The sequence below is a fragment of the Cellulomonas hominis genome, from assembly GCF_014201095.1.
GTDB lineage: Bacteria > Actinomycetota > Actinomycetes > Actinomycetales > Cellulomonadaceae > Cellulomonas > Cellulomonas hominis.
The window spans coordinates 1,136,710-1,249,841 of record NZ_JACHDN010000001.1 but is presented as its reverse complement, the minus strand read 5'-3'; the positions used below and the strand labels follow the sequence as shown (position 1 = coordinate 1,249,841).

Genomic DNA, 113,132 nt, shown 5'->3' with positions numbered 1-113,132 from the left:
TCGCCCGGCGGAACTCGGCGACCTCCTGCTTGAGCTTGTAGATCCGCTCGGCGTGGTCGTCCTCGCCCGGGCCGAACACCAGCCGCTCGATGTCGTCGACGTCCAGGTCGATGTGCTCGAGCGCGGTCTCGTAGGCGTCCACCACGCGGTCGGCCGTCCGGTAGAGCACCCCGGCGGACCCGAAGTCGAGCTCGTCCGGCACGCCCGCGTCGAGCTCCGCGCGCACCTGGCGCAGCACCCCGCCCTCGCCGTGCCGCACCGACACCACGGCGTGCGGGCGCAGGAACATGGCGATCTCGGTGATCTCCACGACCTCGACGTGGTCGACGTACCGTACGGGCTTGAGCACCGCGAACACGACGTCGTCGTACACCTCGAGCTTGGGGCGCTGGTGGGCGTGCACGGCGTCCTCGACGGCGAGGGTCGGCAGCCGGAACTGCTCGGCGACCTCGGCGATGTCGGCGTCCGTCGGCTCCCGCAGGCCGATCCAGACGTAGCCGGCCGTGTCGCGCGCCGCCCGCCCGGCCTGCACCAGCGGCACCCGCCCCGGCACGCGGTGCCCGCCGGTGTACAGGCCGCAGTCGCCGACCGCCGCGTCCGCCCCGACCCGCCGCACCTCTGTCACCCGGCCACTGTAGGCAGGCCGGGCGCGCGCGGCGCCCCGGCCGCGCGCGGTGCCGCACGACGCGCGAGCCCGCGCGCGGGCCCCGACCGCGCGCCCGCGCGGCTGACCGCGCCCGCGCGGCTGACCGCGCCCGCGCGTCCGGCCGCTCGCGCGCCCCACCACGGCCGCCGAGTGGAGGTTTCCGGCGCGACTCGCCGCGCGTGTCGGGCAGACCCCTCCACTCGGCGACCGGTCGAGCGCACGAGCGCGGGCCGGGGGCCGGGCGGCCGGGGGGGCGGGGGACCGGGGGTCAGGGGGTGCGGCGCAGGGCGACGACCGTGATGTCGTCCGGGCGGGGGTCCGCCACCGCCGCGAGGCGCAGGATGCGCTGCACCGCCTCCTCGGCGGAGGGGCAGTCCAGCAACTCCCCGGCGATCAGCGGGACGCAGCGCAGCGAGCCGTCGAACAGGTCGAGCACCCCGTCGCTGAACGTCACGAGCAGGTCGCCGGGTCCGAGGTGCGTCTCCCCGAGCGCCCGCGTGGCCTCGTCGGTGACGCCGAGCGGCAGCCCCAGCGCGTCGAGCCGCTCCCAGCCGCCGTCCGCGCGGACCACGAGCGTCAGGCCGTGCCCCGCGTCCGCGTACGTGACGCCGCCGGTCGCGGGGTCCAGCCGGGCGTGGAAGGCGGTCGCGAACAGCCCGGAGTCGGACAGGTCGGCGTGCAGCACCGCGCCGGCGTGCAGCATGGCCCGGTCGACGCCCTCGCCCTGGGCCGACCCGCGCAGCACCGCGCGCACGGCGGCCGCGAGGATGGCGGCGGCCGGCCCCTTGCCCATGACGTCGGCGAGGGTGAGCACGAGGCCGTCCCCGGCGCCGTACCAGTCGTAGAAGTCGCCGCCCACGGTCCGGCTCGGCAGCACCGACCCGGCGAGCTGGTAGCCCGGCACCACCGGCGTCTCGCGGGGGAGCAGGCCCATCTGCACCTGCTGCGCGCGGTCGAGCTCGGCGTCGACGCTCAGCTCCTTGGCCACCCACGCCGCGAGGTCGCGCAGCAGCGCGCCCTGGTCGGCGGTGAACCGCCGGGGCCGGGTGTCCGCGATGCACAGGGTGCCCAGCACGCGGCCGTCCTGGCCGACCAGGGGGTGCTCGGCGTAGAACCGCAGCCGCGCCTCGGGGCCGCGGTCCTCGAGGACGGAGGTGGCGCCGCCGTGGACGTCGCCGGCGCCGATGAGCGAGACCGTCGCGGCCGGGACGTCGAACAGCTGGCGGGCGAGCCGGACCACGCGGTCGAACCGCGGCTCCGGGTCGGCGGCGACGGCCCCGAGTCGCTCGAGGGCGTCGAGCCGGCGCCCGAGCCCGTGCGTGTCGTCGGGGGGCGTCGGGACCGCGGGCGCGTCGCCGTCGCGGGGCGCCGGCAGGGGCGACCCGGCGGTCAGCGGAGCGGACACCTGGCACCTCCCGCTCCCGGCCTGCGCCACCTCCGACGGAGATGGTCCCACGCGCGGATTATCGGCATCCGGGGGCGGGAACTGAGCCCTTGTGTCGGACCTCACCGCCGGTTCAGCCGGTGCTGCCGGCCCCCGTCAGCACGGCGTCGCGGGCCAGCAGCAGCGCCCCGCGGGCGGGTGCCGCGGCGCCGAGGGCCCCGGCCACCACGTCGACCACCGCGCCCGACGTCACGGCGGTCCGCTCGGCCAGCACCTCGCGCAGCGGGACGAGCAGCAGGTCCCCCGCCGCGGCGAGCACGCCGCCGACGACGAGCACGTCCGGGTCGAGCACCGTGCACACCGACGCGAGCGCGGTCCCGAGGTGCCGCCCGACGTCCGAGAGCACGCGCCGGCACCCGGGGTCGCCGTCCGCGGCGCGGTCCAGGACGTCGGCGACCGACATCGGCCCGTGGCTGGCGAGCAGCAGGTCCAGCACGGCCGTCGACCCCGCGTAGACCTGCAGGCAGCCGCGGTTGCCGCACGAGCAGACCGGGCCGTCCGGGTCGATCGTCAGGTGCCCGAGCTCCCCGGCGGTCCCGGTGCGGCCGTGCACCACCTCGCCGCCCACGACGATGCCGCCCGACACGCCCTCGCCGAGCGCGACGTGCACGACGGTGCCGCGGCCCCGGCCGGCCCCGAGCCGGGTCTCGGCGAGCGCGCCGAGGTTGCCGTCGTTGTCGAACACCACCGGCACGCCCGGCGCGGGCGCCAGCAGCCCGGGGGACGCGACCATCGGCCCCCACCCGGACCGCACGCCCGAGCCCGCCACGCGCCCCGTGCGCACCTCCACGGGCGCCGGCAGCCCCACGCCCACGGCGGCCACGGCGGCGGGGTCGGTGCCCGTCGCGCGCAGCATGTCGTCCAGCAGCGCGCGGGCCTCCCGGACGGCGCGCTCGGCGCGGTGCCCCCCGGGCAGCGGGACGGTCCGCTCGACCGGCACGCCGTCGCCGAGGTCGAGCACGACGCGCGCCTCGTCCAGGTAGCAGTGCACGCCCGCGAGCACGCCGCCGGGCGTCGCCAGGGACACCGACCGCGCCCGCCGGCCCGACCGCGTGGTCGCGGCCACCCGGACCAGCCCCTCGGCCTCCAGCGCGGCGACGGCCGCCGACACCGTGCCCGGGGACAGCGCGGTCGCGGACGCCAGCTCCACCTGGGTGAGCGCGTCCGCCCGGCGCAGCGCGTCCAGCAGCAGCGCCCGGCTGTCCCGCGGCGCGACGACCGCGCGCCCCTCCCGGCGGTTCACGGCCGGGCGGCGAACCGCTCGAGCAGATCCGCGTGCCCGGAGACGATCAGCAGGTCGTTCGCGGAGATCCGGGTGTCCGGCGTCGCGTACACGAAGTCGATGCCGGGGCTCTTCACGCCGATGACCGTCACGCCGTACCGCTCCCGGATCCGGGACTGCCCGATCGTGAAGCCCTGGGTCTCGCGCGGCGGCTTCATCTTGACGATCGTGAACCCGTCCTCGACCTCGATGTAGTCGAGCATCTTGCCGGACACGAGGTGCGCCACCCGGGAGCCGGCGTCGGCCTCGGGGAGCACGACGTGGTGCGCGCCGATCCGCTGCAGGATGCGGGCGTGCTCGGTGCTGATCGCCTTCGCCCAGATCTGCGGGGTGCCCATGTCGACGAGGTTGCCCGTGATGAGCACCGACGCCTCCAGGTAGGACCCGACGCCGACCACCGCGACGGAGAACTCGCGCGCACCCACCTGCTCCAGGGCCTCGGGGTTCGCGGCGTCCGCCTCCACCAGCGGGATGCGGCCGGTCCACTGCGCGACGAGGTCGGGGTCCCGCTCGACGGCCAGCACGTCCTGGCCGAGCCGGTCCAGGGTGGTGGCGATCGCCGAGCCGAACCGGCCCAGCCCGACGACGAGGATGCCGGCGTCCCGCTTCGGGGCCTTCCCGCCCTCGCGGGCGCCCGCGTCGCGGGTCCTGCCGCCGCCGAGCGGGTGCAGGCCGGTCGCACCGGTCTTGGTCAGGTCATCCAATGATCGGCCTCTCCTCGGGCAGCCGGATGACCCGACGACGGCTGCGCAGCGCGAGGGCCGCGGCCAGCGTCATCGTGCCGGTCCGGCCGATGAACATCAGGACGGTGAGCACGTACTTGGCGGCGTCGGGCACGTCCGGGTCGGACGACAGCCCGGTCGACAGCCCGCAGGTGGCGAACGCCGAGATCGCCTCGAACAGGACCACGTCCAGCGTGAGCCCGGTGATCGCGAGCAGCAAGAGGCACGCGACCAGGATGATCGTCGCGCTGACGAGGGACACCGCGATCGCGACCTGCAGCGCCTCGCGGGGGATGCGGCGGCCGTACGCCTCGACGTCCCGGTCGCCGCGGGCCTCCGCGACGATCGCCAGCAGCATGACGGCCAGGGTCGTCACCTTGATGCCGCCGGCGGTGGACGCCGAGCCGCCGCCGACGAACATCAGCGCGTCGTTGAGCAGCCAGGTGCCCTCGTGCATGTCGGCGATGTCCACGGTCGAGAACCCGCCCGACCGCGGCATGACGCCGGCGAACAGCGCGGCGAGGAACGTCTCGCTCGGGCCGATGCCGCCGAGGGTGCGCGGGTTGGTCCACTCGAAGGCGGCCACGAGCACGGACCCGACGACCACGAGCACCGCGCTGGTCGTCACGGTGAGCTTGGAGTGCAGGCTCCACCGCTTGGGGCGCCTCCAGGTCCGGGCGACGTTGAGGATCACCGGGAAGCCCAGCGACCCGATGAACACCCCGATGATGATCGGCAGCAGCACCCACCAGTCGGACGCGTACGGCACCAGGCCCTCGGTGGTCGGGATGAAGCCCGCGTTGTTGAACGCCGAGATCGCGTAGAACACCCCGTGCCAGACCGCCTCCGACCAGGAGTCGCCGAGCATCCGCAGCCGGGGGATCAGCACCAGCGCGATGACCACCTCGAGCAGGGTGGAGGTGACGATGACGGTCCGCACCAGGGAGCCGACCTCGCCGAGCCGCGTCGTCTTGGTCTCCGAGGTGACCAGGAGCTTCTGGGTCAGGCCGATCCGCCGGGACACCGCCAGGCCGAGGATCGACGCCAGCGTCATCACGCCGAGGCCGCCGATCTTGATGCCGACGAGGATCGTGGCCTGCCCCGCGGTCGACCAGTACGTGCCGGTGTCCACGGTGACCAGGCCGGTCACGCAGACGGCCGACGTCGCGGTGAACAGCGCGTCCAGGAACGGCGCGCGCTCGCCCGACGACGTCGCCCACGGCATCGACAGCAGGGCCGTGAACACCGCGATCACCGACGCGAAGACGCCCAGCGCGAGCCGCGCGGGTGACTGCCGGGCCAGGCGGTCGACGGCTTCGCGCCCCGACCACATCACCCGGGGGAGTCCCCGTGCCATCCGCCCTCCCGACGCTCGCCCGCACGCCTGCCCGGGCGCGCGCGGGCACCACTGTGGCACGGTCGCGCGGCCGGTGGCGGACGGGGGCCGGTGGGCGGGCTACCGTGTGGGCATGACCAGCCGGGTGCGTGTCGTCTGGACGCCCGAGCTGCTCGACTACGACTTCGGCCCCGGGCACCCGATGTCGCCCCTGCGGCTGGACCTCACGGTGCGGCTCGCGCGGTCGCTCGGGCTGCTCGACCTGCCGGGCGTCGAGGTGGTCGGCGCCGACCCCGCGACCGACCTCCAGATCGAGACCGTGCACGAGGCCGGCTACGTCGCGGCGGTGCGCCGGGCCTCCGACGGCGGGGCCGGCGACCCGGCGCGCGGCATCGGCACCGAGGACGACCCGGTGTTCCCGCACATGCACGAGGCGGCCGCCCGGATCGTCGCCGGCAGCCGGGAGTCCGCCCTCGCCGTGTGGGAGGGCCGCGCCGAGCACGCCGTGAACCTCACCGGCGGGATGCACCACGCCATGCCGGGCGCCGCGTCCGGGTTCTGCGTGTACAACGACGCGGCCGTGGCGATCCGGGCCCTGCTCGCCGCCGGGGCCGAGCGGGTGGCGTACGTCGACATCGACGCGCACCACGGCGACGGGGTGCAGCGCGCGTTCTGGGACGACCCCCGGGTGCTCACGGTCTCCGTGCACGAGAGCGGCGCCACCCTGTTCCCCGGCACCGGCTTCCCCGACGAGACCGGCGGGGAAGCCGCCCCCGGCTCGGCCGTCAACCTCGCGCTGCCGTCCCACACCCGGGACGCCGCGTGGCTGCGGGCCATCGACGCGGTCGTGCCGCCCGTGCTGCGGGCGTTCGCGCCGCAGGTGCTCGTCACCCAGCACGGCTGCGACGCGCACGTCGAGGACCCGATCGCGAACCTCGACGTCTCCGTCGACGCCGAGCGGCTCGCGTCCGCGTGGCTGCACGACCTGGCGCACGAGGTGGCCGCCGGACGCTGGGTCGCGCTCGGCGGCGGCGGGTACGCCGTGGTCGACGTCGTGCCCCGCGCCTGGACGCACCTGCTCGCGATCGCCGCGCACCGGCCCGTCGACCCCGCCACCCGGATGCCCGACGACTGGCGCGCGCAGGTCGTGGAGCTCTACGGCCGCGAGGGACCCCGGTCGATGTCCGACGGCGCCGACCTGGCGTGGCGCCCCTGGTCGGACGGCTTCGACCCCGCCGACGACGTGGACCGCGCCATCCGCGCGACCCGCGCCGCGGCCTTCCCGCACCTGGGCCTCGACCCCCTGCACGACTGACGGCGGCGCCGTTTCGCACCCCCGCGGGTGGTCACACCCGTCTCCCCTTTCACAGGAGCCTCACCAGGCTCTAGGGTGTCAGCGCGGCGCCTGCCGTCCCAGTCCCGCGCCCCGAGCGCGCACGAACGAGAAGAGCGGCCATGACCAGCGAGCAACCCGGGCGCGTGCGGTTCCTCACCGTCGCCGAGGTCGCCGAGGTCATGCGGGTCTCGAAGATGACCGTCTACCGCCTGCTGCACTCCGGCGAGATGCCCGCCGTGCGCGTCGGCCGCTCGTTCCGCGTGCCGCAGGACGCGCTCGACCACTACCTCGCGACCGCCCGCCTCGACCTCGAGGCGGACGCCGACGGCGACGAGGGCCCGCGGTCCGGTCGCCTCTCCTCCTGACCGCCGCGGCAGGGGTCCCGGCAGCCGGTGGCACCGGCGCGTCGCGGGCGGCCTCGTCCATCGCGTAAGGTAGGGGGCGGACTTTCCCGTGCGTGGGCGTTCCGCGGGGGCCGGCTGACGAGCTCGGACCGACCTCTCCGGCTGGTCGTGCCGCGCGTCGATCGACCAGAACTGGCGGACGCCCGAGCGCTCGCCACCGGAAGCGAGTGAGGACCCATGGGCTCCGTCATCAAGAAGCGCCGCAAGCGCATGGCGAAGAAGAAGCACCGCAAGCTGCTGCGGAAGACGCGCCACCAGCGCCGCAACAAGAAGTGACGGCCGCCGCTCCGGCGGCGTCGTACGGGGAGGGCCCGGCACCACGAGGTGCCGGGCCCTCCTGCGTCCGGGGCAGGCGCGGGGGCGGCGCGTGCGGGGGCGGCGAGCGCCCGGCGGGGAGCGCCGGCGGGGCGGCTCGCGATCACCGGGGGCGGTTCGCGACGTGCCGGCCTGACCGCCACATGCCCCGCCACCCCGCCGCCACGCCGCCCCGCCGCACCCCGAGGGCCGGCGCGCGCGGGGAGCCCCGCGAGCTCTTGACGGGGGCGCACCGCGCTGATTCACTGCCGGACAGTTCTTCAACGATGAAGAGCACCGGTGCGCGCACCGGTCTTCGGGGGGAGGTCGAGGATGATCTCAGGAGGTCGCGGGCCCGGCGACGCGGTGCTGAGCCGCAGGTCCGTGCTCCGTGGAGCGGTGGCAGGAGCCGGCGCCCTCGCCGGCGCCTGGGCCCTGAGCGGGTGCGGGACCGACGCGTACGCGTCGTCGGCGCAGACCCGCATCCAGCTCTGGCACCTGTTCACCGGCGGTGACGGCGGCATCTTCCAGCAGATGCTGACCGAGGTGCAGCAGGAGAACCCGGCGGTCGGCATCGACCCCGTGGTCCTCACGTGGGGGGCGCCGTACTACACGAAGCTCGTCATGGCGTCGGTCGGCGGCCGGTCGCCGGACGTGGCCGTCATGCACCTGACCCGCGTGGCCGGCTGGGTGCCGGGCGGGGTGCTCGACCCGTGGGACCTGGACCTCCTCGCCGAGCACGGCATCACGGAGGACCTGTTCCCGCCGGCGCTGTGGGACCGGGCGGTGATCGACGGTCAGCTCTGGGCGGTGCCGCTGGACTTCCACGCGTTCCTGCTGTTCTTCGACAAGGGCCTCGCCGACCAGGCGGGGATCCTCGGGTCCGACGGGAAGCTCCAGGGCATCGACTCGCCGGACGGGTTCGTCGAGGCGGGCCGCGCGATGGCCGAGGTCACGGGGTACGCGGGCGTCGGGTACGGGTACACGGGCGACGGGGCGCAGATGTCCCGGATGCTCTGGGGCCTCTACGCGCAGACCGGCTCGGAGGTCGTCCTCACCCCGGGCGAGAAGGCGCGGGTGGACCGGGACGCGCTGGTCGAGTCCGTCGCCTGGGTGCAGTCCTGGCTGGACGACACGGTGGCGATCGCGAACTCCGACTACCCGTCGGCGGTCGCGAACTTCTCCACCGGCCGCGTGGGCATGTGCTTCAACGGCAACTGGGAGCTGCAGTCGTTCCTCACCGCCGGGGTGGACGTGGACGCGCAGCCGATGCCGACGATCTTCGGCAGCCCGGCCACCTACGGCGACTCGCACGTGTTCGTGCTGCCGCACCAGGTGAACGTCGACCCGGCGCGACGCGAGGCGGCGTACGCCACGGTCGCGGCGATGCTGAACAAGTCGCTGCTGTGGTCCGACGGCGGGCACATCCCGGCGAACCGCGAGGTGACGTCGTCGGCCGCGTACAAGGAGAAGGTGCCGCAGTCGCACTACGCGGTCGCGAGCGAGCAGGCCGTGTTCGACCCGCAGGCGTGGTTCACCGGCTCCGGCTCGGACTTCCAGGCCCGCGTCGGCGAGGCGCTCCAGGGCGCCTGGCTGGACAAGTCGTCCCCCGAGGACGCCGTCGACCGGCTGATCGCCGCGCTCGACACCGCCCTCCAGACCAAGCCGCCGGCGTGACGGAGGGATCGCAGCCATGAACTCACCCCACGAGATCGCTCGCTCCGCTCCCGCTCCCGCGGGGGCCCCGAGAAGCACTGTCACGACACCGTCCCAGTCGCAGGCCTCCTCTGCGCCGCCGCGCACCCCGGACCGGCCGACCCGGTCCGGCCGCAGCCGCCGCGAGGGCAGCGGCTGGCCGTTCGTCATCCCGTTCGTCATCATCGCCGTGCTGTTCCTCGTCGTCCCGACGCTCTGGGGCGTGGGGCTGAGCTTCACCGAGCAGTCCCTCATGGGGAACGGCGGCTGGGTGGGCTTCGACAACTACGCGGAGGCGTTCGGCGACGCCACCATGTGGTCCACCCTCGGCAACACCGTGGTCTTCACGCTGATGAGCACGATCCCGCTCGTGCTCGTCGCGCTCGCGATGGCCCTGCTCGTGTACACCGGCCTGCCGGGGCAGTGGGTCTGGCGGCTCGCGTTCTTCGCCCCGTTCATGCTGCCGGTGGCCGTCGTCGTCCAGATCTGGGTGTGGCTCTACCAGCCCGAGATCGGCTTCTTCAACTACTGGCTCGACCGGCTCGGCCTCGAGAAGGTCGGCTGGCTGACGGACCCGAACGTCGCGATGTGGTCGATGGCGCTGCTGACCCTCTGGTGGACGGTCGGGTTCAACTTCCTGCTGTACCTGTCGGCGCTGCAGGCCATCCCGGACCAGATGTACGAGGCAGCGGCCCTGGACGGCGCGGGCGCCTGGCGCCGGCTGTGGTCGATCACGCTGCCGCAGCTGCGGGCCACCACGGTGCTCATCACCGTGCTGCAGGTGCTGGCGTCGCTCAAGGTGTTCGACCAGATGTTCATCGCCTTCAACGGCGGCAGCGGCCCGAACGGCTCGACGCGGCCGATCCTGCAGTACATCTACGACACCGGCTTCACCGGGTACCGGATGGGCTACGCGTCGGCCATGTCCTACATCTACTTCGCGCTCATCATCGTGGTCGCCGTGGGGTTCCAGGTGCTGACCACCGCTCGCCGGAAGGAGCAGGGCCGTGGCCGTTGACACGATCGGCGCCCCGGGCGCGACCGCGACGGGCTTCCGTCGCACGTTCTCCGAGCGGCGGGAGGAGAACCGCCGCACGCGCAGCCTGGTCCTGGGTCGCAGCCGGGTGGCGACGGTGCTGTCCGTCCTGCTGCTGGTGGTGCTGGCCGTCAGCTGGCTGCTGCCGCTGCTCTGGGCGATCGACACCTCGTTCAAGAGCGAGGCCCAGGCGCAGTCCGTGCCGCTGCAGTGGTTCCCGGACGGCGGGTTCACGCTGGAGAACTACCGGACCGTGTTCGAGCGGGGCGAGGTGCCGCGCTGGATGGCGAACACCGTGCTCGTGGCCGGGTCGGTCACGATCCTCACGGTCGCGGTCTGCGCGCTGGCGGGCTACGGGTTCGCCCGGACGAAGTTCCGCGGGAAGACGGCCCTGTTCGCCGCGACGATCGCCCTGATCGCCGTGCCCGGCCAGATCCTCATCGTGCCGCTGTTCCGGCAGATGGAGTGGATGAACTCCGTCGACACGTACCAGGGCATCATCCTGCCGCAGCTCGTGGCGCCGGTGATGGTCTACATCTTCACCAAGTTCTTCCAGGAGGTCCCGCAGGAGATCGAGGACGCGGCGCGGGTGGACGGGGCGGGGCACTGGCGGACGTTCTGGTCCATCGTCATGCCCATCTCCCGGCCGATCGTCACGGCGGTCGCGATCTTCGTGTTCATCGGCGCGTGGAACAACTTCCTGTGGCCGTTCATCGTGACGAACAACCCCGACCTCATGACCCTGCCCGTCGGGCTGTCCACGGTGAAGAACGCCTACGGGACGATCTACGCGCAGACCATGGCGTCGGCGATGGTCGCCGCGCTGCCGCTGATCCTGCTGTTCATGCTGTTCCAGCGGCAGATCGTCAAGGCGGTCGCCACGACCGGCCTCGGCGGCCGCTGACCCGCGCGGTCGGCCGGGTCCGCCCCCGGCGGTGCCGCGTCCCCCCTACGCTGGGCGGACGTGCGCCGCCGGGGTCCCGACCCCGGCGCGGTGCAGGCACGGGTGACGGGAGGCGGACGTGGCCGGCAGGCGGCAGGGCGGCGTGACCATGCACGACGTCGCGGCGATCGCCGGGGTGTCGATCAAGACGGTGTCGAACGTCATCAACGGCTACCCGTACATCCGCCCGGAGACCAAGGAGCGGGTCGAGGCCGCCATCGAGCAGCTCGGCTACCGGGTGAACATCACCGCACGGAACCTGCGGCAGGGGCGCACCGGCATGATCGGCCTCGCGGTGCCCGAGCTCAGCCTCCCGTACTTCGCGGAGCTCGCGGACTCCGTGATCCGGGCCGCCGAGCCGCACGGCGTCGTCGTGCTCATCGAGCAGACGAACGCCATCCGGGAGCGCGAGCTCGAGGTCCTGACCAGCGCCCGGCGGCACCTCACGGACGGGCTGATCTTCTCGCCGCTGGCGCTGGGCGCCGAGGACCGGGAGCGGTTCGTCGTCGACTACCCGATGGTGCTGCTGGGCGAGCGGATCTTCCACGGCCCCGCCGACCACGTCACGATGAGCAACGTCGAGGCGGCGCGGGCCGCGACCCGGCACCTGGTGGAGAGCGGGCGCACCCGCATCGCGGTGATCGGCGCGCACGAGGGGGAGACGATCGGCACCGCCGCGCTGCGCGTCCAGGGCTACCGGCAGGCGCTCGAGGACGCGGGCCTGCCGTTCGACCCGGCGCTGCTCGCCGAGGCGGGCGCGTGGCACCGGTCGACCGGGGCCGCGGCGATGCACCGGCTGCTGGACGCGGGGACCGAGATCGACGCGGTGTTCGGCCTCAACGACGCGCTCGCGCTGGGCGCCCTGCGCGCGCTGCACGCGCGGGGCGTGGCCGTGCCGGAGGACGTCGCGGTGCTCGGCTTCGACGACGTGGACGACGCGGCGTACGCCTCGCCGCCGCTCACGTCGGTGGCGCCCGGCCGGGAGCAGATCGCCCGGACCGCCGTGGAGCTGCTGCTCGCGCGGGTGGCCGGCACCGCCGAGGGCGAGCCGGTCGAGGTGTATGCGGACTTCGAGCTCGTGGTGCGCGAGTCCACGGCCGGCGTCCACGCCCCGGCGCGCGCCTGACCGGACCGCGGTTGACGGGCACGGGACGGGATCGGCAGGATGGCGTGTACAACGATGGAGAGCCGTCAGCGAAGGAGCTGCGCCGCATGACCACCGCCACCCTGACCCTGGACCCGGCGTTCCGGGTCGGACCGGTCCGCCGCCGGACGTTCGGCGCGTTCGTCGAGCACCTCGGCCGATGCGTCTACACCGGCATCCACGACCCGGACCACCCGACCGCCGACGCCGACGGGTTCCGCGGCGACGTCATCGAGCTCACCCGCGAGCTCGGCGTCTCCAGCGTCCGCTACCCGGGCGGCAACTTCGTGTCCGGGTACCGGTGGGAGGACGGCATCGGCCCGCGCGACCGGCGCCCGCGCCGGCTCGACCTGGCCTGGCACTCCACCGAGCCGAACCTCGTGGGCGTCGACGAGTTCCTGCGCTGGACGGCCGCGTCCGGCACCGAGCCGATGATGGCCGTGAACCTCGGGACCCGCGGCGTGCAGGAGGCGCTCGACCTGCTCGAGTACTGCAACGTCCGGGGCGGCACCGCCCTGTCCGACCTCCGCCGGGCGAACGGCGCCGCCGACCCCTACGGCATCCGCATGTGGTGCCTGGGCAACGAGATGGACGGCCCCTGGCAGATCGGCCACAAGACCGCGCACGAGTACGGCCGGATCGCCGCCGAGGCCGCCCGGGCGATGCGGATGATCGACCCCGACCTCACCCTCGTGGCGTGCGGCTCGTCCGGCGTCGGGATGCCGACGTTCGGCCAGTGGGAGCAGACCGTCCTGTCCGAGACCTACGAGCACGTCGACCTGATCTCCGCGCACGCCTACTACGCGGAGGAGGACGGGGACCTCGGGTCGTTCCTCGCGTCGGCCGTCGACATGGACCACTTCATCGACTCGGTCGCCGCGGTGGCCGACGGGGTCCGCGCGCACAAGAAGCTCGCCAAGCGGATCCACATCTCCTTCGACGAGTGGAACGTCTGGTACCAGAAGCGCGCGGAGTCCGTGCCGCCGTCGGGCGACGACTGGCCGGTCGCGCCCGTGCTGCTCGAGGACAAGTACAACGTCGCCGACGCCGTCGTCGTCGGGAACCTGCTCATCTCGCTGCTCCGGCACACCGACCGCGTGCACTCCGCGTCGCTCGCGCAGCTGGTCAACGTGATCGCGCCGATCATGACCGAGCCCGGCGGCCGGATCTGGCGGCAGACGACGTTCCACCCGTTCGCGCAGGCCTCCCGGTACGCCGCGGGCGACGTGCTGCAGGTGGCCGTCGAGGTGCCGACGTACGAGACCGCGAAGTTCGGCGACGTGCCGCTCGTGGACGCCGTGGCGACCCGCGACCCGGGGACCGGGGCCGTCGCCCTGTTCGCGGTCAACCGCTCGACGACCGAGGAGGTCACGCTCGAGGTCGACACCCGGTCCGTCCCCGGCCTGCGGGTCGTCGAGGCGACCAGCCTGTCGAACCCCGACCACACGTGGGTGGCCACGGCCGACGACGCCACGTCGGTGCTCCCGCGGGCGAACGACACCGCGGCCATCGCCGACGGCCGCCTGACGCTCCGGGTGCCGCCGGTCTCGTGGAACGTGGTCCGCCTGGAGCCGTGACCCCGGGGCTCCGCGCCGGCCCGCGGGTGGCGCTCGGCGCGGGCCCGCCGGGCGGGGCGGTGCGGGTCAGACGGGCTGGTGCAGGACCAGGTCGTGGTGCCGCTGGTCGCCGACCTGGAACGTGCGCTCCCCGACCACCACGAACCCCGACCGGCGGTAGAACGCCTGCGCGCGCAGGTTCTCGCCGTTGACCCCGAGCCAGACGCCGGCGGCCCCGCGCGCGCGGGCGGCGTCCAGGCTGGCGGCCATCAGCGCGCCCGCGACGCCGCCGCCGTGCCGGCCGGGCAGGACGTAGCACTTGCTCAGCTCGACGGTGGGGCGCAGCGGCACGACCGCGGCGACCTCGGGGGCGTACGGCTCGCCCGCGACCAGCAGGGTGTACCCGACCAGCGCGCCGTCCTCGTCGGCGACGAGCACGTCCCGGTCGGGGTCGGCGAGGTGCGCGGCGAAGTGCGCGGGGGTGAGGTTCGCGGCGATGAACGCGGCGTGGTCCTCGGGTGTGGAGGACGGCGGGCAGGCGAGCGGGAACGTCACGGCGGCCAGCGCGGCGACGGCCTCGGCCTCGGCGGCGTCGGCGGGCCGGACGACCACGGCGGCGCCGGCGTGCGCGGTCACCGGCCGCCCCAGCGGGCGCGGATCGCGCGGCGCACCGTGCGGACCACCAGGCCCAGCACCCACGCGGACCCGGCGACCGTCGCCGCGTCCACGCCGCGCCGGGTGGCGTTGCGGCGCCGTCCCCGGAACTCGCGCATCGGCCAGCCGACCTCCGCGGCGTGCCGGCGCAGGCGGGCGTCGGGGTTGATCGCGCAGGGGAACCCGACCTCGGACAGGATCGGCACGTCGTTGGTGGAGTCGCCGTAGGCGAACGACTGCTCCAGGTCCAGGCCCTCCCGCTCGGCGAGCGCCCGCACGGCCGACGCCTTGGCCTTGCCGTGCAGCAGGTCGCCCACGAGCGCGCCGGTGTAGAAGCCGTCCCTGTGCTCCGCGACGGTGCCGAGCGCGCCGGTCGCCCCGAGCCGCCGGGCGATGATCTCGGCGATCTCCACCGGGGTCGCGGTGACCAGCCACACCTCGTGGCCGGCCCGCAGGTGCTGGTCGAGCAGCCGCTGCGTGCCGGGGAAGATCCGCAGGGACAGCACCTCGTCGTAGATGTCCTCGGCGATCGTCACGACCTCGGCGACGGACCGGCCGCGCATGATCTCCAGCGCCCGCTGGCGGACCTCGTCGATCTGCTGGCGGTTCTCCCCGAAGGTCAGGTACCGCACCTGGTACGCGGCGAACCGCACGAAGTCGGAGCTCCGGAAGAACCCGCGCCGGTACAGACCGACCGCGAGGTGGAACGAGCTCGCGCCCCGGATGACGGTGTTGTCCACGTCGAAGAAGGCGGCCACCCGGCCCGGCAGCGCGGCGGCGCCGGTGGCGGGCTCGGTGGGCTCGGGCACCCGGCCACTGTAGTCAGATGCCTAGGCTCGTGCCGTGCCGACCTCCGACGCCGCCCCGACCGTCCCCGCCCGCGTGGTGCTGTACGCCCGCCGCGGCTGCCACCTGTGCGACGACGCCCGGGCCGTGGTGGCCGCCGTCGCCGCCGAGCACGGCGCCGCCTGGACCGAGGTGGACGTCGACGACGCCGGCCTCGCCGACGTGCACGGCGAGCTCGTGCCGGTCGTCGAGGTGGACGGCGTGCGGGTCGGCTACTGGCAGATCGACGCGGCGCGCGTGCGGGAGGCCCTGGAAGCCCCGCCGACCGCCTAACCTGGGGGAGTGCGAGCCCTGCCGCCGACGACCGTCGCCCGACTCCCCGGATACCTGCGCTCCCTGGGCGGCCTCGCGTCCGAGGGCGTGACGACGACCTCCTCCGACCAGCTCGCCGAGCTCGTCGGGGCCTCGCCGGCCCAGCTCCGCAAGGACCTGTCCTACCTCGGGGCGGGCGGCCGGCGTGGCGTCGGGTACGAGGTGGACCACCTGCGCCGGCAGATCGCGCAGGCGCTCGGCATGGCGGAGGAGCGCCAGGTCGTCATCGTCGGCATCGGCAACCTCGGCCACGCGCTCGCCACGTACTCGGGCTTCGCGGACCGGGGCTTCGTGCTCGTCGGGCTGTTCGACACGCACCGCGACCTCGTCGGCACCACCGTCGGCGGCCACGAGGTCCAGCACGTCGACCACCTGGAGCGCGTCATCGAGGAGACCGAGGCCAGCATCGCCGTCGTCGCGACCCCGGGCTCCGCCGCGCAGGCCACGACGGACCGGCTCGTCGCCGCGGGCATCACGGGGATCCTCAACTTCGCGCCGCGCACCGTGCGGGTGCCCGACGGCGTGGACGTCCGCGAGGTCGACCTCGGCTCCGAGCTGCAGATCCTCGGCTTCCACGCCCGCCAGCGCTCAGTCGCGCCCGCGCCCGCGCCCGCGGACGGCGCCCCCGTGGCGGCGTCCCCGGTCGCCGCGGCGGACTGACCCGCCGACCGCAGACGCCGCGAGGGCCCGACCGCGGCAGGGGAGTCGCGGTCGGGCCCTCGGGAGGGGTGCTCCCCGGAGGGGAGCGGCGGGGTCAGGCCTGCTTGATGGCCGAGACCTCGAGGGAGATGACGACCTTGTCGCTCACCAGGACGCCGCCGGCCTCGAGGGCCGCGTTCCAGGTGATGCCGAACTCCTTGCGGGAGATGGTCGTGGTGGCGGAGAAGCCGGCGCGCTGGTTGCCGAACGGGTCGGTGGCGGAGCCGCCGAACTCGACGGCCAGCTCGACGGACTGGGTCACGCCGTGGATGGTGAGGTCGCCGGTCACGACGTAGTCCTCGCCGTCCGCGACCACGCCGGTGGAGGCGAACGTCCACTCGCCGAACTTCTCGATGTCGAAGAAGTCGGCCGACTTGAGGTGGCCGTCGCGGCCCGCGTCGTTGGTGTTGATGGTCGACGGGTCGAGCGTCGCGGTGACGGCGGACAGCGTGAGGTCCTCGGCGACGGTGATCGCGCCGGCGGTGACCGCGACGGTGCCGCGGACCTTGGAGATGCCGGCGTGGCGGACCGTGAAGGACGCCTCGGTGTGCGAGGGGTCGATGGCCCAGGTGCCGGCGGCGAGACCCGTGGGGAGCGTGGTGACGGACATGGTGCCTCCTGCTGAGAAGTTGAAGTGTCAACTGCGGTTAGTTGAGATTTCTACTACACTGCGGACGAGCGCGCAACACCTGTGGGACGATCAGCGACCGACGTCACAGTGCGGCAGGTGGGCAGCAGGCGACGAGCGCACCAGGGGAGGACGGCGATGGGCACGACGACGGGGACGCACGAGGACGTCCGCTGGCTGACGGCGGACGAGCAGCGCGCGTGGCGCGCGTACCGGGACGGCACCGCCCGGCTGCTGGACGTGCTCGCGCACGACCTCGAGCAGGAGACCGGGCTGTCCCTCGGCGAGTACGAGGTGCTGGTCCGGCTGTCCGAGGCGCCCGGCCGCACGCTGCGGATGTCCGAGCTGGCCGGCGAGCTGGCGCACTCCCGCAGCCGCCTCACGCACACGGTCCGCCGCATGGAGTCCGACGGCCTGGTCGAGCGCGCCCCCTGCCTGGAGGACGCCCGCGGGGTGAACTGCACGATGACCGAGACCGGCTGGCAGCGGCTGGTCGCCGCGGCGCCCGCGCACGTGGCGTCGGTGCGGACCCGCCTGGTCGACGTGCTCACCCCCGAGCAGATGCAGGCGCTCGGCCACGCGATGGGCGCGGTCGGCGCCGCGCTGCAGGCCGGCTGCGCCGCGGCGCTCGCGGAGGCCGAGCGCGACCGAGGCTGCGGACGCGGCACGACCACCCAGCCGGGTTTGCGAGACTGACCCCATGGTCGCGACCACCATCCACCTGATGCGGCACGGCGAGGTGCACAACCCCACCGGCGTGCTCTACGGGCGCCTGCCCGGCTACCACCTGTCCGAGCGCGGGCAGCAGATGGCCGAGCGGGTGGCCGCCCACCTCGCCGGGGACCTCGGCGCGCCGCGGCGCGACGTCACCGTGCTGGTGGCCTCCCCGCTGCAGCGGGCCCAGGAGACCGCCGCCCCGCTCGCGGCCGCCCTCGACCTGCCGGTCACCACGGACGAGGGCCTGCTGGAGGCGGAGAACCAGTTCCAGGGCCTGACGTTCGGCGTCGGCGACGGCTCGCTGCGGCACCCGCGGCACTGGCCGCTGCTGGTCAACCCGTTCCGGCCGTCCTGGGGCGAGCCGTACCGCGAGCAGGTCGCCCGGGTGCTCGGCGTCGTCGACCGGGCCCGCGAGGCCGCGCGCGGCCACGAGGCGGTGCTGGTCAGCCACCAGCTCCCGATCTGGGTCACCCGGCTCGCGCTCGAGGACCGCCGGCTGTGGCACGACCCGCGTCGCCGGCAGTGCTCGCTCGCGTCGTTGACCAGCCTGGTCTACGAGGACGACCGCCTGGTGCGGATCGGCTACACCGAGCCGGCCGCCGACCTGCTGCCCGGCGCGTCCGCCGTGGCGGGGGCATGAGGACCCGGGGGGCACGGGGGGTCGCGGCGGCGCTGGCCGTCGCGGGGCTGCTCGCGGCGTGCTCCGGCGGGGACGCCGCCGGGACCGCGGGCGACGACGTCGCGGACCAGGGCTACGTCTCGGGCGACGGCACCGTGAGCCAGTGGGGCGTCGGGGAGCGGCAGGGCCCGGTCGAGGTCGCCGGCACGGACTTCGCCGGCGAGGCCGTGGACACCGCGGACTGGCAGGGCGACGTCGTCGTGCTGAACACCTGGTACGCGCAGTGCCCGCCGTGCCGCGCGGAGGCCCCCGACCTGGCGGACCTCGCGAGCGACTACGCCGACCAGGGCGTGCGGGTGCTCGGCATCAACGGCGTGGACGACGCCGGCACCGCCCTGTCGTTCCAGGAGACGTTCGACGTCCCGTACCCGAGCATCGACGACCGCGAGAAGCGCGCGGTCGCCGCGCTGCAGGGCGTCGTGCCGATCCAGGCGACTCCGACCACCGTCGTCCTCGACCGGGAGGGCATGGTCGCCGCGCGGATCGTCGGGCTGGCGGAGGGGTCGACGCTGCGCGCCCTCGTCGACGAGGTGCTGGCCGAGGACGGCGCGTGATGCTCGCCGGCGTGGGGGACTCGTTCGCGCAGGCCGCGGTGTCGGGATCGCTGCTGGCCGCCGTGCCGGTCGCCGTGCTCGCCGGTCTCGTGTCGTTCGCGTCCCCGTGCGTCCTGCCGCTGGTCCCCGCGTACGTCGGGTACCTGGGCGGGATGTCCGCGGCGTCCGCGCCGGGCCGGGCGCGGGTGCCCGCCGGGTCCGGCGCCCCGCTCGACCTCGCCGCGCACCTGCCCGCGCAGCCCTCGCTGACCGCGGCCCCCTCGACGGCCCCCGCGGCCCCGCCTGAGGCGCCCTCCCGCGGCCGCCTCGTGCTCGGCGTGCTGCTGTTCGTGGCCGGCTTCACCGCGGTGTTCCTCGCCTACGGGTCGCTGGCCGGGACGCTCGGGTCGTTCCTGCTGCGCTGGCAGGACCCGCTGTCCCGCGTGCTCGGCGTGCTCGTCGTCGTCATGGGCCTGGCATTCCTCGGGCTGGTGCCGTTCCTGCAGCAGGACCGCCGGACGCTGCTCGCGCCGCGCGCGGGCCTGTGGGGCGCCCCGGTGCTGGGCGTGACGTTCGGCATCGGCTGGACGCCGTGCATCGGCCCGACCCTGGCGGCGATCCTCCTGCTGTCGCTCGACGGCGGCTCGCCCGGTCGCGGCGCGCTGCTGGCGCTGGCGTTCTGCGCGGGCCTCGGGCTGCCGTTCGTCGCCGTCGCCCTCGGCCTCCAGCGCAGCCGGCGCGCCCTGGACTGGCTGGCCCGGCACCGGCTCGCGGTGATGCGGGTCGGCGGCGGGCTGCTGATCCTGCTCGGGCTCGCGCTGGTCACCGGCCTGTGGTCCACCTGGGCGAGCTGGCTGCAGGGCCTGCTCACCGGTGCCGAGCCGTTCGTGCCGGCGGTGTGAGGATGACGCACGAGCGGACCACCCCCGACTACCGGCCCGAGGGGCTCGAGGACGCGTTCTCGGCGCCCCCTCCCGCGGCGGCCCCGGCCCCCGGCGGCGGCGCCCCGCAGCTCCCCGCGATCGGCGTGGTCGGCTGGCTGCGCTGGGGCTGGCGGCAGCTCACCTCGATGCGGGTCGCCCTGCTGCTGCTCATGCTGCTCGCGGTGGCGGCCGTGCCGGGCACGGTGTTCCCGCAGCGCCCGCAGGACCCGGCCGCCGTCGCCACGTACCTCACCGACCACCCGGACCTCGGCCCGCTGCTGGACCGCCTCGGGTTCTTCGACGTCTACGCCTCGGTGTGGTTCTCGGCGATCTACCTGCTGCTGTTCGTCTCGCTGGTCGGCTGCATCCTGCCGCGCAGCCGGACCCACCTGCGCGCGATGCGGGGACGGCCGCCGCGCGCCCCGCGCCGGTTCGACCGGTTCCCGGCCCAGGCGTCGCTGACGGTCGACGGCACCCCGGAGCGGGTGGCCGCGCGGGCCGTGGTCGCGCTCCGCGGGCCGGGCTGGTGGCGCCGGTTCCGCGTGGACGTCCGCGACGAGGGCTCCGGGACGTGGAGCGTGGCCGCCGAGCGCGGCTACCTGCGCGAGACCGGGAACCTCGTGTTCCACCTCGCGCTGGTGGGCCTGCTCGTGTCGGTCGCGACCGGGCAGCTGCTGCACTACCGGGGGCAGGCGATCGTCGTCGAGGACCGGGCGTTCGCGAACACCCAGAGCGACTACGACTCGTTCGAGGCCGGCAGCGCGTTCGACCCGGCGACGCTGGAGCCGTTCGCGCTGCGGCTGGACTCCTTCGAGTCCCGCTTCGACCCGGACACCCTGCAGTCGCGCGACTTCACCGCGCACGTGACCCTCACGGAGCCCGGGGCCGACCCGGTCGCCGAGACGATCAAGGTCAACCACCCGCTCGTCGCCGGCGGCGCGAAGGTCTACCTGCAGGGCAACGGCTACGCCCCGCAGGTCACCGTCCGCGACGCCTCGGGGACGGTGGTGTTCGCGGGTGCCGTGCCGTTCCTCCCCCAGGACACGGTGTACACGTCGCAGGGCGTCATCAAGGTGCCCGACGTGACGACCGGCCCGCAGATCGGCCTGCAGGGCGTGCTGCTCCCGACGGCCGAGCAGCTCGGCGAGGAGCTGTGGCGCTCGGTCGACCCGCAGCCGGGCGACCCGCTGCTCGCGCTCGCGGTGTGGACCGGCGACCTCGGGCTCGACGACGGCATCCCGCAGAACGTCTACCAGCTCGACGAGTCCGGCCTGACCCAGGCGGTCGACGCCGACGGCCGGCCGGTGACGCTCTACGTGCGGCCCGGCGAGACCGTGGACCTGCCGGACGGCCTCGGCACCCTCACGTTCGAGTCGCTGCCGCGGTTCGTCGCGCTGGACCTGCGGCACGACCCGTCGCTCGGCTGGGTGCTGGCGTTCGCGCTGCTCGCGTTCGCCGGCCTGGCCGCGTCGCTGTTCGTGCCGCGGCGCCGGGTCTGGCTCCGGCTGCGGGCCGACGGCGCCGGTGACGGGGACCAAGGTCCCGGGTCAGGTCGTACAGTGGTCACCGCCGCCGCCCTGGCGCGCGGCGACGACGTGGGCCTGCAGGCGGAGCTCGACCGGGCGGTGGACCGGCTCCGCGCGGCGGAGGACCGGCCCACCGCCTGACCCGGAAGGTGGAGGACATGCCGCTCGGCGACATCAGCACCCTGCTCGTGTGGGGCGCCGCGACCGCGTTCACGATCGCCCTCGTGGCGTACTCGGTCGCCCTCGCCCGGGTCGCGGACGTCGCGTCCCGCGAGCACCGCGCCGAGCGGGCCGCGAAGGTGGCCGCCGCCAGGCAGGCGCGCGCCGCCGCCCGGGAGGCCGTGGGTGCCGGCGGGCCGTCCCTCGTCGTCCCGGCGGACGTGCCGTCGCCCGCCCTGCCGCCCCCGGGCGTGGGCGCCGGCGACGACGCCCCGGCGGTCGCGGTGTCCCCGCGCTTCACCGGCATCGCCCGGTCGACGACCTACCTCGGCCTCGCGCTGCTGCTCGTCGGCATCGTGCTGCGCGGCGTCGCCGCCGGGCGCTGGCCGACCGCGAACATGTACGAGTTCACCCTGGTCGGCACGCTCGTCGCCGCCGCGGCCCTCGTCGTCGTGCAGCGCAAGCGGGTCATCCCCTTCCTCGGCGTCGTCGTCATGGGCATCGGCGTGCTCGCGCTCGTGCTCGGGCTCAACGCGTTCTACGTGCAGGCGGACGAGGTGCAGCCCGCCCTGCAGGACTACTGGCTGGTCATCCACGTCGGCGTCGCGATCATCGCCACCGGCATCTTCACCGTGGCCTTCGCGACCGCCGTGCTGCAGGTGCTCCAGGACGGCCGCGAGACCGGCCGCTCGCACCTCGCCGCGCCGTGGCGCCGCGCCGACCGGGTCCGCCGGGCGTTCGCCCGCTGGCGCGTGACCGGCCCGGCGTGGTCCTGGCTGCGCACCGTGCCCTCGGCCCGGCACCTCGAGGCGCTGTCCTTCCGGTTGAACGCGATCGGCTTCGTGCTGTGGACGCTCACGCTCATCGGCGGCGCGATCTGGGCCGAGCAGGCGTGGGGCCGGTACTGGGGCTGGGACCCCAAGGAGGTCGGCACGTTCGTCGCCTGGGTCGTGTACGCGGCCTACCTGCACGCCCGCACCACGCGCGGCTGGGCCGGGCGCCGGGCGGCGTACTTCGTGTACGTGGGCTACGCGGTGGTCCTGGCGAACTTCACGGTCGTGAACCTCTTCGTCCCGGGCAAGCACTCCTACTCGGGCCTCTGAGGCCCGGCCCGCCGGGCCCGGCGTCGAGCCGGTCCGCGGGGAGGGTCAGCCGCGGGCGCCGTCGTCCGGGACGTCGCCGTCGGTGCGGTGGGGCTCGTCGTCACCGGGGGTCTCTCCGGCCGAGCCGCCGGTCTCACGCTCGCGGCGGATCCGCTCCTGGTCCAGCCGCCACAGGAACTCCGGGTCGTCGTCGGGGGCGACCGGCCCGCGCCGGCGCGGGGGGCGCGGCGGCGCGGCGGGCCCCGGCGCGGAGGTCCCGCCCCCGGCGCGGCGGGCGCGCTGCGCGCGGCTCACCACGATCCAGGCCACCGGCCCGACGATCGGCACGAGCGCCACGACGAACCACGGGAGCCGGGGCACGCCCAGGCGGTCGTCGTCGTCGCTCGACGCGATGTCGGCGATGGCGTAGACCGCCAGCCCGATCGTCACGAGGATGAAGAGCGCCCGAGGCATGACCCCAGCCTAACCAGCGCCCGGCGCGGGGCGACGCGGGCGCCCGGCCGCACCCGGCCCCCGCGACGCCTACGCTGGGGGCGTGCCCGTCGTGACCTACTCGCTGCTCCGGCTCGCCCTGTTCGCGGCCTGCCTGGTCGCCCTCGTGCTGGCCGGGACCGGCTGGCTGCTCGGGGTGGTCCTGGCCGCGGTCCTGGCGGCGCTGCTGTCCTACCTGCTGCTCGCCGGTCCCCGGGACCGGGCGGCGGGCTGGCTGCAGGCCCGGTCCGAGGCACGCGGCGACCGGCCCCGGCTGTCCCGGAAGGCGTCGGAGGACGCCGCCGCCGAGGACGCGGCCGTGGACGCCGCCGACACCGCCCGGGGCGACCGCCCCGAGGGGACCCCGGGGAGGATCTTCTGATGACCGACACGATGCCGTCCGTCCTGTTCGTCTGCGTGCACAACGCCGGCCGCTCCCAGATGGCCGCCGGCTACCTGCGGCACCTGTCCGGCGGGGCGGTCGAGGTCCGCTCGGCGGGGTCGATGCCGGCCGAGCAGGTCAACCCGGTGGCCGTGGAGGCGATGCTCGAGGAGGGCGTCGACATCCGCGACGAGCGCCCGAAGGTGCTGACCACCGACGCGGTCCAGGCGTCCGACGTCGTCGTCACGATGGGCTGCGGCGACGCCTGCCCGATCTTCCCCGGCAAGCGGTACGAGGACTGGGCGCTGGACGACCCGGCCGGGCAGGGCATCGAGTCCGTCCGCCCGATCCGCGACGCGATCCGCGCCCGGGTCCTGACCCTGCTGGCCGAGCTCGGGGTCGAGCCCGTCACCGCCTGACCTGCTCGACCCGGCACGGCGCGAGGGCCGCACCCGAGCGGATGCGGCCCCCGCGCGTCAGCGCCGGTCAGGCCGGGCAGCAGGCCGGCGCCGCGGCAGCGCCGGCACCGGTGAGCCGCGCCCGCACGCGCTCGGCGAACCGGGCCAGGTGCCGACCGGCGCGCACGATGCACCCGGGGCAGTCCTGCGCCGCGCGGCGCAGCTCGATCTCGCGGGTCAGCTCGCGGTCGCGCTGCCGGTGGACGGTCAGGTACGCGTCGGGGTGCATCAGGCCTCCTGGGGTGCGGGCTTGCGGGCGCGCACGACGGCGCCGTGCAGGCCCTCGGCGACGGGGTGGGTGAACGTGACCTCGGCGTCGACGAACCCCGCCGCCGCGAGGCCCTCGAGGTACTCGGTGCGCGAGAGCGCCCCGGCGATGCACCCGACGTAGGAGCCGCGCTCGGCGCGCTGCGCGGGGGTCAGGTGGTCCTCGGCGACCACGTCGGAGATCCCGAGCCGTCCGCCGGGCACCAGCACCCGGAACGCCTCGGCCAGCACCGCCGGCTTGTCCGGGGACAGGTTGACCACGCAGTTGGAGATCACGACGTCCACGCTCGCGTCGTCCAGGGGCAGGTCCTCGATGGTGCCGTGGCGGAACTCCACGTTCGACACGCCCGCCCGCTCCGCGTTGGCGCGGGCCAGGTCCAGCATCTCGTCGGTCATGTCGACGCCGTAGGCGAACCCGGTCGCCCCGACGCGCCGCGCGGACAGCAGCACGTCGATCCCGCCGCCCGACCCCAGGTCCAGCACCCGTTCGCCCTCGCGGAGATCGGCGACCACCAGCGGGTTCCCGCAGCCGAGCGACGCCGCCAGGGCCTCGGCCGGAACATCCGCGGCGTCCTGAGCGGTGTAGAACACGGCGCCCGGCTCGTCGTGGACGACCTCCTCCGCCGGCCCGCAGCAGCCGCTCGCGCGAGCTCCTCGCTCCCGTGCCGCACGCGCGTACCACGCCCGTACCTGGTCACGGACCTCGTGAGCCTCGGCCCGCACCGGGATGTCCTGTGCCATCACTCCTCCTTCGCATCGATACTCGTCGATACCCGGCAGCGTGGCGCACCCATCGACGGCTGTCAACATCGACATCCGTCGATGGGTGCGGCAGGATGGGCGGCATGGCACTCGACCTGCTCCCGGTGGCGTCCACGACCTCGTCCGGCTGCTGCAGCCCCGCCGGCCCGGCCATGAGCGCCGAGGACGCCGAGCGCACCGCGCGGACGCTCAAGGCCCTGGCCGACCCCGCGCGTCTGCGGCTGCTGTCGATCATCGCCGCGCACGACGGCGGCGAGGCATGCGTGTGCGACCTGACCGAGCCCGTCGGGCTGTCGCAGCCGACCGTGTCCCACCACCTCAAGGTGCTCGCCGAGGCCGGGTTCGTGACCCGGGAGAAGCGCGGGGTCTGGGCGTACTACACGCTGGTCCCCGGGGCCGTCCGGGCGCTCACCGCCCACCTCGGGGAGCACCTCGGGCAGGCGCCGGCGTGAGCGCGACCGGCCCCGGCCCCGTCCTCGCCCCGATGCGCGCCGCGCACGCCGACGCGGTGCTGGACGTCTACGCCGCCGGCATCGCGACCGGCACCGCGACGTTCCAGGCCGAGCCGCCGACGTGGGCGGAGTTCGACGCCGGCCACCTGCCCGGTCACCGGCTCGTCGCCCTCGACGGGGACGAGGTGCTCGGCTGGGTCGCGGCCTCGCCCGTGTCCGGGCGCTGCGTGTACGCCGGCGTCGTCGAGCACTCCCTGTACGTCCGCCCCGGAGCCCGCGGACGCGGGGTGGGCCGGGCGCTCCTGGACGGCCTGCTCGACTCCGCCCGCGCGGGCGGGGTCTGGACGGTGCAGGCGGGGGTGTTCCCGCAGAACGCCGCGAGCCTGGCCCTGCACGCCGCCGCGGGGTTCCGGGTGGTCGGCACGCGGGAGCGTCTCGGCCGCATGACGCACGGGCCGCTCGCGGGCGAGTGGCTGGACGTGGTGCTGCTGGAGAAGCGTCTCTAGAGCGCCAGGCCCAGGCCCAGCAGCACGCCGAAGGCCAGCTCGTACATGCCGGTGCCGGCCAGCACGGGCACCAGGGCGATCCCGCGCGCCCCGACCAGCACCGTGAACGCCAGCAGCCCGGCGGGCAGCGCGAGGAGCATCACGAGCAGCGCCCACGGGCTCGCGAACGCGCAGGCCATCCCCAGCAGGATCGGCGCCACGACCATGACGGCGTAGGCGATGCGGGCGCGCCGCTCGCCGATCCGGACGGCGAGGGTGCGCTTGCCGACCAGGGCGTCGGTCGGCACGTCGCGCAGGTTGTTCACCATGAGCAGCGCGCAGGCGATCAGCCCGACGGCGACGGCGCCGACCCAGGACGGCCACGTCGTCCGCCCGGCCTGGGTGTAGGTCGTGCCGAGCACGGCGACGAGCCCGAAGAACACGAACACGCCGACCTCGCCGAGCCCCAGGTAGCCGTAGGGCCGGCGTCCGCCGGTGTAGTACCAGGCGGCGGCCACGCACAGCGCCCCCACCGCGAGCAGCCACCACTGGCCGGACAGCGCCACGAGCGCCAGCCCGAGCAGGCCGGCGACGCCGAACGCGGCGAACGCGGCGGCCTTGACCTGCCCCGGCCGGGCGGTGGCGCTCGCGGTCAGGCGCATCGGGCCGACGCGCTCGGTGTCGGTGCCGCGCACCCCGTCGGAGTAGTCGTTCGCGTAGTTCACGCCCACCTGGAGCGCGAGCGCGACGCCGAGGGCGAGCGCGGCCCGGCCCAGGTGCGCGGCGTCCACCTGCGCGGCGGCGCCGGTGCCGACCAGCACGGGCGCGGCGGCGGCGGGCAGGGTGCGCGGGCGGGCGCCGGCGATCCACTCGGAGGGGGTGGCCATGGTGCTCCTGTCGCAGGGTGGCGGACGGCTGACGGTACCCGCCGGATCGCGCGGACCGGCGGTCACGCCCCGGGCGGCGGGTCGGGAGCCGTGCCCGGCAGCGGCCCGCGGCCGAGCTCCCGGGCGGCGAGGTCGGCGGCGGCGCGGCGGTCGGGCTTGCCCGGACCCCGCAGCGGGAGGGCGGCGACGGTCACGAGGTGCCGGGGCGCGGCGGCCCGCCCGAGGGCGCCGGCGGCGGCGGCGCGGAGGTCGGCGAGGTCCGGCCCGGGCGCGCCGGCGGGCGGGACGACGACCGCGACCAGCGCCTGCCCCCACTCGTCGTCCGGGACGCCGACGACGAGCACCTCCCCGACGCCGGGCCGCTCGCCGAGCACCCGCTCGACCGCCGCGGGGGCGACCTTCTCCCCGCCGGTGACCAGCACGTCGTCCGCCCGGCCGAGCACCTCCAGGCGGGCGGGACCGGCGCCCCGGGTCGTCCAGCGGCCGAGGTCGCTGGTCCGCAGCCACCGGACGCCGTCCCGCTCCTCGAACAGGTCGGCGTCCAGGTCCGGCCGGGAGCGGTAGCCCGCGGCGAGCACCGGTCCGGCGATCCGGATCCGGCCGTCCCCGTCGAGCTCGACGCGGACGCCCTCCAGCGGGACGCCGTCGTAGACGCAGCCGCCGCAGGTCTCCGACATGCCGTAGGTCGTGACCACCCGCGCCCCGCGGGCCCGGGCGCGCTCCACCAGACCGGGCGGGGCGGCCGCGCCGCCGAGCAGCACGGCGTCGTAGGCGGCCAGCGCGTCGGCGCCCTCGTCGGACCCGAGCAGCCGGTGCACCTGGGTCGGGACGAGCGACGTGTACCGGGGGGCGCCGTCCGCGTCCTCGCCGAGCCGCGCCGTCGCCGCCGCGAACGCGTCCGGCCGGAACGGCCCGGCCAGCACCGCCGGCGTGGTGCCGGCGACCAGCGAGCGGACCAGCACCTGCAGCCCGGCGACGTGCGCGGGCGGCAGGGGCAGCAGCCAGCGGCCAGGCCCGGACAGGCGGCGGTGCGTGGCGTCGGCGGAGGCGCGCAGCGCTGCGGCGGTGAGCATGACCTCGCGCGGCACGCCCGTGGACCCGGACGTCCGGACCAGCAGCGCCACGTCGTCGGGCACGGGGCCGCCGGCGTCCTCGTGCGCGAGGCCCGACGCGGTCTCCACGGGCAGCACGGCGGGGCCCGAGCCGGCCAGCGCCGCGGCCAGCGACCCGCTCAGCGCGGGCACCCCGGCGGCGGACGCGGGGACGGCGCGGACGGGACGGCTCACCCGGCCAGGGTAGGTCCGCCCGTAGAGTGGCGCGGAACGCAGCCGGCGGGGCATGGAGGGTACGAGAGATGGTCGGGACCACGAGGCGGCGCGCGCGGCGCGCCGCCGGCCTGGCGGTGGCGGCGACGCTGCTGCTCGCCGGGTGCGCGCAGGGCGACGCCCCGGAGCCGGAGGCGACCACGGTCGCGCCGACGCTGGATCCGCAGAAGGCCGCGGCGCCCGAGCCGGTCGTGCCCCCGACGTGGCCGCTGACCGGCGTCGCGGGCGAGCCGGTGAACCGGCCGACGCTCGCAGTCAAGGTGGAGAACACGGCCGCCGCCCGGCCGCAGTCCGGCCTCGAGCAGGCGGACGTCGTCTGGGAGACGATCGTCGAGTTCGACGTGTCGCGGTTCGTCGCGGTGTTCCAGTCGCAGGTCCCCGCGGAGATCGGGCCGATCCGGTCGGTGCGGCCGATGGACCCGGACATCGCCTCGCCGCTGAACGGGCTGCTGGCGTTCTCGGGCGGCCAGGCGGGCATCCTCGCCCTGGTCGCCCAGAGCCCGGTGCAGGTGCTCAGCCACGACGCCGGCGTGGACGGCATGTACCGCTCGAGCAGCCGGAAGGCCCCGCACAACGTGTACGCGGACCCCGCGGCGCTGTGGGCGCAGGCCGACGCGCAGCACCAGGCCGCGCCTGCCGAGCAGTTCGCGTTCGCGCGGGCCCTCGAGAGCTCCACCGCGGTGGTCGCGGGCGCCCCGGCGACGACCCTGGCGTTCGACCTGTCGTCGCAGTCCGACCCGACGTGGACCTGGAACGGGTCCGTGTGGGAGCGGTCGGAGGGCTCGGCCCCGGCGATGGCGGCGTCCGGCGCCCGGCTCTCGGCGACGAACGTGGTGTCGATCGTCGCGCAGCACCCCGGCACGGAGTTCGGTGCGCAGAACGGCGCGATCGTGCCGACCTACACCCTGGTGGGCTCCGGCGAGGGCACCCTGGCGACCGGCGGCAAGACCGTGGCGGTCCGCTGGCAGAAGGACTCCCGGGACGCCCCGATGCGGCTGTTCACCGCGGACGGCGCGCCCGCCGAGCTGGCCCCGGGGAACACCTGGGTCGAGCTGGTGCCGGCGGGGACCGGGTCGCTGACGGTCTCCTGACCGCCCGCCGGCCCCACGTCAGTAGGCGTACGGGAACCGGCCCCAGTCCGGGTCGCGGCGCTCGAGGAACGCGTCGCGGCCCTCGACGGCCTCGTCGGTCATGTACGCCAGGCGGGTCGCCTCGCCGGCGAACACCTGCTGCCCGGCCAGGCCGTCGTCCGCGAGGTTGAACGCGAACTTCAGCATCCGGATCGCCTGCGGGGACTTGGTCGCCACGATCCGCGCGTACTCGAGGGCGGCGTCCTCGAGGTCCGCGTGGTCGACCACGTCGTTGACGGCGCCCCAGGCCTGCGCCTGCTCCGCGGAGTACTCGCGGGCGAGGAAGAAGATCTCGCGCGCCCGCTTCTGCCCGACCTGCCGGGCCAGCAGCGCCGAGCCGTAGCCGCCGTCGAACGAGCCGACGTTGGCGTCGGTCTGCATGAACCGCGCGTGCTGCCGCGAGGCGATCGTCAGGTCCGCCACGACGTGCAGGGAGTGCCCGCCGCCGGCGGCCCAGCCGTTGACGACGGCGACGACGACCTTCGGCATGGTCCGGATGAGCCGCTGCACCTCGAGGATGTGCAGCCGCCCGGCGCGCGCGGGGTCGATGCGGTCGGCCGTCTCGGCGCCGGTCGAGTCGGTGTACCGGTAACCGTCCCGGCCGCGGATCCGCTGATCGCCGCCGGAGCAGAACGCGTACCCGCCGTCCTTCGGGCTGGGGCCGTTGCCGGTGAGCAGCACGGTGCCGACGTCCGACGTCATGCGCGCGTGGTCCAGCACCCGGTACAGCTCGTCCACGGTGTGCGGCCGGAAGGCGTTGCGCACCTCGGGCCGGTCGAAGGCCACCCGTACGACCGGCAGGTCGCGCACGACGGCGCCGGCGTCGTCGCGCTGCACGCCCCGGTGGTACGTGAGGTCGGTGAGGCCCTCGAACCCGGCGACGGTGCGCCACCGGGTCGGGTCGAAGGTGTCGGAGACGCGGGCGGGCAGGTCGGTCACGCGCCCTAGCCTAGGGCTCCACGATTCTGGTACGGTCGTACCAGAAAGCGGGCGCGGGACGGCGGGCACTGCCACCCGGCGCGCCCGTCCGCGAAGGGTGCGTCATCTCATGGCATGGGTCGTGCTGATCCTCTCCGGCCTGCTCGAGGCGGGCTGGGCGCTGAGCCTCAAGGCCTCCGACGGCTTCACGAAGCTCTGGCCGAGCGTCTCGTTCGTCGTGTTCGCCGTCGCGTCGTTCGCCGGCCTGAGCTGGGCGCTGCGCTCGCTGCCGGTCGGCCCCGCGTACGGCGTGTGGGTCGGCGTCGGCGCCGCCACCACGGCGGTCCTGGCGATCCTCTGGTTCGGCGAGTCCGTGTCGGTGCTGAAGATCGTGTCGCTGGTGCTCATCGTCGCCGGCGTCGTCGGGCTGAACCTGTCCGGCGGCGGGCACTGATGGCCGAGGGGCCGGCCCGCACGGCGAAGGGGGACCGGCGGCGCGCCGAGCTCGCCCGGGCCGCCGCGGACGTGGTGCGCGCCGAGGGTCCGGCGGCGCTCAGCCACCGGGCCGTCGCCGCGCGGGCCGGGCTGTCCCTGTCCGCGACCACCTACTACTACGCGGGTCTCGACGAGCTGGCGGCCGCCGCGGGCGCGGCGCTGATGGACGCGTGGGTGGCGCACGCGGGCGACGTGCTGGGGCGTGCCGCGTCCGGGGGTGCGGCCGACCCGGCCGCCGTCGTCGTCGAGGCCGTGCTCCCGCCCGGGGACGACGCCGCGGTCCGGGCGCACTACGAGCAGCTGCTCGCCGCGGGGCGGGTGCCGGCGCTGGCGGCCGCGCTGGGGTCCGGGCGCGCGCGGCTCGACGCCGTGCTGGCGGACCTGCTGCGCGCGCTCGGCGCCGACGGCGTGGGCGTGCCGGTCGCGCTCGCCCTGGTCGACGGCGCGGTCGTCGCAGCCGTCAGCGAGGGCCGGCCGGTGCGCGCGACGGCCCGGGACCTCCTCGCGGCGGCGCTGCCCGCCCTGCACGCGGCCGCCGGGGATGCCGGGGACGCCGTACGCTGACCGGCGTGCACGTCTACGCGATCGGCCTGCGGACGCGCTTCCGGCGGATCACGGTGCGCGAGGGCGTCCTCGTCCGCGGGGACGCCGGCTGGGGCGAGTTCAGCCCGTTCTGGGACTACGACGCCGCCGAGTCGGCCGCCTGGTGGCGCGCCGCGCGGGAGGCCGCCGACCTCGGGCTGCCCGCGCCCGTCCGGGACCGCGTGCCCGTGAACGTCACCGTCCCCGCCGTCGGCCCCGACGCCGCGCGCCGGATCGTGCTGGCGTCGGGCGGCTGCACCACCGCCAAGGTCAAGGTCGCCGAGCCCGGTCAGGGCGCCGCGGAGGAGGCCGACCGCCTGGCCGCCGTCCGCGAGGCGCTCGGGCCGTCCGGGGCGATCCGGATCGACGCCAACGCCGGCTGGGACGTCGACACCGCCGTGGAGCGGGTCCGCGCGCTCGACCGCGCAGCGCGGGGCCTGGAGTACGTGGAGCAGCCCGTCGCCTCGGTCGACGACCTCGCCCGGGTGCGCCGCGCCGTGTCCGTCCCGGTCGCCGCCGACGAGTCCATCCGGCGCGCCGAGGACCCGATGGCCGTGGTGCGCGCCGGGGCCGCCGACGTCGTCGTGCTGAAGGTGCAGCCGCTCGGCGGCGTCCGGGCGTGCCTGGACCTCGCGGAGCAGGTCGGCCTGCCGGTCGTCGTGTCGTCCGCCATCGAGTCCTCCGTGGGGCTGGCGGCCGGGGTGGCGCTCGCGGCCGCGCTGCCGGAGCTGCCGTACGCGTGCGGGCTCGCCACGGCGCAGCTGCTGACCGGCGACGTCACGGCCGCGCCGCTGCTGCCGGTGGACGGCGCGCTGTCGGTCGCCGCCGCGCGGGCCGTCGCGCCCGACCCGGAGCGCCTGGCCGCCACCGCCGCGGACCCCGCGACCGTGGCCCGGTGGACCGAGCGGGTCGCCGCCGTGCGGGCGGTGGCCGCGTGACCGCCGGCGCCGCGCCCCACGCCGCCCCGGCGCCCCACGCCGCGCGGGTGCTCGTCGCCGCGCTCGCCGCGCACGGGGTCCGGGACGTCGTCCTCGCGCCCGGGTCGCGGAGCGCCCCGCTCGCGTACGCCCTGGCCGAGGCCGCGCTGCCCGACGCCGAGCGGCCCGCCGGCGCGCCGTCGATCGCGCTGCACGTCCGGGTCGACGAGCGGTCCGCGGCGTTCCTCGCCCTCGGGCTGGCCCGGGCCGCCGCGGTGGCCGGCCCGCCGCGCCCCGTCGCGGTCGTCACGACGTCCGGCACGGCCGTGGCCAACCTGCACCCCGCCGTGCTGGAGGCCCACCACGCGGGGGTCCCGCTGCTGCTGCTCACCGCGGACCGCCCGCACGAGCTGCGCGGCACCGGCGCCAACCAGACCACCGTGCAGGCCGGCATCTTCGGCCCCGCTGTCCGGCTGGACGCCGACGTGCCCGCGCCCACCGGCCGGGCGGGGGAGGACCGCGACGTGCGGCACCTCGTCTCGCGGGCCGTCGCCGCGGCGCTCGGCAGCCGGACCGGCGACCCCGGGCCGGTGCACCTCGACCTCGCGTACCGCGAGCCGCTGGTGCCCGGGACCGGCGACCCGTGGCCCGGTGCCGACGCGGCCGGGCTCGTCGAGGTCGCCCCCCGGCCCGCCGGCGACCCGGCCGGGCCCGCGCTCGCGGACCTGCCGCGGCCCGTGGTGGTCGTCGCCGGCGACGGGGCCGGCCCGGACGCCCGCCGGCTCGCCGAGGCCGGGGGGTGGCCGCTGCTGGCCGAGCCGTCCTCCGGGGCCCGCGGCGGGGCGCACGCCCTCGCGGCCTACCGGGTGCTGCTCGGCGACCCCGCCCTGGGCGGGCGGGTGCGGTCGGTCGTCCTGCTCGGGCGCCCGACCCTGAGCCGGCCCGTGCAGGCGCTGCTCGCCCGGGACGACGTCGACCTCACCGTCGTCGCGCCCGGCGGCTCCGGGTGGCCCGACGCCGGCCGGGCCGCCGACCGGGTGCTCACCGGGATCCCCGCGGGCTGGTTCGACGGCCCCGCGGACGACCCGGCCTGGCTCCGCGCGTGGCAGGCCGCCGACGCCGCCGCCCGGGACGCGGTGGACGCGCTGCTGGACGACGACCCCGCCGCGCCGCCGACCCGCAGCACCCCGCCGCTCACCGGCCCGCGGGCCGTCCGGGCGGTGGCCGCCGCGTGCGTGCCCGGGGACGTCCTCGTCGTCGGGTCCTCGAACCCCGTCCGGGACCTCGACCTCACCGCCCGCTGGGCGGAGCCGCCCGTCGTGCTGGCGAACCGCGGCCTGGCCGGCATCGACGGCATGCTCTCCACGGCCGCCGGGATCGCCCTGGGCCTGCCCGACCGCCGGGTCCGCGCCCTCGTCGGGGACCTGACGTTCCTGCACGACGTCGGCGGGCTGCTCGTCCCCGCCACGGAACCCGCGGTGGACCTCCAGGTCGTCGTGCTGAACGACGCGGGCGGGTCGATCTTCGCGACGCTCGAGCACGGCGCCCCCGAGCGGGCCCGGACGTTCGAGCGGGTGTTCGGCACCCCGCACACCGCCGACCTCGCCGCGCTCTGCGCCGGGTACGGGGTGCGGCACGTGCGGGTCTCCGACGAGACCGCGCTCGCCGCGGCGCTCGCCGCCCCCGGGCGCGGGCTGTCGGTCGTGGAGGTGCGGGTCGACCGCGCCGACCGCCGTGGCCTGGGCGAACGCCTGACGGCCGCGGTGCGGGACGCCGCGCGGGCAGCCGCCGGACCGGCCTGACGCGCCCGGTCCGCGGCAGTCATCGTCGATTCGCAGCGGACTCCCAGGAATCCCCGAGCATCGCTCCAGGGCCGGGGGGTCTGATGGTCCTCGAGAAGGAGGACGAACATGACCACCACCCCCGAGGGACCCCGGCCCGCCGACGACGCCGCGGCGCCGCAGCCGACCACGCCGACCGAGCGGGTCGAGGTGCCCGCCGCCGACGCCACCGCCGCGACCCAGGCCGTCCCCGCCGCCGAGACCACCGCCGCGCCGCAGGCGCAGGACGCGCCGACGCAGCGCATCACCGCGGACGAGACGCGGCCGCTGCCGACCGCGCCGCAGGCCGCCGCGCCGCACCCGGCCTACCCGGCGCCGTACCAGCACGGTGCGCCGCAGGCCGCGCCCGCCCCGCAGCAGCCGCGGTACGGCCAGCTCGCGCCGCAGCAGCCCGCGCCGCCGCAGTACGCCGCGCCGCAGCACCAGCCGTACGCCGGGCAGCAGCCGACCGCGCCGCAGCCGGTCGCGCCGCACGCCGCGGCCCCGCACGCCGCCGCCCCGCAGCAGCCGGGTCAGCACGACCCGCTCGCCGCCTTCCGCGCCCCCGCCACGGGCGGCGCGGGCCAGCCACCCGCCGGCGGTCCGGAGCACCCGGCCCCGTTCGGCCCGCCGGCCCCGGAGGGCGCCCCGCGCAAGGAGCGGAACAAGCTCTGGATCCCGGTCGTCAGCGCGGCGGCCGCGGCCGCCCTGCTCGGCGGGATCGGCGGCGCGACGCTGGTGAACGCGTTCGACGGGGGCTCGTCCTCCGGCACGCGCGCCGCGGACATCTCATCCATCGGCCGCGCCGAGAACGACGCGGTGCCGGTGTCCGGCTCGTCCGCGGAGAACCCGGACTGGCAGGCCGTCGCGTCCGCCGTCCAGGCGTCCGTGGTCGCGATCCAGGTCACGACGAGCAGCGGCGGGGCGGAGGGCTCCGGCGTGATCGTCGACACCGACGGCCACATCGTCACGAACAACCACGTCGTGTCCGGCGCCGAGAACGACCAGGTGCAGGTCACGCTGACCGACGGCCGCATCTTCACCGCGGACGTCGTCGGCACCGACCCGGCCACCGACCTCGCCGTCATCCAGCTCCAGGACGCCCCGGACGACCTGTCCGCCGCGACCTTCGGCGACGCGAGCGAGGTCACCGTCGGCGACCCGGTCATGGCGGTCGGCAACCCGCTCGGCCTGGCGAACACCGTGACCACCGGCATCGTGTCCGCCCTGGACCGCCCGGTGTCCACCACGGAGTCCGGCGCGTCCGAGGCCGTCGTCACCAACGCCATCCAGATCGACGCGGCGATCAACCCCGGCAACTCCGGGGGTCCGCTGTTCGACGCGCAGGGCCGGGTCATCGGCATCACGTCGTCGATCGCGACCACGTCCAGCGAGTCCGGGTCGATCGGCCTCGGCTTCGCCATCCCGGTGAACGTGGCGGACATGATCGCCTCGCAGCTGATCCAGGACGGCACCGCGGAGCACGCGTTCCTCGGCGTCGGGCTCTCGGACGCCACGGCCACCGCCGACGGCGTGACCCGCGCCGGCGCGTCGGTGCAGTCCGTCAGCGACGGCTCGCCCGCCGCGGACGCCGGCCTCGAGCAGGGTGACGTCATCGTCGCGATCGACGGCAAGGCGGTCGCCGGTGCCGAGTCCCTGACCGGCTACGTCCGGGCGCACGCCTCGGGCGACGAGGTCACGCTGACCGTGGTCCGCGACGGGAAGTCGCTCGACGTGGACGTCACCCTCGCCACCCGCGAGGAGACGAGCACGTCCGGCTCCGGTCAGGGCTCCGGCGACCAGGGTCAGCAGGGCGGCCAGCAGGCGCCCGGCGGCCTGGAGAACATGACCCCCGAGCAGCTGTGGGAGTGGTTCCAGCAGCAGCAGCAGCAGCAGGGCGGCGGCCAGGGCTGATCCCCTCGCCTGACCGCACGTCCTGATCCGGCGCCCCGGGCGGGTTCATCCCCTGTCCCGCCCGGGTGCCCCGCGACGACGGGTCCGCACCTCGTCGCCGCACCGACGGCCCCCGTCGCCCAGCGCCAGCCCCCGGCGCGGCGGCGGGGGCCGTCCCGCGCCCGGCACCGGACCCCCGCCCGGCTCGCGTCCGGCGCCGGCGTCCGGCCCCGCCGTCCGGCTCGCGGCCCGATCCGCCGTCCGGCCCCGGCGCCCGGCTCGCCGAGATCGGTGCTTCGCGCCGAGATCGGTCCGTGCAGCGACCGATCTCGGTGCGGACGACCGATCTCGGCGCGGGCTCACGAGTGGGCGCCGGCCGCGGGCGTGCGCGGGCGGCCGGTGCCGCGGGCGGGCGTCGCCGGGGGGGGAGGGCGGCGGGTGGCGCGGCCGGCCGGTCAGTCCGACGCGAGCGCGTCGTGCATCGGGACCAGCTTGGCGCGGGACTCCGCGAGCTCCGCCGCCGGGTCGGAGGCCGCGACGATGCCGCAGCCGGCGAACAGCCGCAGCCGGTGCGGGTCCTCGGGGTCGACCTGGGCCGACCGCAGGCCGATGCCCCACTCGCCGTCGCCGTCGGCGCCGACCCAGCCGACCGGCCCGGCGTAGCGGGCGCGGTCCATGCCCTCGATCCGGCGGATCAGCAGCCGCGCGGCGTCCGTGGGCGTCCCGCAGACGGCGGCGGTGGGGTGCAGCGCGGCGGCGAGGGCGAGCGACGTGGGGTGCGCGGCGCCCGGCTCCCCGGCCCCGGCGAGCACGCCGGTGACGTCGGAGGCCAGGTGCAGCACGTTCGGCAGGTGCAGGACGAACGGCGCGTCCGGCACGTTCGTCGACGAGCAGAACGGCGCGAGCGCCTTGGCGACCGAGGTCACGGCGTACTCGTGCTCCTCGAGGTCCTTCGACGAGTGCGCGAGGATCGCGGCGTGCGCGAGGTCGGCGTCGTCGTCCCCGGTGCGGCGGATCGTCCCGGCCAGGACCCGCGACGTCACGAGGCCCTTCTCCGACCGGACCAGCAGCTCGGGGGTGGCGCCGATCAGGCCGTCGACGGAGAACGTCCAGCAGGTCGGGTACCGCTCGGCGAGCCGGCCCAGGGCGTGCCGGACGTCGAGCGGCTCGGCGGTGCGGGCCTCCTCGTCGCGGGCGAGCACGACCTTGTCCAGCTCGCCGGCCCGGACCGCGGCGACGCCCCGCGCGACGACGTCCGGCCAGTCCGCCTCGGCGACGGAGCCGGGCCCGTAGGTGACCGCGCCGGGGGAGCGGACCGGGGTGAGCGCGGCCACGTGCCGGGCGACCAGCGCCCAGTCCGGTGCGGGGCCCAGCGTCCCGGCGGTCTCCACCACCGTCAGCCACGCCTGCCCGTCCCGGCGGCCCACGACCACGCGGGGCACGACGAGCACGCCGCCCGCGGCGGAGGTGTCGTCGAACGCGAACGACCCGAACGCGACCGGACCGGTGCCCGGCAGGCGCACCTCGTCCCGGACCACGGCGTGCGCGACGAGCTGCTGCCACGCCCGCTCGGCGTCGGCGAACCGGCCCGCGCCGGCGACGGTCACCCGGGCCGCCTCGCCCCAGCCGACCAGCCCGTCGCCGCGGCGCACCCAGGTGAGCGGGGCGTCCTCGGGGAGCAGGGACAGCAGGTCGTCGGGGGCGTCGAGTGCGACGGTGCGCACCACGAGCGGCTCGGGGTGCGGGGACGCCGCGCGGTCGCGGTCGCCAAGCGGGCTGGTCATCGCGGACCAGGGTACGACCGTCCCCGCCGTCCCGTGTCCCGCAGGCCCTCCGCCCCCTCCGCCCCCTCCGCCCCGGCCGCCCCTCCGTCCCGCCCGCCCCGTTCGCCGCGTTCGCCCCTCCGCCCCGTTCGCCCCTCCATCCCGCCCGCCGCGTTCGCCCCTCCATCCCGCCCGCCCCGTTCGCCCCTCCGTCCCGCCCGCCCGGTTCGCCCCCTCCGTCCCGGCTGCCCCGCTCGCCCCGCCCCGACTCCCGCCGCCCCTCCGCGTCCGCCGCCCCGCCCCGACCCCCGCGCCGACTGCCGCGCCGACTGCCGCGCCGAGTGGAGGGTTCTGCCGGACACGCCCGGCGTGTCGCGCCAGAACCCTCCACTCGGGGAGAGGACGGAGAGGGGGAGCGGTCGGGGGGAGCCGGGCGAGGGTGGACAGGCGATCGGGGGAGGGCGGACAGGCGAGCGGGCGAGGGTGGACACGGGAGCGGGCGAGGGCGGACAGGCGAGCGGGCGAGGGTGGACAGGCGAGCGGGCGAGGGTGGACCCGCGGGCGGGCGAGGGGTGGGCGCGCGGGCGGGGGCGCGGACCTGACACGATGGCCCCATGCCCCGCGCCAACCTGGACAAGGACCCGCACGACGTCGCCCAGATGTTCGACGGCGTCGCCCGCCGCTACGACCTGACCAACGACGTCCTGTCGCTCGGCCAGGACCGGATGTGGCGCCGCGCGACTCTCAAGGCGCTGGACGCCCTCGCGGGGGAGACGGTGCTGGACCTGGCGGCCGGGACGGGCACGTCGAGCGAGCCGCTGGCGGACGCGGGCGTCAGGGTCGTGCCGTGCGACCTGTCCACGGGCATGCTCACGGTCGGCAAGCGCCGCCGCCCGGACCTGCCGTTCACGGCGGGCGACGCGACCCGGCTGCCGTTCGCCGACGCCTCGTTCGACGCGGTGACGATCTCGTTCGGGCTGCGCAACGTGGTGGACACCGTGGGGGCGCTGGAGGAGATGCGCCGGGTGACGAAGCCGGGCGGCCGGCTGGTGGTCTGCGAGTTCTCGACGCCGACCCTGGCGCCGTTCCGCGCGGTGTACGACGGGTACCTGACCAAGGCGCTGCCGGCGGTGGCGCGGGTGGTCGCGAAGGAGTCCGCCGCGTACACGTACCTGGCCGAGTCGATCCAGGACTGGCCGGACCAGGTCGGCCTGGGCCGGCTGCTCAAGCAGGCGGGGTGGGGCTCGGTCGCGTACCGGAACCTGTCCGGCGGCATCGTCGCCCTGCATCGTGGGACGAATCCCGGTCTCGCGAAGGGGTAATCGTGGGACGAAAGTCCTGCAAGTGCCCTGGTCGGCACCGACGAGGCTACTGAGGCAAGCCTTCGCAGACAGGACCTTGGTCCGGTCAGTAGACTCGGCGTGAATCACGTGTGAAGGCATTCACAAATGGGGCGAACTGTGCACAGTGGCAAGAGCGACGACGCGGACGTCATCGTCGTCGGCGCCGGACCCGGCGGGTCCAGCGCGGCGTACCACTGCGCCGCAGCCGGGCTCTCCGTCCTGCTGCTCGACAAGGCCTCGTTCCCGCGCGACAAGGTCTGCGGCGACGGCCTGACCCCGCGCGCGGTCGCGGAGCTCGCCCGCATGGGCGTCCCGCTGCGCGAGGAGGACGGCTGGATCCGGAACGTCGGCCTGCGCGTCCTGGGCGGCGGCCACGTGGTCGAGCTGCCCTGGCCCGAGCTGTCGTCGTACCCCTCGTACGGCTTGGCGCGCTCCCGGATGTCGCTGGACCACCTGCTGCTCGAGCACGCCCGCGCCGCCGGCGCGAAGGTGCAGGAGCGCACCAACGTCACCGGCCCGCTGCTGGACGAGCGGACCGGCCGCGTCGTCGGCGTGCAGGCGCGCCCCGTGGACGCGGACGGCCGCCGCGCGGGTGACCCGGTGACCTACCGCGCCCCCGTCGTGATCGCCGCGGACGGCGTCTCCGCGCGGCTCGCCACCGGCATGGGCCTCGAGAAGCGCCTCGACCGGCCGATGGGTGTGGCCGTGCGCACCTACTTCCGCACCCCGCGGCACGACGACCCGTGGATGGAGAGCCACCTCGAGCTCTGGGACGGCGTGCCCCACGCGTCGAACCTCATGCCCGGGTACGGCTGGATCTTCTCCCTCGGCGACGGCACCGCCAACGTCGGCCTCGGCTCGGTGTCCTCGACCGCCGCCGCGACCAAGGTCGACTACAAGGACCTCTTCGCGAAGTGGATGGCGAACGCCCCCGCGGAGTGGGAGTTCACCCCGGAGAACCAGGTCGGCCCCGTCCGCGGGGCCGCGCTGCCGATGGGGTTCAACCGCGGCCCGCTGTACGACCGCGGCCTCATGCTGGTGGGCGACGCCGCCGGCATGGTCAGCCCGTTCAACGGCGAGGGCATCGCGTACGCGCTGCAGGCCGGCCGGGTCGCCGCGGACGCGATCGTCCAGGCCACCGCCCGCGGCACCGCCGCCGGGCGGGAGCGGGCGCTCGCGACCTACGGCGCCCGGATGAAGGACGACCTCGGCGGGTACTACACGCTGGGCCGGGTGTTCGTGAAGCTGATCGAGCACCCGCAGGTGATGCGGGTGTGCACCCGGTACGGCCTGCCCCGGCCGACGATCATGAAGCTCACCCACAAGCTGCTGGCGGACTGCTACGAGCCGCACGGCGGCGACTGGGCGGACCGCACCATCGCGGCCCTCGCGCGGCTGGCACCGGCGTCGTGACGGCGCCGCCCTGACGGCGCAGGCCTCGCCCGCCTGACCGCCCCGCCCCCGGACCGCACTCCACCCCCCTCGGGAGAGCAACCGATGACCAACCCCTACATCCCCCTCCTCGTCATGATGGGGATCGCCGCCGTCCTCGCGGTCGGCGGACTCGCCGCCAGCGCCGTGCTGGGCCCGAAGCGCTACAACCGCGCGAAGCTCGAGGCCTACGAGTGCGGCATCCAGCCGACCCCGCACGCCGTCGGCGGCGGCCGCTTCCCGGTGAAGTACTACCTGGTCGCGATGACGTTCATCATCTTCGACATCGAGGTCGTGTTCCTCTACCCGTGGGCGGTGAGCTTCACGGAGCTCGCCGTGTTCGGGCTGGTGGCGATGGTCGGGTTCCTGGCGCTGATCACGGTGCCGTTCGTGTACGAGTGGCGCCGCGGCGGCCTGGAGTGGGACGAGGACTGACATGGGTATCGAAGAGGCTCCCTCGGGCTTCCTGCTGACGTCGGTCGAGACGCTCGCCGGCCTGGTCCGCAAGGCGTCCCTGTGGCCCGTGACGTTCGGCCTGGCGTGCTGCGCGATCGAGATGATGGCGACCGGCGGGTCCCGGTTCGACATCTCCCGGTTCGGCATGGAGGTGTTCCGGGCGTCCCCGCGGCAGTCGGACCTGATGATCGTCGCCGGGCGGGTCAGCCAGAAGATGGCGCCCGTCGTCCGGCAGGTCTACGACCAGATGGCCGAGCCGAAGTGGGTGCTGTCGATGGGCGTGTGCGCCAGCAGCGGCGGCATGTTCAACAACTACGCGATCGTGCAGGGCGTCGACCACATCGTGCCCGTGGACATCTACCTGCCCGGCTGCCCCCCGCGGCCGGAGATGCTCATCAACGCGATCCTCGAGCTCCACGAGCAGATCAAGAACGAGCCGCTGGGCCGCGACCGCGCCGAGATCGCGCGCAAGGTCGAGGCCGCCGCCCTGCAGGCCACCCCCACCTCGCACATGACGGGACTGCTGCGATGAGCGACGAGAAGCGCGACGCCGCCGCGGCCGCGAGGGCGGGCGACGCCGCCGCGGCCGACGCCGGCGCGCAGCGCACCAGCGAGACCGCCCTCGAGGCCGGCTCGCAGAACGTGCCCGCCGACCGGACGCTGCCGCTCGAGGTCGTGCAGACCCGGCACGGCATGTTCGGCGTGCACGGCACCGGCGACACGTCCGGATTCGGCGGCCTGGTGCAGACCGTGGCGCTGCCCGGTCCGAGCGAGCGGCCGTACGGCGGCTGGTTCGACGAGGTCGTGGACGTGCTCACCGAGCTGCTCGACGCGTCGGGCACCGGGTACGCGAACGCCGTCGAGGCCGTCGTCGTGGACCGCGGCGAGCTGACGCTGAACATCGCCCGCGAGCATCTGGTCGAGGTCGCCCAGCACCTGCGCGACGACCAGGACCTGCGGTTCGAGCTGTCGCTCGGCGTCTCCGGCGTGCACTACCCGCACGACACCGGCCGCGAGCTGCACGCCGTCTACCACCTGGTGTCGGTCACCCACGGCCGGCGCCTGCGCCTGGAGGTCGCCGTCCCCGACGGCGACGCCACCATCCCCAGCACCGTCGGGGTCTACCCGGCGAACGACTGGCACGAGCGCGAGACCTGGGACTTCTTCGGCATCGTCTTCACCGGCCGCACCGACCTGGCGCGGATCGAGATGCCGGACGACTGGCCCGGTCACCCGCAGCGCAAGGACTACCCGCTCGGCGGCATCCCGGTGGAGTACAAGGGCGCCACCGTGCCGCCGGCCGACCAGCGGAGGCAGTACTCGTGAGCACCCAGACCCCCCCGAGCGTCCACGCCACCGGGCACCTCGTCGACGACGAGACCGTCGGCCTGCGCACCTTCGAGGCGACGGGCGGCGACTGGTCCGACATCGCCGAGGAGGCCGCCCGCCTCGGCGAGCAGCGCATCGTCGTCAACATGGGCCCGCAGCACCCGTCCACGCACGGCGTGCTCCGGCTCATGCTCGAGATCGACGGCGAGACGGTGACCGAGGCCCGCGCGGGCATCGGCTACCTGCACACCGGCATCGAGAAGAACATGGAGTTCCGCACCTGGACCCAGGGCGTGACGTTCTGCACCCGCATGGACTACGTCGCCCCGCTGTTCCAGGAGGCCGCGTACTGCCTCGCGGTGGAGAAGCTGCTCGGGATCACCGACGACATCCCCGTCCGGGCCACCGAGATCCGCGTCCTGATGATGGAGCTCAACCGGATCGCCTCGCACCTGGTGTGCCTGGCCACCGGCGGCAACGAGCTCGGCGCGACCACGATCATGACGATCGGGTTCACCGCCCGCGAGGAGATCCTGCGGATCTTCGAGCTGATCTCCGGCCTGCGGATGAACCACGCGTACATCCGCCCCGGCGGCGTCGCGCAGGACATCCCGCCGGGCGCCCTCGACTCGGTCGCCGAGGCGCTGGTGGGCGTGCGGAAGTACATGAAGCAGCTCGAGGACCTCATGCTCGGCCAGCCGATCCTCAAGGGCCGGCTGCAGAACGTGGGCGTGCTCAACCTGGCCGGGTGCATGGCGCTCGGCATCACCGGCCCGATGCTGCGGTCCACCGGCCTGCCGTACGACGTCCGCAAGGCCGCGCCGTACTGCGGCTACGAGACCTACGACTTCGACGTGCCGGTCTCCGAGGGCTCGGACTGCTGGGACCGGATGGTCCTGCGCATCGAGGAGTGCTACCAGTCGATGCGGATCATCGACCAGGTCGTCGAGCGCCTCAAGGCGTCCGCGGGCACGCCGGTGATGGTCGCCGACAAGAAGGTCGCGTGGCCGGCGCAGCTCGCCATCGGGTCCGACGGCATGGGCAACTCGCTCGACCACATCCGCGAGATCATGGGCACCTCGATGGAGGCCCTGATCCACCACTTCAAGCTCGTGACCGAGGGCTTCCGGGTGCCGGCCGGCCAGGTCTGGCAGACCGTCGAGCACCCGCGCGGCGAGCTCGGGGTGCACCTCGTCTCCGACGGGGGCACCAAGCCGTACCGGGCGCACTTCCGCGACCCGTCGTTCAACAACCTGCAGGCCGTCTCGGTGCTCTGCGAGGGCGGCCAGGTCGCGGACGTCGTCTGCTCCGTCGCCTCCATCGACCCGGTGCTCGGAGGGGTGGACCGCTGATGACCACGATCGACCACCCGCGCATCCCCGGAGGGGGACGCCCGCGGGCCACCTACGACGACGCCACGCGCGAGCGGCTGGCGGCGGACGCGGCGCAGGTCGTCGCCCGCTACCCGGACTCCCGGTCCGCGCTGCTGCCCCTGCTGCACCTGGTGCAGAGCGAGGACGGCTACGTCAGCCCCGCGGGCATCGCGTTCTGCGCGGCGACCCTCGACCTGTCGACGGCCCAGGTGTCCGCGGTCGCGACGTTCTACACGCAGTACAAGCGCCGCCCGAACGGCGAGTACACGGTGGGCGTCTGCACCAACACGCTCTGCGCGATCATGGGCGGCGACGCCATCTGGGAGGACCTCACGGACCGCCTGGGCGTCGGGCACGACGAGACCACCGCGGACGGCAAGATCACGCTCGAGCGGATCGAGTGCAACGCCGCCTGCGACTTCGCGCCGGTCATGATGATCAACTGGGAGTTCTTCGACAACCAGACGCCCGAGTCCGCGGCCGAGGTGGTGGGCAGGCTCATCGCGGGCGACCCGGTCGCCCCGACCCGGGGGCCGAAGCAGGTGCAGACCTTCAAGCAGGTGTCGCGCGTGCTCGCCGGCTTCCCGGACGGCCTGGCCGACGAGGGCGTCGGGGCGGGTCCCGCCACGCTGGTCGGGCTCGAGCTGGCCCGCGAGCAGGGCTGGCGCGCGCCGTCGTTCGACGCCGCGGGCGCCGCCACCGAGACGGGCGGCGCACCGGCGGCGTCCTCCGCCCCCCAGCCCGGCGCCCCGCAGTCGAGCGTGGACCGCCCGGCGGCCGGTGCCCCCGAGCGGACGGCCGAGCAGGAGAAGGCCGAGCACCGCGCGGACGACACGTCCGCCCCCTCCGACGGCGCGAAGGAGTCCTGATGGCCGACACGCTGACCCCGGTGCTGAGCGAGCGCTGGGACGCCGACCGCTCCTGGACCCTCGCCACGTACGAGGCCCACGGCGGCTACGAGGGCCTGCGCAAGGCCCTGACCATGGACGCCGGCGACGTCGTCACCGTCGTGAAGGACTCCGGCCTGCGCGGCCGGGGCGGCGCCGGCTTCCCGACCGGCATGAAGTGGGGCTTCCTGCCCGCGCCGGACGGCGGCCCCCGCTACCTCGTGGTCAACGCCGACGAGTCCGAGCCGGGCACCTGCAAGGACATCCCGCTGATGCTGGCGGACCCGCAGGTGCTCGTCGAGGGCGTCGCGATCACGTCGTACGCCATCGGCTGCCACCACGCGTTCATCTACCTGCGCGGCGAGGTCGTGCACGTCTACCGCCGGCTGCTGCGCGCGGTCGAGGAGGCGTACGCGAAGGGCTACCTCGGGAAGAACATCCTGGGCAGCGGCTACGACCTGGACGTCACGGTGCACGCCGGCGCCGGTGCGTACATCTGCGGCGAGGAGACCGCGCTGCTCGACTCGCTCGAGGGCCGCCGCGGCCAGCCGCGCCTGAAGCCGCCGTTCCCCGCGGTCGCGGGCCTCTACGCCCGGCCGACGGTCGTGAACAACGTCGAGTCGATCGCGTCGGTGCCCGGCATCGTGCGCGGCGGGTCCGACTGGTTCCGTACGATGGGCACGGACCGGTCCCCGGGCCACGGCCTGTTCTCGCTGTCCGGCCACGTGCAGCGCCCCGGCCAGTACGAGGCGCCGCTCGGCATCACCATGCGCGAGCTGATCGACATGGCGGGCGGCATCCGCGAGGGGCACCAGCTGAAGTTCTGGACCCCGGGCGGCTCGTCCACGCCGATCTTCACCGCCGAGCACCTCGACGTCCCGCTCACCTACGAGGAGGTCGGGGCCGCCGGCTCGATGCTCGGCACCCGCGCCCTTCAGGTGTTCGACGACACCGTCTCGGTCGTCAAGGCCGTGTCGCGGTGGACGCAGTTCTACAAGCACGAGTCCTGCGGCAAGTGCACCCCCTGCCGGGAGGGCACGTTCTGGCTGGCGCAGGTGCTCGGCCGCCTCGAGGCCGGCCAGGGCACCCCGGGCGACATCGACCTGCTGCTCGACCTGTGCGACAACATCCTCGGCAAGGCGTTCTGCGCCCTCGGGGACGGCGCCACCAGCCCCATCACCTCCGCCATCCAGTACTTCCGGGAGGAGTTCGAGGCCGGCACGCACACCCCGGCGGACGTGCTGTTCCCGCCGGAGCGCTCGGCCCTCTTCCCCTACACGCCGCGCCGCACCGGCCAGCTCGCGGGAGCCCACGCATGACCGTCACCGCATCCAAGCCCTCCGGCGCCCCGGCGCCCACGGACGGCGTCACCTTCACCATCGACGGCATCGAGACCACCGTGCCCAAGGGCACCCTGGTGATCCGCGCCGCCGAGGAGCTCGGGATCCAGATCCCGCGGTTCTGCGACCACCCGCTGCTCGCCCCCGCCGGTGCCTGCCGGCAGTGCCTCGTCGAGGTCTGGGCCCCGGGCCGCGACGGCAACCTCGCGAAGATGCCGAAGCCCCAGGCGTCCTGCACCCTGACCGCCACCCCCGGCATGGACGTGCGCACGCAGCGCACGTCGGCCGAGGCGGACAAGGCGCAGCACGGCGTCATGGAGCTGCTGCTCATCAACCACCCGCTGGACTGCCCGGTCTGCGACAAGGGCGGCGAGTGCCCCCTGCAGAACCAGGCGATGTCGAACGGCCGCGCCACCAGCCGGTTCGTGGACGTCAAGCGGACGTTCCCGAAGCCGCTGGCGATCTCGACCGAGATCCTGCTGGACCGCGAGCGGTGCATCCTGTGCCAGCGCTGCACCCGGTTCTCCCGCGAGATCGCGGGCGACCCGTTCATCGACCTGCAGAAGCGCGGCGCGATGCAGCAGATCGGCCGCTTCGACGCGGACGTGCTGGGCTTCGCGGGCGTCGACGGCGACGGCGTCGGCGAGACGATCGAGGACGCCGACCGGCTGCCGGCCGGCGGCGTGTTCCTCGGCGCCGACATCCCGGTGGGCCCGAGCGAGGACGACGAGTCCGGGTCCCCGTTCGCCTCGTACTTCTCCGGCAACACCGTGCAGATCTGCCCGGTCGGCGCGCTGACCGGCGCGGCGTACCGGTTCCGCGCCCGCCCGTTCGACCTGGTGTCCACCCCCGGGATCGCGGAGCACGACTCCTCCGGCGCGGCCATCCGCGTCGACCACCGCCGCGGCGTCGTGCTGCGCCGCCTCGCGGGCGACGACCCCGAGGTCAACGAGGAGTGGATCACCGACAAGGACCGCTTCGCCTTCACCTGGCAGTCCGCCGCCGACCGGATCACGACGCCGCTGGTGCGGGACCGGCACGAGGACGGCACGCGGGGCGAGCTGCACCCCGCCTCCTGGGCCGAGGCCCTCGAGGTCGCGGCGCACGGCCTGGACCGGGCCCGCGCGGCCGGCGGCGTCGGCGTGCTGCCCGGCGGCCGCCTGACCGTCGAGGACGCCTACGCGTACGGCAAGTTCGCCCGCGTGGTGCTCGGCACCAACGACGTGGACCTGCGCGCCCGGCCGCACTCGGACGAGGAGCTCGCGTTCCTCGGCCACGCGGTCGCGGGCACGGGCCTCGGCGTCACGTTCGGCGACCTGGAGGCCGCGCCGGCCGTGCTGCTAGCGGGCCTGGAGGCCGAGGAGGAGGCGGGCGTCGTCTTCCTGCGGCTGCGCAAGGGCGTGGTCGCGGGCCGCACGACGGTGCTGTCCGTCGCGCCGCTCGCGAGCCGCGGGCTGGAGCGCCTGGACGGCACGCTGATCTCCGCCGCGCCGGGCACCGAGCCGGAGGTGCTGGACGCGATCGCGGCCGGTGACCTGCGCGAGGCCGCCGACGCGCTGCGGACCGCGGGCGCGCTGATCCTCGTGGGCGAGCGGCTCGCGGCCGTCCCGGGCGCCCTGTCCGCCGCGCTGCGGCTGGCGGAGCGCACCGGGGCCCGCCTGGCCTGGATCCCGCGGCGCGCGGGGGAGCGCGGCGGCGTCGAGGCCGGCGCCCTGCCGACCCTGCTGCCCGGCGGCCGCCCGGTCGCCGACGCCGCGGCCCGCGTGGACGTGGCCGCCGCCTGGGACGTGGAGAACCTGCCGACGGAGCCCGGCCGCGACACGTCGGCGATCCTCGCCGCGGCCGCGGAGGGCACCCTCGGCGGCCTGCTGGTCGGCGGCGTCGAGCCGCGCGACCTGCCGGACCCCGCCGCAGCCCGGGCCGCGCTGGCCGCCGCCGGCTTCGTGGTCTCCCTGGAGGTCCGCACCTCCGAGGTCACCGCGCTCGCCGACGTCGTGCTGCCGGTCGCCCCGCCGGTCGAGAAGCCGGGCACGTTCGTCAGCTGGGAGGGCCGCGTGCGGCCGTTCCCGCAGGCGCTGACGTCGACGGCCATGGCCGACCACCGGGTGCTCGACGCCCTGGCGGACGAGCTGGGCGTGACCCTCGGGCTGCGCACCGTCGCCGAGGTGCACGCCGACGCCGACGCGCTGACCGGCGAGTGGGACGGCGCGCGGGTGCCCGCGCCCGACGCCCGCACCGCCGAGCCGCCGGCCGTCGCCCCGGGGCACGCGGTCCTCGCGACCTGGCACCAGCTGCTCGACGCCGGGCGGCTGCAGGACGGCGAGCCGTTCCTGGCGGGCACGGCCAAGCGGCCGGTCGCCCGGCTGTCCGCGGCGACGGCCGCCGCCGCGGGGGTCGCGGACGGGGCCCCGGTCACCGTCGCCACCGACGCCGGGGAGATCACCCTCCCGGCCGTCGTCACCGAGATGGCGGACCACGTCGTCTGGCTGCCCACGGCCTCGGCCGGCAGCCAGGTCCGGGACGCGCTGCGCGCGCTGCCCGGCGACCTGGTGCGCGTCGCCCCGGCCGTCGCCGGCGGCACCGACGAGGAGGTCTCCGCATGAGGGCCGTGCTGCTCGCGTCCGCCACCGAGGGCGGCGCCGCGGACTTCAGCCAGGACGTGTTCTGGGTCTGGCTGCTCAAGGCGGTCGGCATCCTCGTGTTCCTGCTGCTGAGCGTGCTCATCGCCATCTGGTTCGAGCGCCGCGTCGTCGGCCGGATGCAGCTGCGTCCCGGCCCGAACGTGCACGGCCCGTTCGGCCTGTTCCAGTCGCTCGCCGACGCGATGAAGCTCCTGCTCAAGGAGGACGTGACGGTCAAGGCCGCGGACAAGCTGGTCTACATCGTCGCGCCGTTCATCGCGGTGTTCTGCTCGCTGCTGACCTACGCGGTGATCCCGTTCGGCCCGGAGGTCTCGATCTTCGGCGTCGTCACGCCGCTGCAGCTCACGGACTTCCCGGTCGCGGTGCTGTACATCCTCGCGTGCGCGTCGGTCGGCGTGTACGGCATCGTCCTCGGCGGCTGGTCCTCGAACTCGACCTACCCGCTGCTCGGCGCCGTGCGGTCCACCGCGCAGGTCATCTCCTACGAGCTCGCGATGGGCCTGTCCCTGGTCAGCGTGTTCATCCTGGCCGGGTCGATGTCCACCTCCGAGATCGTCGCCTCGCAGTCGACGCTGTGGTGGCTGATCCCGCTCGCGCCGGCGTTCGTGATCTACGTGATCTCCATGGTCGGGGAGACCAACCGGCTGCCGTTCGACCTCCCCGAGGCCGAGGGCGAGCTGGTCGGCGGCTACACCACCGAGTACTCGTCGATGAAGTTCGCCTGGTTCTTCCTGGCGGAGTACATCAACATGCTCAACGTCTCGGCCGTGGCGACCACGCTGTTCTTCGGCGGGTGGCGCGCCCCGTGGCCGCTCTCGGCGATCAACGACGGGATGTTCAACACCGGCTGGTGGCCGCTGCTGTGGTTCGTCGCCAAGGTCTGGTTGTTCATGTTCCTGTTCGTCTGGATCCGCGGCACGCTGCTGCGCTTCCGGTACGACCAGTTCATGAAGTTCGGCTGGAAGGTGCTGATCCCGTCCGCGCTGGTCTGGCTGGTGTGCGTGGCCGTGGTGCAGGGCGTGCGGCAGTTCGCCGACGTCGACCTGCAGACCCTGATGTTCGTCCTCGCCGGCGTCATCGTGGCCGCGGTGCTGATCTCCTTCCTCATCCCGGAGAAGAAGGCGCCGCCGGCCCCGGTGCCGTCGGACGAGCCGTTCGACGCGTTCGCGGGCGGCTTCCCCGTCCCGCCGCTGCCCGGCCAGACCCTGCCGCCGTCCCCGCGGGCCCTGCGCCGCGAGGCCCAGTCGCCCGCGACCCCCGCCCTCGTCGGCGGCGACGGCGGCGCACCCGAGTCCCCCACCCAGGAGGTGCCGCGTGGCTGACACGCCCGACAAGTCCGTCGCCAGGTCCGGCGGCGGTGGCGAGGTCGCCCCCGGCGGCCAGGTCCGGCCGTACGAGTCGCTGATCCCGAAGCGCAGCGCCGTGGCCGACGCCCTGGCGCCCGCCGCCGGGTTCGGCGTCACGATCAAGAACTTCTTCAGCCGCACCGTCACCGAGCAGTACCCGTTCGAGACGGCGCCCGTGAAGCCGCGGTTCCACGGCCGGCACCAGCTCAACCGGTACCCGGACGGGCTGGAGAAGTGCATCGGCTGCGAGCTGTGCGCGTGGGCCTGCCCCGCGGACGCGATCTACGTCGAGGCCGCCGACAACACGCCCGAGCAGCAGTTCTCCCCGGGCGAGCGGTACGGCCGCGTCTACCAGATCAACTACCTGCGCTGCATCTTCTGCGGGCTGTGCATCGAGGCGTGCCCGACGCGCGCGCTCACGATGACCAACGACTTCGAGCTGGCGGGCCCGACCCGCGAGGGCCTGATCTACGAGAAGCAGGACCTGCTCGCGCCGCTCGCCGACGGCATGCTCGCCGCACCGCACCCGATGGTCGAGGGCACGACGGACACCGAGTACTACCGCGGGGAGGTCACCGCGCCGACGCCGGCGCAGGTCGACTGGGTCGCCGAGCACCGCCCCGAGGACGAGACGCTGGACGCCGCGCGGTCGCGCGCCGGCGCCCGGCCGGCGGGGCAGGAGACCCGATGACGCCGTCCACCGCCGAGGCGGTCCTGTTCTGGGTGCTCGCGCCGATCATGGTGCTGGCGGCGCTCGGCCTGCTGTTCGCGCGCAAGGCCGTGCACGCCGCGCTGTGCGTGATCACGGTGATGATCTCGCTCGCGTTCCTCTACATCGCGCAGGAGGCGCCGTTCCTCGGCGTCGTCCAGGTGGTCGTCTACACGGGCGCGGTCATGATGCTGTTCCTGTTCGTGCTGATGCTCGTCGGCGTGGACGCGTCGGACTCCCTCGTGGAGACCATCCGCGGCCAGCGCTGGATCGGCTGGCTCGCGGGCCTCGGCCTCGCGGTGGTGCTGGTCGCCGTCGTCGGCCGCGCGGTCTACCCCGACGCGGTCGGCCTGGCGGAGGCCAACGCCCCCGGGAACCCGGTGGGCGTCGCGCGGATCGTGTTCGGCCAGCACGTGTTCGGGCTCGAGGTGGTCGGCGCGCTGCTGGTCACCGCCGCGCTCGGCGCGCTGGTCCTCACGCACCGCCAGCGGCTCAAGCCCCTGGTGAAGCAGCCCGAGCGCGCCGCCGCCCGCGTGGCCGCCGGCACCCGCCTGACCCCGCTGCCCGCCCCCGGCGTCTACGCCCGGCACAACGCGATGGACGTGCCGGCGCTCGACCCGCAGGGCAACCCGATCGACGAGTCCGTCCCCCGCGTGCTGCGCATCCGCGGCCAGGAGGCCGGCACCGCCGAGTTCCGGGCGGACACCTACCGCCGGGCCGTCACCGCGGTGCTCGCCGAGCGCGGCGCCGAGGTCACGCCCGAGGAGGTCGAGGCCGCCCTCGGCACGACCGAGGACGAGCCGCGGCCGCCGGCCGCCGAGCCCGGCACCACCACCGGACCGCAGACCGACGTGAACCTCGGCGGCGGCTCGACCCGGACGGAGACCCAGCCGTGACGCTGACGAACTACCTGGTGCTGTCCGCGATCCTGTTCTCGCTCGGCGCCGCGACGGTGCTGCTGCGCCGGAACGCGATCATCGTCTTCATGGGCGTCGAGCTCATGCTCAACGCGACGAACCTCGCCCTGGTCACCTTCTCCCGGATGCACGGGGACCTGACGGGCCAGGTCATGGCCTTCTTCGTCATGGTCGTGGCCGCGGCGGAGGTGGTCGTCGGCCTGGCGATCATCGTGTCGATCTTCCGCACGCGGAAGTCGGCGTCCGTCGACGACATCAACCTGCTGAAGAGCTGAGGGGATCGTGAACGACTTCTCCACCCTCGCCCCGTTGCTGGTGGCGGTGCCCCTCGCGAGCGCGGCGATCCTGCTGCTGCTCGGGCGGCGGTCCGACCGGTGGGGTCACTGGCTCGGCGTCCTCGCCTCCACGGCGGCGTTCGTCGTCGCCGCGGCGCTGCTGGTCGACCTGCTGGGCCGGCCCGCGGACGAGCGCTCGATCGACGTGCACCTGTTCGACTGGATCTCCGCCGGGCAGTTCGACCTGTCCGCCGGGCTGCTGGTCGACCCGCTGTCGCTGACGTTCGTGCTGCTGGTGACCTTCGTCGGCACGCTGATCCACCTGTACTCGGTCGCGTACATGGCGCACGACGCCGCGCGCCGCCGGTTCTTCGCGTACCTCAACCTGTTCATCGCCGCGATGCTCATCCTGGTGCTCGCGGACTCCTACCTCCTGCTGTTCGTCGGCTGGGAGGGCGTGGGCCTCGCGTCGTACCTGCTGATCGGGTTCTGGAACCACCACACGCCGTACGCGGTCGCGGCCAAGAAGGCGTTCGTCGCCAACCGCGTCGGCGACATCGGCCTGCTGGTCGCGATGATGCTCATGTTCGCCACGTTCGGCTCGGTGTCGTTCGAGGGCGTCGCGGCGGGCATCGACGGCGGGCTGGCCTCGACGGCGACGCTGACCGCGATGGGCCTCATGCTGCTGCTCGCGGCCTGCGGCAAGTCGGCGCAGTTCCCGCTGCAGTCCTGGCTCGGCGACGCGATGGCCGGCCCGACCCCGGTGTCCGCGCTCATCCACGCCGCGACCATGGTCACCGCCGGCGTCTACCTGATCGTCCGGTCGGCCCCCGTGTTCGAGGGGGCGCCGACCGCGCAGCTCGTCGTGACGATCATCGGCGCCATCACGCTGGTGATCGGGGCGGTCATCGGCTGCGCCAAGGACGACATCAAGAAGGCGCTCGCCGCGTCCACGATGTCGCAGATCGGCTACATGGTGCTCGCCGCGGGCCTCGGCCCGATCGGGTACGCCTTCGCGATCTTCCACCTGGTGACGCACGGCTTCTTCAAGGCCGGCATGTTCCTCGGCGCCGGCTCGGTCATGCACGGCATGGACGACCAGACCGACATGCGGCGCTTCGGGGCCTTGCGCAAGTACATGGTCATCACCTGGGTGACGTTCATGGCCGGCTGGCTCGCGATCCTCGGGGTCCCGCCGTTCTCCGGCTTCTGGTCGAAGGACAAGATCATCGAGTCGGCGTTCGTCGTGCCCGAGGTCGGCGGCGAGTGGCGGGCTTGGCTGTTCGGCACGGTCGCCCTGATCGGCGCCGGCATCACGGCGTTCTACATGTCGCGGATGTTCTTCATGACGTTCCACGGGACCAAGCGCTGGACCCGCGACGAGGCCGGCCACGAGCCGCACCCGCACGAGTCCCCGGCGCTCATGACGATCCCGATGATCGTGCTGGCGATCGGCTCCGTCGGCCTGGGCTTCGTGCTCCAGCTGAACGGCGGGTTCACCACCTGGCTCGAGCCGGTCACCGGCCACGTGGAGCACCACGAGCCCGTGCTGTCGGTCCCGGTGATCCAGGTCGCCACGCTGCTGGCCGTCGCGGTGGGCCTCGTGCTCGCCTGGCGCCAGTACGCGTCGCTGCCGGTCCCCGAGACCGCGCCCGCCGGCTCCGTGCTGACCCGCGCCGCGCGCGTCGACCTGTACCAGGACGCCGTGAACGACGCCCTGCTGGTCGAGCCCGGCCGGCACCTGACCCGCTCGCTCGTGTACGGCGACCGCACCGCGGTCGACGGGACGTTCACGGGCCTCGGCCGCCTCACGGTCGGCATCGGGGAGCTCGTCCGGAAGCTGCAGACGGGCTACGCCCGCCAGTACGCCGCGACGATGCTGCTCGGCCTGGTCGTGCTCGCGGTCGTCGTCCTGGCGCCTCGGATCTGAGGGGATGTTGATGTCGACTGTCGCCGTCACCACGGACGTGCCGTGGCTGACCCTCCTCATCCTGTGGCCGCTCGTCGGCGCGCTGGTGCTCTGGGCGCTGCCCGGTGGCACCGTCGCCGCCGACAACACGGCCACGGGGGCGCGCCGCTGGTCCCGCCAGGTCGCGCTCGGCTTCGCGCTCGTCGAGGTCGCCCTCGCCGTCGGCGCGCTGCTGGCGTTCGACACCGGCGCCGCCGGGGTGCACCAGCTCCGCGAGACCCACTCGTGGATCCCGCAGCTCGGTGTCTCGTACGCCGTGGGCGTCGACGGGGTGGGGCTCGCCCTGGTCCTGCTGTCGGTCGTCCTCGTGCCGGTCGTCATCCTGGCGGCCTGGCGCGAGCAGGGCAGCGCGACCGCGGCCACCAACCGGCTGCGGCACTACCTGGCCCTCGTGCTGGTGCTGACCGCTTTCATGGTCGCGGTGTTCGCCGCCCGGGACGTGTTCCTGTTCTACGTGCTGTTCGAGGCCATGCTCATCCCGGTCTACTTCATGATCGGCGCGTTCGGCGGGCCGCAGCGGCGGTACGCCGCGGTGAAGTTCCTGCTGTTCTCGCTCGCGGGCGGCCTCGTCATGCTGGCCGGCGTCATCGTGCTGTACCTGAACGGGCCGCGCGGCGAGCAGGGCTTCCTGGTGGACGACCTGGTCGGGAACCTCGACCTGTCGACCGGCACCGAGCGCTGGCTGTTCCTGGCCTTCTTCCTCGCGTTCGCGATCAAGGCCCCGATGTTCCCCGTGCACACCTGGCTGCCCGACGCCGCCGAGCAGGCGCCCGCGGGCACCTCGACGCTGCTGGTCGGCGTGCTGGACAAGGTCGGCACGTTCGGGATGCTGACGCTCTGCCTGCCGCTGTTCCCGGACGCGTCGCGGTGGGCGGCGCCGGTGATCATCGTGCTCGCGGTCGTGTCGATCTTCTACGGCGCCCTGCTGGCCATCGGGCAGCAGGACCTGTTCCGGCTCGTCGCGTACACCTCGGTGTCGCACTTCGGCTTCATCGTGCTGGGCATCTTCGCCTTCACGTCGACGTCGATCGCCGGCTCGTCGTTCTACATGGTCAACCACGGCCTCTCCACCGGCGCGCTGTTCCTGCTGGTCGGCTTCCTCGCCGCCCGCCGCGGGTCCGCCCGGATCGAGGACTTCGGCGGCCTGCAGAAGGTCACCCCGGTGCTCGCCGGCACGTTCCTGGTCACCGGCCTGTCGGCGCTCTCGCTGCCCGGCCTGTCGACGTTCGTGTCCGAGTTCCTGGTCGTGGTCGGCACGTTCGCCGCGAACCGCCCGGCCGCCGTGGTCGCGGTCGTCGCCGTGGTGCTCGCCGCGGTCTACGTGCTCTGGACGTACCAGCGGGTGTTCACCGGCCCGGTCCGGGACGAGCTCGCGGGCACGAAGGACATCGGCGGACGCGAGCGGTGGGTCGTCGGCCCGCTGATCGCGATCATGCTCGTGCTCGGGTTCTACCCGGCCCCGGCGCTGCGGCTGGTCGACCAGCCCGCCGCCGAGTCCGTCAGCCAGGTCGGCGTGGTCGACGCGCCGCAGGACATCCCGGTCGCCGTGACCGGCGACGACGAGGGGAGCGAGCAGTGAGCCCGTTCACCGTCCCCGACATCGCGTGGGCGCAGCTCACGCCGGTGCTGCTGGTGCTGGGCGCCGCCGTGGTCGGCGTGCTCGTCGAGGCCCTCGTGCCCCGTCGCGCCCGCCGGGCCGTGCAGCTGACCCTCACGCTGGCGGCGCTCGCCGCCGCCGTCGTCGCGGTCGCCGCGCTGTGGTCGGACGTGGACGCCACCGGCGGCACCGACGTGCTCGGCGGCTCGCTCCTGGTCGACGGCCCGACGCTGGTCCTCCAGGGCACCATCGCCGTGCTGGCGCTGCTCGCGGTGCTCGTCATCGCGGACCGCACCGACACCGGCGAGGACGCCTTCACCCCGCAGGGCGCCTCGGTGCCCGGCTCCGGGTACGAGGAGGCGGCCCGCCTCGCCGGCCTGCAGCAGACCGAGGTCTACCCCCTCGTGCTGTTCGCCACCGGCGGCATGCTGATCTTCCCCGCGACCGGCGACCTGCTGACGCTGTTCGTCGCGCTCGAGGTGCTGTCGCTGCCGCTGTACCTGCTGACCGGCCTGGCCCGCCGTCGCCGCCTGCTCAGCCAGGAGGCGTCGATGAAGTACTTCCTGCTCGGGTCGTTCGCCTCCGCGCTGCTGCTGTTCGGCATCGCGCTGCTGTACGGGTTCTCCGGCTCGCTGCGGTTCGCGGACATCGCCGAGGCGGTCCGCACCGTCACGGGCATGGACGGCCTGCTGCTCGCGGGGTCCCTGCTGCTCCTGGCCGGCCTGCTGTTCAAGGTCGGTGCCGTGCCGTTCCACTCGTGGACCCCGGACGCCTACCAGGGCGCGCCGACCCCGATCACCGGGTTCATGGCCGCGTGCACCAAGGTCGCCGCGTTCGGCGCGCTGCTCCGCGTGATGTACGTGATGCTGGCGGACCTGCGGTGGGACCTGGAGCCGGTGCTGTGGACCGTCGCCATCGCCACGATGGTCGTCGGGACGGTCGTCGCCCTGGTGCAGACCGACATCAAGCGGGTGCTCGCGTACTCCTCGATCGCGCACGCGGGCTTCGTGCTCACCGGCGTGGTCGCGCTGACCACCTCCGGCATCACGGCCGTGCTGTTCTACCTGCTGGCGTACGGCGCCGCGACGATCGGGGCCTTCGGCATCGTGTCGCTGGTCCGCGAGCGGGGTGCCGTGCGCGCCGCCGCGAGCGAGCGGGTGCCGCTGCTGGTGGCGGCCGGGGCCGAGGCGGCGGCGGTCGCGGCGGCCGCGACGACCACGGGCCGGGCCTCCGGCGACGGCAGCCCCGCCGGGGAGCCCCTCGCGGGCGGGGCCGGCGCGGGCGACGGGGCGGACCCGGTCGAGGCGCAGGGCCCGATCCTCGGCGAGGCGACGCACCTGTCCCAGTGGGCGGGGCTCGGCCGGACCAACCCGGTGCTCGCGACGACGTTCGCGCTGTTCCTGCTCTCGTTCGCGGGCATCCCGCTGACCGCCGGCTTCACCGGGAAGTTCGCGGTGTTCTCCGCGGCCGTCGACGGCGGCGCGTGGCCGCTGGCCGTGGTCGGCGTGCTGGCCTCCGCGGCGGCCGCGTTCTTCTACGTCCGGATCATCGTCCTGATGTTCTTCACCAGCCCGCACGGCGGCCCGCAGACCGCGGACGACGGGGAGACCCGCCCGAACGCCGTCGTGGTCGGGTCCCAGGGCCTGGCGATCATCGGCATCGCGGTGTGCGCGGTGCTCACCGTCGCCCTGGGCGTGTTCCCCGGGCCGGTGCTCGACGCGATCGCCGGCGTCGCCCAGCTGCTCCCCTGACCGTCCGCGGCCGTCCGGCCCCGGGTGCGGTGCACCGCGCCCCGGGCCGGACGGCCGCGTCGGTTCTGCTCGGGCCCGTGCGGCCAGATAGGTTCGTCCCGTGACTTCCCCGACCACCCTGCCGCTCGCCGACGCCGCGCTCGCCGAGCGCATCGCCGGACGCCTCGACCAGGTCGAGGACCGCCTGCGCGCCGCCGTCGGGTACGCCGACCCGCTCGTGGACGACGCCGCCCACCACCTGGCCGACGCCGGCGGCAAGCGGCTGCGCCCGCTGCTGGCCCTGCTGGCCGCCGAGCTCGGCGACCACCCCGGCGACGCGGAGGTGCTGGACGCCGCGGTCGTCGTCGAGCTCACGCACCTCGCGTCGCTCTACCACGACGACGTCATGGACTCCGCGCCGATGCGCCGCGGGGCGCCCGCCGCGCACGAGGTCTGGGGCAACTCCGTCGCCATCCTCGTCGGCGACCTGCTGTTCGCCCGCGCCTCGACCACCGTCGCGCACCTCGGCCCGGAGGCCGTCCTCATCCAGGCGAGCACCTTCGAGCGGCTCTGCCTCGGGCAGCTCCACGAGTCGACCGGCCCCGGCGCGGGCGACGACCCCGTGGCGCACTACCTCCAGGTGCTCGCGGACAAGACCGCCTCGCTCATCGCGACGTCCGCGCGGCTCGGCGCGATGTACGGCGGGGCGGCCCCCGCGGTCGTGGAGACCGTGGCGGCGTTCGGCGAGCGGATCGGCGTGGCGTTCCAGCTCGCCGACGACGTGCTCGACCTGACCTCCGAGGGCACCGTGTCCGGCAAGACGCCCGGCACGGACCTGCGCGAGAAGGTGCCGACCATGCCGGTGCTGCTGCTCCGCCGCCGGGCCGCCGAGGGCGGGGACCCCGCGGACGTCGCCCTCGTGGCGCGCCTGGACGGCGACCTGTCCGACGACGCGGTGCTCGCCGAGACCGTCGCGCTGCTGCGCGCCCACGACGTCGTCCGGGAGACCCGCGAGCGGGCCACCGCCCTGGTCGCCGAGGCCGTCGAGGTCCTCGCGCCGCTGCCGGACGGGCCGGTCAAGGACTCGTTCGTGTCGTTCGCCGACGCCCTGGTGGACCGGGCGTCCTGACCGCGACGCGGAGGGTGAGCATGCGCGCTGGGGGGCGGTGCGCGCGCCGGTGCCGCGCGGGGGACGCCGGGGCACGGCTCCGGGGCGCGCGGTGAGCGCGGCGGTGCTGCCGACGAACCGGTGCGGGGCGTGCGGGGCGGCCCTCGACGCCGGGGCGGCGTTCTGCGCGGTGTGCGGGGTGCGCGTCGGGCCGCCGGCCGCGCCGGCCTCCGCCGCGGGGTGGTCGCTCGGCGCCGACGTGGACGACGCGGTCGCGCCCGTGTGGCGGCGGCTGCTCGCGCTGCTCGTGGACCAGGCGCTGGCCGCGGTCGTCGGCGGGCTCGGGGTCGCGGCGGTGCTGCCGGCCCTGCGGGACGGTGCCACGCGGTCGCTGCTCGTGCCCGGGCTGGCGCTGCTCGTGCTCGGGGCGGTCCAGTGGTTCGCGGAGGCGTTCGGCGGCCGCACGGCAGGCGGGGCGCTGCTGGGGATCCGGACCGTCTCGGCGCGCACCGGCCGGCCCGCGGGGCTGTGGCCGGTGCTCGTGCGGTCCGCGGTGCAGGCGCTCGGGGTGGTCGTGGGCGGGGTCGGCGTGTACGTCGTGGCGGCGTCCGGGGCGTGGGACGAGGGGCCGGAGCAGCGCGGGTGGCACGACAAGGTCGCGGGGACGCTGGTGCTGCGGGTGCGGCCGCGGGCGCGGGAGGCGGAGCGGGCGGTGGTCGCCGAGGCGACCCGGGTGCCGGCGCCGGCCGCGGCCGCGGGGTCGGTCCCGCCGTCGGCCGCGGGGTCGGTCGCGGGGTCGGTCCCGCCGTCGGTCGCGGGGTCGGTCGCGGGGTCGGTCGCGGGGTCGGTCCCGCCGTCGGTCGCGGTGTCAGCCCCGGGGTCGGCCCCGGCGTCGGCCGAGCCGTGGACGCCGCCGGTGGTCGCGCCCGCGGCGGCCGCCGCGCCCGCCGCGCCCGCCGCGCCCGTCGGGCTGCCGGACACCACCGTGCCAACGCTGCCGGCGCTCGGGGACCTCGAGCACACCCGCCTCGCCCGGCCCGTGGACCCGGTCGCGGCGTCCGGGCGCGCGCTGGCGCTCGTGCTCGACACCGGCGAGCGCGTGCCGGTCGACGGCCCGGGTCTGATCGGCCGGCGCCCGGCCCTCGAGGACGCCCCGGACGCGCGGCTCGTCACGCTGCCCGACCCCGGCGTGTCCCGCGTGCACCTCGCGTACCGGCCCCTGCCGGACGGCACCCTCGAGGTCACCGACCGCGGCGCCACGAACGGGACGGTGCTGCTGGACCCGTCGGGGGCGCGCTGGGCGCTCCCCGCCGGCGCCCCGGCGCGCGTCGCGCCGGGCTGGACGCTCCTGCTCGGCCCGCGCCGCGTGGCGGTCGCGGAGGCGTAGCCCCGCCGCCGCGCCCCGTCCTCCCGCGATCGCATGCTCGCGAGGTCGAGGGTTCGGTGCTCACGGGCGGGCTCAAACCCTCGACCTCGCACGAAACCCTCGACCTCGCCGCCCCCGCACCGCCGCGGTCCCCTGCCGCACGCCCGCGGCCGCCTGGCCTCCTGCGCACGGCTCGGCACCCCGGCCGTGCGCTCGGGCGCGGCGGTGGCGCGGGGGCGGGTCAGAGGGTCGGCGGGGTCCAGGCGAGCTGGACGACCTGGCGGCCCGCGTCGCGGGTCACCAGCTGGGCGCGGCCCGGGACCGCGGGCGTCGGCTTCGCGCCGCCGACCAGCGGACCCTCGTCGGGGCTGCCGGACAGCACGACGCCCGGAGCCGCGAGGTCGCGCAGGGCCTGGAGCACGGGCTCGTACATCGCCCGCCCCGCACCGCCGGACCGGCGCGCGAGCACGAGGTGCAGGCCCACGTCGCCGGCCTGCGCGAGCAGCGGGACCAGGGGCGCCAGCGGGTTGCCCGTGGTGGTGGCGACCAGGTCGTAGTCGTCGACCACCACGTACACCTCGGCGCCGGACCACCACGACCGGTTCCGCAGCTGCTCGGGCGTCACGTCGGGCCCGGGCAGGCGGCCGCGCAGGTAGTCCGCCAGACCCTGGATCTCCCCGGCGGCCTGCTCCTGCGTCGTGAAGTACCCGGCCAGGTACTCGTCGGGGATCTCGCCGAGCAGGGACCGCCGGAAGTCGACGGCGAAGATCTGCGCCTGCTGCGGGGTGTGCAGGCGCCGGACCTCGGCGGCCACCGCGCGCAGCAGCGCCGACTTGCCGGAGCCGCCGTCGCCGAACGCGTAGAGGTGCGGCTCCTCGCGGACGTCGAGGCCGATCGGGGCGAGCGCGGCCTCGTCGACGCCGAGCAGCAGCCGGCCGGCGTCGGCCCGGGGGTCGGCGAGCACGTCCGCGAGGGTCACCCGCTCGGGCAGCAGCCGCAGCTTCGGCCCGGCGGGGCCCTGCCACGCGGCGTTCACGGTCTGGATGAGGTGCGTGACGCCCGCGCCGAGCGTGCCGGGTGCCGGGTCGCCGTCCAGGCGGGGGAGGGCGGTCAGCACGTGGTGCTTCGACACCGCGACGCCACGGCCGGGCCGGTCCTTCGGGACGTTGACGGCCACCTTGCGGTCGATCTCGGAGTCCATGGGGTCGCCGAGCCGCAGCTCCAGGCGGGTGCCGAACAGGTCCTTCACCTGGGTCCGGAAGTCCATCCACCGCGCGGCCGACGCGACCAGGTGCACGCCGAAGGAGAGGCCGCGGCCGGCGAGCGCCTGGATGCGCGGCTCCAGCTCGTCGAACTCGCCGCGCACCGTGGACCAGCCGTCGACGACCAGGAACACGTCGCCGTAGCCGTCGTCGGCCGTGCCCGCCGCGCGCCGGGCGCGGTAGGTCTCGATGCTGTCGATGCCGTGCGCCCGGAAGTACCGCTCGCGGTCGTCGACGACCGACTCGACCTCGGCGACCACGCGCCGCACGACGTCCGGCTCGGCGCGGGACGCGACGCCCGCGACGTGCGCGAGGCCGGCCAGCGGCGCGAACGTGCCGCCGCCGAAGTCGAGCACGTAGAACTGCACCTCGAGCGGCGTGTGCGTGAGGGCCAGCGCCGTGACGACCGACCGCAGGACGGTGCTCTTGCCGGTCCGCGGGGCGCCGACGACGGCCATGTGGCCCGCCGCCCCGCCGAGCGAGACGGTGAGGTTCTCGCGGCGCTGCTCCAGCGGCCGGTCGACCGTGCCGAGCGGCACCGTGAGCGTCCCGGCGGCGCGCCAGCCGGGGGAGACCAGACCCAGCCGGGGGTCGGAGACGAGGTCGGGCATGAGCTCGTCCAGCGTGCGGGGCACGACCAGCGGCGGCAGCCACACCTGGTGCGCGGGCGGCCCCTGTCCCTTCATGCGCTGCACCGCGATGTCGAACGTCGCACGGGTCTCCTCCGGCTCCGCCGGCAGCACCTCGGTCGTGGCGGGCCCGGCCTCGACGCCCCCGAGCACCGGCGCGGCCGTGAACTGCTCGAGCCGGGTCAGCCCGGACCCGGCGACCGTCCCGCCCTGCGCGGTCCGGCGGCGGGCCTTCGGCGGCCCGGAGACGTAGGCGGCGCGGAACTGGATCATCGTCGTCGTGTCGGGCTTGAGGTAGCCCATGCCCGGCACCGGCGGCAGCGTGTACGCGTCCGGGACGCCGAGCACCGTGCGGGACTCCGCGGCGGAGAAGGTGCGCAGGCCGATCCGGTAGGACAGGTGCGACTCGAGCCCGCGCAGCCGGCCCTCCTCGAGGCGCTGCGAGGACAGCAGCAGGTGCATCAGCAGCGACCGGCCGAGGCGCCCGATCGTCACGAACAGGTCGACGAACTCCGGCTTGGCGGACAGCAGCTCGGAGAACTCGTCGCAGACGATGAGCAGCGCGGGCAGCGGCTCCAGGTCGGTGCGGCCGCCGCGGCGCGCCTTCTCGTAGTCCGCGACGTTCGCGAAGTTGCCCGCGGCGCGCAGCAGCTCCTGGCGGCGGACCATCTCGCCCTGCAGGGCGTCCTGCATCCGGTCGACGAGCGTGAGCTCCTCGCCGAGGTTCGTGATGATCGCGGACACGTGCGGCATGTCGGCCATGCCGGCGAACGTCGCGCCGCCCTTGAAGTCGACGAGGACGAAGTTGAGGTCCTCCGACGAGTGCGTCATCGCCAGCGCGAGCACGAGCGTGCGCAGCACCTCGGACTTGCCGGAGCCGGTCGCGCCGATGATGAGCCCGTGCGGGCCCATGCCCTGCTGCGCGGACTCCTTGATGTCGAGGGCGACGGGCTGGCCCTGCGGGGTGACGCCGATCGGCACCCGCAGCCGGTCGCGCGCCAGCCGGGGCCGCCAGGCGACGGAGAGGTCGAGGTCCCGGACGTCGCCGACGCCGAGCAGGTCGACCAGCTCGGAGGACAGCTCCTCGTCGCCGCGCTCCGGCCCGGACTCGACGTGCAGGGGCAGCAGGCGGCGGGCGGTGGCCTCGGCGTCGGCCACGGACATCTGGTCGCCGTCGACCCGGACCGGCGCGTTGCCGAGCCGCAGCACGTCCACCGGCGCGCGGGTGGCGTCGTCGGCCGCGACCGCGCCGCCGACGTTCAGCCGGAGCGTCGCGGGGTCGTCCAGCTCGGACCAGCGCTCGGGGAGCTCGAGGACCGTCACGCCGAGCACGCCGTCGGCGGTGAGGATGGGGTTCCCGGCGGGCACGTGGCCCCCGTCGACGACGACGAGCACGTGCGGCAGGGGCGCCTCGGCGCCGTATCCGAACCGCGGGCGCTCCGGGAGGTCCTCGGGCAGCAGCGACTCGACGTCCGCGAGGGTCGACCCGATCATCCGGGCCGCGCCCACCGCGTCCCGGGACCGCGTGGAGTGGGCGTGCGGCAGCCACTTGACCCAGTCCCACTCCGGCAGCGCGGCGTCGCCGGCGACGACCGCGACCTGCAGGTCCTCCGGGGCGTGGAACGTCGCGAGCTGGGCGACGAGCGCCCGGGCCAGCGCGCGGGACTCCGGCGCGGGTCCGGTGACCTCCACGCGCGCGACGGACCGGACGTCGAAGGCCAGCGGGACGCCCTGCTGCACCCGGTGCGTCACGAGGAACCGGTGCGCCGCGGAGGCCGCCACCGGGTCGAGCTGCGCCAGCGGCGGGGTCTGCGGCGCCTCCAGGTCGAGGCACAGCGGCTGGGCGCCGACGCCGACGCGCGCCGCGAGGAAGTCGTCGTGGGCGGGCCGGCGCTCCCAGACGCGGGTGCGCTCCTCGGCGACCGCCGCGAGCGCGCGCGGGTCCGGTGAGGTCCACTCCGCCGCGCGACGCTGCGCGTTCGCGGCCTGCCGGACCGACGTGCGCAGGTCCGCGAGGTAGGCGAGGTACTCGCGCCGGGCGCCGACGACCTGCGCCTGGTGCTGCGAGCGCTGCCGCCAGCCGTTGACGCCGACGAACCCGAGCGACGCGAGCAGGAACATGCCGGCCGCGATGTAGCCGCGCGGGCCCGGCTGGTTCATCGCCACGAAGACGATGGACCCGACGGACCCGAGCATCGGGATGGCGTTGGCCAGCATCCCGCTGATGCCGTCGGACGCCTGGATCTCGGGCGGCGGCTGCAGGACGACCTGTCCGTCGGGGACGGCGGGCGGCTCGAGGCGCGTCCCCTGCTGCGGCGCGATCGACATCGTCGGCGCTCGGTCCCTCCTGCCGGGCGGGAGGCCGCACGCCCCCCGACGTTCCTGTGGCGTCAACCTACCCGCCGACGCCCACGCGGGGCGGTCGGCGTTCCACCGTCCGGGCGATCTTGCGCCCGGTCGCCGCCCGGCCGGGGACGACAGGGTGCCGACCGGCCCCGACCGCATAGCATGACTGGCGCCGCGCCCGGGGGCAGGCGGGTCCGCCGCCGCGTCCCGTACCGGGGCGCCCCACCGGCGGAAGGGAGTGCGCGTGACGGTCCAGGCACCCGGCGCGCCCCTGACCCGCGTGGCCGTGCACCTGGGGGCCCGCCGCCTCGACGTCGCCCTGGACGCCGCCCGCACCCTCGGCGAGCTGCTGGCCGCCGCCGGCGTGCCCCTCGTGCCGGGGATGCTCGTGCTCGACTCGGGCGGCCGCGCGCTCGACCTCGCCGTGCCGGTCGCCGAGCAGGTGGCCGACGGCGCGGCCGTGCACGTGGTCGCCCCCGCGCCGCGCCCCCGGGGACGATCCGCGCGGGGCGGTGCGGGGCACGCCCTGCGCCGCCCCGACCCCCAGCCCGCGCTGCTCGGCGCCGCGGCCGTGGCGGCGGGCGTGCTCGCGACCGTGGCGCTGATCGACCCCGTCGCCCGCGGCTGGCTCGCCACGGCCGGTGCCGCCCTGCTCGGGGTCACCGCGCTCGTGCTCGCCGCCGCACCCGTCGCGGCCGCGACCGCCGCGACCCTCGCCGCACCCGCACTGGGTTTCGCCGCGGGGGTGGCCGCCGTGGACCCCGGGGGCTCCGCCGACCGGCGGCTCGCGCTCGTCGCCGGCCTGGTGTCGGCCACCGGCGCCGCCGCGGTGCGCTGGGTCGCCACCCGCGCGCAGCGGCGCGGCCAGGACGTCGCGGGCGTGCTGGTCGCCGCCGTGGGCGTGGTCGCGGCGCTCGTCCTCGCCGTGCTGCTCGCCGGGCTGCCGGGTGTCCTCGCCGCCGCCCTGCTGCTCGGCCTGACGCCCTTCGCGCTGCGGGCGCTGCCGGTGCTGGCGCTGTCCGTGCCCGACGACCAGCTCGTCGACCTCGCGCACGTCGCCCGCACCGCGCCGTCGGTGCGCGGGCCGCGGCCGCGCGGGCTCGGCCGGGTCAACGAGCGCCAGGTCGCCCGCACCGTCGGCGCCGCGGAGCGCCGCACCGACGCCGGCGTGCTCCTCGTGTGCGCGCTGCCCCCGGCGCTCGTGCCGGTCGTGCTCGCCGCGGCGCTCGGCGACCCGGCGCGCGGGACGCTGCGCGGCTGGGCGGCCGTCGCGCTCGTGGCCGCGCTCGTCGCCGTGCTGGCGCTGCAGCCGCGCTCGGCGCGCGGGCCGGTCGCCCGGTGGGCCCCGCGGGTCGCGGGCGCGCTGGTGCTCGTCGAGGTGGCCGTGCTCGGCGGGCCGCGGATCGGCGCCGACGCCGTGGTCGTCGCGGTCGCGTGCGTCGTGCTCGCCGCCGTGGCCGCGGCCGTCGGCGTCGCGCTCGGGCGCGGGTGGCGCTCGGTGGTCGCGTCCCGGGTCGCGGACGCGGTCGAGGGGCTCGGTGTCGTGCTGGCGCTGCCCGCGGCGCTCGTGGCGGCGGACGTGATCGAGACGCTGCGGCGGGTGACGTCGTGAGGGCCGCGGGCGGGGACAGGACGGGGACGACGACAGGGGGACCGACGTGGAGCAGACGATGAGCGGCGTGCCGCTCGGGACCGTCGCCGTCCGGGCGTGCGCGAGCTGCCACCGGCCGCTGCGCCCCGACGCGCGGTTCTGCACCGCCTGCGGGACGCCCGCGGCGGCGGACGCGACCGTCACGGTCGTCGAGGGCGCCCAGGGGCGGTCGCGCGGCGCCGCGCCGGAGCGGGAGCCGCGTCCCGCCGTGCTGCACCCGGCGTTCGGTGACGCCGCCCCGGCCGGGCCCGGGCGGCGCGTGCTCGCCTACGCGGTCGACGCCGTCGCGGTCGGCGCGGTCGCCGGCGGGCTGCTCGCCTGGACGGGGTCCTGGCTGCTCGCCGGGCTCGTCGTCGTGGAGCTCGCCCTCGGCCTGCTGGTCTGGGAGGCGCACACCGGGCGCACCGTGGGCAACAGCGTGCTCGGGCTGCGCACCGCGCGCGAGGAGACCCCGTACTCCGTGGGTCCCGCGCGGGCGTTCCTGCGCGGGCTGGTGCTCGCCGCCGGGCACGCCGCCGCGGGGCTCGGACAGTGGCTCGTCGTGGCCTCGGGGGCGTTCGACCGGTCGGGGCGGGCGCAGGCGTGGCACGACCGCGTCGGGCGGGCCGTCGTCGTGGACGTGCGGGCGCACGAGCGCGGCCTCGCGGAGGCGCCGGAGGCGGACGGGGTGGTGGCCGTCGGGGCCGCGGCCGCGGCCCGGCGCGGCGCCGGCGCGCCCGTGGCCGGCGCGGTGCCGCGGCAGTCGACCGCGCCCGAGGCGCCGGCGGTCGGACCCGGCCGGGTGCCGCCGTCCGGCAGCGCGCGCCCCGCGTCGCCGTCCGGGACGGCCCCGTCGGGCGCGGACGCGGCCCGTGGGACGCCCACGCCGACCGAGCCGCCCGCGCCGACCGGCCGTCGCGCGGCGCGCGCAGCCGCCGGGCAGACGCCGACGGCCCCCGTGGCCGACAGGCCGGTCCCGTCCGCCGCCGGCGCGCCGTCCGTGCCGATCCGCCCGGTGGTCCCCGCGCCCGCCGCGCCGGAGCCGCCCGCACCCGCGCGGGTCGCGCACCAGGCGCAGCCGACGCCGTTCCTCGTCACCCTGGACACCGGCCAGGTCATGTCCGTCACCGGTCCCGGGCTCATCGGCCGGGCCCCGCGCCCGGCGGCGGGGGAGCGCTGCGACCACGTCGTCGTGGTGGAGGACCCGGAGCGCAGCGTCTCGCGGACGCACGCGCGGTTCGGCATCGAGGGCGGCACGTTCTGGGTGTCCGACGCCGGGTCCGGCAACGGGACGACGCTGCGGCTGCCGAGCGGCCGGGTCGTGCCGGTGCCCGCGGACCAGCGGGTGCCGGTGCCGTCGGGGTCGACCATCCAGGTGGGGGACCGCGGGGTGCGGATCGACGCGCCCGAGGCGCGGGGCTGAGCGGGACGGGGCGCGCGCGGCGCCCTGAGCCGGTCGCGCGGCGCGAGCAGGGCCGCGTGCGCGGCTGAGCAGCCCGCTCGCGCCCCGGCGCTCAGCCGCGCCCGGCCCCGCCGGTCACCACTCGTCGTCGGCGACGTCCACGGGCGCGGGCACCACGTCCCGGACGGCATCGCGGTCACCCGCGCCCGCCCCGGCGCCGAGGTCGTGGCGCCGGGCGCCCTCCTCGACCTCGATGTCCGGCGCCAGCAGGCCCGCCGCGGTCCGGCGCCGGCGGTCCTTCGCCGCACCGGCACCGCCGCCGCCGCCGCCCATGGGGGCGCCCATCGCGCCGCCGCCCGGGCGCGCGCCGGACGCGGCACCCGCGGCGGAGCCGGCCTGCGAGCCCTGGCCCAGCGCGGACGTCGACCCGGACAGCCCGGACCCGGACGCGCTCGACCCGCCCGCGCCCGCCCCGCCCACGCCGCCCGCGCCGTAGCCGCCGCCGGCGAACGTGCCGCCGCCGAGGGTCCCGCCGCCGGCGGTGCCGAGCCCGCCCGCGCCGCCGAGCCCGCCCGCGCCGGCCGAGCCGCCCGCGAGGCGGTTCAGGCCCGCGGCACCGAGCGCCGCCCCGCCGACCGTCAGGCCGCCGGCCAGCCCGCCCGCGCCGACGCCGCCCAGGGAGCCCGCGCCCGACCCGGAGCCCGACCCACCGGCCGCGCCGGAGCCGCCCGGCCCGCCGAGGAACCCGCCGCCGGACCCCGCCCCGCCCGGGACGGTGCCGCCGACGACCCCGTCCGAGGAGCTGCCGTCGCCGTGTCCGGGGACGGTGCCGCCGCCCGTGCCGCCGCCGAGGACGGGTCCGGAGCCCACCGTGCCGCCCGTGGACCCCCCGCCGCCGCCGGAGCCGCCGGAACCGCCGGAGCCGGAACCCGCCCCGCCGTCGCCGGAGCCCGAGGGCGTCCAGCCCGTGCTCACCGGCGCACCGCCGGAGGTCGACCCGGGCGACCAGCCCGCGCCGGTCCCGGAGCCGCCCGAGCCGGTGCCGCCGGCGCTGTAGCCGCGGACGGCCGTGCCGCCGGTCGGCGTCGAGCCGCCCGACGTCCCGGGGTCGTCGGTGCCGGCGGGACCCTGGAAGTCGTAGGTCCCGACGTTCTGGACCTGGATGGCGCCGAGGTCGCCGCGGAGCGTCTCGAGCGCGCGGCTCGCCTCCTGCTCCCGCTGCACCTCCTTGCGCGCGAGGAGCGCCGCCGCCGTCGCCGCGCTGGTGGGCGCGCCGACGACCGGGGTGAGGGCGAGGGCGGTGACCTGCGCCTGCTCGGTGCGGCTGAGCTTGACGTCGGGAAGGGCGTGGTACGAGTCCTGGGCCCGGGCGAGCGCGTCGCGCGCCTGCGCGCCGGCGCTCTGGATGCGCTCGAGGTCGGCGACCATCCGCTGGATCCGTCCGGCGACCTCACCCAGGCGGCCCTCGGCGGCCAGGGCGCTCTCGCCGTCCAGGCCGATCTGCCCGGAGATGCTGGTCAGCCCGGTGGCGGTCTGGTCGGCGGCGGTCGCCTGGTAGGCCAGGGCGTCGCCCGTCGAGGTGATCGTGCCGAGGTCGGCGTCGAGCGTGCGCCCGAGCTGGTTCGCGTGGTCACCCATGGTGCTGTCCCCCGTGCTGCTGGTCCGTCGGATCGGTGGGTGTGGCGGTCCTGCGCCGGCGCAGGACGAGGACGGTCGCCGTGGCGGCGGCGACCAGGAGCGCCGCGCCGACGACGGCGGCGCCGGTGACGAGGAGGTCCGGTCCGTCCTCGGGCGCCGGGTCCTCGGCGGGCTCGTCGGCGGAGGCCGGTGCGGTCGCCGCCTCCGTGGGTGCGTCCTCGGCGACGAGACCGAGCTCCTCGGCCGACGGGCGGGCCTCGGCGTCGGTGCGGATGAACGGGTTGACGTCCGGGAGCGTGGTCGGGTCCACCGCCATGAGCTGGCGGACGTCGAGAGCGCCGAAGCCGCGGTCCTCGTCCCGGGCCGGTTCGTGGAGGCTGCCGTCGGTGGTGCGGACCACGGCCTGCAGGATCTGGTTGCTCGTCGCCTCGGGGTGGGCGGACATCGCCAGGGCGACCACCCCCGCGGTGACCATCGCGGAGTTCGACGAGCCGCGGGCCATGCCGTAGTAGGAGAACGTCGGGTCGATCGTGCGGATGCCCCCGCCCGGGGCCAGGAGCCCGATCTCGGGGCCCCACGGGTTCCCTGCCGAGTCGCCCCCGTCGGGGTCCGTGCTGCCGGTCGTCACCACGCCGTTGCTCTCGGCCGGTTGCCCGGTCACGGGGCCGCCCTCGTTGCCGGCCGAGGCGATCAGCACCACGCCGCTGCGGATGGCCTCGGCCACGTCCGGGAGCGTCCCCATCATGCCCGGGACGACGATGATGTCCGCCCCGTCGCTGATCGCGTCCCGCAACGCCTGGTTCGATCCGCCGGTCTCCGGCGACGAGGGGTAGCAGGCACCGTCGCGCCGCTGCGCGTACGCCGTGACGCTCGCGCCGGGCGCGACGCCCCGGACCCCGGGGTCGCCCGGGAGGCCCGCGCCCGTCCCGAGGAGCAGCGAGGCCATGCTGGTGGCGTGGCCTGCCTCCTCGGAGGTGTTGGCGGCGGGCAGGGCGGGGCCGCCGTCCTCGCCCGCGCAGTACGACGGCTCCTTGACCGTCAGGCCGGTGCCGGCGAGGTCCGCGATGCCCGGGTTGATCGTGCCGTCGATGAGGGCGATGTGCACGCCCGCTCCGGTGGTGACCTGATGGGCCTCGGCGATCCCCGTGGAGTCGATGTACCAGAGCCCGTCGCCGGTCGTCGCGGCGGAGGCGCCCGGCGCGACGAGCGCGCACGCGCCGAGGGTCGCCGCGGCGGCGAGGCCGTGCCACGCGCGGCGGGTGCGGGCGCGCTGCGGGGTGCTCGCGCGCATCAGACGGCTTGCATGGGTCGGCGGGTGGCGTACCCGGCGGTCTCCAGCGCGTTCGCGAGCGCGACGAGCCGGGCGTGGACCTCGGCGTCCTGCGCCTGCAGGGCGCGCGCGCTCTCGGCGAGCGCGACGCGGCACGACTCGATCTCGCCGCTGATGGCGAGCAGCTCGCGGTCGCAGTCGCGCAGCGCGTCGTCGTAGCGCCGGGCGAAGTCGCTCACCTCGTCGATGTCCGGCCAGACGCCGGACGCGTTCTGCTGCCGCAGGGAGACGATCCGCTCCCGCATCCGCCGCACGTCGGTGTGCATCGTGATGAGCTTGCCCAGGTTGGCGCTGATCTCGTCGATCCGCAGCCCGACGTCCCCTGCCACGTCCGTCCTCCGCGTGAAGTCTCCCGGCGCCGCCCCTGCGGCGCCGATGGCCGCGCGGTCGCGCCGCCGCACAGGGGGCGGGCGCGACCGCGCGGGTCGTGCTGGGCCAGCGTCGCGCGCGGGGCGCGGCGCCGGGTGGTTCACCAGCGGGCGGCGTTGGCCCGCTCGGTGGACTGGTAGTCCTCGCCGGAGGTGGACACGGCGCGGCCGACGTCGGCGAGCAGCGCCTTCATGTCCGTCAGCGCGGCCTCCCACTTGGCCTTGGCGGCCGTGTAGGCGGTCGACGCCTCGCCGGACCAGTTGGCCCGGAGCGGCTGCAGCGAGCGGTCGAGGTCTGCCAGGCGGGACTCGATGTTGCTCGCGCTCGACTGGATGTCGGCGGCGGCGGTCGACAGACCCCCGAAGTTGACCTTGAGATCAGCCATCGTCTCGTCCTCTCCCGGTCAGCCCAGCCGGCCCTGAAGGCGGCTGAAGGTGGACTGCTGAGCCTCGTCCGACGCGGTGTACGTCGACTGCGACGCGAGCAGGTTGGCCTCGAACTCGTTGAGCGCGGACACGATCTTGTTCGCGTCGTCGCGCCACCGGGCCATCAGCGTGTTGAACGCCACCGCGCCCTGGCCCTGCCAGTGCGACCCGATCCCGGACAGCTTGCCCTCGAGAGCGCTCAGCTCGCGCTGCAGCTCCCCACGGCTCTGGACCACGGCGTCGGCGCCCTGCTTGAGCGCGCCGTCTGCTGCGGAGACCTCTGCTGCCATGTCACCTCCCCCTCCACGGCCACGTGGGCCTGCTGGACGTGCACCCCTGCGGCGCCGCCTCGTCCCGAGCGCACATGACCCGGCACCGTTCGGCAGGCTAACCCAGACCTTCCTGTCAGGTCAGCCCAGGTCACCCAGCCTGTGGACAACCATGCTGACTGGTGTCACGGATCACCCGATCGGCCCAGCCGTCCGGGCGGTTCTGTCATGCCGCGTCCCCTTTGCCCGGTTGGCGCACCTCCGAGCGGGGGACCGCCGTCCGGGCGGCCGCCCGGCACCGCCACCCGGACGGCCGCACCCGCCCGTGCCCCGGCGAGCGGGATCGGCGGCCGTCGCTATGCTGGCCCGCGACCTGCCCAGGGAACACAGGGGACCCGATGACAGAAGCACCCGCCGTCGCGACGTCCGTGGGGACGCTCGTGCGGGTGTCGGTGACCGCCGGCGAGCGCCGGATCGACCTCGGCATCCCGGGTGCGGTCCCCACCGCGGAGGTCGTCCCCGGCCTGGCGCGCGCGCTCGGCCTGCTGGACGCGACCACCGCCCACGGCGGCTACCGCCTGGTACGCGCGGACGGGACCGCGCTGGACTCCGCCCGTAGCCTGCTGGCCGAGGGCGTGGGGGACGGCGCCGTGCTCACGCTCGAGTCGGGCGCCCGGCGGGCGCAGGAACGGGTCTACGACGACGTCGTGGAGGCCGTGGCCGACGCCGTCGAGGACCAGTACGCGCCCTGGACGCCGCGCGACTCCGCGCTGAGCGCCGCCTGGGCGGCCGCAGCCCTGCTCCTCGCGGGTGCCGCGCTGCTGCTCGGCGCCGACCGCGCCTCGCTCGTCCCGCCCGTGGTCGCCGCGCTGGCCGCCGTGCTCGCGCTGGCCGCCGGGGCCGTCGTCGGCCGGGTGGGCGCGGAGCCCGCCGCCGGGCAGGTGCTCGTGCTGGTCGCGCCGGTGCTCGCCGGCGTCGCCGGGCTGACCGCGACCGCGGAGCCCCCGTCGTGGGGCTGGCCCGCCGCCCTCGCCGGGACGGGCGCCCTGGTCGCCGGACTGCTGGGCATGCCCGCGCTCGTCGGCCGCCGCGAGCTGGCCGCCGCGCCGCTGGCCGCCGGCCTGGCGACCGCCGTCGCCGGGACCACGATCGCCCTGACCGGCGCGACCCCGGGCGCGGTGCTCGCGGTCGTGGTGGCCGTGCTCGCCACCGCGAGCATCGGCGTGCCGTGGCTCGCGCTGTCGAGCACGCCGCTGCGGGTGGTCTCGCCGCGCGACGACGCCGAGATCCTCGCCGACCCGCCGGCCGTGGAGTCCGCCCGGGTGCGCGCGCAGCTCGCCGCCGGGCACCGCGTGCAGGTCGCGCTGCGCGTGGCGATCGGCGGGGTCGCGATCCTGTCGGCGCCCGCCGTGGTGGCCACGGGCGTCGCCGGGACGGTGCTGCTCGCGCTCGCCGCCGCCGGTCTGCTGCTGGCCACCCGGCAGACGTACTCCCGGACCGACGTGCTGGTGACCGTGAGCCTGTCGGTGCTGCTCCTCGTGGTCGTCGCCGTGGTCGCCGCCGCGCAGCACCCGTCGTGGCGGGCCGCCCTCGTCGGGGTCGCCGGCGCGGCCGCGGCCGTCGTCGTCGGGCTCGGCCTGGTGGCGCCCCGCCGGCGGGTCGGCCTGGCCCGGTTCGGCGACTTCCTGGAGATCGCCTGCCTCGCGCTCCTGCTGCCGCTCGGCGTGACCGCGGCGGGCCTGGTCTGACGTGGCGTCCAAGCGCGACCTGGTCGAGGCCCAGTCCTACAGCCGCCGCCGGCTGCTCACCGCGTTCACCAGCGGCGCGCCCGGCGGCCGGGAGCTCGAGCCCACCAAGCCCCTGCGCGGCGTCGTCGCCGGCGTCTCGCTGAGCGTGCTGCTCGTCCTCGGCAGCCTGGGCCTGGGCCTGCTGAGCCCGACGCTCCCGGACGGCTGGGACGACCAGTCCCTGGTGATCGTCGAGGGCGACGGCAGCCGGTACGTGGGCATCCAGGGCACGCTGCACCCGGTGCTCAACGTGACGAGCGCGCGCCTGCTGCTGGACTCCGGCTCCTTCCACGTGGTCGACGTCAGCGAGGACGACATCACCGACGCCCCGCGCGGAGCGACCCTCGGCATCCCCGGCGCCCCGGACGAGCTGCCGCTCGCGGACCGGCTCACGCGCACCGGCTGGGCGGCGTGCGTGGCGACCGACGGCAGCACGACGCTCGCCCTCGACCCGGACGCCCCCGCCGTCGCCCCTGGTCCGGGCACGGGTGTGCTGGTGGACGTCGCCGGCACGCTGCACCTGGTCGCGGACGGCGTGCGGCACCGCATCCCGCCCGCCGACGAGGCCGCCGTGCTGCGGGCGCTCGGCCTGGACACCGCCACCCCGCTGACCGCGGGCGCCGACTGGCTGAACCTGGTCCCGGTCGGGGCCGACCTGGCCCCGCTGACCGTCCCGGGTGCCGGGGACGCCGCGCTGCCGCAGGGCGGGCTGCCCGTCGACACCCGCGTGGGCACGCTCGTCGAGGTCTCCGGGACCGGCGACGGCGTCCGCCGGTACGTCGTGGACGCCCGCGGCGAGCTCGCCCCGCTCACCGACCTGGCCTACCCGCTCTACCTGCTCGGCGCCGGCGACCTGGCCGCCGAGCCGCTGCGGGTCTCGGCCGCCGACGTCGCCGACGTGCGGACCTCCGGCACCCCCGTCGCGCCCGCGGACCTGCCCGCGACCGTGCCGGCGCTCCCCGCCGCAGGGTCCGCGCCGTGCCTGGTGCTGAGCACCGGCGAGGCCGAGCGCGTCGACCTCGTGCTGCGGGACGGCGGCGCCGAGCCCGGCGTGCGCGTCGCGCCCGGGTCCGGGGCGCTCGTGCGGGCGCAGAGCGCCGACGGGGGCACCGCGACCGTGCGCCTGGTGGACGGCTCCGGCCGCGCCTACCCGGTGCCCGACGCGGGCGACGAGGTGCTCGCCCGGCTCGGGTACACCGCCGCCGACGTGACGCCGGTGCCGCCGGCCTGGGCGGCGCTGCTCCCCACCGGCCCGTCGCTCACGGTCGAGGCCGCCGCCACCGAGGTGTCCGGTGGCACCGCGGCCGACAGCGCGGCGTCGGGCGGCGCCGGGGACGCGTGAGTCGCCGCCGGGTGCGCGCCGCGCTCGTGGCCGCCGCGCTGCTCCTCGCCCCGGTCACGGCCGCTCCCGCCGCCGCGACCCCCGCCCCCGCCGCGCTGCCCGCCGCGACCGGTGGCCAGCAGTGCACCCCCGACCGCGTCGCCTACTCGCCCGAGTCCCCGCCGGCCCTGCGGCGCCTGTCCGCCGAGCGCGCCTGGGCCGTCGCCACCGGCCGGGGCGTCGTCGTCGCGGTCGTGGACTCCGGCGTGGACGCCGGCAACGAGCACCTCACCCCGGCGGTGCTGCCCGGCGTCGACCTGGTCGGCGCCGGCGGCGACCCGGCCGGCCGCACGGACACCGCCGGGCACGGCACCGCGGTCGCGGGGCAGATCGCCGCCCGGCAGGTCGAGGGCTCCGGCGTCGTCGGCCTCGCCCCCGACGCGACGATCCTGCCCGTCCGCGTCTACCACGCCGACGACGACCGGGCGCGGGAGCAGGGCGTGGCCCCCGACGCCGGGCGGATCGCGGCGGGGATCGACGCCGCCGTCGCGGGCGGCGCGCGGGTCGTCAACGTCTCGATGAGCACGCCGACCGACACCCCCGCACTGCGCGAGGCCGTCGAGCGGGCCACCGCTGCGGGCGCGCTCGTCGTCGCGAGCGCCGGCAACCGGGCGACGAGCAGCGACGAGGCGGACGGCCCGCGGTACCCGGCGGCCTACGACGGCGCGCTCGCGGTCACCGCGGTCGACGTCGACGACAACCCGTCGGCCGACGCGATCCACGGGTCGCACGTGGATGTCGCCGCGCCGGGGACGAACATCCTCACGACGTACCACGCGGCCGGGGACTGCCTGCTGTCCGGGGAGAGCGTCTCCACCAGCTACGCGACCGCGTACGTCAGCGCGGCGGCGGCGCTGCTCGCCGAGCGGTACCCCGAGGAGTCACCCGCCCAGTGGGCGCACCGCCTCGAGGTCACCGCCGCCCGCGACCAGCCCGCCGAGCGGGACGACCTGGTCGGCTGGGGCGTCGTCCGGCCGGCGGAGGCGCTGGCGTTCGTCGACGACGGGACCGCCCTCGGCCCGCCCAGCCCGGTGCACCGGGTGGACGCCGCCGCGACGGCCGCCACGCGCACCGTCGACGTCACGCCCCGGGTGGACCCGCTCGCGGGCGCACGACGCGCCGCGGTGTGGTGGGCGATCGCCGGCACGACCCTCGTCCTCCTCGCCGCGCTCGCCGCGCGGGTGGCCGGCCGCCGTCGCCGCGGCTGACGCCCGTCCGGGTGGATCCCGCGCCTGACCGGCACCTCTGCTCTACCCTCGTGCCCGGGACCGGCAGTCGGACGAGGGGGAACGGGACCGTGGGGGAGATCGACACCGGGGCCGTCCGGTCCGCGGCGGGCCGGATCGAGCAGGTCGCGAGCACCGTGCGCGACCACGTCCCGGACGAGGTGGGCGACGTCGCCTCCGCGCTGCCCGGCAGCGCGAGCGCCGGTGCCGGGACCGCGCTGGCCACCGCCTGGGGCGAGGCCTTCCGCGGCTGGGCCACCCGCGCCGACGCGCAGGGCCAGACCCTGCGGGACGCCGCCGAGGCCTGGGAGTCGACGAACCAGGGCGTCGCGCGGCGCTTCGCCGGCCGGCAGGCGGTCCTCTGATGGTCACGCCCGCGCAGCTGAGCACCTGGCAGCCCGACCGCCTCGGGCAGATCGCCGACGACGTCGCGAGGCACCGGGGCGTCCTCACCCGGCTCGACGACGACGTGGCGGACGCCCGCCCGCCGCTGTCCTGGACGTTCGCGGACGCGTCGGCCGCCCGGGCGGAGCACTCCCGGTTGTCGCAGGGGCTCGCGACGCAGGTGTCCGAGACCGTCGGCGTCATCGAGGCGCTCGACGCCGCCGCGACCGCGATCCGGCGGGCGCAGACCTCGCTGGAGGGCGCGATCCGCCGGGCGGGCGGGCACGGCCTGCGCGTCGACCAGAGCACCGGCGCGGTGACCTCCACCCGGACGTACGACGACGAGGAGGACGCCGACTACGCCCGCGGCGTCATGAACGAGATCGCCGAGCAGGTCTCCGCCGCGCTCGGCGACGCCGACGCCGCGGACCAGGCGCTCGCGGCCGTGCTCCGGGCGGCGGCCACGACCGACGTCAACGCGATCGGCAGCCTCGGGGACCAGCGCCGGGTCCTGGAGTTCCAGGAGCTGTCGCAGGCCGACCAGGTCCGCCACCTGCTCGACCACCCGGAGGACTTCGCCCTGCTCGGCGCGCACACGTCGCCCGAGGTCAAGGCGCTGGTCGGCCAGGAGGTCGCGGAGCAGCTCGACGGCGCCGCCCGCGACGCCACGGCGTTCGGCGACGCCGCCGCGGTCGAGCGGTACACCCGGCTGCTCGACGCGTTCGGCGACGACCCCGACGTCATGGGCCCGATGTACCAGCGGCTCGGCCCCGACGGCCTGCTCGCCACGTACAACGGCATGACCTCGATGATGTACGTCGGGGCGAACGTCGAGGAGCTCGGGGACCTCGCGGGCCGGCTGCGCGACGGCCTCCAGACCGCCACCCGCCAGGACGGCTTCGACGGCCGGGCGTTCGGTGAGGACCTCGTCCGGTACGCCACCCACACCACCACCGACGCCGAGCGGGACGCGTTCTCCGCGGCCTACCCGTCCCAGGGCGAGCACGCCGCGGTCCTCGACTACCTGCTGCGCGACGGCGACTACGGCGAGGACTTCGTGCGCGGCGTCGCCTGGGAGCTCGACGCGTTCGAGCGGAGCAACCCGCTGCGCGCCGAGACCTGGACGCACCACGCGTCGTTCGCGTCGCCGCTGAACGGCCTCGGGGTCGACGGGGACGGCATCCACCAGGCCGACCCGATGGCCGCCGCCATGGGCCAGCTGGGCCGCCACCCGGGGCTCGGGCTGGAGTTCTTCTCGGACGCCGACGGCGCCGAGCGGACGGGGTACTACTTCGCCGAGCGGGACTGGAGCCGGGACGGGTTCGCGGGGATCTCCGAGGCGGCGCTCGCGATCGGCACCGACGCGGACAACCTCGCGGGGGACCCGGAGAAGACCGGGCTGTTCGTGTCGGAGTTCTTCGGGCGCCTGCCGGACAACCCCCAGTTCACGGCCGAGCACGCCGCCGGCGCCTCGGAGCCGCTGGGGGCGCTGCTGAAGCACTACATGCCGAGCGTGCAGATCGCGGTGGGGACCCCGACGTCCGCGAACGGGGCTGCCGGTCTCGTGACGATCCAGGACGACTTCCTGCCGGCGCTCGACAACCAGCCCAAGATCTACTCCAAGGACCTCGACGTCCTCCTCGGGGTCGCGCTGAGCACGGAGGAGGGCATGGCGCGCGTCGCCGAGGGCGTCGCCAACTACCGGCAGACGGCGATCGGCGGGTGGTCGGTGCTGCACGGTGCGGGCGTCGAAGGTGCGACGTACCAGGCGCTCGAGGACGTGCTCACCTCCAGCGCGGGGCTCGAGGGCCACATGCAGGAGGCGCTCAGCATGATCGACATCGAGGGGGCGCGGTCGCGTGACCAGCAGATCGCCGCGTTCACCGGCCTCGTGTCCAAGGCGGCGAGCCTCGTCCCCGTCCCGGGAGCGGAGATGATCGTCGACGTGGCGGGCTCCACGGGCAAGCAGCTGGCGGACGCCGCCTGGTCCGAGATCCGGAAGATCCCCAGCGGTCAGATCACCGAGATCTTCGGTGGCAACGAGGACGCCGCGCGCGCCGAGGCCACCGACACCTACCTGGACAGCCGGGCCAGGTCGGTCGTCTCCAGCTTCCTGGCGCTCGCGGAGGCGGGCGTCGTGGAGGTCCCCGCGACGATGCGCGACACCTGGATGCCGGGCGGCCGGCTGCTGTCCGTCAGCGACATCCCGCTCGACGACCTCGGCGTGCGGACGCACGAGGCGAGCACCCTCCTGCGGCCGATCGTGTCCGTGGAGACGATCGAGGGCGCGTTCACGGATCCGTACCGTGTCATCAGCACGGAGGGGACCCCGTGAGACGTCCGTGGCTGCCGCTCGTCGGCGTGGTGGCGCTGGTGTCCGCCTGCTCGTCGTCGCCCGTGGTGCTCTCCGAGGACGACTTCGACGACGTGACGATCGTCGAGCAGAACACGGAGTACGCGATCGCCCCGGGGTGGACGTGGTGCCGGCAGCTGAGCCCGCTGGACCTCATGGAGGAGCCGGTGCAGGGGACGTGGCTGGAGATCGGCGGGGGACCGGCGGTCGGCGCGACCATCCTGGACGGGTCGAGCGGCGGCGAGGACGCCGACGACCTGCTCGAGGCGTTCCGGTCGGCCGCGGACCAGTGCGTGCTCTCGGCGCGATCGATCGGCACCGGGCGGTCCATCGAGCCGGTCGAGGGCCTGGGCACGGGCGTCTCGGGGTGGCGGACCGAGGACCGGGACGGCAACCGGGGCGAGTTCGCGGTGCTGCCGCTGGACGACCGGCGGGTGCTGGCGGTCGGGTTCACGACCGATCGCGAGGAGCCGCCGGCCGACCTGGCCGGGTTGATCGAGCTGGCGAAGCAGGGCGCGGAGCAGTTCCCGCCCGCGCGCGGCTGACCGTCGCGCGGGGGCGCGGGCCTCAGCGCACCGCCGCCCGCAGCGCCGTCCCCCGGCGCGCCCGCACCCCGTCCACGGTCAGCAGCACGAGCGCGACCCACACCAGCCCGAAGCCCCACCACCGCGCGGGCGCCATCGACTCGTGCAGCACCAGCACCCCGATCGCGAACTGCAGCACCGGCGCGAGGTACTGCAGCATCCCCACCACGCTGAGCGGCAGCCGCCGCGCGGCCTCCCCGAACAGCAGCAGCGGCAGCGCCGTGATGACGCCGGTGCCCACGAGCGCCAGGGCGTGCCACGGGCCGGCGCCGACGAACGTCCCGCTGCCGGCGGCCGCGAGCCCCGCGAGGTACGCGAGGGAGAACGGGACGAGCACCAGGGTCTCCGCCGCCAGGCCCGGCGCGGCGGCGACGGTCCGGCCGACCCGGTTCTTCAGCAGGCCGTACACCCCGAACGAGCCGGCCAGGGTCAGCGCGATCCACGGCAGCCGCCCGTACCCGAGCGTGATGACCAGCACCGCCGCGACGCCGAACCCGAGGGCGACCCACTGCATCCGGCGCAGCCGCTCGCGCAGCACGAGGACGGCGAGGGCCACGGTGACGATCGGGTTGATGAAGTAGCCGAGCGCGGCGTCCACCACGTGCCCGGTCAGGGTCCCGAACACGAACGCCAGCCAGTTGACCGCCAGCAGCACGGCCGCGAGAGCGATCAGCCCCATGGTCCGCGGCGCGCGCAGCACCGCGACGAACGACCGCCACGACCGGGTCACGGTCAGCGCCACCGCGCAGAACAGCAGCGACCACACGACGCGGTGGGCGACGATCTCGATCGCCCCGGACGGCTTGAGCAGCGCGAAGTACAGCGGCAGCACGCCCCACAGCAGGTAGGCGGAGGTACCGGCGGCGAGGCCGCGCGGGTCGAGGGCCGCCGGACCGGCGGGGGCGGGGGTGGCGGGTGTCGCGGGCGCGACGGTCGAGGTGCCGTCGGCGGAGGGCAGGGCGGGGCTCACGGGGCGACGCTAGCCCCGTCGGCGCGCCCCGGGCCCCGTCCGTCCGCGCCCGCGACCAGAACGGCAGGACCTCGACGCAGGTTGGCAGCGGGTGAGGTCGTCCTACACTGGGGCGGACACCCGTGAGCGCAGCGGCCGTGAGGACGCCGAGCCGCGCGCACCGGGACCTCGACAACGGAAGGCACCTGCGTGAGCTCGAACCGCCCCGTCCGCGTGGCCGTCGTGGGGGCCGGTCCCGCCGGGATCTACGCCTCCGACATCCTGGCCCGCTCCGGCCTGGACGTCGCGATCGACCTGATCGAGCGCCTGCCGGCGCCGTTCGGCCTGGTCCGCTACGGCGTGGCCCCCGACCACCCGCGGATCAAGCAGATCATCGTGGCGCTGCACAAGGTGCTCGAGCGCGGCGACATCCGCCTGCTGTGCAACGTGGACTACGGCGTCGACCTCAAGCTCGAGGACCTGCGCCGGCACTACGACGCGGTGATCTTCGCGACCGGCGCGATCAAGGACGCCGACCTGCCGATCCCGGGCATCGAGCTGGACGGCTCGTACGGCGCCGCCGACTTCGTGTCCTGGTACGACGGGCACCCGGACGTCCCGCGGACCTGGCCGCTGACCGCGCAGCACGTCGCGGTGCTCGGCGCCGGCAACGTGGCCCTGGACGTCGCCCGCATCCTCGCGAAGCACGCCGACGACCTGCTGCCGACCGAGGTGCCGCAGAACGTCTACGACGTCCTCAAGGCCAGCCCGGTGACGGACGTGCACGTGTTCGCCCGTCGCGGGCCGGCGCAGGCGAAGTTCTCCCCGCTGGAGCTGCGCGAGCTCGGCCACGTCCCGGACGTCGACGTGGTCGTCTACCCGGAGGACTTCGACTTCGACGAGGGCTCGATGGCCGCGATCCACTCGTCGAACCAGACGAAGCAGGTCGTCAAGACCCTCACGGACTGGACGCTCAAGGAGCCCGAGGAGCTCACCGCGAGCCGCCGCATCCACCTGCACTTCCTGCACAAGCCGGTCGAGGTGCTGGGTGCCGGCGGCGCGGTCGTGGGGCTGCGCACCGAGCGGACCGCGCTGACCGGCGACGGCACCGTCGCCGGCACCGGGCAGACCCACGACTGGCCGGTGCAGGCCGTGTACCGCGCCGTCGGCTACTTCGGGTCCCCTCTGGTGGACGTGCCGTTCGACGAGGCCAAGGGCGTGATCGCGAACCGCGAGGGCCGCGTGGTGGACGTGGACGGCGAGCCGGTGCCCGGCGTGTACACGACCGGCTGGATCAAGCGCGGGCCGGTCGGCCTCATCGGGCACACCAAGTCCGACGCGAGCGAGACGATCCGGCACCTGGTCGAGGACGCCGGCGACGTCGCCGACCCGGCGAACCCGTTCCTGTCCGCGACCGAGCCCGACCCGCAGTCCGTGGTCGACTTCCTCACCGCGCGCGGCGCCCGCCCGATCCAGTGGGCGGGCTGGGAGCTGCTGGACGCGTACGAGCGGGCCCTCGGGGAGCCGCACGGCCGCGACCGGATCAAGGTCGTCCCGCGCGAGGACATGGTCCGCATCGCCCTGGCCGAGGCGGCCGACGAGTCCTGACCCCCGCCGCCCCGCCCCACCGCGCCTCGGCCCGCGCCGAGTGGAGGGTTCTGCCGGACACGCCCGGCGTGTCGCGCCAGAACCCTCCACTCGCGGTGGGGTGCGGCGCGGCGGGGTGCGGCGCGGTGGGGTGCGGCGCGGCGGGGTGCGGTGACCGGGCGCGGGGCCGCGGCCCGGGTCAGTCCGTGAAGCGGCGCAGGAACTCGCGGGTGCGGGGCTCGCGGGGGGAGACCAGGACCTGGTCCGCCGGTCCGCGCTCGAGGATCCGGCCCTCGTGCAGGAAGCACACCTCGTCCGCGACGTGCCGGGCGAACGCCATCTCGTGCGTCGCCACGACCATCGTCGTGCCCTCGTCCTTGAGCTCGCCGAGCAGGTCGAGCACCTCGCCGACCAGCTCCGGGTCCAGGGCGCTCGTGACCTCGTCCAGCAGCATGAGCGCCGGCTGCGTCACGAGGGCCCGGGCGATCGCCACGCGCTGCTGCTGACCGCCGGACAGCTCGTCCGGGAACGCCCCGGCCTTGGCCGCGAGCCCGACGCGCTCCAGCATCGCCGCGGCCCGCTCGCGCGCCTCGGCCCGGCCGACCTTGTGCACCAGCCGCGGGGCCAGCGCCACGTTGTCCAGCACCCGCAGGTGCGGGAACAGGTTGTACGCCTGGAACACCATGCCGATGCGGGCGCGGACGGCGTTGGCGTCCACCCGCGGGTCGGTGACCTCCTGCCCGGCGACCTCGATGACGCCGTCGTCGACCTCCTCGAGCAGGTTCACGCAGCGCAGGAGCGTCGACTTCCCGGACCCGGACGCGCCGATCAGCACGACGACCTGGTGCTCGGCGACCTCGAGGGACAGGTCGTCCAGCACGACGTGGTCGCCGAACGCCTTGCGGACCCGGTCGACCCGCAGCAGGGGGGCGTCGGTCATCGCATGGCCCCCGCCCCGGCCAGGCCGGCCTGCGAGCCCAGCCAGCCGCTGCGCCGCGCGAGCGCGTCGGTGAACCGGGTCAGCGGGATGGTCAGCAGCACGAACAGCACGCCCGCGACGACGTAGGGCGTGAAGTTCGCGTAGGTCGCGGTCTGGATCTGCGCGGCCCGGACCGCGTCCACGGCTCCGAGGATCGAGATCAGCCCGGAGTCCTTGGACAGCGCCACCAGGTCGTTCAGCAGGGGCGGGACCACCCGGCGCCAGGCCTGGGGAAGCACGACGTGCCGGAGCGTCTGCCCCCGGGTGAGCCCGAGGGACCGGGCGGACGCGATCTGGGACGGGTGCACCGACTCGATGCCCGCCCGGAACACCTCCGCCACGTAGGCCGAGTAGGTCAGCACCAGCGCGAGCCCGCCCAGCACGACCGCCGACGTCGGGATGCCCTGCAGCCGCAGCCCCGGCAGGCCGAAGCCGACCAGCAGCAGCACGAGGATCAGCGGCAGCCCGCGGAACACGTCCACGTACCCGGTCGCGAGCGCGCGCAGCGGGAAGAACGCCGGCCCGCGCAGCGTCCGCGCCAGGGCCAGCAGCATGGCGACGACCACGATGAGCACCGCGCAGACCGCCATGACGCGGATGTTCAGCCACAGCCCCTCGGCGATCTTCGGCAGCGACGCCCACGCGACCTCGGGGTCCAGGAACGACTGCCGCACCCGGGGCCAGCCCGGCGACGACACCAGCCCGAGCACGGCGAGGCCCGCCACCACGACCGTGCTCACGAGGGCGACGAGCGTCGAGCGGCGGGCCTGCGTGCGCCGGTACGCGTCCCGGCCGCGCTGCCGCTCGGACGGCACCCACGCGGGGCGGGTGCCGTCCGGCGGCGTCGTCGAGGTCACTTCAGGACGGGCGCGCCGGCCGCGTCGGTCAGCCACTCGGCCTCGAGGTCGGCGAGCGTGCCGCCCTCCCGCAGGGCGTCGACCGCCTCGGTGACCGGCTGGGTGAGCGCCGAGCCCTTGTCGAGCACGAGGCCGAACTGGTCCGGGTCGTCGCCCGCGGGGAGCTGCCCGACCAGGACGCCGCCGTCCAGCTCCGCCGCCGTGATGTACAGCGCGGTGGGCAGGTCCACGACGATCGCGTCGACCAGTCCGGACTGCAGCGCCTGCTTGACCTGGTCGTTGTCGTTGAACACCTGGACGTCGGTCGTCGGCTCGATCGACTCCTGCGCCACCGTGAGGCTCGTGGTCCCGACCATCGCGCCGATCTTCGCGTCCTTGAGGTCCGCGAGCGAGGACGCGCCGGCGACCGGGCTGCCCTCCACGGTCACGACCGCCTGCGCGGTGTCGTAGTACGACGAGGAGAAGTCGAGGTTCTCCGCGCGCTCGGGGCTGATCGACACCTGGTTGATCGCGAAGTCGAACGACTTGGCGCCCGGGGCGATGATCTGGTCGAACGTCACCGGGACCCACTCGACCTGGTCGGCGTCGAAGCCGAGCTCGGCGGCCACCGCGTACGCCACGGCGGACTCGAAGCCCTCGCCGTTGGAGGGGTCGTTGTCGACGACCCACGGCTCGTAGCCCGGGTCGGAGGTGCCGATCGTCAGGACGCCCTCGGTGAGGGTCGGCAGGGCGCCGTCGGAGGTGCCGGCCGAGCCGGGCTCCTCGTCGGCGGGGGCACAGGCCGCGAGCGCCAGGGCGCTCGCAGCGGCCAGGGCGATGAAGCGGACGGTGCGCACGGTGTCTCCCGGGGGTCGAGGATCGAGGATGTGCGGAGGTCAGGGTAGGGGAACCGACGCGCTCGCCGCCGCGTTGTCCTCCACGCGGGACGAGTTGTCGGACCGCGGGCTCCAGGGAAGGACGGACATGGGTCACCGGCACTACAACGGCCTGAAGACGGCGCTGCTGTTCGGGGTGCTGTGGGCGGTGCTGCTCGGCATCGGCGCGGTGGTCGCGAACGGGCGGTACATCGTCCTGTTCGCGGGGCTGGGTCTGCTGACGACCGCCTACTCGTACTGGAACTCGGACAAGATCGCGATCCGCGCGATGCGCGCCCGGCCGGTCTCCGAGATCGAGCAGCCGGCGATGTACCGGATCGTGCGGGAGCTCTCCACGGCGGCCCGCCAGCCCATGCCCCGGCTGTACGTCTCGCCGACCGCCGCGCCGAACGCGTTCGCGACCGGCCGCAACCCGCGGAACGCGGCCGTGTGCTGCACGGACGGCATCCTGCAGATCCTCGACGAGCGCGAGCTCCGCGGCGTCCTGGGGCACGAGCTCATGCACGTCTACAACCGCGACATCCTGACGTCGTCGATCGCGGCCGCCGTCGCGGGCGTCATCACCTCGGTCGCCCAGTTCGCGCTGTTCTTCGGCGGCGGCAGCGACCGGGACCGCGGGGGCAACCCGGTCGCCGCGCTGCTCATGGTGTTCCTCGCCCCCGTCGCCGCGATGATGATCCAGCTCGCGATCAGCCGCACCCGCGAGTACGACGCCGACGAGGACGGCGCCGCCCTGACCGGCGACCCGCTCGCGCTCGCGTCCGCGCTGCGCAAGCTCGAGGCCGGCACGCAGGCCCGCCCGCTGCCGCAGGACCGGGACCTCGTGGACGTCTCGCACCTGATGATCGCGAACCCGTTCAAGGGCGCCGGCATCGGCCGGATGTTCGCGACGCACCCGCCGATGGCGGACCGCATCGCCCGCCTGGAGCGCATGGCCGGCACGGGCGGTCCGGTCACGCGGTACTGAGGCCCCCGACGCGCGACGGCCCGGCCGGCCCCGCGCAGGGGCGGCCGGGCCGTCGTCGCCGCGTCAGCGGTAGTTGATGAACTGCAGCGCCGCGTCGATGTCGTCGGCACCCTTGAGCAGCGCGATGACGGCCTGCAGGTCGTCCCGGCTCTTCGCGGAGACGCGGACCTCGTCGCCCTGGATCTGGGTCTTCACGCCCTTGGGGCCCTCGTCGCGGATGAGCTTGGTCACCTTCTTGGCGATCTCGGAGGACAGGCCCTCCTTGATCGCGGCCTCCAGACGGTACTCCTTGCCGGAGGGCTTCGGGTCGCCGTCACCGGTGTCCAGGGACTTGAGCGAGATGCCGCGCTTGATCAGCTTGGTCTGGAAGACGTCCAGGACCGCGCGCACCCGCTCCTCGGAGTTGGCGACCATGAGGATCTTCTCGCCGCTCCAGGCGATCGAGGCGCCGACGCCCTTGAAGTCGTACCGCTGCGCGATCTCCTTGATCGCCTGGTTCAGCGCGTTGTCGACCTCCTGGCGGTCGACCTTGCTGACGACGTCGAACGACGACTCGCTCGCCATGACTTCCTCCTGCGGGTGTGGTGCGGGTGCTGCGCCGGCCGGGCGGTTTGCGGTTCCGGGCCGATCCGTTGCTATCCTTCCATCCGCACGTCGGCGACGCAGTCACCGCACGCGCATCCCCGGCGGGTTACCCGAGTGGCCAAAGGGGGCTGACTGTAAATCAGCTGGCATCGCCTACGGGGGTTCGAATCCCTCACCCGCCACGCGATCCACGACAGGGCGTCCTCCCCCGGGAGGGCGCCCTGTCGCGTTCCCGGAGGCCCGCGCCCCCACCTCACCGGCCCCGCCGCCTCGCCGACGGGGCATCCCGCGTGCAGCCGGGGCGGTCCGGAACCCGCCCGCCTGCACGCACCACACCCCGCCGCCCCGCGGGCGCGCCCCGCCGCCGCGCGCGCGCCGCCGCCGCGCGCGCGCCCCGCCGCCACGCGCGCGCCCCGCCGAGGGGGTGTCGTGCGATCGTCCGGGGTGGTGCGGGACGTGCCGGCCTGCACGCGCGGTGCCCCGCCGGCGCGGGTGCCCCCAGCCCCCGCGCGTCGCCGGCCGGGCGATCGGGCCGGTCGGGGGGCCGATTTCGCACCCGCCCGGCGCACCGTGTAGCCTGGTCCGCGCTGCCCCGATAGCTCAGTGGTAGAGCACTTCCTTGGTAAGGAAGAGGTCACGGGTTCGAATCCCGTTCGGGGCTCTGTGGTGTGTCGCCCTCCGGGACTCCGGTTCCGGGTGCGGCGCATCCGAGGCGGGGTAGCTCAGTTGGTGAGAGCGCACGACTCATAATCGTGAGGTCGCGGGTTCGAACCCCGCCCCCGCTACCAGCACCGAATCCAGTGGAGCGCGCGCCGGCGCTCGACGACGAAGATCCAAGCGCTTCGGGCGCGAGAGGTGGCAAGACCATGGCCAGCAAGAGCGCGGACGTCCGTCCGAAGATCACGCTCGCCTGCACGGAGTGCAAGGAGCGGAACTACATCACGAAGAAGAACCGTCGGAACGACCCCGACCGGCTCGAGATGAAGAAGTTCTGCCCGCGCGACGGCCGTCACACGCTGCACCGCGAGACCCGCTGACCCAGCGGCTCTGATCGTGGCCGTCAACCCCGAGTACGCGGGACGCGAGTACCCGCCGAACGAGGCGTACGAGGTCGGCCGCGAGAAGCTCCGCGAGTTCGCGGAGGCGGTCGGGGCGACGCACCCGGCCCACACCGACGTCGACGCGGCGCGAGCACTCGGGTACCCCGACGTGATCGCGCCGCCGACGTTCGCCGTCGTCGTGGCGCAGCGCGCCGAGGCCCAGCTCATCGCCGACCCGGGTGCGCGGATCGACTTCACGCGGGTCGTGCACGCCGATGAGCGGTTCATCCACCACCGCCCGATCCACGCCGGCGACCGCCTGGTGACGGTGCTGCACGTGGACGCGGTCACCGAGCGCGCCGGTCTGTCGATGGTGACGACCCGGGCCGTGATCAGCGCCGAGGGCGGGGAGCCCGTGGCCACCGTGACGTCCACGCTCGCGGTCCGCGGAGAGGACGCCTGATGGCCCCCGCGTTCGAGGAGCTGGCCGTCGGCCAGGAGGTCGGTCGCCGCGAGATCGCCGTCGACCGGTCCCGGCTCGTGCGGTACGCCGGCGCGTCCGGCGACTTCAACCCGATCCACTGGAACGAGCGGTTCGCGACGGAGGTCGGGCTGCCCGGCGTCATCGCGCACGGCATGTGGACGATGGGTGCGGCCGTCGGCGTCGTGTCCGACTGGGCCGGGGACCCGGGCGCGGTGCTCGACTACCAGACCCGGTTCGCCCGCCCCGTACCGGTGCCGGACCCCGGCGCGGCCACGGTCGAGGTCGTGGCCACCGTCGGCGCCCTGGACGCGGAGACCCGCACGGCGCGCATCGATCTGAACGTCACGGCCGCGGGCTCGCGCGTGCTGGCCAAGGCGCAGGCGCTCGTCCGCCTCGCCTGATCCCGGCCCGTCCCGGGCTCAGGCGCCCGGCGCCCGGCCCGTGGTCGTGCCGATCCGGAGCTCCACCGGGAGGACCGCGTCCGCGGGGGTGTCCCCGGCGAGCAGCGCCTGGATCGCCCGGCCGACCGCCGTGCCCTTGTCCGCGATCGGCTGCACGACGGTCGTGAGCACGTCGGGCGCCAGCCACGGCAGGTCCAGCCCGTCGAACCCGGCGACCGACACGTCCTCCGGCACCCGCAGCCCGAGCTCCCGGGCCCCGAGCACCACGCCGGACGCGAGCAGGTCGGACTGGGCGACGACCGCGGTCGGGCGGTTCTCGGCCGGGCCGGACAGCAGGGCGTGCGCGGCGGCGGTGCCGTGCTCGACGAGGGACGCCGGGGTCTCGTACACGGCGACCGGGGTGACGCCCGCCTCGGCCAGGCCGTCCAGGCGGCGGCGGGACAGGGTCCAGGTGATCTGCCCGATCCGGTCGGCGTCCGCGACCGCCGACCGGCGCTCCGGACCGAACGGCAGGGTGACCGTGGCGATCCGCTCGTGCCCGAGCTCGCGCAGGTGGCGCGTCGCGGCCGCGATGCCGCCGCGGTCGTCGATGCCGACGGTGACGACGCCGGGCAGGTCCTGGCCCTCGACGACGACCGCGGGGATGCCCCGGCGGCGGAGCGCCCCGAGCGTCGGGTCGTCCAGGGTTCCGCCCCAGAGCATCACGGCGACGTCCATCGCGGCCGCCTCGACCAGGGGGTCGACCGCGGGTTCGTCCGGACCGGTCGGGCCGGGGATCAGCAGCACGCCGAGCCCGAGCGGGCCGATGGTGTCGACCAGGCCGTCCAGCAGCTGCACGGACACGGGGTCGCGGAACGACCGCCGCAGCGCGTCGCCGACCACGACGCCGACGATGCCGGACCGCCCGCTGCGCAGCTGCCGGCCGAGGGGGTTCGGGCCCGAGTAGCCGAGCCCGGCGGCGGCGTCCAGCACGCGGCGGCGGGTGGCGTCCGCGATGGGCCCGGCCCCGGAGAACGCGAGCGACGCCGTCGAGACCGACACGCCGGCGGCCGAGGCGACGTCGGCGAGGGTCGGTCGGTGGGACACCGGCGCGCCTCCCGGGTGCGGGGGAAGAGGGACGGGCGTCACGCCGGAACCGGTTGACGCCGCCGACAGCGTACCCGCACACTGGTCATCGCCCCCCGAATCGATTCGACCCCCTGATGATCGCGCCGATCGAATCGATTCGAGACGCACCAGACCTCCCCTTCACCCCCGCTTGACCCAGGAGCTGCCGTGAGCCAGCCGCGGGCCCGTACCGGCCGCGCCCCCCTCCGCCCCGCGAACCGCCGACCGCGCCCCGAGGCCCCCGCCGCGGGTCGTCCGCGCGGCGGCCGCGCCGGGAGCGCGCGGGGTCCCGTCGACCCCGCCGTGCAGCGGGCGCGGGTGCTCCTGCTCGGGCTGTTCGGCCTGGTCGGCGTCATGTTCTCCGGCTGGCTCGCCCGCATCCCGTCCGTGCGGGACGCGCTGGACATGAGCCCCGCCGAGCTCGGCGGCATCCTCATCGCCGGGTCGGTGGGGTCGCTCGCGACCGTCTCGGTCGCCGGCATGCTCGTGAACCGGTACGGCGGGCGCTTCGTGCTCTACGTGTCCACCGCGGCCTTCGCGGCGGCGTACGTGCTCATCGGCCTGGGCCCGACGGTCGGCTCGGTGCCGCTCCTCGCGCTCGGCATCTTCCTGTCCGGCGTCGGGTTCGCGCTGGGCAACGTGCCGCTCAACGTCGAGACCGCGGCAGTCGAGCGCCGGATGGGCCGCACCGTGCTGCCGCAGTTCCACGCCGCGTTCTCCATCGGCGCCGTGGTCGGCTCCGGCATCGGCGCGCTGTGCGCCGCGGCGGACGTGCCGCTGCTCGTGCAGTTCACCGCCACGGCGCTCGTCGGCACCGTCTGGCGGCTGCTGGCGATCCCGGGCGCGGTCATCGAGTCCCTGCCGCCGGACCGGGCGGCCGCCGGCGCCGCCCGGGAGGCGCGCGCCGCCGGCGCCTCCCCGCGCGAGGCCGGCCTGGCCGGTCGCCTGCGTGCGGCCCGGGTGCGCCGCGTCGCCCGCCCGGGCTCGGCGCTCGGCGCCTGGCGGGAGCCGCGCACGCTGCTCATCGGCGTCGTCATCATGTCCGCCGCGCTGTCCGAGGGGTCGGCCAACGACTGGCTCGCGCTGGCGGTCGTGGACGGCTTCGGCCAGGCGGAGGCGGTCGGCGCCGCGATGTTCGGCGTGTTCGTCGGGGCGATGACCGCGGTCCGGCTGCTCGGCACCCGGCTGATCGACCGGTACGGCCGCGTGGTCGTGCTCCGGTCGTCCGGCGTCGTGTCGCTGGCCGGCCTGGTGCTGTTCGGCTTCGCGCCGAACCTGCCGCTCGCCGCCGCCGGCATCGTGGCGTGGGGCTTCGGCGCCGCGCTGACCGTGCCGCTCGGCATCGCCGCCGCGTCCGACGACCCGCTGCGCGCCGCCAGCCGGGTGGCCGTGGTGTCGGCGTTCTCGTCGACGGCGTCCCTGGCCGCGCCGCCGCTGCTCGGCCTCGCGGCGGAGGTCATCGGCCCGCGGCACGCGCTCGTGCTCATCACGGCCGCGATGCTCACGACGGTCCTGCTGGCGCGCACCGTGCGCCGGCCCGAGGGCGACGTCGCGCACACGCCCGTCGACCTCCCGGGTGCCGCGATCGCGCCGTCGCCGGAGCCGGCCGTCGCCCCGCCGGCCCCGGTCGCCGCGGAGCCGGGCGGCGCGTGCGTGCCCTCCGGTAGCGTCCGACGGGAACCCGCGCACCCCGCCCACGCCCCGGCCCCGGCCCTCGCCCCGGCCGAGCACCGGCCGGAACCGGCCCGCCCGGCCTGAGCCCGGCCCGCCGACCCACCCGATCCCGAGCAGGAAGCACGGCGATGGCGCAGCACCCCCCGATCGACCCCCGGCGCGTGAGCACGGCGTCCGTGGCGGTGTTCGCCGCGTTCGCCCTGGCGGGCTTCAACTTCTCGACCTGGGCGGCGCGCCTGCCGGCCGTCCGCGACGGGCTCGGCCTGTCGGCGAACCAGATGGGTCTGCTGCTGCTCGTCGGCTCGTTCGGGTCGCTCGTCGCGCTGCCGCTGTCCGGGCTGGTCGTGACCCGGATCGGTGCCCCGCGGGCCGTGCTGGGGTTCGCGGTGCTCAACGCGCTCGGGCTGGCGACGGCCGCGTTCGGCGCGTCGATCGGCGAGGTCGTCGTGACGGGGGCCGGGCTCGTGGTGTTCGGCGTCGGCACGGGCGTGTGGGACGCGGCGATGAACCTCGAGGGTGCCGTCGTCGAGCAGAAGCTCGGCCGCACGGTGATGCCCCGGTACCACGCGGGGTTCTCGGTCGGCACCGTGGTCGCCGCCGGCATCGCGGCCCTCGCGGCGCGCGCGGACGTCCCCGTGCAGGTCCACGTCGGCACCGCGGTCGCCCTGTCGACGGTCGCGGTCGCGTTCTCGGTGCGGAAGTTCCTGCCGGCCGGGCACGACGTCGAGCCCGGGTCCGACGCCCCGCACGGCGCCGGGCGGTCCTCGGTGTTCAGCGCCTGGCTGGAGCCCCGCACGCTGCTGATCGGCCTCGTCGTGCTCGCCGCGGCGCTGACCGAGGGCGCCGGCAACGACTGGCTGAGCCTCGCCGTCGTGGACGGCTTCGACCGCACTGACGAGATCGGGGCGCTCTCGTTCGGCATCTTCGTCGCCGCGATGACGCTCATGCGGTTCCTCGGCACGGGGCTGCTGGACCGGTTCGGCCGCGTCGCCGTCCTGCGGCTGTGCGCCGGCCTCGCGCTGGTCGGCCTGCTGGTCTTCGGGCTGGTTCCGGCCTCGATGCTCTGGCTCGCCCTCGTCGGCGCGGTGCTCTGGGGCATGGGCGCGGCGCTGGGCTTCCCGGTCGGGATGAGCGCCGCGAGCGACGACCCGTTGCGCGCCGCCGCCCGGGTCAGCGTGGTCTCGACCATCGGCTACACCGCCTTCCTGGCGGGCCCGCCGCTGCTCGGCCTGCTCGCCGAGCACGTCGGCTACCGGCACGCGCTGCTCGCGATCGCCGTGCCGATCGTCATCGGCCTGCTCGTCGTGAACGCCGCCGCACCGGTGCGGCGGGAGCCCGTGGACCGGCCTACGCTCGTCCCGTGACGACCGCCGTGCAGCCCGCGACCTTCTCCCAGCTGACGACCCTCGGGGTGGGCGGTCCGGTGGCGGACTACGTGGAGACCACCTCCGAGGCCGACCTCATCGAGGCCGTGCGCACCGCCGACGACGCGGGGACGCCGCTGCTCGTGCTGGGCGGCGGGTCGAACCTGCTGGTGTCCGACGCGGGCTTCGACGGCACCGTCGTGCGGGACGTCCGCCGCGACCTCACGACCCCCGACCACTCCGCGTGCGCCGGCGTCACCGTCACCGTCGTGGCCGGCACCCCGTGGGACGACGTCGTCGCGCACGCCGCCGCGCACCGGCTCAAGGGCATCGAGGCGCTGTCCGGCATCCCCGGCTCCACGGGCGCGACCCCGGTGCAGAACGTCGGCGCCTACGGCCAGGAGGTCGCGCAGACCATCGCGACGGTGCGCGTCTGGGACCGGCAGCGGTCCCGGGTCCGCACGCTGCCGCTGGTGGACCTGCAGTTCGGCTACCGCACGTCGCTGCTCAAGCGCTCGATGCGCGCCCTGCCCGACGACGCCGACCCGGGTGCCCCGTGGTTCCCGACGCCCCGGTACGTCGTGCTCGACGTGACGTTCCAGCTCCGGGTCGCGGACCTGTCCGAGCCGATCGCGTACGGGGAGCTCGCGCGGGAGCTCGGCGTCGCGGTCGGGGAGCGGGCGCCGCTGCCGGACGTCCGGGCCGCCGTGCTCGCCCTGCGCGGGCGCAAGGGCATGGTGCTCGACGCCGGCGACCCCGACACCCGCTCCGCGGGCTCGTTCTTCACCAACCCGGTGCTGCCCGCCGACGCCGAGCTGCCCGAGGACGCCCCGCGCTACCCCGCCGGCGACGGCCTGGTGAAGACCAGCGCGGCGTGGCTGATCGAGCAGGCCGGGTTCGGCAAGGGCTACGGCCTGCCGGGTCCGGCGGCGCTGTCCACCAAGCACACCCTCGCGCTGACGAACCGCGGCGGCGCGAACGCCGGGGACCTGCTGGCGCTCGCGCGCACCGTCCGCGACGGTGTGGCGCTGCGGTTCGGCATCGCCCTGGAGCCCGAGCCGGTCCTGGTCGGCACGGCGCTCTGACGGTTGCTCAACCGGGGAGTTGGGCAACCGGGTCGGCGGCGAGCCACGCGTCGACCCCCGCGAGCAGCCGCGCCTTGGTGCCGTCACCCGCGCGGCTCGCCCGGATCGACGCGCGGGCCAGGTCCGCGAGCTCCGGGTCGGTGAAGCCGTGCACCTCCCGCGCCGCCGTGTACTGGTCCACCAGCCGCGACCCGAACAGCAACGGGTCGTCCGCCCCGAGCGCCACGGTCGCCCCCGCCTCGACCAGCGCGCGCAGCGGCACATCGGCGGGCTCCCGGTAGACCCCGAGCGACACGTTCGACGCCGGGCACACCTCCAGGGCGATCCCGCGGTCCACGATCCGGCGCAGCAGCGCCCCGTCCTCCGCGGACCGCACCCCGTGCCCGAGCCGGTCGGGCGCCAGCGCCTCGAGGACGTCCTCGACGTGGGGCGGCCCGAGCAGCTCGCCGCCGTGCGGGACCGACGCCAGACCGGCCCGGCGGGCGATGGCGAACGCCGGCGCGAACTCGGCGGTCTCGCCGCGCCGCTCGTCGTTGCTCAGGCCGAAGCCGACGACCTCGCCGTTGCCGTCGCCGGCGTACCGGGCGGCCAGCCGGGCGAGGATCCGCGCGTCCAGGGGGTGCCGCATCCGGGAGGCGGCGACGACCACGCCGACCTCGATGCCCAGCGCCTCGCCCGCCGACCGCGCCTCGTCGAGCACGATCTCCAGCGCGGGCGTGATGCCCCCGACCGGCGGGGCGTACGACGTGGGGTCGACCTGGATCTCCAGCCGGCCGGACCCCTCCGCGGCGTCGTCGGTCGCGGCCTCCCGGACGATGCGCCGCAGGTCGGCCTCGCCCCGCACGCAGGCGCGCGCCGCGTCGTACAGCCGCTGGAACCGGAACCACCCGCGCTCGTCCGCCGGGACCCGCAGGCCCTCGTCGTCCAGCAGGGCCGCGGGCAGCCGGACACCGCGGTCGGCGGCCAGCTCCGCGAGGGTGGGCACCCGCATCGACCCGGTGAAGTGCAGGTGCAGGTGGGCCTTGGGGAGGGTGGCCAGGTCTCGCACCCCGTGAGTCTGCCCGACGGACCGGCCGACCACGACTCGCGGCGCGCCCGGGGTGCCTGTCGCGTCCGGCGCCCCCGCGCGTCAGGGCGTCGGCAGCAGCCCGCGCTGCATCGCCACGGTGACCGCCGCCGTCCGGTCGTCGACCCCGAGCTTCCCGAACGACCGCAGCAGGTGCGTCTTCACGGTGGCCTCCGCGATGAACAGCTCCCGGCCGATCGCCGCGTTCGACAGCCCGCGCGCGACCCCGGCCAGCACCTCGAGCTCCCGGGCGGTCAGCCGGTCGGTCTCGCCGCGCACCTGCTGCACCAGCCGGGACGCCACCGACGGCGACAGCGCGGACTCCCCGCGCGCGGCCCCGCGCACCCCGGCGACGAGCTGCTCGCGCGGGGTGTCCTTGAGCAGGTACCCGGTGGCGCCGGCCTCGACGGCCCGCAGGATGTCGGCGTCCGTCTCGTAGGTGGTCAGCACGAGCACTCGCACGCCGGGCAGCTCCGCGGTGATCCGCGCCGTGGCGGCCGCGCCGTCGAGCACGGGCATCCGCAGGTCCATGAGCACCAGGTCGGGGCGCAGCTCCCGCGCCGCCTCGACCGCCGCCGCGCCGTCGGCGACCTCCCCGACGACCTCGATGTCCGGCTCCACCGCCAGCAGCCCCGCCAGCCCCGACCGCACCACCGGGTGGTCGTCCGCCACCAGCACCCGCACCGTCGCGTCCGTCACGCCGTCCCGTCCCCGTCCCGTGTCCTCGTCCCGAGCGGCATCGCCAGCCGCACCCGGGTCCCGCGCCCGGGCTCGCCGGCGACGTCGAGCGTGCCGCCGCCCGCCGCCACCCGGTCCCGCATGCCGCGCAGCCCGACGCCCTCGGCGGTGCCGGGCGCGAGGCCCTGCCCGTCGTCCAGGACCTCGAGCGCCACGGCCCCGTCCTCCCGCTGCAGCCGCAGCAGCACCCGGCGCGCGCCGGCGTGCTTGCGGACGTTCGCGAGCGCCTCCTGGGCGGCCCGCAGCAGCACCACCTCGGTGTCCCGCGAGGCGTCGCCGACGTCCGCGAGCACGACCTCGACCTGCACGCCGGTCTCGGCGCGGAACCGCTCGCCGAGCCGCACCAGCGCCTCCGCGAGCGTGGCGTCGGCCAGCGCGGCCGGGCCGAACGCGGCGACCAGGGCGCGCGCCTCGGCCAGGTTGTCGCGCGCCACCTGCTCGATCTGCGCCAGCCGGTCGGCGGCCTGCTCCGGGCGCCCGACCTCGATCTGCGCCTGCGCCGTCTGGGCCAGCATCACCACGCTGGTGAAGCCCTGGGCGAGGGTGTCGTGGATCTCCTGCGCCATGCGCTCCCGCTCGGCCACGACGCCCGCCGCGTGGTGGCTGGCGGCCAGCGCGGCCTGCGTCGCCTCCAGCCGCTCGAGCAGCTCGGCGCGCTCCTCCGACCGCTCCGCGACCCGGGTGATCCACATCCCGAGGGCGAGCGAGAAGATCAGGCCGACCGACATCTGCGCCGCCAGCACGACGAGGTCCCCCGTCGTCGGACGCTCGCCGGACGCGAACGCCCCGCCGGCGATCGTCACGCAGCTGGCCACCGCCAGCACCACCGAGGCCACGACGCCCTCGCGCAGCGACGCCGCGAAGAACCAGACCTGGGAGAACCCGACGAACAGCAGGATCGAGCCGATCGTGCTCACGCCGCTGCACAGCGACACCACCAGCACGAGGACGACCAGGTAGGCGCGGGTCAGCCGCAGGTCGCCCCGCTGCGCGCCGCGGCGGCCGACGAGCACGTACGCCGCCAGCAGCACCGTCAGGCCACCGAGCGCCGCCCACGTGGCCCCGTCGGGCGGGAACGTGTCGGCGACCGTGACGATGGACACGGCGCTGATCGCGAGCAGGACGTAGAACGCGACGTCCCACCCGGCGAGGGCGCGGCGCCAGAACTCGGTGCGCTCGGCGCCGGAGTCGTCGGGCCGCTCCTCGGCGCCCGGGAGGAACCACCCGGGCGTGCCGCCGGTGACCGGCTGCGCCCCCCGCGCGCCGGCCACCGGCTGCTCACCCGTCCTCATCGCCCCAGTGTGGCGCAGGTCAGCCGTCGTCACGCCGACGCCACCGGAAGGTCCGGACCCCCACGACGAGTCCCGCGACGAGCCAGACCAGCAGGACCGCCGCGACGGCCCCGAGCTGCCACTCGCCGCTCGGCTCCAGCGACTTCGCGGAGTCCGGTAGGAACACCGACCGCATGCCCTGGGCCAGCCACTTCAGCGGGAACACCGACGCCACCTGCTGCATCCAGGTCGGCAGCGAGTAGAACTGGAAGAACACGCCGGAGATGAACTGCAGCACCAGCACCACCGGGGTGACGACGGCGCTCGCGGACCGGCCCGACCGCGGCAGGGACGAGAAGCCGACCCCGCAGATCGCGCCGGACGCGGTGCCGAGCACGAACACCCACGCGAACGTGCCCCACTCGGCCGCGGTGTCCGGCAGCGCGACGTCGAACAAGAGGGCGGCGACCGCCAGCAGCAGCACGACCTGGACCACCGACGTGACGAGCACCTGCCCGACCTTGCCGAGGAAGTACGCCGCCGGCGGCAGCGGGGTCCCGCCGAGCCGCTTCAGCCCGCCCTCGTCGCGCTCCACGGGGATCGACACCGCGAGCGACTGGAACGACGACAGCAGGATGCCGGTGGCGATCATGCCGGGCAGGAAGTACTGCGCGAACGGGATGCCCGGGGCCGCCTCGCCGCCGTCCTGCCCGAACACCGTGGCGAAGATCGCCAGCATGATGATCGGGTACGCGAAGATGAAGATCACCGCGTCGCGCTCGCGGAAGAACCCGCGGATCTCGTACCGGGCGCGCTCGTAGCCGAGCCGCAGCGCGCCGGGCAGCCGGCCGGTCGTCGTCCGGTCCAGGGTCGTGGCGCTCATCGCGCGGCCTCCGTCGTCGCCAGGGCGGGCTCGCCCGCCGGGGTGGTGTCCTCGTCGTCGGCGATCAGCCCGAGGTACACGTCCTCGAGCGTCGGCCGGACGACCTGCAGGCCGGGGACCTCGCCGCCGAGCCGGGCGCCGAGCGCCGCGACCACCGCCGTCGGGGCGTCGGTCTGCTCGCGGCGGACCTCGCCGCCCTCGGTCCACTGCACGACCGCGCGCCGGGCGGACCGCCCGCCGAGGTCGGCCGGGGTGTCGACCGCGACGACGTGGCCCGCGCGGACGACGGCCACCCGGTCGGCCAGGTGCTCGGCCTCCTCCAGGTAGTGCGTGGTGAGCACGATGGTCGTGCCGCCGTCCCGCAGCCCCGCGATGAGGTCCCAGAACGCGTGCCGGGCCTCGGGGTCGAAGCCCGTGGTCGGCTCGTCGAGGAACAGCAGCTCGGGCCGCCCGACGATGCCGAGCGCGACGTCCAGCCGCCGCCGCTGGCCCCCGGAGAGCTGCCGCGTGCGGGTGCGGACCTTCTCACGCAGCCCGACGGCGTCGATGACCTCCTCCGGGTCCCGCGGGTCCGGGTAGTACCGGGCGAAGTGGTGCACCAGCTCGGAGACCGTCGCCTCGGCCAGGTCGTTGCTGCTCTGCAGCACGATGCCGATCCGGGCGCGCCAGTCGCGGCCCGCCGTCTGCGGGTCCTGCCCGAGCACGCGGACGTCCCCGCCGTCCCGCCGCCGGTAGCCCTCGAGGATCTCCACCGTCGTGGTCTTCCCGGCGCCGTTCGGGCCGAGGACCGCGACGATCTCCCCGCGGGCGACCGTGAGGTCCAGCCCGTCGACGGCGCGCTTGGCGCCGTACCGCTTCTGCAGCCCGGTCACCCGGACCGCGAGGTCGTTGTCGTCCATGGCATCGAGCGTGCCGCGCGGGGCCGCCCCGCCGCGACGACCGGGGGGCGGGACCCGGCGTCCACCGATCGGTGGACGCGCAGGTCAGCCCTCCGCGAGCAGCGCCTGGATGCGCCCCACGCCCTCGGCGAGGTCCGCGTCGCCCAGCGCGTACGACAGCCGCAGGTAGCCCGACGGGCCGAACGCCTCGCCCGGGACGACCGCGACCTCGGCCTGGTCGAGCAGCAGCGCGGCGAGCTCGGCCGACGTCGTCGGCGTGACGCCGCGGACCGTGCGCCCGAGCAGCCCGTGCACCGACGGGTACGCGTAGAACGCGCCCTCCGGCGCCGGGATCACGACACCGTCGATCTCGCCGAGCATCGCGACCATGGTGCGCCGCCGGCGGTCGAAGGCCTCGCGCATCGCCGCGACGGCCGACAGGTCCCCGGTGAGCGCCGCGACCGCCGCGCGCTGCGAGACGTTCGCGACGTTCGAGGTCAGGTGCGACTGCAGGTTCGTGGCGGCCTTGACGACGTCCGCCGGCCCGACCATCCAGCCCACCCGCCAGCCGGTCATCGCGTAGGTCTTGGCGACGCCGTTGAGCACGACGGTGGTGTCCGCGAGCTCCGGCACGGCCCGCAGCACCGGGGTGGCGACCGCGCCGTCGTAGGTGAGGTGCTCGTAGATCTCGTCGGTGACGACCCAGATGCCGTGCTCCAGCGCCCAGCGGCCGACCTCGGCGGTCTGCTCCGGGGTGTACACCGCGCCGGTCGGGTTCGACGGCGAGCAGAACAGCAGCACCTTGGTCCGCGGCGTCCGCGCGGCCTCGAGCTGCTCGACTGTGACCTTGTAGCCCTGGTCGACGCCCGCGATGACCTCGACCGGGACGCCGCCCGCGAGCCGGATCGCCTCCGGGTAGGTCGTCCAGTACGGCCCGGGGAGCAGCACCTCGTCGCCCGGGTCGAGCAGCGTGGCGAAGGCCTGGTAGACCGCCTGCTTGCCGCCGTTCGTGACGAGCACGTCGCCGGGGGAGACCTCGTAGCCGGAGTCGCGCAGCGTCTTGGCCGCGATCGCCTCCTTGAGGACCGGCAGGCCGCCGGCGGGGGAGTAGCGGTGGTTCGCGGCGTCCCGGGCGGCGGCGACGGCGGCCTCGACGATGTAGTCCGGCGTCGGGAAGTCGGGCTCGCCGGCGCCGAAGCCGATGACCGGGCGGCCGGCCGCCTTGAGCGCCTTGGCCTTCGCGTCGACCGCGAGCGTCGCGGACTCGGCGATGCCCCCGACGCGCGCGGAGACGCGGCGACGGGCGGTCGGGGCGGGCTGGTCGGCGGGGGCGGGCGCGCTCACGGCGCCCATCCTCGCAGACCTCGCGCGCGTGGACGCGGGGGCGTCTCACGACCCGGCCGCGCCGTCCGCCCCGGGGTCGCGGGGCGCGGTTCGACCCGGGGGCGACCGTCGCGTACAGTGGTCCACCGGTGGTTGACGTCCGCCATGATGAGCCATGCCCTCCAGGGCGGGATCGTCACGACGGAGGAGCAGCCCCGAAGGGTAGTGGCGCAATTGGTAGCGCACCGGTCTCCAAAACCGGCGGTTGCGAGTTCGAGTCTCGCCTGCCCTGCGTTTGTGGTCACGGACCGCCGACCCCAGCGGGCCGGTGGACGACATCAGGCGTCCGGCGACGGCCGGCGTCGCGACACGTAGGGGAACGAACAGGTGAGCGACTCGGCACCCGTGGCGGCGTCCGACGCGGGCGAGCCCGCCCAGCGGACCGGTGGCGGCAAGGCCGCCCGCCCGGAGAAGCGCCGCGGCCTGTTCGCCCGGATCGCGCTGTTCGTCCGCCAGGTCGTCGCCGAGCTGAAGAAGGTCGTCCGGCCGACCCGGTCCGAGCTCGTCACCTACACCAGCGTCGTCCTGGTCTTCGTGGCCGTCGTGATGGCGTTCGTGACGCTCGTCGACCTGGGCATCGGGAAGCTCACCTTCTGGGTCTTCGGGGGCTGAGCCTCCGGCGCCCGGGGCAGGGCGCACGCCACCTCAGCACCACCCCTCGCAGCAGAAAGCAGGTTCGCACGTGTCGCAGGAATCGCAGGAGCCCGGTCTGGGTGCGGCCGAGACCGAGCTCGACGACGCCCTCGCGTCGGTCGAGGCGGTCGAGGCCCCCGCGGCGGGTTCCGACGAGCCCGCCGACGTGACGGACGAGGCGCAGGCCGAGGACGGGACCGACGTCGAGGACGAGGCCGAGGACGACGGTGACGTCGAGCCCGAGGTCGACGTCGACGAGGACCCGGTCGCGGCGTTCAAGGCGCAGCTCCGCTCGCAGCCCGGCGACTGGTACGTCATCCACTCGTACGCCGGCTACGAGAACCGGGTGAAGGCCAACCTCGAGAACCGCACCCAGAGCCTCAACATGGAGGACTTCATCTTCCAGGTGGAGGTCCCGATGGAGGAGGTCGTCGAGATCAAGAACGCGCAGCGCAAGGTCGTGCGCCGCGTGCGGATCCCCGGCTACGTCCTCGTGCGCATGGACCTCACCGACGAGTCGTGGGGCGCCGTCCGGCACACGCCGGGCGTCACGGGCTTCGTGGGCCACACCCACCAGCCGGTCCCGCTGACCCTCGACGAGGTGTTCTCCATGCTGGCCCCCGCGGTCGAGGCGAAGGCCCCGGCCGCCGCCCCGGCGCAGAAGGCCGCCGCCGCGATCGAGGTCGACTTCACGGTCGGCGAGTCCGTGACCGTCACCGACGGCCCGTTCGACACGCTGCCGGCGACGATCTCCGAGATCAGCCCCGAGAACCAGAAGCTCAAGGTCCTCGTGTCCATCTTCGGCCGGGAGACCCCGGTCGAGCTGTCCTTCAGCCAGGTCGCCAAGATCTGACCGGCGCGCGCCCCCGGGCGCGCTGGACGGCACTGCAACCGGGTCATCGCCCACGGCGTCGGCCCACGACAGAAGAAAGGGTGGCTCATGCCCCCGAAGAAGAAGGTCTCCGGCCTCATCAAGCTCCAGATCAACGCCGGTGCGGCCACGCCCGCCCCGCCGATCGGCCCCGCGCTCGGTCAGCACGGCGTCAACATCATGGAGTTCTGCAAGGCGTACAACGCGGCGACCGAGTCGCAGCGCGGCAACGTCATCCCCGTCGAGATCACGGTGTACGAGGACCGCTCGTTCACCTTCATCACGAAGACGCCGCCGGCCGCCGAGCTCATCAAGAAGGCCGCGGGTGTCGCGAAGGGCTCGCCCACGCCGCACACCGTCAAGGTCGCGACGCTGAGCGCGGACCAGGTCCGCGAGATCGCGCAGACGAAGCTCGAGGACCTCAACGCCAACGACCTGGCCGCCGCCGAGAAGATCATCGCCGGCACCGCCCGTTCCATGGGCATCAAGGTCGAGGGCTGACCCTCACCGACCCACCCCGCCCCGGCACCCGCCGGGGCGGGCACCAGTGGCAGGGCCCTGTGCGGCCCGACGACCACGACTGCTGAAGGAGAGAGAGCAGATGGCGAAGCACAGCAAGGCGTACCGCGCCGCCGCCGAGAAGATCGAGGACGGCACCGTCTACGCGCCGCTCCAGGCGGTCCGCCTGGCCCAGGCGACGTCGACCACGTCCTACGACGCGACCGTCGAGGTCGCGTTCCGGCTCGGCGTCGACCCCCGCAAGGCCGACCAGATGGTGCGCGGCACCGTCAACCTGCCGCACGGCACGGGCAAGACCGCCCGCGTCATCGTCTTCGCGAACGGCGAGCGTGCCGAGCAGGCCCGCGCCGCCGGTGCGGACGAGGTCGGCGGCGACGAGCTGATCGAGAAGGTCGCGGCCGGGTACACCGACTTCGACTCCGCGGTCGCCACCCCGGACCTCATGGGCAAGGTCGGCCGTCTCGGCAAGGTGCTCGGCCCGCGCGGCCTCATGCCGAACCCGAAGACCGGCACCGTGACCATGGACGTCGCGAAGGCCGTCGCCGACATCAAGGGCGGCAAGATCGAGTTCCGTGTCGACAAGCACGCGAACCTGCACTTCATCATCGGCAAGACGTCGTTCTCCGACACCGCGCTGGTGGAGAACTACGCCGCGGCGCTGGAGGAGATCCTGCGTCTGAAGCCGTCCGCGTCGAAGGGCCGCTACATCACCAAGGCGACCATCTCGACCACCAACGGCCCCGGGATCCCGCTGGACCAGAACAAGACCCGGAACCTCACCTCGGAGGACGACGCGGCCTGAGCCCCGTCCCCTCACGCGTCCGCAGGCCCGGTCCCCTCGGGGGCCGGGCCTGCGGCGTCCCCGGCCCCGGCCGGGCCGTGGCTCGGACGAGGGAACCGGGGCACCGATCCGCCCGCAGGGGTGGACGGGGGCCGAGCCCTGCGCCAGGGTGGGTGTCATGCTCGTGGCCTTCTCCGTGTCCCCGCTCGGTGCGGGGGAGTCCGTGACCGAGGCCGTGGCGGACGCCGTGCGCGTGGTGCGCGACTCGGGTCTGCCGCACCGCACCGATGCGATGTTCACCACCATCGAGGGCGAGTGGGACGAGTGCCTGGACGTGGTGCGCCGCGCCGCCGAGGCGGTGGGCCGGCACGCCGGGCGGGTGAGCCTGGTGCTCAAGGCCGACATCCGGCCAGGTCACACCGGGGAGCTCACGGGCAAGGTCGAACGGCTGGAGGCGCGGCTCGGGTCGTGACCGCGCGGGACGGCGGCGCCGCCGGTGCCGCGACCGCGTGGACATGTCGTGCAGATGGGTGCGAGCCGGGCCGGACGACGGCCCGGGGGTGACAGACTGCCCGCGGTGGAGCACGCCCGCGGGCGCCGGTGTCCGGGCACCGGAGGCCGCGCCGGGGACGGCGGCGGTGGCGGACGCGCAGGAGAGGGAGCAGCGTACTGATGGCGATCTTCGAGCTCGACGGCGGCCAGGGGACCCTCGTCCAGCCGATGCGGCCCCGGGCCGACACCTTCGACGCCGACTCCGCGAGCCTGGTCTCCGACCACGTCACGGCCCTGCTGGGGGAGCAGGTGCTCCCCGTGCGGCAGGGCGGCCCGGGCGGCCCGCACCTGCTCGCGCTGGACGCCGCGGCGCGGCCGGTCGTGGTCGAGGTCGTGCAGCTGCTCGACGAGGCCGGCCTGGTGCGGGCGCTGCGGCACGCGGGCGGCGCCGCGCGGCTGTCGCACGCCGACCTGGCCCGGATGTACAGCGGCGGTGCGGAGTCGTTCGAGGCCGACCTCGCGGTGTTCCGTGACCGCGCCCCGATCCTGCAGACCCGCACCGCGGGCGCCGAGGGCGTCCGCCTGGTCGTCGTGTGCGCCGACGTGGCCGAGGGGCTGCTCGACGCCGTCGAGTTCGTGACGGGCGGGCTGCGCGTCGAGGTGCTGCGGCTCGGGGTGACCCAGGGCCCGGGCGGGCGACGGTACGTGGACGTCTCGCCGCTGCGCACGAGCACCGCGGGGGAGCGGCGGGCCGTCGAGCCCGGGCCGCGGACCGGCGCGGTGCGGGTCACGCCGCGCGGGGCGGTGACGGACCCGACGCCGGTGGTGCCGGCGCCGGAGCCCGCGCCCGAGGCCGAGGCACCCGAGGCCGAGGCGCCCGCGCCCGAGGCCCCGCCGGCCGCCCCGGCCGGCGGTCACCGGCACGCCGCGCCCGCCCCCGCGGACGCCGCCCCGACGCCCCGCACGGACGAGACCACCCTCCTGCCCCCGATCACCCCGGACGGCCCGGCGCCCGCCCCGGCGCCGGCGACCGCCCGCCGCGCCGCCGCCCCGTCCGGCCGCCCGCTCCCGGAGCTCGCCGCCCTCGCCGCCGCGGACCGGGCGTCGGCCCAGCTGGTCTGGCACCGCGTCCGCCGCGGGCAGCGGCTGGTCGCCACGCTGCGCGCCGACGGGCTGCTCGAGCTCGAGGACGGCAGCCTGCACGCCGACCCCGACGCGGCGGCGACGGCCGCGGCGGACCTGGAGACCCCGGCCGACGGCTGGCGGGTCTGGCGGTTCGGCGAGGACGGTCCGACGCTCGGCGAGGCGGTCGGCGTCAGCCGCTGAGCGTCACGCCCACCCGTAGGCCGCGGTCCACCGGCTGATCTCCGCGTAGAGCCGCGCGCGCACCGGCGCGGGCGACAGCGTGAGGTCGTGCAGCCCGCCCGCGATCCGCACCACGGACACCACGGGCCCGAGCTGGACGGCCCGGCGCGCGAGCAGCTCGACGTCCAGCACGACGTCGGCGGCCCGCATGTCCTCGCTCCACCGCGGGCTGATGAGCGTCCGCGCCGACGCGAGCATGAGCACGGGCACCGGGATGTGCAGGCCGCGCGCGACCTCGGCGTGCCCGGCGAGGATCGCGGCCAGCCACCCGGCCCGCACGGGGAAGGACGGCACCGGCCGCCACGCGTCCTCGTACGTCCACTCGCCGCCGTCCGCGGCCCGCAGCGTGCGCCCGTAGTAGCCGGGGTCGATGTTCGGCAGCGGCGCCTTCGGCTGCAGCCGGGCGAGCCGGGCGATCGCGGGGGCGCTGACGTGCCGGACCACCGCGGCGCCCTGCAGCTCCAGCCACGGCGAGTTCAGCACCAGCCCGTGGACGCGCCCGGGGTGCCGGTTCGCCCACAGCACGCTGACCAGGCCGCCCGTCGAGTGGCCCATGATCATCACGCGGGCGAAGCGCCCGAGGTCGCGGTGGATCTGGTCGAGCGCGGCCTCGATCTCCTCGTCGTACGTCCGCAGGTCGTCGACGTAGCCCGGCGTCTGGTGCGGGCGCAGGCTGCGGCCGTACTTCCGCAGGTCGAGGGCGTAGAACGCGGCCCCCTGCGCGTGCCAGAACTCGGCGAGACCGGTCTGGAAGAAGTAGTCGGACCAGCCGTGCAGGTAGAGCACGGCCCGGGACGGCCGCAGGGGCTCCGGGGTCGGCGGGGCGTACCGGACGAGGCTCGCGACGACCTCGCCCTCGTCGTCCGGGGCCAGGTCGATGGTCCGGACCCGGTAGTCCTCGCCCAGGACGTCGGGCTGCCAGCGGCCGGCCATCGTGCTCCCCCCTAGACCTCGGCGACGACCTTCCCGAACTGGTCGCCGCGCGCCAAGCGTGCCAGGCCGTCCCCGACCCGGGCCAGCGGGACGGTCGAGTCGACCACCGGCCGCACGCCCGTGCGGGCCAGGAAGGCGAGCAGCTGCTCCAGGTCCTGCCGGCTGCCCATGGTCGCGCCGCGCACCGCGATCTCCAGGAAGAACAGCCGCTGGACCTCCATCGCGGCGGGGTCGCCGGTGGTCGCGCCCGCGACGACGATCGTCCCGCCGGGCCGCACGGAGCGGACCGAGTGCGACCACGTCGCGGCCCCGACGGTCTCGATCACGAGGTCCGCGCGCGCCGGCAGCCGCTCGCCCGGGGCCACCGCGCCGGCGGCCCCCAGGTCCAGCGCCCGGGCCCGGCGGCCCTCGTCGCGGCTGGTGGCCCACACCTCGAGCCCCGCGGCGGATGCCAGCCGGATCGCCGCGGTGGCGACGCCGCCGCCCGCCCCCTGGACCAGCACGCGCTGGCCCGGCTGGGCGCCGCCGGTCCCGAACAGCATCCGGTACGCGGTGAGCCAGGCGGTCGGGACGCACGCGGCCTCGACGAAGGACAGCTCGGCGGGCTTCGCGACGAGGTTCCAGGTGGGCACGGCCACCTGCTCGGCCAGCGTGCCGGGGTAGCGCTCGGAGAGCAGCGACCGCGGCTCGTCGGGGCCGACGCCGTGCCCGGACGCCCCGCCGACCACGGCGTGCACGACGACCTCGCGGCCGTCCGGGGCGACGCCGGCCGCGTCGGTGCCGAGGATCATCGGCAGCTGCTCGGCCCGCAGGCCGACGCCGCGGAGCGACCAGAGGTCGTGCTGGTTGAGCGCGGCGGCGCGGACGTCGACGGTCGTCCAGTGCTCGCGCGGCTCCGGCGCGGGGCGCTCGCCGACCACGAGGCCGGCCAGCGGGTCGTCGGGCGCGAACCGGTCCACGTACGCAGCGAGCATGCGCCCAACCTAGCGCCGGGCAGGGTCCCGTGGGCGCGCGGCCCGGGGGCTAGAGGATCGGGAGCATGCGGCCCAGGTCGGGGACGGCGTCGGAGGTGAAGCGGGGGGCGAGGGCCGCCGCCAGCACGTCGACGTCGTACGGGACGCGGCCGGCCGCCAGGCGCACCCAGGTGAGCGGCTGCACGACCTCGAGGTCCCAGCCGCCGCGGGCGCGCACGATCCGCAGCAGCTCCTGGGCGACCAGGTCGAGGGCGTCGCCGTCGAGCGGGCCGCCGGCGGTCACGCCGTCGCCGAGACCGCCCTCCGGGCCGAGGCCCCCGGGGACGCCGGGGCGCGGTCCGACGCCGTCGCCGAGCTCCGCGCGGGTGCCGGGCGCGGCGCCGCGGGCGCGGGCCAGCGAGCGCTGCAGGTCGTCGGCGTGCACCACGAGCTCGGTGATGCGGGACGCGATCATCGTGGACAGCAGCACCGGGCCCCGGCGGGCCTGCACCACGCGGTCGGCCGGCCCGAGCGCGTCCACCCGGGCGAACGCCTCCGCGACCAGGGCGTCCACGTGCCGGAGGGGGTCGTCGGCGATCTGCTCGGCGAGCTCGCGGGTGACGCGGTCGATGTCCGCCGCCCGGCCCGCGTACGTGCCGAGGTACTCCGCGAGCGACAGCGGGACGGTGCCCGCGGGGGCCGGCTCGCACGCGGCGAGGGCGCTCATCGCGCGGCCGAGGTGCGCCACGAGGTCCGCGACGGTCCAGCCGTCGAGGATGCTCGGCGCGCCGCCGTCGCCGGCCTCCACCACGTCGCCGACCCACGCGCGCAGCGTGCCCCACTGCCGGCGGAGCACGTCCGCGCGCTCGGTGACGTCCCCGGACCTGGTCGCTGCCATGGGGTCAGCGTGCCACGGACCCCCCCCCACGGGCCGCCCCGCCGCCCACCGCCCCGCCGCCCGCCTGCTTCCCGGCGCGACCGGAGGGTTCTGCCGCGACACGCCGCGCGTGTCGGGCAGAACCCTCCGGTCACCGCGCCGCAGGGCCGTGCCCGTGCCCGTGCCCGGCGCCCTCAGCGCTCGAGGTGCGCCCGGACCAGCGGGCCGAGCTGCTCGTGCTCGATGAGGAACCCGTCGTGCCCGTACGGCGTGCGCAGCGTGCGGACCGGCCCGGCGCCGGGGATGCCCGCGGCGATCCGCTCGGACTGCGCGGGCAGGAACAGCCGGTCGGAGTCCACGGCCACGACCAGGGTGTCCGCGGTGACGGTCGCGAGCGCGGCCTCGACCCCGCCGCGGTCCCGGCCCAGGTCGTGCGTGATCATCGACCGGGTCAGCACCGCGTAGGTGTTGGCGTCGAACCGGCGCGCGAGCTTGTCGCCGTGGTGGTCCAGGTAGGACTGCACTGCGAACCGGCCGCCGTCGAGGGGCTCCTCGCCGCCCTGCGGGATGCGGCCGAACCGCTGGTCCAGCTCGGCGGCGCTGCGGTAGGTCTGGTGCGCGATCTGCCGGGCCAGGCCGAGGCCGACGTGCGGGCCCTCGCCGTCGGGGGCCGCGTAGTAGTCCCCGCCGCGGAACCGCGGGTCGGCGGCCAGCGCGGCGAGCTGCGTGTGGAACGAGGCGATCTGGTCGCCCGACGTCTGCGCGGTGGTGGCGATCGCGGCGAGGCGGCGGACCCGGTGCGGCACGGTCACCGCCCACTCGAGCGCGCGCTGGCCGCCCATGGATGCCCCGACGACCAGCGCCCAGGACCCGATCCCGAGCTGCTCGGCCAGCCGCGCCTCCGCGGCGACCTGGTCCCGCACGGTGAGCTGCGGGAACCGGCTGCCCCAGGGGTGCCCGTCGGGCGCGGTGCTGGCCGGGCCGGTGCTGCCCTGGCAGCCGCCGAGCACGTTCGGGGCCACGACGAACCAGCGGTCGGTGTCGATCGGCGCGCCCGGGCCGACCAGCGTCGACCACCAGCCGGGCGTGGGGTGCCCGGGGCCGGCCTCGCCCGTGACGTGCGAGTCGCCGGTCAGCGCGTGCAGCACGAGCACGGCGTTGGAGCCGTCCGGCGCGAGGGCGCCCCACGTCTCGTACGCGAGCCGGACGCCGGGCAGGTGCCCGCCGGCCTCCAGGTCGAGCGGCCCGAGGTCCGCGAACTGCCTGCGGCCCACGGGGTCGCCCTCGCGCCAGGCGGAGGAGGCGCGCGGCGGGGTGCCGGGGAGCGCCCGGCGGCGCTGCTGGGTGCGGGGCTCGGGCACGGCCGACCGTCCTGACGCGGGCGCGCCGACGGGCGCCGCGGAGTCCGCGGCGCCCGTCGGTCGGGTGGTGGAGAAGGTCACGGTGCTGCTCAGGCCCCCTTGGCGGCGCGGAAGCCGGCGTCGAGGTCGGCGAGGATGTCCTCGATCCCCTCCAGGCCGACGGCCAGCCGGACCAGCCCGGGGGTGACGCCGGACAGCGCCTGCTCTTCGGGCGTGAGCTGGCTGTGGGTGGTGGACGCCGGGTGGATGACGAGCGACCGGACGTCGCCGATGTTCGCGACGTTGGAGTGCAGCTCCAGCGCCGACACGAACGCCTGGCCGGCCTCGGCCCCGCCCGCGATCTCGAACGCGAGGACCGCGCCGGTGCCGCGCGGGCCGTACTTGCGGCCCAGCTCGTACTGCGGGTGCGAGGGCAGGCCGGCGTAGGTCACCGAGAGCACGTCGTCGCGCGCCTCGAGCCACTCGGCGACCTTCTGGGCGTTGGCGACGTGCCGCTCGACGCGCAGCGACAGCGTCTCCAGGCCCTGCGCGATGAGGAACGCGCTGAACGGGCTGATCGCGGCGCCGAGGTCGCGCAGCAGCTGCACGCGCGCCCGCAGGATGTAGGACAGGTTGACGCCGAACGCGCCGTCCTTGCCGAGGTCGCGCGCGAACACCAGGCCGTCGTACGACGGGTCGGGCTGGTTGAACGACGGGTACCGCTCGGGGTCGGCGCCGTAGTCGAACGTGCCGCCGTCGACGATGACGCCGCCGATCGCGGTGCCGTGCCCGCCCAGGTACTTGGTGGCCGAGTGCACGACCACGTCGGCGCCCCACTCGAGGGGCCGGATCAGGTACGGGGTCGCGACGGTGTTGTCGACGATGAGCGGCACGCCGGACTCGTGAGCGACGCCGGCGACCGCCTCGATGTCGAGGACGTCCTGCTTGGGGTTCGGCACCGTCTCGGCGAAGAAGGCCTTGGTGTTCGGCCGGACGGCGTCACGCCACGCCTGCGGGTCGTGCGGGTCGGTGACGAAGGTCGTCTCGATCCCGAGCCGGGGGAGCGTGTAGTGCAGGAGGTTGTACGTGCCGCCGTAGAGGCTGGGGCTCGCGACGATGTGGCTGCCGGCCTCGGCGACGTTGAGGATGGCGTACGTCTCGGCGGCCTGGCCGGACGCGACGAGCAGCGCGCCGACGCCGCCCTCGAGCGAGGCGATGCGGTCCTCGACGGCCTGCACGGTCGGGTTGCCGATGCGGGTGTAGATCGGCCCCAGGTCCTTCAGGGCGAACCGGTCGGCGGCGACGCCGGCGTCGGGGAACACGTACGAGGTGGTCTGGTAGATCGGCAGCGCGCGGGCGCCGGTGGCGGCGTCCGGGGTCTGGCCGGCGTGGATCTGGCGGGTCTCGAAGGACCACTGCGGCTGGGTCATCTCGGCTCCTGGCTGGGTGCTGGCGGGGGTTCGGACGGCGGTGCGCACGCGCGTCGTGCCAGGAGAAGGTCCGGGCCGGGGGTGCCGGTGTGCGGCTGCCCCGGGTTCGCTTCAGCGGGGGAGCCGGTGCCGCGGGCCGGTGGACCGGTCTGCGGGCACAGCCGAGCGTGCGCTGGTCAGCGACACATTCGGCGGGACATGGCGCCCACAGTACGGAGCGGTCGGGCCGCCGCGGAACCTCCGTCTCGCCATGTGGGATGCCTGTCCATTCAGCGGTCGTCCGCGGGGTGTTCGGGGCGCTCCGGGGGCCGCCGGGCGGGCCGAGCGGGTGAATCAGGCGCCGACGTGTCCGGTTCGTCCCGAACCACGCCGATGTGACTCATGTGAACGGTGTGACGGCTGTTCACTTGTGTGAATCGAGCGGGTAGCGTTCCCGCGGGGCGCGCCGGACAGCCGGCACCCGGTCCGGCCTGCGGGGACGACGCGGCGGCACCGGGCAGGACGACGAGAGGTGGACGTGGTGCGGACGACCGGACGGGCGAGAGCGGGGCGTGCCGCCGCCGCGGTGATCACGACGGCGGTGCTGCTGGTGCCCGCGGGCGGCGTCGCCCTCGCGGACCCCGACGTCACCGACCAGGACGTCCGGGACGCGCAGCGCGCCGTCACCAGCGCCGCCGGTGCCGTCGCCGACATCGAGGTCCGCCTCGCCGAGCTCAGCACCCGCGCGGACGACGCCGAGGTCGCGGTGGCGCAGGCCGGCGAGACCTACGCCCAGGCGCAGGCCGACCTCGCGACCGCCCAGCAGGAGGCGCAGCGCGCGTCCGAGCAGTACGACCAGGCCACGGAGCAGTTCGCGGACGCCCGCGCGACCCTCGTCGCCATCGCCCGCGAGGCCGCCCGCTCCGGCGGCTCGATGGACACGGTGCAGGCGCTGCTGTCCGCCGAGGGGTTCCAGGACGTCGTGTCCCGGAGCGAGGCCCTGACGCACGTCAGCGACAAGGCCGACCAGGCGGTGCAGACCTACCTGGCCGCCGAGCAGGTCGCCACCACGCTGAAGGCGACGTCCGAGCGGGCCCAGGCGGCGCAGGAGCAGGCCGCCGCCGAGGCGCAGTCCGCCCTCGACGCCGCCGAGCAGGCGCAGTCCGACGCCGACGCCGCGGTCGCCGCCACGCAGACCGAGCGGCAGTCGCTCATCGTCCAGCTCGCCGCGGCCCGGAACACCAGCGCCGAGGTCGAGCAGGCGCGGCAGGACCAGGTCGACGCCGAGCGCCGGCAGCGCGCCGAGGCGGCCGCGCAGGCGGAGCGGACGCAGACGCCGAGCACGCCCAGCGCACCGAGCACGCCGAGCACCGGCGGCGGCACCACAGCGCCGCCGACCACGACGACCCCTCCGACGACCACGACGCCGCCGACGACCACGACCCCGCCGCCGACGACCACGACGCCGCCGACGACCACCACCCCGCCCCCCACGACGGGCGGCGGCGGGGGCTCGTCCTCCGGCTCGACCACGGGCGCCGAGGCCGCCATCGCCTGGGCGAAGGACCGCATCGGCCTGCCGTACGTGTGGGGCGGCACCGGCCCGAACGGCTACGACTGCTCCGGCCTCACCCAGGGCGCCTGGCGCGCCGGCGGCGTGACGCTCAACCGGACCTCGCGCGACCAGTACCGGCAGGTCAAGAAGATCGCGTACAGCGAGCTCCGGCCGGGCGACCTGGTGTTCTGGGGCAGCAACCCGAACGACGCGAGCACGGTCTACCACGTGGCCATGTACATCGGCGGCGGGCAGATCATCGAGGCGCCGAGCCCGGGCAACACCGTGAAGATCAGCTCGATGCGCTACACGAACTCCATGGCGTACGCCGGCCGGCCCTGACCCGGACGCGCGAGAGCCCCGGTCCGCCCCTCACGGGTGCGGGCCGGGGCTCTCGTCGTCAGTGCTGGTCGTAGCCCGCGTCGATCGCCCGCTGCCGGGAGCGCTCGATCTCGGCCTCCGCCTCCGCGCGGCCGACCCAGTGCGCGCCCTCGACGGACTTGCCGGGCTCCAGGTCCTTGTAGACCTCGAAGAAGTGCTGGATCTCCAGGCGGTGGAAGTCCGACACGTCGTCGATGTCCTGCCGCCACGCGGCGCGCTGGTCGCCCGTGGGGACGCACAGCACCTTGTCGTCGCCGCCGGCCTCGTCGCGCATGCGGAACATGCCGAGCGCGCGGCACCGGATCAGGCAGCCCGGGAACGTGGGCTCCTCGAGCAGCACGAGCGCGTCCAGCGGGTCGCCGTCCTCGCCGAGCGTGCCGTCGATGAAGCCGTAGTCGTCCGGGTAGCGCGTCGAGGTGAAGAGCATGCGGTCGAGCCGGATGCGCCCGGTCGCATGGTCCACCTCGTACTTGTTGCGCTGGCCCTTCGGGATCTCGATCGTGACGTCGAACTCCACACCCGCTCCTTCGTCGCCGCCGCACCGACCCCCTGGTCGGCCGCGACGGGCAGCTGATCACGGCGGCGGTGCCGGGTGGCTGACCGCCGCACTTCGTCCCCTAGTGTGACGCACGGACGACGCGGTGGCGGGTCCGGCGCGGTGGTGGCAGGACGAGAGGCGGGTGAGCCGGTGGCACGGACGGCCAGGACGGTCGGGGCGGCGCTGCTCGTCGTGCTGCTCGCGGGCGGCGCGTACGCCACCGCGGACGCCTACGACGTCGTGCCGGGCGTCGTGACCCTGGCGCCCGAGACGGCCCCGGCGGCCCCGTTCCCGACGGCCCCGGGCGCGGACGCGGCCGCGACGCTCGCCGAGGTGCTGCCCGGGCTCGACCCCGCGGCGCCGCAGCCGGACGCCGCCCAGGTGCAGGCCCAGCTCACCGCGCTCGCCGCTGACCCGCGGCTCGGGCCGTCCGTGGGCGCGGTGGTCGCCGACGCGCTGACCGGGGAGGTGCTGGCCGAGCACGGTGCGGCCGCGGCCCGGACGCCGGCGTCCACGGCGAAGCTCGTCACCGGCGTCGCCGCGCTCACCGAGCTCGGCCCGGAGCGGACGTTCGACACGACCGCGCGCCGCGGGGCCGGTGACCAGGTGGTGCTCGTGGGCGGCGGCGACATGATGCTCGCCGCGGGCGCGGGGGACGCCGGGGCGGTGAACGGCCGCGCCGGGCTCGCCGACCTCGCGGCGCAGGTCGCCGTGCAGCTGCGGCTGGCCGGGATCGACTCCGTCTCCGTCGCGCTCGACGACACCCTGTTCACCGGCCCGGGGCTGGCCCCCGGGTGGGACCCCGCGGACGTGAACATGGGCTACGTGGCCCCCGTCGCGGCGCTCGCGGTCGACGTCGCGAAGATGTCCGCCGGCGAGTACCCGCCCCGCTACCCGGACCCGGCGCTGCAGGCGGCGGGGGAGTTCGCGCGGCGCCTCGGCGAGGCCGGCATCACCGTGACCGGCAGCCCCACCCGGGTGTCCGAGCCGGCCACCGGGGACGTGCTCGGGGTGGTGTCGTCCGCGCCGGTCGCCGAGGTCGCGCAGTACTTCCTCGACACGTCCGACAACACGATCACCGAGGTGGTCGCGCGCATGGTGGCGCTCGACCTGGAGCTGCCCGGCTCGTTCCAGGGCGCGACGCAGGCGGTGCTGCGCACCGCGCAGACGCTCGGGGTCGACACCACCGGCGCGGTGCTGCAGGACGCGTCCGGGCTCGCCGAGGGCTCCGCGATCCCGCCGCAGATGCTCCTGGGGCTGCTGGAGCTCGTCGTCGACCCGGCGCACCCCGAGCTGCGCGAGGTCGGCACCGGCATGCCGGTCGGCGGCCTCACCGGCACGCTGACCCACCGGTTCGAGTCCGGCGCGGCCACCGGGACCGTGCGCGCCAAGACCGGCAGCCTCAAGGACGTCACGTCGCTCGCGGGCACGGTGCTGGACGCCGACGGGCGGCTCCTGCTGTTCGTGCTGATGGCGGACCAGACCGGCGCGGTCGGGCAGACGCTGCCGCGCCAGGCGCTCGACGGGTTCGTCACCCAGCTCGCCGGGTGCGGCTGCCGCGGGTGACCCCCGTCCCGGCCCCGCGTGGTTACCGTGGTCGGGTGCAGCCGGCCGTGGACTGGGACCTGGCCGCCCGGCTCGCCGCCCGCGCGGTGCGCTCCGGGCCCGCCGCGTCGCGCGCCGAGCGGGTCGAGGTGGTCGACGCGCTGCGGGACGCGGCACCGGTGGCCGCCGCCCACGTGGCCCACGTGACCCGGCTCGGGGAGCCGCCCGCGCCCGAGGTGCGGGTCGTCGACCGGGCGTCCTGGGCCCGCGCCAACGTGCGCTCCCTGCGGTCCCTGTCCGACCGGGTCGG

The 113,132-nt window shown here is 75.7% G+C and carries 108 protein-coding genes and 4 tRNA genes (2 of these 112 only partly in view); 73 read left to right on the top strand and 39 right to left on the bottom strand.

The features are described 5' to 3' along the window. The 5 genes from HNR08_RS05825 to HNR08_RS05805 all read right to left on the bottom strand — a co-directional run. Window positions 1-625, bottom strand: partial view of a magnesium and cobalt transport protein CorA gene (locus HNR08_RS05825; RefSeq protein ID WP_210737216.1) — the 5' portion only. 404 nt of this gene lie to the left of the window's left edge; 625 of the gene's 1,029 nt are visible here — the first part of the coding sequence; it begins with the start codon at window positions 623-625; its stop codon lies beyond the left edge, outside the window. A 289-nt stretch (window positions 626-914) separates the two neighbouring features. Then, a complete protein-coding gene (locus tag HNR08_RS05820) occupies window positions 915-2,051 on the bottom strand; it encodes a PP2C family protein-serine/threonine phosphatase (protein WP_246802927.1) in 1,137 nt (378 codons plus the stop codon). 112 nt (window positions 2,052-2,163) lie between these two features. Beyond that, a complete protein-coding gene (locus tag HNR08_RS05815; RefSeq protein ID WP_146833826.1) occupies window positions 2,164-3,333 on the bottom strand; it encodes an ROK family transcriptional regulator in 1,170 nt (389 codons plus the stop codon). After that, entirely contained in the window at window positions 3,330-3,965 is a 636-nt protein-coding gene (locus HNR08_RS05810; protein WP_246802934.1) for a potassium channel family protein, read from the bottom strand. The genes HNR08_RS05815 and HNR08_RS05810 overlap by 4 nt, the downstream gene beginning before the upstream one ends. Window positions 3,966-4,068: 103 nt before the next feature. Beyond that, complete coding sequence (locus HNR08_RS05805; RefSeq protein WP_146833829.1) at window positions 4,069-5,451, bottom strand: TrkH family potassium uptake protein; 1,383 nt, start codon at window positions 5,449-5,451, stop codon at window positions 4,069-4,071. A gap of 112 nt (window positions 5,452-5,563) precedes the next feature. Between HNR08_RS05805 and HNR08_RS05800 the strand changes: the two genes are divergently transcribed. From HNR08_RS05800 to arfA, 8 genes are all read left to right on the top strand, one after another. Then, on the top strand, window positions 5,564-6,745 hold the full coding sequence (locus tag HNR08_RS05800) for an acetoin utilization protein AcuC (RefSeq protein WP_146833832.1): 1,182 nt from the start codon (window positions 5,564-5,566) through the stop codon (window positions 6,743-6,745). A gap of 140 nt (window positions 6,746-6,885) precedes the next feature. After that, a complete protein-coding gene (locus HNR08_RS05795; RefSeq protein ID WP_146833835.1) occupies window positions 6,886-7,131 on the top strand; it encodes a helix-turn-helix domain-containing protein in 246 nt (81 codons plus the stop codon). A 216-nt stretch (window positions 7,132-7,347) separates the two neighbouring features. Further along, window positions 7,348-7,446: a 30S ribosomal protein bS22 gene (locus tag HNR08_RS05790; protein ID WP_003792170.1), complete on the top strand. Its 99-nt coding sequence runs from the start codon at window positions 7,348-7,350 to the stop codon at window positions 7,444-7,446. 417 nt (window positions 7,447-7,863) lie between these two features. Then, entirely contained in the window at window positions 7,864-9,141 is a 1,278-nt protein-coding gene (locus HNR08_RS05785; RefSeq protein ID WP_183834833.1) for an extracellular solute-binding protein, read from the top strand. Between the two features lie 16 nt (window positions 9,142-9,157). Beyond that, on the top strand, window positions 9,158-10,177 hold the full coding sequence (locus tag HNR08_RS05780) for a carbohydrate ABC transporter permease (RefSeq protein ID WP_146833841.1): 1,020 nt from the start codon (window positions 9,158-9,160) through the stop codon (window positions 10,175-10,177). Further along, a complete protein-coding gene (locus tag HNR08_RS05775) occupies window positions 10,167-11,099 on the top strand; it encodes a carbohydrate ABC transporter permease (RefSeq protein ID WP_246802928.1) in 933 nt (310 codons plus the stop codon). The genes HNR08_RS05780 and HNR08_RS05775 overlap by 11 nt, the downstream gene beginning before the upstream one ends. Before the next feature lie 148 nt (window positions 11,100-11,247). Beyond that, complete coding sequence (locus tag HNR08_RS05770; RefSeq protein ID WP_146834002.1) at window positions 11,248-12,264, top strand: LacI family DNA-binding transcriptional regulator; 1,017 nt, start codon at window positions 11,248-11,250, stop codon at window positions 12,262-12,264. Between the two features lie 86 nt (window positions 12,265-12,350). Beyond that, a complete protein-coding gene (gene arfA / locus HNR08_RS05765; RefSeq protein WP_146833844.1) occupies window positions 12,351-13,859 on the top strand; it encodes an arabinosylfuranosidase ArfA in 1,509 nt (502 codons plus the stop codon). A 66-nt stretch (window positions 13,860-13,925) separates the two neighbouring features. On the opposite strand, the gene HNR08_RS05760 is transcribed toward arfA, so the two are convergent. Together HNR08_RS05760 and HNR08_RS05755 are read right to left on the bottom strand one after the other, a co-directional pair. Next, entirely contained in the window at window positions 13,926-14,474 is a 549-nt protein-coding gene (locus HNR08_RS05760) for a GNAT family N-acetyltransferase (RefSeq protein ID WP_246802929.1), read from the bottom strand. Further along, window positions 14,471-15,301, bottom strand: a complete 831-nt coding sequence (locus HNR08_RS05755; protein ID WP_146833847.1) for an HAD family hydrolase — start codon at window positions 15,299-15,301, stop codon at window positions 14,471-14,473. Before HNR08_RS05755 ends, HNR08_RS05760 begins: the two co-directional genes overlap by 4 nt. A gap of 34 nt (window positions 15,302-15,335) precedes the next feature. Between HNR08_RS05755 and HNR08_RS05750 the strand changes: the two genes are divergently transcribed. Together HNR08_RS05750 and HNR08_RS05745 are read left to right on the top strand one after the other, a co-directional pair. After that, the gene (locus HNR08_RS05750) at window positions 15,336-15,611 is read left to right on the top strand and encodes a glutaredoxin family protein (RefSeq protein WP_246802930.1); all 276 of its coding nucleotides are present in this window, start codon (window positions 15,336-15,338) and stop codon (window positions 15,609-15,611) included. Between the two features lie 9 nt (window positions 15,612-15,620). After that, entirely contained in the window at window positions 15,621-16,310 is a 690-nt protein-coding gene (locus HNR08_RS05745; RefSeq protein ID WP_216446225.1) for a redox-sensing transcriptional repressor Rex, read from the top strand. A gap of 94 nt (window positions 16,311-16,404) precedes the next feature. Here HNR08_RS05745 and HNR08_RS05740 read toward each other — a convergent pair whose 3' ends face one another. Continuing rightward, window positions 16,405-16,959: a YceI family protein gene (locus HNR08_RS05740; protein ID WP_146833850.1), complete on the bottom strand. Its 555-nt coding sequence runs from the start codon at window positions 16,957-16,959 to the stop codon at window positions 16,405-16,407. A gap of 156 nt (window positions 16,960-17,115) precedes the next feature. Here HNR08_RS05740 and HNR08_RS05735 point away from each other — a divergent pair, with 156 nt between their 5' ends. Genes HNR08_RS05735 through ccsB form a run of 6 tightly spaced genes read left to right on the top strand, consistent with a single transcriptional unit; the run spans window position 17,116 to window position 22,617 of the window. Continuing rightward, a complete protein-coding gene (locus HNR08_RS05735; RefSeq protein WP_146833852.1) occupies window positions 17,116-17,673 on the top strand; it encodes a MarR family winged helix-turn-helix transcriptional regulator in 558 nt (185 codons plus the stop codon). Between the two features lie 4 nt (window positions 17,674-17,677). After that, window positions 17,678-18,334 carry a histidine phosphatase family protein gene (locus tag HNR08_RS05730; RefSeq protein ID WP_146833855.1) on the top strand — a complete coding sequence of 219 codons (657 nt, stop codon included), beginning with the start codon at window positions 17,678-17,680 and terminating at the stop codon, window positions 18,332-18,334. Beyond that, window positions 18,331-18,927, top strand: a complete 597-nt coding sequence (locus HNR08_RS05725) for a TlpA family protein disulfide reductase (protein WP_146833858.1) — start codon at window positions 18,331-18,333, stop codon at window positions 18,925-18,927. Before HNR08_RS05730 ends, HNR08_RS05725 begins: the two co-directional genes overlap by 4 nt. Further along, window positions 18,927-19,808, top strand: a complete 882-nt coding sequence (locus HNR08_RS05720) for a cytochrome c biogenesis CcdA family protein (protein WP_146834011.1) — start codon at window positions 18,927-18,929, stop codon at window positions 19,806-19,808. The genes HNR08_RS05725 and HNR08_RS05720 overlap by 1 nt, the downstream gene beginning before the upstream one ends. Before the next feature lie 2 nt (window positions 19,809-19,810). Beyond that, window positions 19,811-21,496: a cytochrome c biogenesis protein ResB gene (gene resB, locus HNR08_RS05715; protein ID WP_146833861.1), complete on the top strand. Its 1,686-nt coding sequence runs from the start codon at window positions 19,811-19,813 to the stop codon at window positions 21,494-21,496. Window positions 21,497-21,513: 17 nt separating this feature from the next. Continuing rightward, window positions 21,514-22,617 (top strand): c-type cytochrome biogenesis protein CcsB, encoded by a 1,104-nt coding sequence (gene ccsB / locus HNR08_RS05710; protein ID WP_146833863.1) that lies wholly within the window; start codon window positions 21,514-21,516, stop codon window positions 22,615-22,617. A 45-nt stretch (window positions 22,618-22,662) separates the two neighbouring features. Here the strand turns inward: ccsB and HNR08_RS05705 are convergent, their stop codons facing one another. Then, window positions 22,663-23,070, bottom strand: coding sequence for a PLDc N-terminal domain-containing protein (locus HNR08_RS05705; protein ID WP_146833867.1), 408 nt, complete (start codon window positions 23,068-23,070; stop codon window positions 22,663-22,665). 82 nt (window positions 23,071-23,152) lie between these two features. Here HNR08_RS05705 and HNR08_RS05700 point away from each other — a divergent pair, with 82 nt between their 5' ends. Together HNR08_RS05700 and HNR08_RS05695 are read left to right on the top strand one after the other, a co-directional pair. Next, window positions 23,153-23,470 carry a DUF4229 domain-containing protein gene (locus HNR08_RS05700; protein WP_146833870.1) on the top strand — a complete coding sequence of 106 codons (318 nt, stop codon included), beginning with the start codon at window positions 23,153-23,155 and terminating at the stop codon, window positions 23,468-23,470. Continuing rightward, window positions 23,470-23,889 (top strand): arsenate reductase ArsC, encoded by a 420-nt coding sequence (locus tag HNR08_RS05695; RefSeq protein WP_146833873.1) that lies wholly within the window; start codon window positions 23,470-23,472, stop codon window positions 23,887-23,889. Before HNR08_RS05700 ends, HNR08_RS05695 begins: the two co-directional genes overlap by 1 nt. A 67-nt stretch (window positions 23,890-23,956) precedes the next feature. Here HNR08_RS05695 and HNR08_RS05690 read toward each other — a convergent pair whose 3' ends face one another. Together HNR08_RS05690 and arsM are read right to left on the bottom strand one after the other, a co-directional pair. Further along, window positions 23,957-24,157: a hypothetical protein gene (locus tag HNR08_RS05690; protein WP_146833876.1), complete on the bottom strand. Its 201-nt coding sequence runs from the start codon at window positions 24,155-24,157 to the stop codon at window positions 23,957-23,959. Further along, complete coding sequence (gene arsM, locus HNR08_RS05685; protein ID WP_146833879.1) at window positions 24,157-24,936, bottom strand: arsenite methyltransferase; 780 nt, start codon at window positions 24,934-24,936, stop codon at window positions 24,157-24,159. The genes HNR08_RS05690 and arsM overlap by 1 nt, the downstream gene beginning before the upstream one ends. A 104-nt stretch (window positions 24,937-25,040) precedes the next feature. Here arsM and HNR08_RS05680 point away from each other — a divergent pair, with 104 nt between their 5' ends. Both HNR08_RS05680 and HNR08_RS05675 read left to right on the top strand, forming a co-directional pair. Beyond that, window positions 25,041-25,409, top strand: a complete 369-nt coding sequence (locus tag HNR08_RS05680) for an ArsR/SmtB family transcription factor (protein WP_146833882.1) — start codon at window positions 25,041-25,043, stop codon at window positions 25,407-25,409. Window positions 25,410-25,441: 32 nt separating this feature from the next. Further along, entirely contained in the window at window positions 25,442-25,915 is a 474-nt protein-coding gene (locus HNR08_RS05675; RefSeq protein WP_146834014.1) for a GNAT family N-acetyltransferase, read from the top strand. Here HNR08_RS05675 and HNR08_RS05670 read toward each other — a convergent pair. Beyond that, window positions 25,912-26,781, bottom strand: coding sequence for a 1,4-dihydroxy-2-naphthoate polyprenyltransferase (locus HNR08_RS05670; protein WP_146833884.1), 870 nt, complete (start codon window positions 26,779-26,781; stop codon window positions 25,912-25,914). The genes HNR08_RS05675 and HNR08_RS05670 overlap by 4 nt on opposite strands. A gap of 62 nt (window positions 26,782-26,843) precedes the next feature. After that, window positions 26,844-28,067, bottom strand: coding sequence for an o-succinylbenzoate--CoA ligase (menE, locus tag HNR08_RS05665; RefSeq protein WP_246802931.1), 1,224 nt, complete (start codon window positions 28,065-28,067; stop codon window positions 26,844-26,846). A 68-nt stretch (window positions 28,068-28,135) separates the two neighbouring features. On the opposite strand from menE, the gene HNR08_RS05660 reads away from it, so the two are divergent. Next, window positions 28,136-29,197: a DUF3048 domain-containing protein gene (locus HNR08_RS05660; RefSeq protein ID WP_146833890.1), complete on the top strand. Its 1,062-nt coding sequence runs from the start codon at window positions 28,136-28,138 to the stop codon at window positions 29,195-29,197. An 18-nt stretch (window positions 29,198-29,215) separates the two neighbouring features. Here HNR08_RS05660 and HNR08_RS05655 read toward each other — a convergent pair whose 3' ends face one another. Beyond that, on the bottom strand, window positions 29,216-30,175 hold the full coding sequence (locus HNR08_RS05655) for a 1,4-dihydroxy-2-naphthoyl-CoA synthase (protein ID WP_146833893.1): 960 nt from the start codon (window positions 30,173-30,175) through the stop codon (window positions 29,216-29,218). A 109-nt stretch (window positions 30,176-30,284) separates the two neighbouring features. Between HNR08_RS05655 and HNR08_RS05650 the strand changes: the two genes are divergently transcribed. The 5 genes from HNR08_RS05650 (at window position 30,285) to HNR08_RS05630 (ending at window position 35,882) form a co-directional block, all read left to right on the top strand. Then, window positions 30,285-30,608, top strand: a complete 324-nt coding sequence (locus HNR08_RS05650) for a DMT family transporter (RefSeq protein WP_146833896.1) — start codon at window positions 30,285-30,287, stop codon at window positions 30,606-30,608. Beyond that, on the top strand, window positions 30,608-31,213 hold the full coding sequence (locus HNR08_RS05645; protein WP_146833899.1) for a TetR/AcrR family transcriptional regulator: 606 nt from the start codon (window positions 30,608-30,610) through the stop codon (window positions 31,211-31,213). Before HNR08_RS05650 ends, HNR08_RS05645 begins: the two co-directional genes overlap by 1 nt. A 5-nt stretch (window positions 31,214-31,218) precedes the next feature. Then, window positions 31,219-32,169, top strand: coding sequence for an o-succinylbenzoate synthase (locus HNR08_RS05640; RefSeq protein WP_246802932.1), 951 nt, complete (start codon window positions 31,219-31,221; stop codon window positions 32,167-32,169). Continuing rightward, complete coding sequence (menD, locus tag HNR08_RS05635; protein WP_146833902.1) at window positions 32,166-33,950, top strand: 2-succinyl-5-enolpyruvyl-6-hydroxy-3-cyclohexene-1-carboxylic-acid synthase; 1,785 nt, start codon at window positions 32,166-32,168, stop codon at window positions 33,948-33,950. Before HNR08_RS05640 ends, menD begins: the two co-directional genes overlap by 4 nt. Before the next feature lie 108 nt (window positions 33,951-34,058). Beyond that, a complete protein-coding gene (locus HNR08_RS05630; protein ID WP_183834831.1) occupies window positions 34,059-35,882 on the top strand; it encodes a S1C family serine protease in 1,824 nt (607 codons plus the stop codon). Window positions 35,883-36,316: 434 nt separating this feature from the next. Here the strand turns inward: HNR08_RS05630 and HNR08_RS05625 are convergent, their stop codons facing one another. After that, a complete protein-coding gene (locus tag HNR08_RS05625; protein ID WP_146833905.1) occupies window positions 36,317-37,645 on the bottom strand; it encodes an isochorismate synthase in 1,329 nt (442 codons plus the stop codon). Between the two features lie 593 nt (window positions 37,646-38,238). Between HNR08_RS05625 and HNR08_RS05620 the strand changes: the two genes are divergently transcribed. The 18 genes from HNR08_RS05620 (at window position 38,239) to HNR08_RS05535 (ending at window position 59,463) form a co-directional block, all read left to right on the top strand. Next, complete coding sequence (locus HNR08_RS05620; protein ID WP_146833908.1) at window positions 38,239-38,946, top strand: demethylmenaquinone methyltransferase; 708 nt, start codon at window positions 38,239-38,241, stop codon at window positions 38,944-38,946. Between the two features lie 138 nt (window positions 38,947-39,084). Beyond that, window positions 39,085-40,380, top strand: a complete 1,296-nt coding sequence (locus HNR08_RS05615; RefSeq protein WP_338075778.1) for a geranylgeranyl reductase family protein — start codon at window positions 39,085-39,087, stop codon at window positions 40,378-40,380. A gap of 84 nt (window positions 40,381-40,464) precedes the next feature. Further along, the gene (locus HNR08_RS05610; RefSeq protein ID WP_146833914.1) at window positions 40,465-40,833 is read left to right on the top strand and encodes an NADH-quinone oxidoreductase subunit A; all 369 of its coding nucleotides are present in this window, start codon (window positions 40,465-40,467) and stop codon (window positions 40,831-40,833) included. Window position 40,834: 1 nt separating this feature from the next. Continuing rightward, a complete protein-coding gene (locus HNR08_RS05605) occupies window positions 40,835-41,386 on the top strand; it encodes an NADH-quinone oxidoreductase subunit B (protein ID WP_146833916.1) in 552 nt (183 codons plus the stop codon). Then, entirely contained in the window at window positions 41,383-42,180 is a 798-nt protein-coding gene (locus HNR08_RS05600) for an NADH-quinone oxidoreductase subunit C (RefSeq protein WP_146833919.1), read from the top strand. The genes HNR08_RS05605 and HNR08_RS05600 overlap by 4 nt, the downstream gene beginning before the upstream one ends. Further along, on the top strand, window positions 42,177-43,535 hold the full coding sequence (locus HNR08_RS05595) for an NADH-quinone oxidoreductase subunit D (protein WP_146833922.1): 1,359 nt from the start codon (window positions 42,177-42,179) through the stop codon (window positions 43,533-43,535). The genes HNR08_RS05600 and HNR08_RS05595 overlap by 4 nt, the downstream gene beginning before the upstream one ends. Continuing rightward, a complete protein-coding gene (nuoE, locus tag HNR08_RS05590) occupies window positions 43,535-44,425 on the top strand; it encodes an NADH-quinone oxidoreductase subunit NuoE (protein WP_146833925.1) in 891 nt (296 codons plus the stop codon). The genes HNR08_RS05595 and nuoE overlap by 1 nt, the downstream gene beginning before the upstream one ends. Next, on the top strand, window positions 44,425-45,762 hold the full coding sequence (nuoF, locus tag HNR08_RS05585) for an NADH-quinone oxidoreductase subunit NuoF (RefSeq protein WP_146833928.1): 1,338 nt from the start codon (window positions 44,425-44,427) through the stop codon (window positions 45,760-45,762). Before nuoE ends, nuoF begins: the two co-directional genes overlap by 1 nt. Beyond that, window positions 45,759-48,386 carry an NADH-quinone oxidoreductase subunit G gene (locus HNR08_RS05580; RefSeq protein ID WP_146833931.1) on the top strand — a complete coding sequence of 876 codons (2,628 nt, stop codon included), beginning with the start codon at window positions 45,759-45,761 and terminating at the stop codon, window positions 48,384-48,386. The genes nuoF and HNR08_RS05580 overlap by 4 nt, the downstream gene beginning before the upstream one ends. Beyond that, window positions 48,383-49,747 carry an NADH-quinone oxidoreductase subunit NuoH gene (gene nuoH, locus HNR08_RS05575; RefSeq protein ID WP_146833933.1) on the top strand — a complete coding sequence of 455 codons (1,365 nt, stop codon included), beginning with the start codon at window positions 48,383-48,385 and terminating at the stop codon, window positions 49,745-49,747. Before HNR08_RS05580 ends, nuoH begins: the two co-directional genes overlap by 4 nt. After that, complete coding sequence (gene nuoI / locus HNR08_RS05570) at window positions 49,740-50,462, top strand: NADH-quinone oxidoreductase subunit NuoI (protein WP_146833936.1); 723 nt, start codon at window positions 49,740-49,742, stop codon at window positions 50,460-50,462. Before nuoH ends, nuoI begins: the two co-directional genes overlap by 8 nt. Beyond that, complete coding sequence (locus tag HNR08_RS05565; RefSeq protein ID WP_246581796.1) at window positions 50,459-51,376, top strand: NADH-quinone oxidoreductase subunit J; 918 nt, start codon at window positions 50,459-50,461, stop codon at window positions 51,374-51,376. The genes nuoI and HNR08_RS05565 overlap by 4 nt, the downstream gene beginning before the upstream one ends. Continuing rightward, entirely contained in the window at window positions 51,373-51,672 is a 300-nt protein-coding gene (nuoK, locus tag HNR08_RS05560; protein ID WP_146833940.1) for an NADH-quinone oxidoreductase subunit NuoK, read from the top strand. Before HNR08_RS05565 ends, nuoK begins: the two co-directional genes overlap by 4 nt. Before the next feature lie 7 nt (window positions 51,673-51,679). Further along, window positions 51,680-53,602, top strand: a complete 1,923-nt coding sequence (nuoL, locus tag HNR08_RS05555) for an NADH-quinone oxidoreductase subunit L (RefSeq protein ID WP_246802933.1) — start codon at window positions 51,680-51,682, stop codon at window positions 53,600-53,602. Between the two features lie 10 nt (window positions 53,603-53,612). Further along, the gene (locus HNR08_RS05550; protein ID WP_146833945.1) at window positions 53,613-55,220 is read left to right on the top strand and encodes an NADH-quinone oxidoreductase subunit M; all 1,608 of its coding nucleotides are present in this window, start codon (window positions 53,613-53,615) and stop codon (window positions 55,218-55,220) included. After that, window positions 55,217-56,989 carry an NADH-quinone oxidoreductase subunit NuoN gene (nuoN, locus tag HNR08_RS05545; protein ID WP_146833948.1) on the top strand — a complete coding sequence of 591 codons (1,773 nt, stop codon included), beginning with the start codon at window positions 55,217-55,219 and terminating at the stop codon, window positions 56,987-56,989. The genes HNR08_RS05550 and nuoN overlap by 4 nt, the downstream gene beginning before the upstream one ends. A 100-nt stretch (window positions 56,990-57,089) precedes the next feature. After that, the gene (locus HNR08_RS05540) at window positions 57,090-58,097 is read left to right on the top strand and encodes a polyprenyl synthetase family protein (protein WP_146833951.1); all 1,008 of its coding nucleotides are present in this window, start codon (window positions 57,090-57,092) and stop codon (window positions 58,095-58,097) included. A 91-nt stretch (window positions 58,098-58,188) separates the two neighbouring features. Further along, a complete protein-coding gene (locus HNR08_RS05535) occupies window positions 58,189-59,463 on the top strand; it encodes an RDD family protein (RefSeq protein WP_146833955.1) in 1,275 nt (424 codons plus the stop codon). Between the two features lie 220 nt (window positions 59,464-59,683). Here the strand turns inward: HNR08_RS05535 and eccCa are convergent, their stop codons facing one another. Next, window positions 59,684-63,661, bottom strand: coding sequence for a type VII secretion protein EccCa (gene eccCa / locus HNR08_RS05530; protein ID WP_146833958.1), 3,978 nt, complete (start codon window positions 63,659-63,661; stop codon window positions 59,684-59,686). 262 nt (window positions 63,662-63,923) lie between these two features. On the opposite strand from eccCa, the gene HNR08_RS05525 reads away from it, so the two are divergent. Continuing rightward, window positions 63,924-65,291 carry a hypothetical protein gene (locus HNR08_RS05525; protein ID WP_146833961.1) on the top strand — a complete coding sequence of 456 codons (1,368 nt, stop codon included), beginning with the start codon at window positions 63,924-63,926 and terminating at the stop codon, window positions 65,289-65,291. A gap of 46 nt (window positions 65,292-65,337) precedes the next feature. Then, entirely contained in the window at window positions 65,338-66,732 is a 1,395-nt protein-coding gene (locus HNR08_RS05520; protein ID WP_146833964.1) for an RDD family protein, read from the top strand. A gap of 114 nt (window positions 66,733-66,846) precedes the next feature. On the opposite strand, the gene HNR08_RS05515 is transcribed toward HNR08_RS05520, so the two are convergent. From HNR08_RS05515 to HNR08_RS05495, 5 genes are all read right to left on the bottom strand, one after another. After that, entirely contained in the window at window positions 66,847-68,349 is a 1,503-nt protein-coding gene (locus HNR08_RS05515) for a hypothetical protein (protein ID WP_146833967.1), read from the bottom strand. After that, the gene (locus HNR08_RS05510; protein WP_183834825.1) at window positions 68,342-69,640 is read right to left on the bottom strand and encodes a S8 family serine peptidase; all 1,299 of its coding nucleotides are present in this window, start codon (window positions 69,638-69,640) and stop codon (window positions 68,342-68,344) included. The genes HNR08_RS05515 and HNR08_RS05510 overlap by 8 nt, the downstream gene beginning before the upstream one ends. After that, window positions 69,640-70,008 carry a hypothetical protein gene (locus HNR08_RS05505; protein WP_146840712.1) on the bottom strand — a complete coding sequence of 123 codons (369 nt, stop codon included), beginning with the start codon at window positions 70,006-70,008 and terminating at the stop codon, window positions 69,640-69,642. Before HNR08_RS05505 ends, HNR08_RS05510 begins: the two co-directional genes overlap by 1 nt. A gap of 140 nt (window positions 70,009-70,148) precedes the next feature. Further along, entirely contained in the window at window positions 70,149-70,433 is a 285-nt protein-coding gene (locus HNR08_RS05500; protein WP_146840713.1) for a WXG100 family type VII secretion target, read from the bottom strand. 18 nt (window positions 70,434-70,451) lie between these two features. After that, window positions 70,452-70,763, bottom strand: a complete 312-nt coding sequence (locus tag HNR08_RS05495) for a WXG100 family type VII secretion target (RefSeq protein WP_146840714.1) — start codon at window positions 70,761-70,763, stop codon at window positions 70,452-70,454. A gap of 377 nt (window positions 70,764-71,140) precedes the next feature. Here HNR08_RS05495 and eccD point away from each other — a divergent pair, with 377 nt between their 5' ends. From eccD to HNR08_RS05465, 6 genes are all read left to right on the top strand, one after another. Next, the gene (gene eccD / locus HNR08_RS05490) at window positions 71,141-72,490 is read left to right on the top strand and encodes a type VII secretion integral membrane protein EccD (RefSeq protein ID WP_146840715.1); all 1,350 of its coding nucleotides are present in this window, start codon (window positions 71,141-71,143) and stop codon (window positions 72,488-72,490) included. Window position 72,491: 1 nt separating this feature from the next. Then, window positions 72,492-73,871: a type VII secretion protein EccB gene (eccB, locus tag HNR08_RS05485; RefSeq protein WP_146840716.1), complete on the top strand. Its 1,380-nt coding sequence runs from the start codon at window positions 72,492-72,494 to the stop codon at window positions 73,869-73,871. After that, window positions 73,868-75,118, top strand: coding sequence for a S8 family serine peptidase (locus HNR08_RS05480; RefSeq protein ID WP_146840717.1), 1,251 nt, complete (start codon window positions 73,868-73,870; stop codon window positions 75,116-75,118). The genes eccB and HNR08_RS05480 overlap by 4 nt, the downstream gene beginning before the upstream one ends. An 89-nt stretch (window positions 75,119-75,207) precedes the next feature. Further along, window positions 75,208-75,501: a type VII secretion target gene (locus tag HNR08_RS05475; RefSeq protein ID WP_146840718.1), complete on the top strand. Its 294-nt coding sequence runs from the start codon at window positions 75,208-75,210 to the stop codon at window positions 75,499-75,501. Beyond that, window positions 75,501-77,855 (top strand): hypothetical protein, encoded by a 2,355-nt coding sequence (locus tag HNR08_RS05470; protein WP_146840719.1) that lies wholly within the window; start codon window positions 75,501-75,503, stop codon window positions 77,853-77,855. The genes HNR08_RS05475 and HNR08_RS05470 overlap by 1 nt, the downstream gene beginning before the upstream one ends. Continuing rightward, entirely contained in the window at window positions 77,852-78,418 is a 567-nt protein-coding gene (locus HNR08_RS05465; protein ID WP_146840720.1) for a hypothetical protein, read from the top strand. Before HNR08_RS05470 ends, HNR08_RS05465 begins: the two co-directional genes overlap by 4 nt. A gap of 22 nt (window positions 78,419-78,440) precedes the next feature. Here the strand turns inward: HNR08_RS05465 and rarD are convergent, their stop codons facing one another. Further along, entirely contained in the window at window positions 78,441-79,427 is a 987-nt protein-coding gene (rarD, locus tag HNR08_RS05460) for an EamA family transporter RarD (RefSeq protein WP_338075776.1), read from the bottom strand. 189 nt (window positions 79,428-79,616) lie between these two features. On the opposite strand from rarD, the gene HNR08_RS05455 reads away from it, so the two are divergent. Continuing rightward, window positions 79,617-81,014 (top strand): FAD-dependent oxidoreductase, encoded by a 1,398-nt coding sequence (locus tag HNR08_RS05455; protein WP_146839561.1) that lies wholly within the window; start codon window positions 79,617-79,619, stop codon window positions 81,012-81,014. A gap of 178 nt (window positions 81,015-81,192) precedes the next feature. Here HNR08_RS05455 and HNR08_RS05450 read toward each other — a convergent pair whose 3' ends face one another. The 3 genes from HNR08_RS05450 to HNR08_RS05440 are packed head-to-tail and all read right to left on the bottom strand — an operon-like array spanning window position 81,193 to window position 83,665. Next, window positions 81,193-81,933, bottom strand: a complete 741-nt coding sequence (locus HNR08_RS05450) for an amino acid ABC transporter ATP-binding protein (protein WP_146839563.1) — start codon at window positions 81,931-81,933, stop codon at window positions 81,193-81,195. Next, window positions 81,930-82,829 carry an amino acid ABC transporter permease gene (locus HNR08_RS05445; protein ID WP_146839565.1) on the bottom strand — a complete coding sequence of 300 codons (900 nt, stop codon included), beginning with the start codon at window positions 82,827-82,829 and terminating at the stop codon, window positions 81,930-81,932. Before HNR08_RS05445 ends, HNR08_RS05450 begins: the two co-directional genes overlap by 4 nt. Continuing rightward, on the bottom strand, window positions 82,826-83,665 hold the full coding sequence (locus tag HNR08_RS05440; RefSeq protein WP_146839567.1) for an ABC transporter substrate-binding protein: 840 nt from the start codon (window positions 83,663-83,665) through the stop codon (window positions 82,826-82,828). The genes HNR08_RS05445 and HNR08_RS05440 overlap by 4 nt, the downstream gene beginning before the upstream one ends. A gap of 127 nt (window positions 83,666-83,792) precedes the next feature. On the opposite strand from HNR08_RS05440, the gene htpX reads away from it, so the two are divergent. Further along, on the top strand, window positions 83,793-84,671 hold the full coding sequence (gene htpX / locus HNR08_RS05435) for a zinc metalloprotease HtpX (protein WP_146839569.1): 879 nt from the start codon (window positions 83,793-83,795) through the stop codon (window positions 84,669-84,671). 63 nt (window positions 84,672-84,734) lie between these two features. Here the strand turns inward: htpX and HNR08_RS05430 are convergent, their stop codons facing one another. Next, the gene (locus HNR08_RS05430) at window positions 84,735-85,235 is read right to left on the bottom strand and encodes a YajQ family cyclic di-GMP-binding protein (RefSeq protein WP_146839570.1); all 501 of its coding nucleotides are present in this window, start codon (window positions 85,233-85,235) and stop codon (window positions 84,735-84,737) included. Between the two features lie 121 nt (window positions 85,236-85,356). Between HNR08_RS05430 and HNR08_RS05425 the strand changes: the two genes are divergently transcribed. The 6 genes from HNR08_RS05425 (at window position 85,357) to HNR08_RS05400 (ending at window position 87,181) form a co-directional block, all read left to right on the top strand. Further along, window positions 85,357-85,438 (top strand) — tRNA-Tyr (locus HNR08_RS05425). A 407-nt stretch (window positions 85,439-85,845) separates the two neighbouring features. Continuing rightward, window positions 85,846-85,917 (top strand) — tRNA-Thr (locus tag HNR08_RS05420). Between the two features lie 50 nt (window positions 85,918-85,967). Continuing rightward, window positions 85,968-86,044, top strand: a tRNA-Met gene (locus HNR08_RS05415). Between the two features lie 78 nt (window positions 86,045-86,122). Next, entirely contained in the window at window positions 86,123-86,293 is a 171-nt protein-coding gene (gene rpmG, locus HNR08_RS05410; protein ID WP_146839572.1) for a 50S ribosomal protein L33, read from the top strand. Window positions 86,294-86,309: 16 nt separating this feature from the next. After that, window positions 86,310-86,759, top strand: a complete 450-nt coding sequence (locus tag HNR08_RS05405) for an FAS1-like dehydratase domain-containing protein (RefSeq protein WP_146839574.1) — start codon at window positions 86,310-86,312, stop codon at window positions 86,757-86,759. After that, complete coding sequence (locus HNR08_RS05400) at window positions 86,759-87,181, top strand: MaoC family dehydratase (RefSeq protein ID WP_146839576.1); 423 nt, start codon at window positions 86,759-86,761, stop codon at window positions 87,179-87,181. The genes HNR08_RS05405 and HNR08_RS05400 overlap by 1 nt, the downstream gene beginning before the upstream one ends. An 18-nt stretch (window positions 87,182-87,199) precedes the next feature. Here the strand turns inward: HNR08_RS05400 and HNR08_RS05395 are convergent, their stop codons facing one another. Then, entirely contained in the window at window positions 87,200-88,267 is a 1,068-nt protein-coding gene (locus HNR08_RS05395) for a LacI family DNA-binding transcriptional regulator (protein ID WP_146839578.1), read from the bottom strand. Between the two features lie 189 nt (window positions 88,268-88,456). Between HNR08_RS05395 and HNR08_RS05390 the strand changes: the two genes are divergently transcribed. From HNR08_RS05390 to HNR08_RS05380, 3 genes are read left to right on the top strand one after another with little or no spacing between them, the layout of a single operon-like run. Then, on the top strand, window positions 88,457-90,046 hold the full coding sequence (locus tag HNR08_RS05390) for an MFS transporter (protein WP_338075774.1): 1,590 nt from the start codon (window positions 88,457-88,459) through the stop codon (window positions 90,044-90,046). Window positions 90,047-90,090: 44 nt separating this feature from the next. After that, complete coding sequence (locus HNR08_RS05385) at window positions 90,091-91,326, top strand: MFS transporter (RefSeq protein WP_146839580.1); 1,236 nt, start codon at window positions 90,091-90,093, stop codon at window positions 91,324-91,326. After that, window positions 91,323-92,411, top strand: a complete 1,089-nt coding sequence (locus HNR08_RS05380) for a UDP-N-acetylmuramate dehydrogenase (RefSeq protein WP_146839582.1) — start codon at window positions 91,323-91,325, stop codon at window positions 92,409-92,411. The genes HNR08_RS05385 and HNR08_RS05380 overlap by 4 nt, the downstream gene beginning before the upstream one ends. A 7-nt stretch (window positions 92,412-92,418) precedes the next feature. Here HNR08_RS05380 and HNR08_RS05375 read toward each other — a convergent pair whose 3' ends face one another. The 6 genes from HNR08_RS05375 to HNR08_RS05350 form a co-directional block, all read right to left on the bottom strand. Beyond that, complete coding sequence (locus HNR08_RS05375; RefSeq protein WP_146839584.1) at window positions 92,419-93,459, bottom strand: adenosine deaminase; 1,041 nt, start codon at window positions 93,457-93,459, stop codon at window positions 92,419-92,421. Window positions 93,460-93,540: 81 nt separating this feature from the next. Then, entirely contained in the window at window positions 93,541-94,176 is a 636-nt protein-coding gene (locus HNR08_RS05370) for a response regulator (protein ID WP_222596026.1), read from the bottom strand. After that, window positions 94,173-95,507: a sensor histidine kinase gene (locus tag HNR08_RS05365; protein WP_146839586.1), complete on the bottom strand. Its 1,335-nt coding sequence runs from the start codon at window positions 95,505-95,507 to the stop codon at window positions 94,173-94,175. Before HNR08_RS05365 ends, HNR08_RS05370 begins: the two co-directional genes overlap by 4 nt. A 19-nt stretch (window positions 95,508-95,526) precedes the next feature. Continuing rightward, entirely contained in the window at window positions 95,527-96,369 is an 843-nt protein-coding gene (locus tag HNR08_RS05360) for an ABC transporter permease (RefSeq protein ID WP_146839588.1), read from the bottom strand. Continuing rightward, window positions 96,366-97,268 carry an ABC transporter ATP-binding protein gene (locus HNR08_RS05355; protein WP_146839590.1) on the bottom strand — a complete coding sequence of 301 codons (903 nt, stop codon included), beginning with the start codon at window positions 97,266-97,268 and terminating at the stop codon, window positions 96,366-96,368. The genes HNR08_RS05360 and HNR08_RS05355 overlap by 4 nt, the downstream gene beginning before the upstream one ends. A gap of 84 nt (window positions 97,269-97,352) precedes the next feature. Next, window positions 97,353-98,600, bottom strand: a complete 1,248-nt coding sequence (locus HNR08_RS05350) for a pyridoxal phosphate-dependent aminotransferase (protein ID WP_146839592.1) — start codon at window positions 98,598-98,600, stop codon at window positions 97,353-97,355. 189 nt (window positions 98,601-98,789) lie between these two features. Here HNR08_RS05350 and HNR08_RS05345 point away from each other — a divergent pair. The 7 genes from HNR08_RS05345 (at window position 98,790) to HNR08_RS05315 (ending at window position 103,252) form a co-directional block, all read left to right on the top strand. Beyond that, window positions 98,790-98,862 (top strand) — tRNA-Trp (locus HNR08_RS05345). Between the two features lie 95 nt (window positions 98,863-98,957). Further along, window positions 98,958-99,242, top strand: a complete 285-nt coding sequence (gene secE / locus HNR08_RS05340) for a preprotein translocase subunit SecE (RefSeq protein WP_146839594.1) — start codon at window positions 98,958-98,960, stop codon at window positions 99,240-99,242. Window positions 99,243-99,312: 70 nt separating this feature from the next. Then, window positions 99,313-100,116 (top strand): transcription termination/antitermination protein NusG, encoded by an 804-nt coding sequence (nusG, locus tag HNR08_RS05335; protein ID WP_146839596.1) that lies wholly within the window; start codon window positions 99,313-99,315, stop codon window positions 100,114-100,116. Window positions 100,117-100,203: 87 nt separating this feature from the next. After that, on the top strand, window positions 100,204-100,635 hold the full coding sequence (rplK, locus tag HNR08_RS05330) for a 50S ribosomal protein L11 (RefSeq protein ID WP_146839598.1): 432 nt from the start codon (window positions 100,204-100,206) through the stop codon (window positions 100,633-100,635). A gap of 100 nt (window positions 100,636-100,735) precedes the next feature. Continuing rightward, window positions 100,736-101,455 (top strand): 50S ribosomal protein L1, encoded by a 720-nt coding sequence (gene rplA / locus HNR08_RS05325; protein WP_146839600.1) that lies wholly within the window; start codon window positions 100,736-100,738, stop codon window positions 101,453-101,455. A 157-nt stretch (window positions 101,456-101,612) separates the two neighbouring features. Then, window positions 101,613-101,906, top strand: a complete 294-nt coding sequence (locus tag HNR08_RS05320) for a thiamine-binding protein (RefSeq protein ID WP_146839602.1) — start codon at window positions 101,613-101,615, stop codon at window positions 101,904-101,906. A 200-nt stretch (window positions 101,907-102,106) separates the two neighbouring features. Then, window positions 102,107-103,252, top strand: coding sequence for a restriction system modified-DNA reader domain-containing protein (locus tag HNR08_RS05315; RefSeq protein ID WP_146839604.1), 1,146 nt, complete (start codon window positions 102,107-102,109; stop codon window positions 103,250-103,252). Window positions 103,253-103,255: 3 nt separating this feature from the next. Here HNR08_RS05315 and HNR08_RS05310 read toward each other — a convergent pair whose 3' ends face one another. The 5 genes from HNR08_RS05310 to HNR08_RS05290 all read right to left on the bottom strand — a co-directional run bounded on the left by HNR08_RS05310 (window position 103,256) and on the right by HNR08_RS05290 (window position 108,824). Further along, window positions 103,256-104,224, bottom strand: a complete 969-nt coding sequence (locus HNR08_RS05310; protein WP_146839606.1) for an alpha/beta hydrolase — start codon at window positions 104,222-104,224, stop codon at window positions 103,256-103,258. 11 nt (window positions 104,225-104,235) lie between these two features. Next, window positions 104,236-105,198, bottom strand: coding sequence for a zinc-binding dehydrogenase (locus HNR08_RS05305; protein ID WP_183834823.1), 963 nt, complete (start codon window positions 105,196-105,198; stop codon window positions 104,236-104,238). 49 nt (window positions 105,199-105,247) lie between these two features. After that, window positions 105,248-106,075: a maleylpyruvate isomerase N-terminal domain-containing protein gene (locus tag HNR08_RS05300; protein ID WP_146835871.1), complete on the bottom strand. Its 828-nt coding sequence runs from the start codon at window positions 106,073-106,075 to the stop codon at window positions 105,248-105,250. Window positions 106,076-106,248: 173 nt separating this feature from the next. After that, window positions 106,249-107,415 (bottom strand): homoserine O-acetyltransferase MetX, encoded by a 1,167-nt coding sequence (metX, locus tag HNR08_RS05295; protein ID WP_246803010.1) that lies wholly within the window; start codon window positions 107,413-107,415, stop codon window positions 106,249-106,251. Between the two features lie 89 nt (window positions 107,416-107,504). Continuing rightward, window positions 107,505-108,824: a bifunctional o-acetylhomoserine/o-acetylserine sulfhydrylase gene (locus tag HNR08_RS05290; RefSeq protein WP_146835878.1), complete on the bottom strand. Its 1,320-nt coding sequence runs from the start codon at window positions 108,822-108,824 to the stop codon at window positions 107,505-107,507. 520 nt (window positions 108,825-109,344) lie between these two features. Here HNR08_RS05290 and HNR08_RS05285 point away from each other — a divergent pair. Then, window positions 109,345-110,700 carry a C40 family peptidase gene (locus HNR08_RS05285; protein ID WP_146835881.1) on the top strand — a complete coding sequence of 452 codons (1,356 nt, stop codon included), beginning with the start codon at window positions 109,345-109,347 and terminating at the stop codon, window positions 110,698-110,700. A 58-nt stretch (window positions 110,701-110,758) separates the two neighbouring features. Here the strand turns inward: HNR08_RS05285 and HNR08_RS05280 are convergent, their stop codons facing one another. Further along, on the bottom strand, window positions 110,759-111,256 hold the full coding sequence (locus HNR08_RS05280) for an inorganic diphosphatase (protein WP_146835884.1): 498 nt from the start codon (window positions 111,254-111,256) through the stop codon (window positions 110,759-110,761). A 171-nt stretch (window positions 111,257-111,427) separates the two neighbouring features. On the opposite strand from HNR08_RS05280, the gene dacB reads away from it, so the two are divergent. Together dacB and HNR08_RS05270 are read left to right on the top strand one after the other, a co-directional pair. Then, the gene (gene dacB / locus HNR08_RS05275; RefSeq protein WP_146835887.1) at window positions 111,428-112,843 is read left to right on the top strand and encodes a D-alanyl-D-alanine carboxypeptidase/D-alanyl-D-alanine endopeptidase; all 1,416 of its coding nucleotides are present in this window, start codon (window positions 111,428-111,430) and stop codon (window positions 112,841-112,843) included. Window positions 112,844-112,878: 35 nt separating this feature from the next. After that, window positions 112,879-113,132, top strand: the 5' end (the start) of a protein-coding gene (locus HNR08_RS05270; protein ID WP_146835890.1) for a zinc-dependent metalloprotease. It continues 742 nt past the right edge of the window; only the first 254 of its 996 coding nucleotides appear in the window; its start codon is at window positions 112,879-112,881; its stop codon lies off the right edge, out of view.

Coding starts and splice junctions, on each gene's coding strand:
- HNR08_RS05620 (WP_146833908.1), top strand. CDS start 38,239: ATGCCCCGCGCCAACCTGGACAAGGACCCGCACGACGTCGCCCAGATG.
- HNR08_RS05355 (WP_146839590.1), bottom strand. CDS start 97,268: ATGGACGACAACGACCTCGCGGTCCGGGTGACCGGGCTGCAGAAGCGG.
- resB (WP_146833861.1), top strand. CDS start 19,811: ATGACGCACGAGCGGACCACCCCCGACTACCGGCCCGAGGGGCTCGAG.
- htpX (WP_146839569.1), top strand. CDS start 83,793: ATGGGTCACCGGCACTACAACGGCCTGAAGACGGCGCTGCTGTTCGGG.
- HNR08_RS05500 (WP_146840713.1), bottom strand. CDS start 70,433: ATGGCTGATCTCAAGGTCAACTTCGGGGGTCTGTCGACCGCCGCCGCC.
- HNR08_RS05510 (WP_183834825.1), bottom strand. CDS start 69,640: ATGCGCGCGAGCACCCCGCAGCGCGCCCGCACCCGCCGCGCGTGGCAC.
- nuoH (WP_146833933.1), top strand. CDS start 48,383: ATGAGGGCCGTGCTGCTCGCGTCCGCCACCGAGGGCGGCGCCGCGGAC.
- HNR08_RS05450 (WP_146839563.1), bottom strand. CDS start 81,933: ATGACCGACGCCCCCCTGCTGCGGGTCGACCGGGTCCGCAAGGCGTTC.
- HNR08_RS05430 (WP_146839570.1), bottom strand. CDS start 85,235: ATGGCGAGCGAGTCGTCGTTCGACGTCGTCAGCAAGGTCGACCGCCAG.
- arsM (WP_146833879.1), bottom strand. CDS start 24,936: ATGGCACAGGACATCCCGGTGCGGGCCGAGGCTCACGAGGTCCGTGAC.
- HNR08_RS05515 (WP_146833967.1), bottom strand. CDS start 68,349: ATGGGTGACCACGCGAACCAGCTCGGGCGCACGCTCGACGCCGACCTC.
- HNR08_RS05305 (WP_183834823.1), bottom strand. CDS start 105,198: ATGCTCGCTGCGTACGTGGACCGGTTCGCGCCCGACGACCCGCTGGCC.
- rpmG (WP_146839572.1), top strand. CDS start 86,123: ATGGCCAGCAAGAGCGCGGACGTCCGTCCGAAGATCACGCTCGCCTGC.
- HNR08_RS05790 (WP_003792170.1), top strand. CDS start 7,348: ATGGGCTCCGTCATCAAGAAGCGCCGCAAGCGCATGGCGAAGAAGAAG.
- nuoE (WP_146833925.1), top strand. CDS start 43,535: ATGACCACGATCGACCACCCGCGCATCCCCGGAGGGGGACGCCCGCGG.
- HNR08_RS05805 (WP_146833829.1), bottom strand. CDS start 5,451: ATGGCACGGGGACTCCCCCGGGTGATGTGGTCGGGGCGCGAAGCCGTC.
- HNR08_RS05290 (WP_146835878.1), bottom strand. CDS start 108,824: ATGACCCAGCCGCAGTGGTCCTTCGAGACCCGCCAGATCCACGCCGGC.
- arfA (WP_146833844.1), top strand. CDS start 12,351: ATGACCACCGCCACCCTGACCCTGGACCCGGCGTTCCGGGTCGGACCG.
- HNR08_RS05735 (WP_146833852.1), top strand. CDS start 17,116: ATGGGCACGACGACGGGGACGCACGAGGACGTCCGCTGGCTGACGGCG.
- eccCa (WP_146833958.1), bottom strand. CDS start 63,661: ATGTCGATCGCGCCGCAGCAGGGGACGCGCCTCGAGCCGCCCGCCGTC.
- HNR08_RS05695 (WP_146833873.1), top strand. CDS start 23,470: ATGACCGACACGATGCCGTCCGTCCTGTTCGTCTGCGTGCACAACGCC.
- HNR08_RS05565 (WP_246581796.1), top strand. CDS start 50,459: ATGACGCCGTCCACCGCCGAGGCGGTCCTGTTCTGGGTGCTCGCGCCG.
- HNR08_RS05605 (WP_146833916.1), top strand. CDS start 40,835: ATGGGTATCGAAGAGGCTCCCTCGGGCTTCCTGCTGACGTCGGTCGAG.
- HNR08_RS05550 (WP_146833945.1), top strand. CDS start 53,613: ATGTCGACTGTCGCCGTCACCACGGACGTGCCGTGGCTGACCCTCCTC.
- HNR08_RS05365 (WP_146839586.1), bottom strand. CDS start 95,507: ATGAGGACGGGTGAGCAGCCGGTGGCCGGCGCGCGGGGGGCGCAGCCG.
- rplA (WP_146839600.1), top strand. CDS start 100,736: ATGGCGAAGCACAGCAAGGCGTACCGCGCCGCCGCCGAGAAGATCGAG.
- HNR08_RS05795 (WP_146833835.1), top strand. CDS start 6,886: ATGACCAGCGAGCAACCCGGGCGCGTGCGGTTCCTCACCGTCGCCGAG.
- HNR08_RS05610 (WP_146833914.1), top strand. CDS start 40,465: ATGACCAACCCCTACATCCCCCTCCTCGTCATGATGGGGATCGCCGCC.
- HNR08_RS05300 (WP_146835871.1), bottom strand. CDS start 106,075: ATGGCAGCGACCAGGTCCGGGGACGTCACCGAGCGCGCGGACGTGCTC.
- HNR08_RS05660 (WP_146833890.1), top strand. CDS start 28,136: ATGGTCGGGACCACGAGGCGGCGCGCGCGGCGCGCCGCCGGCCTGGCG.
- HNR08_RS05725 (WP_146833858.1), top strand. CDS start 18,331: ATGAGGACCCGGGGGGCACGGGGGGTCGCGGCGGCGCTGGCCGTCGCG.
- HNR08_RS05385 (WP_146839580.1), top strand. CDS start 90,091: ATGGCGCAGCACCCCCCGATCGACCCCCGGCGCGTGAGCACGGCGTCC.
- HNR08_RS05680 (WP_146833882.1), top strand. CDS start 25,041: ATGGCACTCGACCTGCTCCCGGTGGCGTCCACGACCTCGTCCGGCTGC.
- HNR08_RS05770 (WP_146834002.1), top strand. CDS start 11,248: ATGCACGACGTCGCGGCGATCGCCGGGGTGTCGATCAAGACGGTGTCG.
- HNR08_RS05645 (WP_146833899.1), top strand. CDS start 30,608: ATGGCCGAGGGGCCGGCCCGCACGGCGAAGGGGGACCGGCGGCGCGCC.
- ccsB (WP_146833863.1), top strand. CDS start 21,514: ATGCCGCTCGGCGACATCAGCACCCTGCTCGTGTGGGGCGCCGCGACC.
- HNR08_RS05580 (WP_146833931.1), top strand. CDS start 45,759: ATGACCGTCACCGCATCCAAGCCCTCCGGCGCCCCGGCGCCCACGGAC.
- HNR08_RS05780 (WP_146833841.1), top strand. CDS start 9,158: ATGAACTCACCCCACGAGATCGCTCGCTCCGCTCCCGCTCCCGCGGGG.
- HNR08_RS05320 (WP_146839602.1), top strand. CDS start 101,613: ATGCTCGTGGCCTTCTCCGTGTCCCCGCTCGGTGCGGGGGAGTCCGTG.
- HNR08_RS05495 (WP_146840714.1), bottom strand. CDS start 70,763: ATGGCAGCAGAGGTCTCCGCAGCAGACGGCGCGCTCAAGCAGGGCGCC.
- HNR08_RS05705 (WP_146833867.1), bottom strand. CDS start 23,070: ATGCCTCGGGCGCTCTTCATCCTCGTGACGATCGGGCTGGCGGTCTAC.
- HNR08_RS05630 (WP_183834831.1), top strand. CDS start 34,059: ATGACCACCACCCCCGAGGGACCCCGGCCCGCCGACGACGCCGCGGCG.
- HNR08_RS05625 (WP_146833905.1), bottom strand. CDS start 37,645: ATGACCAGCCCGCTTGGCGACCGCGACCGCGCGGCGTCCCCGCACCCC.
- HNR08_RS05730 (WP_146833855.1), top strand. CDS start 17,678: ATGGTCGCGACCACCATCCACCTGATGCGGCACGGCGAGGTGCACAAC.
- HNR08_RS05470 (WP_146840719.1), top strand. CDS start 75,501: ATGGTCACGCCCGCGCAGCTGAGCACCTGGCAGCCCGACCGCCTCGGG.
- HNR08_RS05600 (WP_146833919.1), top strand. CDS start 41,383: ATGAGCGACGAGAAGCGCGACGCCGCCGCGGCCGCGAGGGCGGGCGAC.
- HNR08_RS05800 (WP_146833832.1), top strand. CDS start 5,564: ATGACCAGCCGGGTGCGTGTCGTCTGGACGCCCGAGCTGCTCGACTAC.
- HNR08_RS05675 (WP_146834014.1), top strand. CDS start 25,442: ATGCGCGCCGCGCACGCCGACGCGGTGCTGGACGTCTACGCCGCCGGC.
- HNR08_RS05315 (WP_146839604.1), top strand. CDS start 102,107: ATGGCGATCTTCGAGCTCGACGGCGGCCAGGGGACCCTCGTCCAGCCG.
- HNR08_RS05670 (WP_146833884.1), bottom strand. CDS start 26,781: ATGGCCACCCCCTCCGAGTGGATCGCCGGCGCCCGCCCGCGCACCCTG.
- nuoF (WP_146833928.1), top strand. CDS start 44,425: ATGGCCGACACGCTGACCCCGGTGCTGAGCGAGCGCTGGGACGCCGAC.
- eccD (WP_146840715.1), top strand. CDS start 71,141: ATGACAGAAGCACCCGCCGTCGCGACGTCCGTGGGGACGCTCGTGCGG.
- HNR08_RS05360 (WP_146839588.1), bottom strand. CDS start 96,369: ATGAGCGCCACGACCCTGGACCGGACGACGACCGGCCGGCTGCCCGGC.
- HNR08_RS05690 (WP_146833876.1), bottom strand. CDS start 24,157: ATGCACCCCGACGCGTACCTGACCGTCCACCGGCAGCGCGACCGCGAG.
- HNR08_RS05310 (WP_146839606.1), bottom strand. CDS start 104,224: ATGGCCGGCCGCTGGCAGCCCGACGTCCTGGGCGAGGACTACCGGGTC.
- HNR08_RS05350 (WP_146839592.1), bottom strand. CDS start 98,600: ATGGGCGCCGTGAGCGCGCCCGCCCCCGCCGACCAGCCCGCCCCGACC.
- HNR08_RS05740 (WP_146833850.1), bottom strand. CDS start 16,959: ATGTCCGTCACCACGCTCCCCACGGGTCTCGCCGCCGGCACCTGGGCC.
- HNR08_RS05720 (WP_146834011.1), top strand. CDS start 18,927: ATGCTCGCCGGCGTGGGGGACTCGTTCGCGCAGGCCGCGGTGTCGGGA.
- HNR08_RS05650 (WP_146833896.1), top strand. CDS start 30,285: ATGGCATGGGTCGTGCTGATCCTCTCCGGCCTGCTCGAGGCGGGCTGG.
- HNR08_RS05400 (WP_146839576.1), top strand. CDS start 86,759: ATGGCCCCCGCGTTCGAGGAGCTGGCCGTCGGCCAGGAGGTCGGTCGC.
- rplK (WP_146839598.1), top strand. CDS start 100,204: ATGCCCCCGAAGAAGAAGGTCTCCGGCCTCATCAAGCTCCAGATCAAC.